Here is a 115,343-nt window from a genome sequence, read left to right as displayed (position 1 = left end):
TTACCCTTTATTAGGGTGATAGGGGTGCGGATGTCATGTACAACTGAGTCTATCAGCTCTTTTTGAGCATTTTGTATATCCCACTGTCTGTTAAGTGAGACTTTCAGATTATTTGCAAGTACATCAATGGAGGTCAGCACACCGTCTATTTCCCTGTATTTAGAGGACTCCCTTGTGTAATCTAAATCCATCTTTTTAATATTCTCATTGGCAGAGGCAATCTTTTTAATTTCTCTTCTTAACAGCCTAGACAGCCTTATAATCAGCAGTACAAAGCCAACCATCCATATAAACAGGGTGATAAGGATGTAGAGGCTTTCAAAGTTGTTCACAAGCTTGTACAGGCCTTCTATTGCAAATATTGCACTGACACGGTATTTTATTACCAGAGTTTTACCGCCCTTTGTATAAGCCTTAAAATACTTGGCTCCTATTATCGTATTGGTGGCTGAGGAGCCTGTTTTTAAGGCCATTTCTACCTCTGCCTTATAATTATCTCCTATGGTATCCTGTATTACTCTGCCATTTTCCATATACAGATAATCATAATAAAACGGGATATCACTCACCTTCAGGCTGCCCCCGTTAAACTCTTTTTCGATGATGGAGGCATTTGAACTTGCATAGTTGGCAGGATAGATGATACCGTTAACTGCAAGTAAACTAAGGCCTGCAAAGAAAAGTATAATAACTCCAAAGGTATAGGCAAGCTCAAGAGCCGCATATTTCCAGACTAAATATGTTAAACTTCTTTTATTTCCCATTGATAACCCACTCCCCATATAGTTTTAATCGGATCTATGTTATATTTACCAAATTTACTTCTTATCAGCTTGACTCTCTCGGTTATGGTAGTAGAGTTGTCGCCCTCTGCATCATAACCATAAATTGTAGTATAGATTTTCTCTTTTGAAAATACAGAGTTTCTATTCTTTAAGAGGAGCTCGCAGATTTCATATTCGCTGTTTGTAAGCTCAACTACCATATCGCCGCAAAAGATTTTCTTAGAAAGCAAATCGCAGGATATAGGATAATCCACGAGCCTTGAGTGTCTTTCCCTCTTTTCACGCCTTATATGGGCGGCTATCCTTGCTCTGATTTCAGCCAGAGAAAAAGGCTTTGTAAGGTAATCATCTGCGCCCAGGGCAAGCCCCTCAAGCTTATCATTTTCAAAATCCTTTGCTGTAAGCAGGATAATGGGGGCGTCTACAAGGCTCCTGTATTTTGCAAGGAAGTCAAAGCCGCTCATTTCCTCCATCATAACATCAAGAATAATAAGGTCATACTTATCAAGCACTTCAGGCTTCACAGACTTTGCCAGAGGAGCGGTATCAACTTCATATTCCTTTTCAAAAGTCAGCTTAAGGAGCTTTAGCAAATCCTTATCATCATCAATTATCAGAAGTCTCATCTCATTCCTCCATCTTAGTAGTACCGTCCCAATTATTATACCAAAAACAAAGCAGAGGTAAAGCCACTAAGGCTATAAAAAGGGCTAAGGCAAGAAAAAGCAGTACCTCTGTCGGTGTAAATTGCCTCCTTATATACCCAAAAATCAGCTTAACAGGATAGACAAAGGGGCAAAAATACCAGATACCCGCTCCCAAGTCCGTTGTTCCAAGAAGAATGGCTGTGAGTGTAGAAATGGCTCCCACAAGTATGCTTCCGGAGTAGCTGTATTTGAGGCTAACGAACTGATAAATGGGGATAAGGCACATAAAAGTTACCGGACAAATGCTCGCACACAGGATAAAATGGATGCTAGAAACAGTTATACCCCTAAGTAATAAAAATGTCAAAAGAGGCAGGCTGGCAACTAGCTCGATTGCTACTACAAGCAGGAGGATAAAGAAAAATCTGGTAAGAAATAGCTTAATCCTGCCAATACCGCACCTTAAGTCATTGGCATAGTTTCCTGCCTTTTTGTCAATGTCATACAGCATTGGTACAAAGAAGCTGATTGAAAAGCAGGCAAGTATGGTAAATACAGCATAAAATGATGTGATTTCCTTTCCTCTTAAGAGGGCTGAGGTCTGCAGGTAGGCGGTGAAAATAAAGGAAAACAGCAGGGGGCAGAGAAATACCACCACCCTGACAGGAGTCCTTTTGGTTCTCTTAAAGTAGGAGACTAAAATATTAAGCATGGGTTTTTCTTCTTTCTTTAATTAAAATCAATATATCTGTGACCAGCCAAACAGCAACGCTGATTAATAAACCTGTGTAAACCGCTCCTATTTCCATCATAGGAGAATCCGGGTTAAGGAAGGTGCCGTTTGGATGTACTCCTATAATGGGGCTTAGTATACGAAGGTTGTAAGCCCAGGGAAAGAACTCCCAGTAGTTAGTAACTGCAATTACCGCAGATGGAAAGGTGAACAGGAAGTTGATTAAAATAACGGGAAGCCTTTTGTTAAACAGCCTGTATATAAGAAGAGATAAGGTGGCAATGGGCAGGCTTCCAACAAATAGACAAAGTGTAGCTATAATAAGCGTGTGAATGAAGATTGTTTCGCCAAGTATCATCTTCCCCACGATATATATGAGTAAAGATGAGATAAAAAGTATGGCAAAAAGCTCTGAAAAAACTACGATATTCTTAGCTATTATCATCTTGCCTATGCTTAGATTCAGGCTGTTATCCCTCCCAAGATGCTCTTGCTTTTCTTTTCCCATAATATTTACAGCTAAAAGGCTTAGGACAATAGGCAGAATCATAACAGGATACCAGTTAAATGATGTAGCTAAGATATAACTTTTTCCTTCAGGGCTTTGTCCCATAAGGCTTACCATAAGCAGGTTAAATACTACAAACACCACAGGTACAATGAATATAAGCTTGAAATTTGCCCCTCTTTTTTCCTTGATAAATTCCGCTTTAATCATATTAATCATCATTACTCACATCCTTTTTTATAATTTCCATAAATAAAGCTTCTAAGGTATTGCTGTCTGTGTGATTCTCACCCTCATAGCTTAGATGCCCTTTGTTGATTATTCCGATTCTGTCTGCTACCTGCCAGACTTCACTCAAAATATGGCTTGATAAAATGATTGTAATTCCCTGCCCGGCTAGAGATTTGATGAGTTCTCTAAGCTCCTGTATGCCAAGGGGGTCAAGTCCGTTGGTAGGCTCATCCAGGATGAGGAGGGATGGGGAGCCTATTAGTGCCATAGCGATACCAAGCCTTTGCTTCATTCCCAAAGAAAATTCCTTTGCTATTTTCTTACTGTTATTTTCTAAGCCGACCAGACTCAGAACCTCGTTAATCCTTGATTTATCGATGTTTAGCAGGGTAGTAAGAACTTCCAAATTCTCGTAAGCAGTTAAGTTTAGGTAAATTGCAGGAGTTTCGATTATTGCACCTATTTTAAGTAAGTCGTTAGTATTTAGCTCGTGTCCTTCAAAGAAAATACTGCCAGAGCTTTTAGGAATCATCCTCGTTATCAGCTTTAAGAGTGTGGACTTGCCGGCTCCGTTTGGACCAAGCAGACCGTAAACACTGCCTTTTTCCACCTGAATAGATACATTGTTAAGGGCTGTTTGATGTTTGTACTTTTTGGTAAGCCCCTTTGTTTCAAGCATTATACTCATGTTATTTCCTCCTTTTCTATGAAGGTAGTGTAAAACATAAAAATAACTAAATTATAACCGGAATAATATTTTTGAAAAAAGTGTAAAGCAGGAAATACTTGTTCCTTAGACAATTTTATCTTGTAACTTCTCCACATATCATTTAAAATATGATACAGTACTACTATAGCATTGTGGGATAATATAGGAGATGGATTATGTTTTATGTGAGTGAAGTAAAAACTGAGGCTCCAAAAGTATTTGAAAGTGAGCTTCAGCAAAAGATTTATGAGACATTTGCAGGCCTTGATATTCACTTTGAGAGGGTGGACAATGACCCTGCTATCACAATGGAGGACTGCGTTCTAATCAATGAGAGACTTGACATGAAGACAGTTAAAACCCTGTTTTTATGCAATAGGCAGAAGACTAACTTCTATCTCTTTGTAACCCTTGACGGCAAGCCTTTTGTAACTAAGGATTTTAGCTCTGCACTTGGAATATCAAGGGTTTCATTTGCATCGGAGGAGCTGCTCTTTAGTATGCTTGGCACGAAGATTGGGGCTACAACGGTGCTTAGCAGTATTATTGACACAGAAAATAAGGTAAGGATTATATTTGATATAGAGATGCTTAAAAATGAGTGGTATGGCTGTACCGACGGCACTACAACAAGTTATATGAAGCTTAAAACTTCAGATGTTTTGGAGAAATACCTGCCTTTTACAAAGCATGAGATAACAGTGATTGAGGTGTAGGGGAGCTGTTATGAAGATAAAATCAGATAAGATTTCTGAGTGGACAGGAGGCTATTATGGCAATAGACGGGGTAAAGATAATTGATAGTGATGACGGTTATGATATTTACAATACAATTGTAGATAGATATAAAAATGGAGAAGATGTCGAGAAGATAATTGAAGATGTGTTAAATGATGAGAAGAATTTTTGCACAGATAGCTTTTATACAGAGATTTATTGGACAGCACTTGCTTATTCTTTGTGGAAAATAGGGCATTTACCTGAGGAGATAAAAAATAAAGCTCTTAAGATAATAGAAAAAGGCGCAGATGAATTCTGGCTTGAAATTGACAGCAAGGCAAAAAATCAAAGACAGAAGGTGCTTGATAAACTTGCTGTTCAGCTGCAAAGTGAAAATCCAAAGCCTCTTAAAGTTCCAAAGACAAAAATAAAGAGAGAGCCGTATTTTAAGGTAGGAGATGTGCTTGCAGTTAAATTTGAAAATGAATACGGAGTGATTTTTGTTTCAGATGTTGATGTGAGTCCTCGAAAGATAGAATATCACCTTGCCTGCACAAGGCTTTTGCAAAAGGATAAGCCGACTATGGAGGATTTTTTTCATAGCGAAATTGCCTGCAAGATGTGTAACACAAAATATGCACTTGATACTGACTGTTGGTTTAATCACAAGGATTTGGGGCTTTTACTTGATAAGCTTTACAAAATAGGAGAAGTTGTATTGGAGGACTATATTTTGGGTATGTTGGCACCGTCACATACCCTGGATGATATATACGAGGAAATTACGGCTGATAAAAAAATATGGCATCTTAGGTTTAAGGATACTTATTATCTTATAAAAGATATGAAAGTAAGTAGCTGAGTTACAAAGGTAAACATTTATCCTAAATACATCAATTAAATGGAGTAAGCTTATGTCAAAATATAAATATTTGCTGTGGGATATAGATGGCACCATACTTAACTTTGAGAAAGCAGAGAAGAGGGCGATAAGGACTTTGTTTGAGAAGTTTAACCTCGGTGAGTGTACGGATGAAATGCTATCCTGCTATATCCAAATAAACAAGAAATACTGGAAACTCTTAGAATGCGGCGAGATGGAAAAGGAGAGGATTCTGGTAGAGAGGTTTGTGGAATTCTTTGAAAAAGAGGGAATAAGGACTGATGCTGCCGCTGAATTTAACAAGGCATATCAGCTTGCCCTCGGAGATACTATAGCATTTAATGATGATGCCCTTGATATAATAAAGGCTCAGAAGAAGAATTATCAAATTATCATTGTGACCAATGGGACTGCCATTGCACAGAAAAAGAAGTTAGAGCGTTCAGGTCTTGATAAAATAGCTGATAATATTTTTATTTCAGAACTTGTAGGCTATGAAAAGCCTAGCATTCATTTTTTTGAGAGGGTAATAGCTAAGGCAGGAATAGATGATATAAGTCAGGCGGTTATTATAGGGGATTCGCTTACAAGTGATATACAGGGTGGTGTTAATGCAGGCATTGACACCTGTTGGTACAACCCTAAGGAAGAAATAAATGATACCAATCTTAAGCCAACTTATATAATCAAAAATTTGCACGAGCTTTGTGAGATAGTATAGGAGGAAGCAGAATGAGAGCTGAAGTATTTCCACTTGAGAAGATAAAGCTTGATGATAAAGAAATTTTACTTGGAATGAAAGCAGATAAGGTGCAGGAGCTGCTTGGGAAACCGGATAGATTTTTTGAGAATTATGGGGGAGAGTCTTACAGGCATTTTTATTTTAATAGTGAATTAGGACTCGATTTTGATAAAGATGGTAAACTGGAATTCATTGAGTTTCTTGCAGGAATTGAGGGTATTCTCAGACCGTATATCTATGGCATATCAGTTTTTGAAACAGATGCAGATGAATTGATTGAGATAATTACAGAACATGACAGGGAAGTTGATGACAGCGAGGCAGGATTTTGTTATTCTTTTCTAAATGTAAGTATAGGATTGTGGCGTGAGAATGATGAAGAAAAACATTGGAATACAATTGGTATCGGTATGAGGGACTACTATAAATATGAATAATATAATACAGAATATAACCATAGAAAATAAAAGAATCGACAAAGATAAATTCTTTATGGTGGGATATTGTCCGGAGATTGAAAAACATCTGCTCTGTGTGCATATTTCATGGGTAGCAGGCTATGACAGATATTATGTATTGGATGAGGAAGATACAGAAATATATGAAAAAGAGCCGGAAGAATTTTATAGGAAATATGAAAAAGAAATTAAAGCAGTCAGGACAAAGAAACTGATTGGCGCAGGGGCTTTGAGGGATTATAATTTTAGAAGTATTCCTGATGAAGTATTAAAAGATTTGGATAAATATCCTCCGTTTGAGGGATATTTCTATCAGGATGGAATACTTTATGCGAGGGTAAAGATTGAGGAGAGGTATGTAAGTCTTCCACCTATTTATGATGAAGAGTGAAAATATGGATAATACTGATATACTTAAATTAAAACAAAAACTTGAATCAATAGATTGGAATGCTGATTTTGAAAAGGCAGACATAGAAAATTATAAGGTTTTGGACAGCTTATGCGAATACATAGAAAAAGAGCTCAGTAATAATTCAAAATCTGAGACAATAGATGCTGCTATATTACTTCTTGCTGAAAATGTGGGTTGTGCAGAGGATTTTGAAAGATATGAAGTAAATTTTGTAAACAGGCTCGTGGATAAGGGGTTGCTTTCAAAGGAGAGAGCTAAGTTATTTTATAACAATACAAATAGGAGACAGGGGTAGAATAATATGAAGATAAACTTAGACAAGATTTCTGAGTAAATAGGAGACTATTATGGCAATAGATGGAGTAAAGATTATAGACAGTGATGACGGTTATGATATTTATAATACCATAGTAGAAAGATATAAAAATGGTGAGAATGTCGAGGAGATAATTGAAGATGTGCTAAATGACGAGAAGAATTTTTGCACAGACAGCTTTTATGCTGAGATTTATTGGACAGCCGTAGCTTATTCTTTGTGGACGATAGGACATTTACCGGAGGAAATAAAAACTAAGGCTCTTAAGATAATAGAAAAAGGAGCAGATGAGTTCTGGCTTGAAGTTGACAGCAAGGCAAAAAATCAGAGACAGAAAGTACTTGATAAACTGGCTGTTCAGTTACAAAGTGAGAACCTAAAGCCTCTTAAAGTTCCAAAGACAAAAGTAAAGAGAGAGCCGTATTTTAAGGTTGGAGATGTACTTTCGGTTAAATTCGATAATGAATATGGAGTGATTTTTGTTTCAGATGTTGATGTGAGTCCTCGAAAGATAGAATATCACCTTGCCTGTACGAGGCTATTACAAAAGGAAAAGCCAACCATGCAGGACTTTTTTAATAGTGAAATTGCCTGCAAGATGTGTAACACAAAATATGCGCTTGATACTGATTGTTGGTTTAATCACAAGGATTTGGGGCTTTTACTAGATAAGCTTTTTAAGATAGGAGAAGTCGTGCTGGAGGATTATGTCTTGGGAATTTTGGCACCTGCAGTTAGCCTTGAAGATATATATGAGGAAATTACGGAGGATAAAGAAAAAGGGAATCGTAGATTTAAGGATACTTATTGCCTGATAAAGGATATGAAATTAGGTTGCGGAGTTACAAAGGTAAGGATATTTTCTTAAATCAATATAATTAGATGGATGAATTGGTGGTAGTTTAATTTTATGTGAAATTAATATTGAATACGTTATTAATTGCTATTTAGTAGCAATAGTTGGGAGGGGCTATGTTAGATAAAGAGATTAAGAGAATAATTAGTCAACTAGAAAAAAACGAGTTAAGTATTACTGAAGTTCCTGATGAGCTAAAGTTAAATAAAGATATTCTTATTGCCGAGCGTAAACTTGGACTGAGAAGAGAAGGAAATAGAGGTTATGATGCTATTCATGGATATTTTTTTGTAGAAGTAGAGTTAGTATGTTATGATGATTTAGATGAACCAGATACATGTTCAAATACAATTACCTTTGAAACAATTGAGGAATATTTCAATTATCTCGACGGTGATATTTATGAAAGGGCATGTTATAAATTTTGTGATTTAGGTAAGTTTGGTACTTTTTTAGGTGATAACAACATAGATATAGAACGTCTAAAAAAGAGAGAAACATTTTTAAATAATACTATTGATAGTTTTGTTTTTGAGCCTTCAGAAGAAGAACTAGATGAGTATGAAGAGTGTGAGCGTAATAAAAAATTAATAAAGAATTGGATAAAAAAATTTAATATTTGTAAATTAGGGAAGGAACTATTAGACACGGAAGACAAATTTAGAAAGTCTAAATTATACTATTTTATAGATATGGATTTCTTTATTTTTTGTTATATTTTTCAAGATATAAATAGTGAAGAGAGATTTAATGCAATAATGGAATATGTGTGCACAGGAGTATCCAACCATGATATGATTGTAAGGGCATTATGCTCAATATATGGGGCTAAAAGAGTGCTTGAAAAATATGCTTATTCATATGGGACAAAGCAAACTCGAGATAAGCATAAACGCAGATTAAAGCAGTATATAAATATATTGACAATGGATAAAATACATTTTGAAGAGAGAAATTATTTTGACAATAATACACACTATTACTGCAAGGAAGTTAATGGATACGAGGATGGAAGCAAATTTCCAGCAGTTACATACCAACGATACTTTGAAACATTTGAGGAATTTATTAGCTTTAATCAAGGAAGTTTAAGGAATACAGATATTTCTGGGGCAATTAAATTGAATATAGACTTTTCAATATATGAAGCAGATGACACCACAAAATTGCCGATTTTATCATCAGATAATCTTATAAGTGAATTATCAAAGCATTATATAGATGGAGAGTTTAAAGTTTGTAAAGAATGGAAGACAGCAGAAGGCCAACAGGTAAAAATAGATACGTTTACAACACGTTACTTTTTTGATTTTGTATATTTTCTTCAAGGAGATTTATCGAATTCATTTCTCTTGTACTGTGATGGACTTGAGAATATACATGACTATGAACAGATAAATTTCGCTGGCTCAAAAATGAAAAGTAATCTTTGTGAAAAATTTGGAGTAATATACGATAAGGTTGAATTGAAAACATCGCTCATTGAATCATTTGATATAATTAAAAATAATGAAGAAGAATCTACTAATCTTTTAGCTGAAGATTGTAGTATGCATAGCTTGATGTTAGATGAAGGTGATAAAAGTAAAAATCAAAGAATAAGCTATATTACAGATATTCATTTAATGCATAGACTTCAAAATGCTAAATGTAAATCAAAAGAGGACGCACAATATGTTATTCAAAAAATCGTAGATACCATTATATCCGAGTCAGAAAGTATATTACTTATTGGGGGAGATATTTCGTCAGATTATTGGATATTTGAAGTTTTTGTTGAACTATTAAGAGAGGGAATTGATAGACGAGGACTTCGTAAAATAGATATCATCTTTACATTAGGTAATCATGAATTATGGGGATTTCCTGGTAAGAGTGTTGAAGAAATAGTTTCGATTTATAGAAAAGTTATTGAGAGCAACGGAATGCACCTACTTCATAACGAATTAATATACAAAAACTCAGAGGGAGAATTTTGTACTATTTCGTATGACAGGATAAATTCATTAACTATAGATGAATTAAAAGAAGAGCTACTAAGAACAAGACTTGTGTTTTTTGGGGGATTGGGATTTTCAGGATATAATAAAAATTTCAACGCTGAGCAAGGTATTTATCGTGATATATTGAATAGGAATGAAGAGATATCTGAGAGTATTAAATTGGAAAAGTTGTACAACAGAGTTGTTCCTGCAATGATTGATAAAAACACTATTATATTAACGCATACACCCAAAAAAGATTGGTCTTTAGATTTATCTCTTCAAGATAATTTTGTGTATATAAGTGGTCATACACATAGAAATGAGTTTTACGATGATGGAGTGTATAGGTGTTATAAAGATAATCAGATTGGCTACAGTAATAATAATCCACATTTGAAAAGCTTTTCTATAAATTGTGAGTATGATTGTTTTGAGAATTATGACGACGGAATATATGAAATAACAAGATCTCAATATCAAGATTTTTATCGTGGAAAGAATATAGAGATGAGCTTTGAACGTGAAATATATAAGTTATATATGTTAAAGAAAAATGACTACTATTGTTTCATTCACAAAGCGCAAAGTGGATCGCTTACAATACTAAATGGTGGGGTTATGAAAGGATTGAAGAGAAAAGATATAGAATATTATTATGCAAATATGGATAAAATGGTTTCTCATATTAGAGAACCTCTTGACAAGTATATGAGTGTAATGAATGTGATATCGCAAGAAGTAAGGAAAATTGGTGGTTCTGGAACGATTCATGGATGCATAGTGGATATTGATTGGGAGAATCATATTTATGTAAACCCAATTGATTTGACAATATCAGGTTACTTTGCTTGGGATATGGTAAATAAATTAGTTTATCCTAATTTACCAGCACTATTAGAAGCAAACTGTCCTAAGATATATGAGAATTATCTTAAACTGATTGGAGAAGATAAAAGTAACACGTTAGTACCAATAGAGAGAAAAGACGAAGTTGATTGTATTCCGGTTGAGTATTTGAGTACAGATATTTATGGAGCATCAAGGGAGATAAGAAAAATGCAAAGATTATATTCAAATATAATAAGCTTTTGGCATGAAATGGGGGATTTGAGAGGAGAAGAGTTAATTGATACAAAAAAAGGAAATTCAATTGATATGTAGGATTGTAGTGTGTATATTGAGATATCAATGCCTACAATAAATAAAGTAAATATTAAAGATTAAACATAAAATAAAGATATGTAAGTAAGTGGTTGACTGACAAAGGAGAATGTGATGGGAGTTTCATTTTCAGAAGATAGAATTGATTTTAGAGGAAAGCTAACAACTGGTGAAATAAAGCAAATCGTTAGAAACGGTGGTGCAGATACTTTACAGACAGACACACTTCCACTAGATATATCTACCCTGCAAAGGCTAAATGAGGAATATTTTGCTAAATATCCGCACACTGAGCTTCGTATTTACACATATGGAAGCTGTGATTTAAGCCTTCTTAAAGTTATGGATAAAGTAAGAAAATTATCTGTAGAAGCTTCCTCGGGGATATTGGGGATTGATGCAATTTATCAACTGCCTGCACTAAAGCATCTATGTGTGGAAACACCTAAGATAGAGGATAAGGATTTCCTTGTTAAAATTCCTGTTTCTTTAGAAAGCCTTGACTTGGATATTGCAGCCAAATCCTTTGATTTGAAACCTTTAACAAGGTTTACCGAATTAAAAGTCTTAGGCTTACATAAGTGTAAAAAAAATATAGAGGCAATTTCAGAGTTAAAGCAGTTACAAAGCCTGAAATTACACGGGATTACCCCGGATTCATATTCATTTGTAAATGAGCTGCCAAGGCTTAAAAATCTGGCGATTTCAGGCGGCAATACCGGGGATTTGTCTGAGCTCTATGGAAATAAGACGATTACCGGCTTATACCTGTTTCACCTGCCTAAAATGAATGACCTTGATATACTTGCAAACCTGCCTAATTTGGAAGCTGCAGAAGTGTGTCAGCTTGCAAATGTAAGTAAACTTCCTGATTTGTGCAAGTCGAAATTACAGCATTTATGTCTTGAAAATATGAAAAACCTCTTAGACTTTAAGCCATTACAATTTGCACCCGCACTAAAGACTGCCGCTGAAACAGTATGTCCTGCTGCCATTACCGCAGATACCATACTTCCTGTTATGCTAAATCTTAAGACCAAGCAATGTGCATTTTTTACAAGCAGCTCTAATAAGAACAAAGAGTTTGAGAAATTGGCTTCTAAGTATGATAAAAAATATGAGGCAAATACCCATATAGTAAGACAGATTATATTTCCTGATGGAAGGATGTAGCAGGCAAGGTTAGCTTAACAACTCTTGTCTGAGACTTCCGCAGATTTCTGCCATTTCGGACATATCCTCTTGTGGGACAAGTTCGCATAGGTCATACTCAAGCGGATTATCCGAAAAGTCGGCAAGTATACTATCCAAAAGCTTATAGTCTTCCTCTGTTGCAATAATATTTATTATACGAGAAGATGTATCAAATGGTTCTAATTCATGTAAATCGACGTTGCCACTTACTTTACATTCTAATAATATCGCCGCAAGATCAGTTATTACATCAATAGCAAAATGAAAATCAACATAAATACCCATAGAATTAGTGAATCCCAAGTGACCAACTGTTTTTCTAAAGTTGTTACCTTGTTTATGAAGTCCTGTCTTTTCCAGTATTTCAGAAAAGGATATTTCATTACTATCCTGATCTTCTAAAAAAGCAATAAGATTAAGGCTATCGTCTGTATCCCCAATGTAGTTATTCCAATATTTATTTTCAATATACATTATAACATCCTCCACAGTTTCAATCTGTTATTATTATATAATCAGAGGGCTAAACGGTCAATACAATCAAAATAGTCGACTGAGATGATAACATCGAGGTTATAATACTCAATAAACCTTTCAACCTCTCTACCACCCTCATTTTGAACTTTCGCAAATTTTGCGACAGTTGAATTATCCAATTTTTAAACACCCTTTTCTTTCATAGTATAAACGAGTAAAAATGTACACAAAACAATAAAATTATGTTATCATAAATTTGACCAGAAACTATGATAGGAGACAGGGGTAGAATAATATGAAGATAAACTTAGACAAGATTTCTGAATGGACATTACCGGGATTTAAGCTGGGAAGTCTGGCGTATCAGTACGCACCTATAAATGCCAAAAATCACTTTGCAAGAGGAAAAGATGAATTTGTTATCTGGTGCAGCAATGATGGAGGAAGCTATGGTATTCTCCTGATAAAGGGTGGACAGAGTACATTTATACCTTTTCCTTTACAAAAGGAAAAATGGAACAATCCTTTGTTGCTTGATGCAGGCTCCGACATTTTAATTGTCGGCGGAGAAGATGGAGAAGTTCTTAGATTATCTGATTCGGGAGAAATACATAAGGTAGAAAGTAAGAATAAATGTGCAGGTGAGTATATCACAGAAATTTCTACGCTTTCAGAAAAAGGAAAATTCCCGGTTATCTGCAGGGTGGGTGGAGATGTTTGTGCGGCAAACAGCTTTACATTTTTTAATTATGACAGAGAAACCAACACACTTTGCTGGGATAGTGCCTTAACTCCTGTGTTTACAGAAGAAAAAGTACGGAAGAGATTTATGGAATCCTTTGAAAAGGCAGATGGTGTTTATCATAAAATGGATTTTAACTACTCTTATCCGCAGATAGGCAGCCTTATGATAAAGGATGAGGCGATTTATGCCTTCATAGAAGCTGATATAATTAATCCTTGCGGTCTATCTCAGTTTAAGTTTTATTGGTATGTGGAAATTACTAAAGACGGAATTTACAAAAAGAAAATCTGGGGAAATGAAAAGCTTGCAAAGCTTCCCGGTAAGCATGGCATGAGAGGGAAATTCAGTGCTGATAAAGAATATCTTATTTTATCACCTGTATTTAAGACAGACGAATGGAAGGGAAAACAAAAATTGCTTAGACTATCTGACAATGAACTTCTTGATGTTACATTTCCAAGGGGTTTTACAAAATACAGGATAATGGATGTTTTAGAAAACAGTGTATTTATCAGTGATGAGACGGAGAAGCTTGTGCTTTGTAAAATGACAGTAAAGGAGTAAACAGGAGGTTGAATATTAGAGATTATATTTCCTGATGGAAGGATGTAGCAGGCAAGGTTAGCTTAACAACTCTTGCCTGTGGTTTTCGCAAATTTTGCGATAGCCACTTGATTATCCAATACCTATTTCAATGCATTATTGATATATTTTTAAAGAATCGACTTAATCCAATCGTACACTTGCTTGGCAAATTTCGACTCATCAATTTCTCCAGGAAGTACTAATGTTATACGGCTTACGGTTAATGAATAACCACTATTAAAAATCAGTAAAAATGGGCCTTCCCCGGACGCTTTATCAATATAAAAACCCTTTTCATCCATTAGCTGAAACATCTCTTCATTTCGGGAAATAAAAATATCCGTTGTTTCATCTTCATTATCAATAACAATGTATGGATTATTCCAGAACGGAATATTTTCTTTAATTTTTTTGGTAAAAGCATCCTGGCTTTTATTCGTATATAAGATATAATCAACACCAGTAATCATAAATTCACCTACTTATACTAAAATTTATTGAAACCTGCCATCCCAGAATATGTCACTATCTTATGTTTTTCTCAACACCCTTTTCTTTCATCAACTCCTGCATACGGATATAATATTCCAAAAATCTAAATACATACGGTGGTGCATTTCTATGTCCTAACTCCCATTCTGTCACCGTTCTGTAAGGAATATCAAATTGTTCGCAAAACTCTTTTCTATTAAGCCCTGTAGATTCCCGCAGTTCTCTCATCCTATTCTGAAATGTCTTTTCTTCCATAGCAGCCTCCTTACTCATTGAGTAAATTATATCACATTTCGTAATTAAATAAAAGGGTTTATTAAAAGTTTTTCGGAAAGCACTGGAATTTCGCCTTCTATGTTATAACCAGTCGTAGGGTTAACGGACATTATAAAGCTTATCCTTGGAGTAGTTAGTTATTTTGGGTGGTTAAATGATGAGGGAGGAGTTTGTAAATACCGTTTTGTGCATATAAATAGTGACTTTAGTTAAGATTAGTGTTATAATTATGGAAACACACAGTAATGCCTGTACTATTAAATGAAAGGACAGTAAGATGGTAAGAGCTTATCCGCTTATACTTGAAGGTGTTCATTTTAGACACCATGGCATAATAGGTATTTATCAAATAAAAGAAAAGATTGCAGTCCTACACGATGCATTTGGCTCAGCGCCGGAGGAACAGCCGGCTGATGATAAAAGAAAGCCAAACTATATTATGTTGGATATGTTTTCAAAGGATTTTAAGGAACATAGTAAAGCTCATTTATGTTATTATCAGGAGAAATTCTTTTCTGCCTCAGACGCTCTGCTGTATGAAGATGGCGGAAGATTTATATTAAATACAAAAAAGTACAAGGGATATATAGCTACAATAGAAAAGCTTATTGAAGTTTCGGATACAGCCTTGGTTGAAATAGGACAGTCACCGGAGCCGGTAAAGGAAATATATAATGATAGTAAAAATTATAGATTCGGAGACTTGGAAGTGTATATGCATTCTCCATTTATTATGGCTTGTAGAGATATTCACTCAGGAGAGATTGTCTGGAAAACAAAAACAGGCGGATATTTATATACGGAAGTAAAGGAAGAAAACGGTATTATTTATTTTGGCACTGATGGCAATGGCGGCAAGTTCTTCGCTCTTAATTTGCAAGATGGCAGTATAAAGTATCGTTATAACACAAGGGGAACTTCAAACTTTATATTTTATAAAGACTATGTATTACTATCGAATGAAAAGAATAAACCGATTTTAATAAACCGAAATGATGGCTCGTTATTTAAGGAGATAGAGTTTGAAAAATATATAATAACCGCATATCAGCAAATGATTATTGTAAATGATAATCTGTATGCTATTGCATCTAAAAAGGATACTGTTTATGCGGTATGTACCGGATTGGCTGAAATGTAAATAAGGAGAAGCAGATGGACGAGAAAGAATTAAAACAATATTTATCGGCATTAGTGCTGGAATTTGCGACAAAAATGAATGAAATAGAAACTTATATTTATCTAAAGTCAGAAGAAGACGAAGATGATGAGAAAGACTGGTTTGAAGAATTTAACAAGCGGTATCAACCTGTTTTTGAGGCTTATTGTACGGATAAAAAGCGTGTGTATGGTGGAAATCCCCGCAGTTTTGGCTGCCCTCCGGAATATTCAGGGATTGAATCTGCATACGAAACAAAAGTTGAGTTTAAAAATGAGCGTAAAGCAGAAGTTATCTTTAAGACAGAAACTAAAGAATTTGGTGATACAGGCTATTTATTTGTTGCTGTCAAAAAGAAAACCGGCTGGAAAATTGACAGTTATAAAAGATGGAGTAACTGGAAGAAAAAGTGGGTAAATGGGATTTTGTAGATGCAGGAATCCCCCCACTTCATCAATTTGCTGAAACATCTCTTCATTTTGAACTGTCGCAAATTTTGCGACAACCACATGATTATCCAATTCCTCCCGCAATGCATTGTTGATATGCTTGCCAATAGTCTTTATTCTCAAAGCCCTTTTCTTTCATCAACTCCTGCATGCGGATATTAGGGTGTTAGATGATGAGGAGTATCGGAATAAAATCCATTTTATTCCTCACAAAATCAAATTCATATTATTTCACATATTCGCTCTAATGTTTTAGGGTTATGTGCTTGTGTCCTCTGTTAACTTGTTGTAGTATTTTTCTAACTGTTTAACATTTGCGGCTCTTTTCAGGGAATCAGCGTCATTTTTGTCTGTATAAGCTAGCCATTTCCTATATAATGGATGTAATATCTGCTGTCCTTCTTGTGTTAAATCATTATTTGTATACGATAGCTTTATGATTCTTCCCTCAGAATCAAGAGGGTTCACCTTTAGCAGCTTATTTTCGTAAGCAAAGCGCAGAAAAGTAATGTGTTCCTGATACAGTTTATATATTCTATCAGGATAGCCCCTAAAGCTTTGAAATAAAAATCCTATATCGATTACGATTTCTTTGGCAAAATATAACTCATGATAAACATAGTTTATGATGTCTTGTAGTTTCTCTTTATCTTCGATATCCTTTATTTCAATAAAGCTAAGATATGCCCAAGAAAATAAATTAACTGTCTCAAAATCGGGAATCATTTCTTCTACATTTTCAAAGGTAGGAGCGTAAAGTACATAGAGCTTTTCCTGATATATTACTCCAACTCTTTTTCCTGAAACAAGAACTACATACTCTTCAAAGAGAGGTTCCAGTGAAAAGTTTATTATTTCTTTACATTGCTTTTCAAGGTACTTAGCAAATTTTTTTGTAGTCATTTGTTGCCTCCTTTTATGTGGTTTATCTCAATCTATTTGACTGTTAATATGTAAAAATACAAATTCTAATTTATATGATATACCATATCACCGTTATTCCAAATATACATAATTCCTGACACAGGCTTTTTTCCTTCTTCCCAAATCCATCCTGTATAAGTTGTACAATATCCAAAGTATCCTTCTGTCAAAATTTCAAACTCTACGTTTGAATACTTTTTTATGTAATCTTGTAAACTAACGGCTTTTCCCGAAAAATCACCTTCATAAACTGTTCTATTAAATATCATAACACTACATTCATCTAAATCACAGCCATAAAATAAAACTTCTCCTGAATATATTTTTTCTTCGTCTTCTGTATATTGAAATATTTTATTAAGGTGCAAAGTTAAAACATTATCCTTAAATGTGATTTTCTCTATCTTGCTGTCATGTAAGCCAAACAAAATATTGCTATTTCTATCTTGTATATAGTCCATTGTTACCTCACTATTTCTTATATTATAATAATTCCACCTTAATACCTGCTGCATCGAATATCTTCTTTATTTTATCAAAATCATCCGTCAGAATGGTTGCTTCAGTTAGATTTGGAAATTGTCTAAGCTCCGTGAGGCTTACATCATTCAAATCAAAATACCCGTCCTCGCCGTCCCACTGCGGAATGATATTCATATACACTTCATTGCCGCCATCCATGTAAAATGATCCGACTTCTTTTGCTAAGCTCTTAGGTATCTGCAAGTTCTTAAAATACTCAAGTGCAGGCTCAATTACAGTATCACTTTCTGTGTCAATCTCTTTACCCTTATACTCTTTTGCAAATTCATAAATATCAAACTCAGGTTGTAATACATTTAAGTCATACATCAACTCTTGTATGATTGCAAGCTTAAAATTAAAATTGTCAAACTGAAGATAGCCTTCTTCCATATCATTATAAAAATCTTCACTATATTTCTCATTCGCCTTGTTTTTTTCTATAGCCTTAATAATCTTTTCTGCTTCAGATTTGATATATTTATTCTTATCTAAAATAGCAGATATTAAAGGATATATTATAACTAAAAAGACTATAACCACTCCTATATATACAATACCAATATAATAATTTTTTCCGGCATTCTCTCCAGAAATGTAATTAATTAATCCTACTATAAAATCAAATATCATTTTACCACACATCACTAACAGCGAAATACAACCCAATGCTGACATCCAAAAAAATTCAGTCATCATCTCCCTTGCTGCCTTGTCACATATATTCATTTTTTCTTCCATGCTTATTAGTTCAGCATTGGGGATACCTCTAAACCATTTTTCTGCTCTTTTTTCTCTTGTCATTAACCTTCTCCTTTTATATTATAATTCAAATTATTTTCCCTAAAACCACGGCTACTCCATGTTCATCTTCCTTTTCAATTCCGGTCTCAGCAAACCCGCATTTCCGCCAAAATCTACTGCTTTGAGGGTTTCCCTTCATATAGGCAAGCCTCACTTTTACATATCCTTCTCGCTTAAAAACGGTTAAGGCTTCATCAATTATAGAACTGCCTATTCCTTTCCCGACTCTTTAATATCCACCATAAATAATCCTATGAAAATAGTGTCCTCTTGTGGGAAAGATACGATATAATCCATCACTGTCACTAGCTGATTATCATTAAAAAATCCCAGATAAAACTTATCATTTAATCTCTTCCCCGGTGGTAGTGCCCTCAAATCATTGAGTACAGATTCGATGCTTGGTTTTGGTGGACAATACTCAAAATATAATGGATTTCCAGATAACAAATTAAAAATAATTGGCGCATCCTCTTCTCTCATTTTTTTGACTTTGTATTTTGTAGATAGTATACTAAAATCAAACATAAATACCTCCATATACACTATTCACTTTCAAGAATTTCTGCTATCCTTTCAAATGTATTACCATTTCTGATTGTAATTTTTTTATAAAAATCTTGTTTCATCAATTTCTTATGGTAGGATGTTTTCAGGTATTCTGACTCATTATATTTTCCCCAAAATACCGCACATTTTCCAACATATACTATTTCATTATAAAAAACAATTTTATCTAAAAAATCAAGAACGCTTGTTTTGTCTAAATCACTTGAAAAGAATAAAATATCTCTTCTTGCCAAATCCTCATTCCACCAATCAGGTAGTTTTTCTCTTTCTTTTAAATACTCTTCTTTGGTGAGTAAGGCAAATGGAATAGAAAAATCGCAGTTAGTTTCTAATAAATACCTTATATTACTGACACAACTTTTCTGGTCCTCCTCGCTATCAAAAAACAAATTTCCACTGTTTATGTAGGAAATAACATTCTTAAACCCTGAATTTTTCAAAAGTTCTTTGAAGTCACTCATAGACACCTTATTCTTCCCACCTACATTTATTCCACGCAGTAAAAGTATATATCTCAAATAATTACCTCCGCAAATTCTAATTTGTCGAGTTATATAAACTGCCCTAAGTGACGCTCCGAATGATAACATTTCAGACTCGCTCCGGCATCCGCTTCGCTCCGCCTAACGCGCTCGCTTAGAATTTATCATTCGTAGCTGGTACCTTAAATTTATGCAAATAAACATTGCTAAAGCCAAATTAAAGATAGCCCCTACCTTCTGCGCCCCCATGTGGTTGATGTGATTCTTTAATAAAATCATAGAAATCAGCTCCGTTTTTGCGTTGCTCAGAGGCGCATTGCGAAGCAGCTAAGCCTATGAGCAATGCAAAAAGGTAGGAGCGTCACTTAGATTACAAACAATCACATCAGCCCTACAACTCCCAGTTTATACATAGCTTCCGTTCCTTGCTGATGAAACCTACATTAAGATTCGTGGAATTAAAGGCTATATCTGGTTCATCATGGATGCCGCCAAACGTTCCATCATCGGTTACCGAATATCCGAAAAAATGTAAAATAAACTTTGATATCACTCAGGTTATTGGACTTACCAACGACGATGTTGTCTCCAAAGCGTTCCGTCCTTATAAACAGATGATTGAGAGACTCAACCGAACTTATAAACAGTCTTACAGACCTTCCAACGGTTTTGATAACATCGATGGTGCCAACTATGACCTATCCCTTTGGGTTGCCTACTACAACTTCCTTCGCCCACATAAACATGCTGGCTATAAAGTTTTAAACAAAGTAGACAAACTAGAAGATGCTTCTAACATGCCTGGTAAATGGCAACTACTAATATTCCTAGGGCAACAACAAATATTAAAAATGCAACAGGCCAAAGGCTCTAACTGTTCTTAGATTCTGAGCCAGAGGTAAGAAAACAGCCACCGCGCAAGCGGCTTGCCCTTGATGGCTCATAAAAGAACTGCTACACTGCTGTAAGTGACGGAGAAGAACTAACTGTTCTCATCATCTTCGCCGTCGGTAATGACCTTCCAGCAGTTCTTGTTGTGCTGTCAAGGGTGGCGTACTGCTAAAACAGCCTAAAATATTTACAGTTTTCAAGGTATGAAAGTGCTTTTTTTCTTAATAACGTTTTTTCATATTTTAGTTGACACTATCCATTTATATTGTTAATGCGCCATTCAACACAGGCAGGTCATCAACTCTTATAGCGTTGATTTTGCAGAAATGGTCGAGAAATTCCTTTGCCAGTTTCTCGTCCTTCGCTCCTGCTTTTACTTTCCAAATATCATAAAGAATACTTGCAGCTTGAATATCAGAAATGTATCTATGTAACCCCTGACCCCAAGCCACCTTTTCAGGAGAGTTTTCATTATGATAGTAATTCCAAAACAAGATTTTCTTTGCCTCTTTCTGCGTAAGACTTATCTTGTATTTCGATGAAGTGGTCACATAACCCTCATCACGATTATCACCTTCATAGGCTTCATCCACAAGGAACACGCCGAAAACAAATCTGTCAGCTTCCGGAGTATACGGCTCTCTCGATGTTAAAATCGCCAAGCTGTTAATTTGAACTTTGCTCAGCTTCATCGGCTTCTGCTTGTTTTCTCCGGTAAGCACAAATCCGGCAAAAGCTGCCCAGTTCCTGAGCATTTGGCTTTCATAACATACAAATCCGCCGTCATCGTTTTGCTCATCTAAGGTTTCACGGTCAATGATACCGTCATAATACTGACTGCAAGGAGCTTTCTCATTACAGCACCAACTATGTCGTGCCACCTCGATGTTGTATCCTATCAGTTCATCGCTGCAAGCACACAAATACCCGATTCCATTTTGCTCTTTCCCACCATCGCAGTAATTACATTTGAAAGCGATGTTTTCTTTCGGATAGTTTTTCTTTTTTCCATTCCGAGTATTCACAACCGGAACGGAGTGAGAGATTTCTTCAATTTTCTGTTGCCGTTCCTGTTGTTTCAAGATTTCCTGCTGCTTTTTGTGAGCAATTTCTTCTTCGATTTGACCCTGCATACTCGTATCTTCACATTTCAGGAACTTCTCAAATGCGTCCGGATAGACGAACTGCTTCTCGCCAATCGGAAAACTGATTTTAATGTAGTTTTCTTTTTGCTCTGTAACAGTTCCTATACCCCAAGAGATATGCTTAACGGAACAGTTCATAAGGTTCATATTCATCGCACTCCTTCCTTAGTGATTCTTATAATACGGACTCAGATTTATAAAGTAGTTCTTCATATCCTCCAGGTCATCACAATTCTTAAAAATGTACTCTAACAGTTCTTCCTGACGAGCCTGTCCTAATGTAAGACGATAGAGTGAAAGTATTTTGATAAGTCTTTCGTATGCCAGCTCATCTCTGCTGAACGGGTACATCGGAACAATTCGCTCAATCCTTACCATATCTTCCTTTTCGGTAAGTCCCCAAAATGGAATCAGGTCTGAACCCTCGCCACCATTTTCGACCTTTGCCGCTTCTTCAAACATTTCTTTCCAAATGTTCTTTGTGAACGGAACTGTACCGTATCGCTTGGCAATATTCTGTCGGATAGCCAAACACTCAAAGCGGTTTATTCTTCCTTCTCGCTGCTCCAAATCAATCGGGTTATACGGCAGATTCCAATGAACAATTCGTCGGCAGTAGTTGTGGAAGTCCAATCCCTCCTGTCCAATAGAGGTGGACGCCAACACAAACGGTCTGAACGGAGAGTTGAACGCATTTCTTATTACTTTTTTTCGGTCTGCGTCTTTCTCTTTTCCATCGCCCTTTGTAAAGGCAACCGCAAAGTGAGAACGAAGTGCCATGGCTTTATCCTTTCCTCCATTAGCTCTTGCCTTAAAACTGTTAAAAGTATCTACAGTATAAATCGTTGTTCTAACATCCATTGATGTTGCAATGGAATGATGTAGATTATCGATTAAATTGTTATCAGCGTCCAAGCCGTTTGTAATCAGATGAGCGTACTCATCAAACATTGCTTGCAGATTTCCTTGCTTGCAGTAGGTAAGGAGATTCTGCCAATGAGCGTCATCCGACTTCTTTCCGCAAGCCAATTCTATCGTAGCGGTAGATTCCGCAGTATTCATTCTGTTGATAAAAATTTTGGCTATCTGACTTGGCAGAAAGCTCGGAAAAGATTCACCCTTTTTACAATAGGTCTGATAGTTTCGGTTAATTACAATCGCAGGAGAAGCGATTGCCATATCAGTCAGTACATCTAAAAGGTCATCCGGCTTTTTGCCGAGATTGCACTTTCTTCCGTAATCCGTTTCATAATAAAGCTCTTTAAGTGCTTGTAAATGGGTAAGAAAACCTTTCTGTCGTTTGGTCTTTTCATCTTCATCATCATAAGAGGTTAATTCGCTGTCGCTGTTCAGCCAAGTAGTAACATACCCAGCTCCGTCAAGTAAGAATGGAGCGATATAATACCAGCGTTTATCCTGCACACCCGAAGTCGTAGTTTCGTATTTTGCAAGTTTATCTGCTATCTTACCCTTGATTTCTTTCTCAATTTCCCTAAGTGTAAGTCCTCTATTTATACAATCAATCGGGTCATAACATCTTGAAAGTAACTGCGACGGATACATCAAGCAAAATAAGGTCATTGCGTTTGGCATTCCATTGCTTACCGAAAAACTCAATCGAGCAGAAGGATAACGCTTTTCTCCGTTATAGAAATAATGTGCTTCTTTATCCTCATTTGCCTTTGCCAGTTTTCCAACCGTTTTTCTTTCTGCTTCGTAAGACAATAAGCCTGCAATCATTCGGGGAACCATTTCCCACGATGAGAACACAAGTGTTTTGGAAAAATCAGATACATTCTTAAATACACCCTGCAGCTGATAATATGGACGTGCCGGAGGAACCCACAAGAGAAGCTCCGCATTGTCTTTAAATGTATGTGACATCACTCTGTCAAGTCGGGCATTATTATTCGGCACTTTATCATATCGATCAAGTGTTCTTCTCTTAAGCCAAAAAGTATCTTTATTCACTTTGTTGATTTCATCAGGATGTTCAGCAAAGTATTTTTCAATATGGCGCTTCAACTGATAGTCACGCATAAAGGACATCAGATACGGAGTTGATTTTACATAATCAACCGGAACATTAAACGAAGCTCCTATATCCTCAAGTAACTTTTGTGCCTGAACATAGGACTTAATATCCTGCTCCATAACACTAAGCGGAGCTGCAACATCTTGGTCATCAATTATATCCGCATTTTCTGACGCTGAAATACGTTCGGTTCTGCAAATGTGCTGATACATTGCGTCCTCCGCAGCATTTTTCGCAGACAGAACGGTTGTATCTCCATCGGACAATTCTTTCAGTTTTACGGAGTAATCACTCCATACCGTCTTAAACTCAGCTTTCTCATTTTCCGATATGTTAAGGAAGTTCATTACATCAAAGAACTCAGAGTAATGCTCATCGACCTGTGTTTCGTCTATTTCCTCAAGGGTTGAATACATCTTATACGGTGTTGCCGAAAGCAGAAGCATTCTGACCTTACTGGAATTAAAGAACTTATTTGCAAGCATACCCGTTTCTGTGTCCGAGTCCGAGTTTATCAGATATTTGAACCTCTGAAATTCGTCCATTATTACAAGGTCAGGTTCAAGTTTGTCTAAGCTGATTTTTGCAAAAATCACTCTCAGCTTGCCGATAACAGCATTGTTATTTTGCTGCTTATATCCGTTGCTTTTAATCTGCTTGCACATTGAGATTATCATATCAAGAACGTTATTCTTACCGTCCGCCTGCATATTCAGCTCTGCCGATAATTTCTCCAACATATACGCAAGGTACTTTCCACCGGAAGTTTTATCGCATTCTTTTACCTGTGTTTCATACCAATCTCTTGCCCAACCATCCCAAGCACTAACCGCATAATCCTCCATAGCAACTTCCAATGCTTTTCGATACATTGAAAGCTCCGGCATTCTTCTTAAAATTGCGTATATCAATGCTCTTTCCGATACTGTACCCGCACCGGAAGTCATTCGGAAAGATGTATCAGGAGTAAGAGGAATAAGCTGTATGTAACGGTTGAGTAGCTCTGTGTCATTTTCCTGCTTAAAAATATTCAAATGCTGCATAGACAAGCGGGAGGAACTTGTGCTTTCCGTTTTCAGCTCACTCGTAATTCTGAGTTTGTTTAGGTTCTGTTCTGCTATCGAAGCATTGGAACAAACATAAACTACCTTGACGAGATTATCTCCGGACTCCTTCTGCAATTTCGCAAGTTTTGCTATCGTACCACGTGCGATCAGGGTCTTTCCAAGACCTACTTCGTCCGATACTAAAACACGTATTTGTCCTGCACGATACAATTCATCAATACGATTAACGGTGGCTCTTTGAAAATCTTTCAGTCCAGCCATAATTCGTTTTTCAATTTCATCTAACTGACCTGCAACATTTACATCAGCCATCCAGTTTCACCGCCTTTTTAAATGTGGTATACAGTTCTTCAAAATTCTCCGGAATAACACCGTCCAAAGATATTGCTTTCACTAAGTAATCTATCTCTTTAAATTTTTCCGGAGCTGTTGCTGCCGTCTGGAGCATTTTCTCATACAGAGCCGGCAGGCGGGCAGCCGAATTTGAATGATTCATTATGGAACTCTCTGCGGATGAAGCAGCTTCCAAAGCTCCCAACGCATAGATGTCGCCAAGAAGAAATGCAATATATCTGTAAAAGCATTCTTTGTCCTTAACAACACTTGATACGACTGCTTTTTCTCTATCTTCCGGCAATCCTTCCGTCGGAATAATAATGATTCGCTCAACTGTCCTTTTCCCGTAGCTTACAGAAATCTTATAAAACTCTGAGAGCTGCGTTAATGCTAAGGACTTAAACAATATATTTTCCGATATTATTTCGGTTTTATTAGAAAGCAGAGGTGAGATACTGACTTTGTATTCTGCTTCAATCATATCAGGAAAGCAAACCGACAAATCAAAGTATTCGCCGTTCGGGATAACTCTTGCGGTCGGCTTTAATCGGTTTATCTCTTTTATGTAGCTATCAAGCAAATTCTGCTTTTCTTCTTCCTCGTCCACGGCAATCTCACTTGTAAGAAAAACCTCTTGAAAAGGATTTGATGGGTTATCCTCTGAACCATTAAATAATGCTTCGGAGAGTTTTGTCATATTTAAATAACGGTTCTTGCTTTTCAGCAACATCATAAATTCGATATTACCGAACATAGCATTATGCGACGCATTAAGCGAACCTAAATACAGATAGGAGTCGGAATTTTTACGCACCATATACACTTTGGCATGAATATCCTGCTTCTGTACCTGCTGTTCATCTTCTGAAATGGCGGACTCTCCATCTACAACAGCGTCCTTCATTGTGAAAATTCTAAAATTTCTGCAATCCTCAGCATTTAATTTACCAAGCGACATTGCTCTTGTGAACAACATATAATCCGTGTGGTTGATATATGCATTTCTTTCCTTAAATTCACGGATTACAGAGTTGCTGAGGAACGGCGACATAACCAAAACCTCGTGACAGGAATCATTAAACAGCGGATTAAACGGCTCATCCTCTGTTGAGTGGAATCCGCCGTTACTGTTCTTAATTCCAACAGGAAGAAATTCAAAATCGTCAAATTCTCTTGAGTTCAAATCAAAATGAACAAATGGCAGTTCACGCTGAATTGCTCTTATCTTTTTCTGTTTTGCTTTTGCATTTTCATCGGTAGGCAACTGATCGACAAGATACGACAAGAAATCTCCGACAGGAGCTGTTTTCAAAGTCTTTCTGCCATTTACTTTACCATCCATACAAAAGGTTATATCCCAGCTTCTGTCGAATGTCAGGTTTCTGCTCAGCACAACCACTCTATACAAAGGATTGTTCTGCTCATCGGCATATCTAAGTAGCCAAAATTTCGGATGAAACGAAGGGAACTTTGCAATTCCTCTACGCTTTGCTGTATTTACCTGAAATACCATTTTTTCAAGTAAGATATATAGTGGTGTAACACTATTCGGAGCGTGAATCTGTCCACCCTCACAAAACAGGACGACTTTATCTCCGGTCGCTCTTAATGCTTCCAAAAGGCAAATCGGATTTTTCATCAAATCGCTGTCAGTTTCCTCAGATAAGCCGAGAGCAATGCAAGCACCGACAAGAGCATCCAAATCAAGCGAGTATGTTGTTCCTATCGCAAAATCAAGTCTATATTTGTCCGGAGGTGCAAGGACCTGACCGTAATCTAATCTGTCATTATTTGGATTTAACATCAGTCTTACCCTCGCTTTCAAAAATATCTCTGACTATCGTTCTTGCATTGAAGAAACGATAATCAAGCTCTCCACCGCCAATCCACTCATTAACATCAAATTCTCCCGGATGTGTGGTCTTGGCTCTGTTTGTACCCTTAAGCTGTACCTCTCGATTGTTAATACACTTTTTGAGTCCTTCAATATCTCCAACAATCATCAGATCCTGCGACTGCTTCAAGAACTTTTTGAGAAGCGGATTCGTAAACACTTCGAGCTTATTCAGAATGAAATCAACATCTATATCCGCAAGCTCTTTAAGTTCAGGTTTTAACCTTTCCAATTCATCATTGGCTGCTTCATTCTGTCCATCCGAAATGATGATGTTATAAACGGTACGAATTACATAAATGAAGTCAGATAAGGCAAGGGCAAGCCAATAATCCTGCTGCACAGCTTCAGGGAATTTATCTATCATTGCCCCTAAATCTCTAAATGATTCACAATCAAGAAATTCAGTTATACCCATTTCAAGAACACAAGCAAGCAAACTGCCCTTGCAATTTTCTATAATCTGTTCTTGCAATAATTCCGCTTCAGCTTTTGTGAGGTTTATAGACAGATTCTCCATCCACTTATCGAAATACAAGGGCATTTTCCAAAACTGCATTTTGAATAAGTCGCCAGCGTTTTTATCATCGCACTCATTTTCTTCTGCATTATCCTTTCTATTTCCGAGCTTTTTGAGAGTAGTCTTTTTGTCTTTCATAGCACAGGAAATCCTTATGTACTCCGAAAGTGATAAGCTACCTCCGGTAAAAATACCATACCGTTTCAGACCTGCCCAATAAATATCCGCAGGAGTTCTCTTAACCCATCCACCGGACTGTAATGAACGCTTTCCGATAATACCGTTTTCATTACTGTTCTGTTCAAGGAATGTCTGTCCGCAGGTCTTTTCGATAGCGTCCAATGCTCTGAAAGTCCGATTTGGATTTGTTTCCGTAGTTCTCTCCAACAACTTCAAAGCATACGGAACAATAAAGAAGTATTTGGCTCTCGTTTGGATGGTCGTTGTACCCGGAAAAAAGAGGTTGGAAAAGCCATCTCTAACAGGTGCAATACCAAGCTCATCCAAAGTACCGCTTTCTGAAAGCAAATCTAAAACGCTAAGTATTTTGCTTCGTTCTGTTTTTGAAAAGTCTATCCAACCTAATTCCATATCCTTGTCTCCTAATTTGCGTATGGTAGTGTCAAAAGACACCCCTTGTTTTCTTATAAAATCTTTATTTTCAGGGGTTTCACAAATAAAGAAGCAATTCCCCCTTTTTAAGGTATAATGTTAATCCCAAACCAACATAACCACAAAAGAGTTAATTGCTCGTAAACATTATACTTTATTTACTTCAAATCATTCAATACCAATATAAATAATTAGCCAACTTTTAAATTTCATCTGTAGATATATTCCACTCAAGCAGTGGAACTTCGATGATTCTCACTCTCCGAAGTACCAAAAATTCAAGGTTGATGAACTCCCTAGAATTATATCCTTCGAACAGGACTGGAAGTGGAATGATCTTATTCCTTACTGCGAAAAACAGCTCATGCATTACACGAAATAAACAGTCTTACAGACCTTCCAACGGCTTTGATAACATCGACGGTGCCAACTATGACCTATCCCTTTGGGTTGCCTATTACAACTTTCTTCGCCCACATGAACATGCTGGCTATAAAGTTTTAAACAAAGTAGAAAAACTCGAAGGTGCTTCTAACATGCCTGGTAAATGGCAACTACTAATATTCCTAGGGCAACAACGAATATTAAAAATGCAACAGGCCAAAGGCTCTAACTGTTCTTAGATTCTGAGCCAGAAGTAAGAAAACAGCCACCCCCACCGGCCCCTCTTGTGGCTGATGTGATTTTTCACAAATCATAGAAATCAGCTCCGTTTTTGCGTTGCTCAGAGGCGCATTGCGAAGCAGCTAAGCCTATGAGCAATGCAAAAAGGTAGGAGCGTCACTTAGATTACAAACAATCACATCAGCCCTACAAATTAGAATTTTTTAAGAACTTTCCAACATTATACCATTTTAGCTATGTATTTTCCACTATCGGGACTTTACAGTTGTAATATCTGCCTTTTAACTTGCAAAAATACTGAAATTATACTAACATTAAATTCAACTGCAATTAAGAACAAAACGAAAAGCGAGGTTAAGGTAAAATGCAAATTAGAAGAGCAAAAGAAAAAGACATATCTAAAGTAATAGAATTATTAAATCAGGTATTAGAGCTTCATGCCACAATTCGCCCTGATATTTTTGTTTCAGGTACAACAAAATATACAGAAGCAGAATTGACTGAGATTTTCAAGGATAATACAAAACCTGTCTATGTTGCAGTTAATGAAGATGATATGGTTATTGGATATGTATTTTGTGTAATTAGAGAGACTTCGGCGTCAAATAACATGAAACCACATAGAAATATTTTCATAGATGACCTCTGTGTGGATAAGATAGCACAGGGACAAAAAGTAGGTCAGAGACTGTTTGAATTTGTAAAGGGAGAGGCTAAGAAAATGAACTGTTATGAAATAATATTAAATGTTTGGGAAGGAAATGATAATGCCATGAAATTCTATCAAAAAATGGGAATGAAAACAAGAGCAACATTGATGGAGATTATAATATAATAAAAACCTATTTAATTGTTAGCTGTATTTGCCTATATTGAAAGTGAACTTTCATATAGGCAACATAAGCTAACAATTTACTGAGGTATATTTTTAGAAAAATTATAGATCCTGAAAAGAGAATACCATGAAATATACAAAAGAAGTACTGGATGAAGCCTTAGAGGGCTTACGTAACGAAGATGTAAAAGAGCGCAGGGCTGCCGCTACTGTTTTTATGAAGGCTGCCTGTGCAGAACTTGGTACAGCTAACACTAAGCCTGTAAAAGAGTGGTTTGTATCGAATATAGAGGATTATATTACTGCAATAAAAGATGAAACAGACAGTGAGAATATCTGGCGGCATCTCTACACTACCCAGCAGTTTTGCGCAAGGTACATCCAAGGGTCTTATTTATTTATAATAAACTCTGAAATAATAACAGAAGAAAATGAAAAAAATGTTGAAGAAAAAGCCAAAGAATATGTGAATTCCTTGCGTAAAATACAGAAGAATCCTAAGGTGTTACAGGGGATTGCATCGTTTTTCTGGGTATATGAAGAGAGCTTTGTATGGGATATTTTTACGGAAGTACTTAAGAAGAAAAAAGATAAGCTGACCTTATCACATATAGGGATAGCCATAAGGCAATGCCGTAAACTGTCGGAGGAAAATGGTAGAAACACCTATATTTCAGATGAACAGAGAAAGAATTTGCTTGAAGTATTAGAGAAACAGAATGTATTAAAGAATGAAGCAGAGATGCTTAGGGATTGGAAGTAGATTTAAAAATGCCGGTTAAGGGGTATAATTTGAAAAAATGTAAAATTATACCCCCTTAACCTAAGAAATTTGATGGGGAAGTATCCATAAATATAAAGATAATTGAACAAGTAAATTGGATAATAAAGGAGTATAGCATGAAGGATAAGACATCCCTCGTATTCACAGGGGATATCGGGTTTGATAAATATATGGATGGAAAATGGGATGATGAGGAGCTGATTTCAAGTGAAGTGCTTGATTTTTTACATAGCGGAAATCACATAATAGCCAATGTGGAAGGGGCTTTGATAGATAGCGCCTCACTTGGGGATACTACAGGTGTAGGACAGCTTCTTCATTCTATGAATCCAAAGGCAGTTAAGGTGCTTGACAGGATGAGGGCAGATATCTGGAATATTTGCAATAACCATATCATGGATGCAGGCGAGGCGGGTGTGAGTGAGACACTTAGGCTTGCCAGGCTACACGGTGCAAAGACCATAGGAGCAGGCATGAATATAGACGAAGCTTCAAAACCGCTTATACTGGATGAAGCTGGTGGAATAGGCCTTATAAGCGTGGGATACAGAAGAGGCTGTAAGCCTGCGGATGTAGATAAGGCTGGCTGCTTTATGTGGCATGAAATGGAAATGATAGAGGAGAAAATAAAAGAAGTTAAGAAAAGCTGCCGCTGGTGTGTAATGGTAGTTCACGGTGGTGAGGAATTTACCTCGCTTCCTTCTCCCTACACAAGAAAGAGGTACCTTAAATACCTTGAAATGGGGGCTGACATTGTGGTATCCCATCACCCGCACGTGCCAATGAATTATGAAAAGGTCGGAGATAAAATCATTTTCTATTCGCTAGGAAACTTCATCTTCGATACGGATTACCAGAGGGCTCAGTTTAATACAGAGTTTGGACTGCTTATAAAGCTTAATTTTACGAAAGACAATTACACTTGGGAAGCCTTTGGACTTAGGATTGACAGGGAGTGTGAGAGGGTTGTAAAGGAGAAGCTCCCTAGGATATTTGAAAATGTGGAGGAAGAAGAATACAACCTCCTTGCACCTCTTGCAGCTAAGATGCTGGTTGCGGCTTATAAGAGGCAGCAGATTTATTTTAAGCCTGAATATAAGGATGCAGATGATAGGATGTGGAGAGAGAATTTCTTTAACCCTAAAAGGAGTGGCAGAGTCGAGGGAGAGGGACTTGATTTCTTTATTATGTGCCCGCTTGCAGATAAGGCAGAGACAGGTGAATGGAAGAAGTCAAAGCTTGAGAAGGTTAAGGAGTATATATTGGAGCAGATTTAAAATATTTATACTTGCATTTTCTTATTAACAATGCTACAATTAAGTTGTAAACAATCTAATTTAAGGAGGACTATTTATGATAATGATGTATGGAACCGACCTTTGCCCTGACTGCGTTGCAGCAAAGAAGGCACTTGAGGAGAACGGAATTGAGTACAAATATATCAATATAACTGAAAGCCTTGGCTCAATGAAGCAGTTTTTAAAGCTTAGAGATACAAGGGACGAATTTAAGAACATAAGAGGTGGCGGAAGTATTGGAATTCCTGCCCTTGTTGTAAGTCCTACAGAGTTAACTCTTGACTGGGAAGGTTATATAAGCAGTAAAAAGTAATTAAATAAGACTAAATTAAAGGGGCTGTGCAATAAGAAAAAGTACAACAAGATACAGTAGATTTATCATCAAATTATCACTGTATTTCGTGTATATTACTCTTAATGCGACAGCCCATTTTTATTGAAAACATTAAGTATAAATTTCTTGTGAATAGAGGTCATTACAGCAGTCCACAAAGCACCCCTGCGTCCTCGTATTCTAAGCCACTAAGCAGAGGCTTACAGGTGAGAAGAACTTCCTTTGAATAGTAGTAAAAGCTGTAAAATAAGTCATCCGGGAAGACATTGTCATCTTCATAACGGAGCTCGTCCGCCTCTTCATCATAGACTTCAGACCATAAATACTCTTCTTTTAGTAAATCTAAAAAATGAGGCAAAGGCTCGGCGTGTTCAAGCATATTTCCATCATTCACAGCTTCTGCAACTTCTACAAAGAGCTCAAGCAATTCCTTTGCAAGATAGTCTGCTATGCTATTACTCTGCCTTTTAATAAGGGCATCCTTAAAAATCCTCACAAGAAAAATAAGGGCGAAAGGTGTTGAATGCCAAAGGGTAGACTGGTGTGATATATTAATAGCCAGAAGCTCACCAGCCTCCTCCATAGCCTTGATATCCTTTAGTTCTGATAAAATCCTCAGATATTCCGGGAAATCAGTTGCTCTGCCATAAGCTGTAGTCAGCCTGTGCCAAGGTATTTCATCTATTTTCACTGTTTGTATAAAGCTATTGTTATCAGTCATATTTTTTACCATTCCTTTCGCTTCGCTCAAGGCACAAACAAGTTATGAAAAAATGTTGTGCCTTTCCTCGCTTTGTCTTATAATATCTATATAGGATAGCAATATACTACAGAGCACGGGAGGAGGAGTGGCGAATTTATTTTCGACCCCGTATATTTATATGTGCCGTCATCCTTACAAGCACAAACAAGTGGGACATTGAGCCCGGACTCTTATCATTGGTAATAAACCATGTTTATTCAGTCGCAGGATGACAGTCAATGTTGCTATCCTTTTTTTATAAAGGTGGTGATACTTATGATGAAGTTAAAATACTCCATCTGCTGTGGGCTTGATGTCCACAAAAATGTTATCGTTGCAACCATCGTAATCACAAATGCTGATGGAATCTCTGAGTACAAGCAAAAATCATTTTCTACTTTCAACTCAGATATTAGAAAATTTCACAGCTGGCTAATCGAGAATAATTGTTATCATGTATGTATGGAATCCACTGGGAAATATTGGATTCCTATTTTTAATTATCTCGAGAATGACATAGAAGTCTGCCTTACCCATCCTAAATATGTCAAAGCCATCAAGGGAAAGAAAACTGATAAAAAAGACTCCAAATGGATTGCTGACCTCTACAAATTCGACCTTGTCAGATGCTCGTTCATTCCCCCTAAAGACTTCAGACAGCTGCGTGAAATCGCAAGATACCGTTTCAAACTGGTATGTATGAAATCTTCTGAGAAAAACCGCATACAAAACTGCATGACTGTTTCCAATGTCGGCATTGCCAGTGTACTGTCTGATCCTTTTGGCAAAACAGCCACAGAAATCATGTCGTATCTTCTTACACATACTTCTGATTCCATTGATGAAAAAGCTGTCCGCAGACTCATTAAAAAAGGGGCAAAAGCTAAATCCGATGAAATCATTGAGGCAATCAGGGGGTATAACATAGAATCTGATCAGGCTAAAAAGCTTGAACTTGCCCGCAGCCATCTGGAGTATCTTGATGGCATGATTACTCAATCTGAAGTTGAGCTTTATGTAAGGATGAAGCCTTACTACAAGTTCGTTGAACTTGTTTCTACAATGCCTGGGATGACCGAACTAAGTTCAACAATCGTTCTTGCCGAAACAGGCGTAGATATGAGCATCTTTGATGACGCAAAGCATCTGTGCTCATGGTGTGGGCTTTCACCTACTAACAATGAGTCAGCCGGTAAAAAGAAGTCTGTGCGGATTTCAAAAGCAGGAGATTACTTAAAGCCTATGATGGTACAATGTGCGCTTGCAGCAATCAAGAGCAAAAAGCAGACCTATTTTGCAATCAAATATGGTCGAGTTAAAAAACGCCGTGGTCATAAGAAAGCAATCATTGCCATAGCACGAATGATGATAGTATGCATTTATCACATGGTTTCAGAAGAAAAACCGTTTAATCCTATTGATTATGAAGAACTTATGTCTCCGAAAAATCAAATAGAGCGTGTGATTCTAAATGAAAACAATGTCTTTGCTTATCTTGAAAGCCTTGGTTATGATAGCTCAAAGTTAGTAAAACGCAACGATAACTAACATTTATTTATATAGTTACCAATTTTAGGGATCTTGCGACCCCTTATATAAGTGCGCCCAAAAATATAAGTTATTTTTCACTCTTCCTCCACAATCTTAGTATAGTAAAACAATTACGAAGATTTCAATTGTTTGGTAATTCACCGACAGTCAAAGACATAAAAGAGTTTATTCTTCTAACTATGGAGAATAAGGAGTCTATGACTATTTGTATAATAATTAGAGATTAATGGGCGAATTATTTCTATCATCATTGATTATACTTTAGACAAAATGTTTTTTCAAACAAAATCTAAGTTTTCCCTATTCTTGACTTAGAACATATCGAGTGCTATCCTTTCTTTATGTGCATTGTCTAAGCCATACAGCAGAAGCGCTAAAAGTGTAAGAGAGGCGAAAGTCTGCTTGAAAGAAAACTTTTATACTTTTGACACCATAATAGTCATAGGAGAAAAAATGAAAAAGAGATTGTTAAGCTGCACTGCCAGTGATATTAGGAAAATGTCGGCTTCTGATTTGAAAAATTCAATCATAGCAAGTGAAAGCAGAACCATACTTGGAGAAACAGTTGTTACTGCGGCTCCGCTTTTTGAAGATGTTACCAATGCCGAGGTGATGTCTGCATTTGGAGCAGATTTACTTTTATTAAATGAATATGATGTGTTTACAAAATATATCAACGGACTTGATGAGGCTGAGCCAATTAAGTATATTAAGCATTTGACAGGGAAGCCTGTAGGTATAAACTTAGAACCTGTGGAAGAAAATGTGGACAGTGTGGAAGATTTGATTACACTTCCTGCCGGCAGAAGGGCTACGAAGGAAGCCTTTGAAGAGGCGGCGAGGCAGGGAGTAGACTTCATCCTGCTCACGGGCAACCCGGCTACAGGAGTGTCAAACGCAGGGATTATGGCTTCTATCGAGGTGGCGAAGAAGTATTTTAACGGGCTTGTATTTGCCGGGAAAATGCATGCTGCAGGGCTTTCTGAGAAAATACTCTCTGAGGAAGTTATACTTGGGTTTATGGATAGGGGTGCTGACGGGGTGCTTATACCCGCAGTGGGAACTGCTCCGGGCATAGGTGAGGCTGAATCTTCTGCCATAGTAGCCAAGGTAAAGGCTAGGGGCGGAATTACCATAAGTGCTGTAGGTACAAGTCAGGAAAGTGCGGATGCAGACACCATCCGGCAGATAGGACTTTGCAATAAAAGGATAGGCTTTGATGTGCACCATCTTGGAGATGGTGGCTATGGCAGGGTACCTGATCCAGACAACCTTATGGCTCTTTCGATATGCATAAGGGGAAAGAGACATACCTATATGAAGATGAGCCGTTCCTTAAATAGGTAAAGTGAAGGGTTCCTCCTGAATAGTAAATCTCTAAATTAACTATATATGTGGATACAAGGTAGATTGATACCAATATTTAGTGGTTTATTTTAAATAGTTTGATTAATGTGCAGATTTTAAAAAAGTTCAAGAATTTTAAAGAAAATCTTTGCAATTATGAGAAATCTATGCTATAATGGAAATATGTATATATTTTTAAATGTCACAATTCAAGGAGGGTAGTGACTATGGCAATTGAAGGCATAAACACAGGAAGTGGATATAGCGGGTACGTCGGTGGTAAAGGAATAGGTTCTTTAAGTCGTGAAAGTATCAGTAAAACATCCGGTAATTCCGTATCTGCCGGTAATGGAGCCGGCGGTGTAAGTGGTGGCTTAGGCGTGAGCAGTGAGCCACTGGAGAATCAGGTCGCAGTTTCGCCGGACGGAGACACCGTTCAGATTAGCAAGAAGGCTGTGGCTAAGTATGACGCGGCAAGTGAAGCCAAAAAGAGCGAAAAGCTTGACGAGAATGAGCAAAAGGAGGCCTTGGGTAACGTTAGGCAGAATAAGGCTGAGCTAAAGGCCGAGCAGTCGCAAAATGCCCGCAAGGCAGAAAAAGCCAAGTCTGAAAAAAGGAATGCAGCCCTTAAAGAACTGGCTCAAAAAGAGCAGAAAAGGGAAGCCGAAAAGTCAGAAGACAAAGAGGATGTTTCTTTTACAGGCAAGTCAGACTCTGATATTAAGAGGCTTTATCTTGAAGGCGAGATATCAAAGAATGACTATGACTCAGAAATGAAGGTCAGGGAAAAACTGCGTGAAGTACTTGCAAAGAGGAATGAAGATGCTATAAAGATGGCTGCCGAAAGAAATAGCATAGCTAAGAAGCTTGAAAGATTTGCTGAGAGCATAAAGGCTGCATTTTCAGATACAACAGCCAAGACCTTTGATGCAGGAGTAAGGCTTGATGCAATTGATATAGCTGAAGGTACGAAGAAGGAAAGGGATGAGGCTTCAAAGTCCGATAAAAAGGAAGTGAAGTTTGTATATAACTAGGATTAGTGCGTCAAAATACATGACAATTATGTTCGGGATAATACATACCCATCAGGTTAAGATTTGCCTGATGGGTTATTTTAAAATACAATTGCAGGAAAAGCTAATATAAGGCTATAATGTATTTAATTGATACAAGTGTCAAAAAATTTATTATCTTTTGGCATCAATATCTTTAGATAAAAGCGTGCAAAATTCAATTGCGGCTTGCAGTAGAAGAGTACATTTTCTATATGAAAAGGCGTAAGAAGTGAATTTTGTGGGGAAGAGAAGACTAAGAATAATTAGGGGAATTACTTGATAGGGTGAGAATATGGATAAATATAGAGTTAGGTGCATTTTTGACAAGATAGACCGAAATAAGACCATAAGGGTGAAGGTTCCGGGCTCAAAGAGTATAACCAACAGGGCTCTCCTTATAGCGGCTCTTGCTGAAGGGGAGACCATTCTTAAAGGTGCTCTTTTTTCAAATGATGCCAAAAATATGCTTGCCTGTCTCAGCATTCTTGGCATAAAAATGGAGATAGATGAAGAAAATGAAACTATTACCGTACAGGGCTGTGGAGGAAGGCTTCCTGTTAGAGAAGCCTCTGTAAATGTAGGCAGTGCGGGGACAGCAGCCAGATTTCTTACAGCTCTCTTGGCATTTAGCGCAGGTGTATATCACTTAGATGCTTCCGAGCAGATGAAAAAGCGCCCTATGAAGCCGCTTTTAGATGCCCTTATAAAGCTGGGTGCTCTTATAAGCTATGATGAGGCAGAGGGACATTTTCCGTTTACCATAGACTCAAGAGCCGTAAAAGGTGGTGAAATAAGCCTTGATACAGGTATCAGCAGTCAGTTTCTAAGCGCGGTAGTAATGACAGGATTTTTACTGCCTGATGGGCTAAAGGTAAATATAGCAGGAGGTAGAGAAAGCCTGCCATATGTGGACATGACAGCGAAGGTGATGGAAAGCTTTTCTATGAAGCCTCAGGTAGTTTGTGAAAATGGTGCGGTATCGTATATATTAAAAGATGGCGATACCTATAAGGGAAGAGAATACGAGATTGAGCCTGATGTATCTGCGGCCTGCTATTTTTATGCGATGGCTGAAATCCTTGGGTGCAGGGCTCAGGTAAAAAATGTACATTTAGACAGCATTCAGGGGGATATAGAGTTTGTAAAACTTCTGACTAAAATGGGGGCAAAACTTCAGGATGAAGAGGATGGAATTATAATTACAGGCGCCAAAAGCGGTTCTTATGCTGGAATTGAAGCAAATCTTAACAGCTTTTCAGACCAAAGCCTCACCCTTGCGGCAGTTAGCGCATTTGCAAAAAGTCCGACAAAGATAACCGGTATAGCCCATATCCGTATGCAGGAGTCAGACCGCCTCCTTGCTATAAAAAATGAACTGGAAAAGCTTGGAATTAGGGCTGTTATGGGGGATGGTGAGATAAGCATTTTCCCGGAAGAAATGAATGAAAACGAAGTTTATATAGAGACCTATGATGACCACCGCGTGGCTATGGCTTTTGCGCTTGTGGGGCTAAGAAGAGCTGGTGTAATAATTAAAAATCCGGATTGCTCGGCGAAAACTTTTAAGGATTATTTTAAGGTCTTAGACGAAATCGGATAATAATTGCAAATAAGGGAGGTGCCGACTATGTATGAGAAAGAAATTGAAGAACTTCAGAAAATAATAGACGACAGTAGTAGAATAGTATTCTTTGGAGGAGCGGGAGTGTCTACGGAGAGTGGAATACCTGACTTTAGAAGTGCTGACGGGCTTTATCATCAGGAGTATAAGTATTCTCCCGAGCAGATTATAAGCCATAGCTTTTTTCTAAGATACCCGGAGGCATTCTATGAGTTTTATAAGGATAAGATGATGTATCTAGATGCAAAGCCTAACCCTGCCCACCTTAAGCTCGCCGAACTTGAGAGGGCAGGCAGGCTATTAGCTGTAGTAACTCAGAATATAGACGGACTTCACCAGCAGGCAGGCAGTAAGAAGGTCTATGAGTTACATGGAAGCATACATAGGAATTATTGTATGAAATGCGGTAAATTCTACGATGCAGACTTTATAAAAAACTCTGACGGAGTTCCACATTGTGAGTGTGGTGGCATCGTAAAGCCTGATGTAGTCCTGTATGAAGAAGGACTTGACCAAAATGTAACCCAAAGGGCTGTTATGGCGATTTCAATGGCTGACACCCTCATTATAGGAGGGACTTCTTTGGTCGTATACCCGGCAGCAGGCTTTGTGGATTATTTTCACGGAAAGCACCTTGTGGTGATAAATAAGTCAGAGACCGGAAAAAATGTAAATGCTAAGCTGACAATCAATGCTCCAATTGGGGAGATAATGAAGGGGATAAGGGTATAATATTAATGCATTTATAAACTTTCTATGGTAGAATAAAAGCCGTAGGAGATTTGAGATATGAGTGTTGAAGTTAGGAAAATACGGCTTGGTGTGAAAGAGTATGACTACACCCTGGAAAGAAAAACCGTAAAGAATATAAATCTAAGGGTGAAACCCAGTGAGATTATCTATGTATCTGCCAATAAAAGAGTTCCTGTGGATGTGATTGAAGGATTTATAAAAAGCAAAGAAGAGTTCATACTGGAAGCTTTTAAGAGATTTGAGAAAAATGGGGAAAATGCGGAAAATAACAGAGAAATAAGTTATAATACGGGAGATGAAATAAATTATTTTGGGAAAAATCTAAGCCTAAAGGTCGTGCAATCACCTAAAGAAAGCGTGAAAGCAAGCAGTGAGTACATTTATATCTTTGTAAAAGATGTAAATGACAGGGAGAGAAAAGAACGCCTGCTAAAGAAATGGGAGTTAACCTTCGCAAAAGAAGTATTTACGAAGATGGTGGACTTTTGTTATCCTGATTTCAAGGAAATGGGAGTTGCATATCCCAGCATCAGCATAAGGAAGATGACCAGCAGATGGGGCTCCTGCAAGCCAAAGGGAGGCAAAATTACCCTGAACCTTGAGCTTATTCACAAACCCAAGGAATGTCTCCGGTATGTGGTAGTTCACGAAATGGCTCATTTCATACACCCCAACCATTCCAGTGACTTTTGGAGGGTTGTAGGAAATATTATGCCTGATTATAAAAAGAGAAGAGATGTGCTAAATGGCAGATAATACAGTGAGGAGAAAAGTAATGTCTGAGAAACAAAAGATACTTATAGTGGACGATGATGAGGATATATCTGAGCTTATATCGCTCTATCTCGTGAAAGAATGCTACGATACAAAGAGGGCAGAAGACGGAGAGGTGGCTCTTACCCTGTTTAAGGAGTACCAGCCTGACCTCATCCTGCTAGACCTTATGCTTCCGGGAAAGGATGGCTATGATGTATGCAGGGAGATTAGGAAAACCTCGAAGGTGCCTATTATTATGCTGTCTGCAAAGGGAGAAATCTTTGACAAGGTGCTTGGACTCGAGCTTGGTGCGGATGACTATATGATTAAGCCCTTTGACTCAAAAGAGCTTGTAGCAAGGGTAAAGGCTGTACTTAGGAGATTTAGTGCAGATACAGGAGCCGGTAACGACAATAATGCTACTACAGGAGTAGAAGAAGATGCGAACATTAACAGAGTACGCTATGCGGATTTGGAAATAAACCTAACCAATTATTCTGTTACTTACTATGATAAAAGGGTGGATATGCCGCCTAAGGAGCTGGAGCTATTTTATTTTCTCGCATCTCACCCAAATCAGGTATTTACAAGGGAACAGCTCCTTGACAGGATCTGGGGCTATGAGTACATAGGCGATACCAGAACAGTAGATGTCCATGTGAAAAGGCTTAGAAAGAAGATTAATGACCATACAGAATGGAGGCTTTCTACAGTTTGGGGCGTGGGATACAAGTTTGAGACATTGACAAGGAGTTAAGGTAGAATGAAGAATCTTATAGTAGCCCAGTCAGGTGGGCCAACAGCTGCAATAAATGCGACTCTCACAGGGGTAATAAGGGAGTGGTGCAAGGAAAATAAGGGAGCTAAGGTATATGGCTCAAGATTTGGAGTAGAGGGAATACTAAAGGAAAATATCATTGATTTGACAGGGCTTTCAGAGGATGATTTGGACAAGCTCATGCGTACTCCTGCTTCAGCTCTTGGCTCCTGCCGTTACAGGCTTTCAGACCCAAAGGAAGATGAGACTGACTTTAAGAGGGTTGTGGAAGTGTTTAGAAAATACGACATAGGGCATTTTGTCTACATAGGTGGAAATGACTCGATGGACACAGTTTACAGGCTTTCGGAGTATTTTAACGAAAATAAAATAACAGATATTACTGTAAATGGCGCTCCTAAGACCATAGACAATGACTTAAATGGTATAGACCACTGCCCGGGCTTTGGCTCCACTGCAAAATACATAGCTACTGTGTGCCACGAGCTTGCAAGGGAAGTAAAGGTCTATGATAGGGAAAACATCCTTATAGTCGAGATTATGGGAAGAAATGCAGGCTGGCTTACAGCCGCTGCGGCACTTGCGGCTGAAAAGGACAGCGAGGTTCCCTATCTCATTTACTTAAGCGAGGTCACCCTTTCTGTAGACAAATTTGTGGCTGACCTTAAGGAAGTGATGAAGAAGTCAAAGAATGTAATCGTTGCCCTAAGCGAGGGTACGGTTATAGAGCAGGGTGGCAAGAATCACGCAGATGAAGATGGTGAAGTGGATGCCTTTGGACATAAGCAGCTTGCAGGAAATGGAAGGATACTTGAGAAAGTGCTAAAAGATGAGCTTAAATACAAGGCAAGATACATAGAACTAAGCCTTGTACAGCGCTGTGCATCGCACTGCCTCAGTGAGACCGATATAAGAGAGTCAGAAGAGCTTGGAAGAGTGGCGGTAAGACTTGGCCGTGAGGGGCTGTCAGGAAAGATGGCAAGGCTTATAAGGGTTTCTGATGAGCCTTACAAGGTGGAATATTCATCAGTTGACATAGCAGAAGTTGCTAATCTTGAAAAGAAGGTTCCTCTTCAGTGGATAAATGAGGCTCACAATGGAGTTACAGAGGAGATGATGAAGTATCTAAGGCCTTTAGTCCAGGGAGAAATGAGCTGCAGATATAAGGATGGGGTGCCTGATTATCTGATTTTGTGATTTGAGATGGCTAATGTGATTTTTTGTATTATTAAGTGACGCTCCTACCTTTTTGCATTGCTCATAGGCTTAGCTGCTTCGCAATGCGCCTCTGAGCAACGCAAAAACGGAGCTGATTTCTATAATTTTATTAAAGAATCACATCAGCCACATGGGGGCGGGTGGGAGTAGCTGCCTTTAATTTGGTATTCGGGTTGCTATTTGCATAATTTTAAGGTGCCAGCCCCGAATGATAAATTCTAAGCTCTCGCTTAGGCGAAGCGAAGCGGATGCCGCAGCGAAATGTTATCATTCGGAGCGTCACTTAGTTGATTTACAGTGGCACTGCGACTTAAAATTTCTAACTTTATTATTCATTATACAACCAGCTTGTAATATCCACAATATCATGCGGTACCACACATTGACACTATTACTTTCTAAAAGTATAATATATCTATATTTGCGTGAATACTATTGGAAGGAGATCTTATGGATAAAATAAAGACAGTTGAAGATTTTAAGAAATTTCTAAACAACAATCGTGATAAGCTCCTTGATTTAGCAGTAAACATTAAAGACTTGCCCCCTGATGACGAGTGGATTCAAGATGATGAGTGGGACAAGGTATATAAGAATGAGGTTATAACAAATGGGAAAGTATAGTATTGGTGATGTTTGGTGGGTACAGTTTCCATATTCAGATATAAATGAAGTCAAGAGAAGACCTGCTATAGTGATTGATGATAATACAATTGCTATCCTTGCGATGTATGTTACCACTAAGGATAAGTCTACTAATCCATATAGTATCCCAATTGATGATTGGGAAGCTGCTGGCTTAAAAGAGAATCATGGACTAGAATTGATAAAATTGTTAGCATTGATGAATATAACATTGTTTGTAAGATTGGTTCATTATCACAGAGGGATCTTGTAAAAATCCTTCAACTTGTTAAGGAAGTGTTATCTAATACTTTACATGAATTTTCTCTCTTAGCGATTAAAAATCCAGATAATAAATACTTACAAGTATATGACAACAGATGGCAAGCTTGGTTGTTTCCGTATATAAAAAGCAACGATGATAATAAAGCTAATGTTGATCATTTTGCTTGCAGTTTATTAAATAAAGATGTAGATATGAAATACATTGTAACTGCAAAGCATTGCAAATATTCTGTAAGTGACGATGTTTATAAAATATTCAATCACAAGTTATATACAGTAACATTAGAATCATATCCCGAGAACATGAATGAGGACACTTTCTTAATCGATAAAAGCAGGTATAAATGGATGTCCATTGAAGAAATGGAAAGAGACGAACGGGTAATGGAAGTAAATGAGGAGATTGTTGCTTTCGTTAAGGCAAAGTGTCAATAATAGGGCAATTTAATAGCTGCCCCTAATTTGGTATTCAGATTGTTATTTGTATAAATTTAAGGTGCCAGCTACGAATGATAAATTCTAAGCTCTCGCTTAGGCGGAGCGAAGCGGATGCTGTAGCGAAATGTTATCATTTGGAGCGTCACTGTGGGGGTTAGATAGCTGATGACAGTAAAAACTGATAATGCCTAAGCGAGCGCATCAGGCGTAGCGAAGCGAATGCCGTAGCGAGTCTGGACATTTATCAGTTTTTGCGTCAAATTAGCTGGTTCATATAACCTACAGCTTAGAATTTATAGAGGCATACTTAAAACAGCAACTTGCAATTGGACATATCAATTTCCTTCATAATCCCTTCTCCAAAAGCCCCATTTGACACAATCACATCAAAATCCGAAAAATCAGCAAGCTTAAAATACCCCTCCTTGAACTCCTTGCTGTTATCAAGCAAAAGCACAGTCTTGAAAGAGTTCTTTATCATTTCCTTCTTGCAGAGGGCTTGGGAATCATCACCCTCAAATATTCCCTGAGTTGTAATTGCCTTGCTTGATATGAAGGCTATGTCAGCACGGAAATTGCTGATAAAAGCAGAAGCATACTCTCCTATTATGGAGAGACTTTTGTTCTTTAGCACTCCCGGACAGATGTAGCACTTGATATTAGGATAGGTATTTAACTGGCTTGCGATATTGATGCCGTTAGTTATAACAGTGAGATTGCTGTAAGTCTTTAAGTAAGGGATGAAAAGACTTACAGTAGAAGAGGAATCAAGGAAGATGACCATGTTATCCTGTAAAAGGGTGCGGGCGCGCTTGGCCAGAGCCATTTTCTTATCTGTATTCTCCATTTTCCTTATATTAATGGAATTCTCAGAAGAACTTGGAGAGACCATAGTTATACCACCATGATACCTCTTTATTATTCCCTCTTCCTCAAGGGTAATCAAATCCCTGCGCAAGGTTGACCTTGATACATAGAGCTTCTTGCACATATTTGTAATGTCGCCAACTCCATTTCCGTTTGAAAGATAGGCTAAAATCTGTTTCTTTCGTTCAATATATTTCATAACCAGTCTCCATATCCCAGTTTAATAAATGCTACTGATATCCCGATTTGTTATCTAATAATCAGCACAAAGGTTAGCATCTTGAACATATGCTCAAAATGTGTAACTTTCTTACCACATATCAGCTACAGGTAGTATAACATTTTTTGTTCATAAATCAAAGGAAAAATAAACCAAAATGAACATTTTAGAACAAAAATGAACCAAAAACAGATATTTTAAAAAATAAATTCAACTAAATCTCCAAGTATAGCTAAAATATTCATAATATGTTATTATCAGTTCAGATGATTAGTAAAAAACTACAAAGAAATTTAAGATCATCTCAAAAAATTCATATAAAAATAGTAAAAATAAATCGGATTTATATTTATTGAAGGAGCATATATGAAAAAAGCACTGGCAATAGATATGGGAGCCACCTCAATCAGAGGAATAATAGGCTATATTGAGGATGGCAAGATAAAGCTTGAAGAGGTTATGAGATTCTCTCATGAAATAAAAAGTTCAAATGGAAGACTGCGTTGGGATTTTGATGAACTTGTAAGGAAAATAGTGGAAACCATAAAGGAAAACGGACACGAGATATCTTCGGTGGGCATAGACACCTGGGGAGTTGACTTCGGCCTGGTAGATAAAGAAGGAAAGCTGGTTGAGCCTCCTGTCTGTTACAGAGATCCCAAGCATCAGGAAGGCTATGAAGAAGCCTTAAAGAGCCTTAGTGAGAAGGAAATATTTGCTGAAACGGGAACTCAGATTATGAGTATAAATACCCTTTTTCAGTTATTGGCATTTAAGAAGCTAAATCCGGGTGGATATGAAAAGGCTGATAAGCTGCTTATGATGCCTGATTTGATACAGTACCTCTTAACCGGCAATATGACAGGTGAGGAAACCATACTTTCAACCACTCAGATACTTAATCTTAAAACAGGAGATTATAGCGATAAACTGCTTGAGGCTTATGGCCTTGATAAAAACAAGCTTCCAAAGATAACAAAGGCTGGCTCTATCACAGGCAATGTTAAGACAGGACTTGTAGATGAACTAAAAGACCTGGATGTAGATGTAGTTTCAGTCTGTGGTCACGATACAGCAAGTGCAGTCTTACTTACCAAGGTAATGACGGATGCAGACACGATGTTCCTTAGCTGCGGCACCTGGTCTCTCTTTGGAATAAGAGCTGAAAGCCCTGATTTATCCGAGAGAGCTTATGAAAAGGGACTTACTAATGAGCTTGGCTTTGATTCTACTCCGCTTTTATTTAAGAATCTTACAGGACTTTATCTACTTGAGAAATATAAAACAGCCTATGAGAAGAAGCTTGGAAGAAAGCTTGAGTTTGACGAGATTACAGCCTATGTGGAAGAGTCACTTAAGAAGGAAGAGCCCATAACCAATCTTATAGATATGGAAGATCCGAGATTTGGAAGTGAAGAGGCGGATGCCAAAGAAGTAATAGATGAGTTTCTTAAAGAAAAGGGGCTTGCACTTCCTGAGAATGAAATGGACTATTTCAGAATTATCTATGAGAGCATGGTAAAGAAATACCTTGAGGTAAAAACCGCTCTTGAAGAAATATCGGGCAAAAAGTATAAGAAGGTCCATATGATAGGCGGTGGGGCAAAGTCTTCACTTCTATGCAAGCTGATAGCTAAAAGACTTGATGTAAGCATTACTGCAGGACCTTACGAGGCATCAGCTCTTGGTAACATTATAGTTCAGTTAAAGGCACTTGGAGAGATAAAGACCATTGAAGAGGGGCTTGAGGCTGCTTATAAATCGCAGGAAATGAAAACATACTAACATACATATTTTAAGGAGGAAAATGACATGAGTTATCCAAAAATCGGTATTAGACCAACAATTGATGGCCGCTGGGGCGGAGTTAGAGAGGCGCTTGAGGACCAGACAATGGGAATGGCTAATAGAGCTAAAAAGCTTATTGAAAGCGAACTTAAATATCCTGACGGAACACCTGTACAGTGTGTGATTTCACCTTGTACCATAGGTGGAGGCGGTGAGGCTGCAAAATGTGATGAATTCTTCTCAACTCAGAACGTAGTTGGAACCCTTACCGTAACCCCTTGCTGGTGCTACGGTACAGAGACTATGGACTTAAACCCTAATACAATCAAGGCTGTATGGGGATTTAACGGAACTGAGAGACCAGGTGCTGTTTACCTTGCAGCAGTTATGGCGGCATATGCACAGAGGGGACTTCCAGCATTTTCAATTTACGGACACGAAGTTCAGGACAAGAATGATGAGACTATTACAGAAGATGTAAAGAAGAAGATTCTTGATTTTGCAAGAGGTGCAATTGCAGTAGGTCTTATGAAAAATAAGTCCTATGTAAACCTTGGCTCAGTGTCTATGGGTATTGCAGGTTCTGTTGTAAATGTAGATTTCTTCCAGAAATATCTCGGAATGAGAACTGAGTGGGTAGACATGACTGAGATATTAAGAAGAATCGAGCTTGAAATCTATGACCACGAGGAATACGAGAAGGCTCTTAAATGGGTTCGTGAGAACTGCAAAGAGGGCTACAATACAAATGCTGGAAAGGATTTCCCTGAAATAATAAAGAAATCCAGATGGATACCTGAGGAGAAGCAGTGGGAGTTCTGCGTTAAGCATGCACTTGTAGTAAGAGACATACTTAAGGGCAATCCAAAGCTTGCAGAGCTTGGCTGGCACGAGGAGTCACTTGGTAGAAATGCTATAGCAGGCGGTTTCCAGGGACAGAGAATGTGGACAGACTGGCTTCCAAATGCTGACTTTACAGAGGCTATTACAGCTTCAGGCTTTGACTGGAACGGCAAGAGAGAGCCTATTCCATTTGCAACTGAGAATGACACACTTAACGGTGTATCTATGATGCTTGGATGGCTCGTAACCAATAAAGCGGCAATATTTAGTGATGTAAGAACATATTGGTCACCTGAGTCTGTTGAGAGAGTAACAGGAAAGAAACTCACAGGTAAGGCTGCAAACGGTATTATGCACCTTATCAACTCTGGCGCAAGCTGCTTAGATGGCTCAGCTGCTGCTAAGAATGAAAAGGGTGAGGGCTGCATGAAGGAATGGTGGAACCTCACAGATGAGGACATCAAGGCTCTTACAGAGGCTACTGACTGGTGCAGGGCGAACTATGAGTACTTCAGAGGAGGCGGCTTCTCATCACACTTTAAGACAGCTGCAGAGATGCCTGTAACTATGATTAGAACCAATATCGTTGAGGGTGTTGGACCTACCTTACAGATAATAGAGGGTTATACCTGCGTACTTGAGGATGATGTGCACAAGGTACTCGATGAGAGAACAGATAGAAGCTGGCCAACAACCTGGTTTGCACCAAATCTTTCAACCAAGTCAGCAGACAGTGTTTACAATGTAATGGCTAAGTGGGGCGCTAACCACGGAGCAACAGTTCATGGCCACGTAGGTGACAGACTTATAACTCTTGCTTCTATGCTTAGAATTCCTGTTGCTTTCCACAATGTAACAGAGGACAGAATCTTCAGACCACATTCATTTAATGGATTTGGAACTACAGATTTAGAGAGCCAGGATTTCAGAGCTTGTGCTTATTACGGACCACTCTACAGATAAAACGATGTTTATGATATAAGAGATAAATGGCGTTTGCTGTCAAAAGCTTTGATAGCAAACGCTAAAAAGAAAATAGAAGCGGTCTTATGACCAGCGGAGGATGATGTTATGTTAATGGAAAAAGCTAGAGAGGAGCTTGTGAAATATGGTAAGAAGCTTGTGACAGCAGGGCTTACCAAGGGAACAGGCGGAAACTTAAGCGTATTTGACAGAGAGAATAAGATGGTGGCTATTACTCCATCAGGAATCGATTTCTTTGAGATTCAGCCTGAGGATATAGTAATAATCGACCTCGATGGAAAAACAATTGAGGGCACACGCACACCTTCTTCAGAATGGGAAATGCACCTTATGCCTTATAGGACAAGGGATGACATAGATGCAGTTATCCATGCGCATGTTATGTATACAACAGTACTGGCGTGCCTACGCGAAGAGCTTCCTGCAACTCACTATATGATAGCAGTAGCAGGACCTACAGTTAGATGTGCAGAATACGCAACCTACGGTTCACATGAACTTGCTGTAAATGCTTGTAAGGCGATGGAGGACAGAAAGGCAGTTATCCTTGCCAACCACGGAGTGCTTGCAGGAGCAAACGACCTCCTCAATGCATTTAACATAGTTGAAGAGATTGAATATTGTTCAGAAGTCTATGTAAAGGCTAGAAGTATAGGTAGTCCTGTTGTACTTCCGCCGGAAGAGATGACACTTATGGCTGAGAAGTTTAAGACTTACGGACAGAAAAAGAGTATAAGAGAATAGCTTTTGCTAAGGAGTTAATATGGGTGATTTAATACTTTCAATGAAAGGAATTACCAAATCCTTCTCAGGCGTTGCAGCACTTAAGAATGCAGCACTAGACCTAAAGGCGGGTGAGGTAGTTGCCCTGATGGGAGAAAATGGAGCCGGCAAATCTACTCTTATGAAGATTTTGACCGGCATATATTCAAAAGATTCCGGTGAAATACAGTATATGGGACAGGAGGTCTGTTTTAAGGGGCCTGCTGAATCTGAAGAAGCAGGAATCTCCATTGTTCATCAGGAGCTTAACATGATGAACGACCTGACGGTAGCTCAGAATCTTTTTATCGGGCGTGAAGAAATGAACGGATTTTTAATAGACGATAAGAAGATGAATGAGAAAGCCGGAGTTAAGGTGGTTATCGATGTAGGTATCCCTGCTGAAGTTAAGGATGTAGATGCTGCTGCAGTTGCTTCTGCTATACTTGAGAAGAAAGATCTTATAGCTATTTACGGTTCTAATGAGTTTGCAGCAAATGCTATAATCACAGCTAACGAAGGTCTTGATAAGCTCGGCGCTGACAAGGTAATCGCAGTTGGTTTTGATGCCGGTAAGAAGCTTCTTGATGCAGTTAGAGCTAAGACATTTGCAGGTGCTGTAACACAGGATCCTGTACAGATTGGTTACCAGGCAGTTAAGCTTGCGGTAGAAGCAGCTGACGGCAAGAGTGTATCTGATGTGGATACAGGCGCTAAGTGGTACAACGCTGACAATATGGATGCAGATGACATTAAGCCTTGCTTATATGAGTAAATCTGTGGTAAAATAATAACAACAAGGGGTGCCTTGCAATTAGGCACCCCATTATGTAAGGACAATGTGTTAAAACATTCACAATCAATCAATAATTAGGAAGGAAGAAGATATGTTAAAAAATATTCCCAAGATACTATCCCCTGAGCTTTTGGCGGCACTTTGCGAAATGGGACATTCTGACAGGCTTGTAATATCGGATGGCAATTTCCCTGCTCATACCATGGGCAAAAATGCCAAGGTAATAAGGCTTGATGGACATGGAGTACCAGAGGTGCTTGATGCTATACTGAAGCTATTTCCACTTGATACCTATACTGAAAAATCAGTTTCTCTTATGGAAAAGGTGCCGGGAGACACAGTGGAAACCCCGATATGGAAGGAGTTTGAGGAAATAGTGGCAAAATACGATGAGCGTGGTGCAGCTACCATCGGCTTCATCGAAAGATTTAAGTTTTATGAGGAGGCTAAGACCTCTTATCTCATAATAGCAACTTCTGAAAAGGCTCTGTATGCAAATATTATGTTGCAGAAGGGTGTAGTTACAGACTAAGGTCTGAGAAAGTGGAGGAAAAAAAGATGGCGAACAAAATTGTATTGAACGAGACTTCTTATCACGGAGCAGGTGCAATCAAGGAAATCACAGTAGAGGCCAAGAACAGAGGCTTTGGGAAGGCTTTCGTATGTTCAGATCCTGACCTTGTTAAGTTCAATGTAACAAGCAAGGTAACTGATTTGCTTAAGGCTGAAAATATGGATTTTGAGGTATATTCAGAGATACAGCCAAATCCGACAATCGAAAATGTACAGGGTGGCGTAGCTGCATTTAAGAAGGCAGGAGCTGACTATATCATAGCTATCGGAGGCGGCTCTTCTATGGATACAGCGAAGGCTATCGGTATCATCATCACCAACCCTGAGTTTGAAGATGTAAGAAGCCTCGAGGGACTTTCAGCTACTAAGAAGCCTAGCGTACCTATATTTGCAGTGCCTACAACAGCAGGTACAGCAGCAGAGGTAACTATCAACTATGTTATTACAGATGTAGAGAAGAAGCGCAAATTCGTATGTGTAGACCCACACGATATCCCTGTAGTTGCATTTGTAGATCCTGAGATGATGAGCTCAATGCCTAAGGGACTTACTGCTTCAACAGGTATGGATGCACTTACACACGCTATCGAGGGTTATACAACTCTTGGTGCAAATACAATTACAGATATGTTCAACTTAAAGGCTATCGAGCTTATTGCAAAGAGCCTTAGAGGAGCTGTTGAGAATACAAAGGAAGGCAGAGAGGGTATGGCACTTGGCCAGTATCTTACCGGTATGGGCTTCTCTAACTGCGGTCTTGGTATAGTTCATTCTATGGCACATTCTTTAGGCGCTGTATATGATACACCTCACGGAGTTGCTAACGCCATCCTCCTCCCTACAGTAATGGAGTACAACGCAGAGGCGACAGGCGAGAAGTTAAAAGATGTAGCCATCGCAATGGGCGTTGAAGGCGTAGAGAAGATGAGCCAGGAAGAGTACAGAAAGGCAGCAGTAGACGCTGTAAAGAAGCTTTCTAAAGATGTAGGCATCCCTGCTGACCTCAAGGCCATAGTAAAGCCTGAGGACCTTGACTTCCTTACACAGTCTGCAATGGATGATGCCTGCAGACCGGGCAATCCAAAGGAGCCTACCTTTGAGGACATCAAGAACCTTTATCTTAAGCTTATGTAATATGGCGTAATGGCATAAATGATAAGGTTTAGGAGTATATGAATAATTATCCCCTGCTGAAATGAAATATTTTGGCGGGGGATTTTTTTGGACAAAGTATGTCCTATAGATTTGATATACTATGCATATAAAAAATAAATTAAAGGAGAAAGAGACTATGAAAATTGAAAAGTTTCTTGAGTTAGTCAAAATGGAAGGTAGAGGCAGAGCTGTAAAAGGGGGAGATAAAAACATCCAGAAAATTAGTGGTTTGTTTTTTAACAAAGTAAATGAAGAAGATAAGCACATTCTTAAGAATTACGAAACTATGAGTCTGGATGATATCAGAGAAACCATGTCTTCTCTTTACAAAAAGTATTCGCATACATTTAAGGATATAGCCAATGAATTAAATGTATCAGAAGATTTTGTTGAAGAGCATATTGGAACTAATTATACTATATGGATGTTTTTAAGCCAGTATGGGGATGAATAAGAAAGAGAAATGAAAGAATTAAGGAAAAGGTAAAAAGATTAAGGAGGAAGACTATGACATTGGTTGAGTTATTCGGAAAATATTATAATGGGGAACTGACAAATGAAGAAGAGATCAAAAGAATTTTCAAAGAAGAAGTAAATTATTTTAGTGTAATTCATCCTACAGATATAACAGATGATGGGTTATATTCAATTGGGGATGATAATGCATTATTAGATGTTGAAGTTGAATACGAAAATTATGAAGATTTTTATAATAAATTAGATAGCTTTTTAGATATTATATTTACAGACTCAAGCCTATGAGGCTGGAGTAATTTATTGAAAACAGAATAAGCCCTTGTAGTTACGTGGATGGAAAGAAAAGTTTGTCCGGTGATGAAGATAAAAAAGACCTGTGAAAAAAATATTCATAATTATTAAAAACAATGAATTTTGGACAAGATATGTCCAAGCCACTTCTTATAATACAAACATAACAGCTGTTAGTAACGAGTTGATTAGTTTGAAAAGGAGAGTAGTTATGAATAAGATTAAGAACACTTTAGTAATCCTTATAGTGTTGATTGTTTCTATGAATATGACGGTTGTCACTAAGGCTTATCCACTTCATATGTCTGATTTTATTAAGATTATGTACACTAAGCCAACAGTTACAGACAGTACCAGATACAAATCAGATACATACCTTCAAACAAGGCTTGGAAGAATAAATCTAAATGAGGAGGCATTGAATAAGTTTAGAGTGAAGGATAAGATAAGTAGGGAGGCTATTGCAGACTATGTAGTAGAGCATTTAGAAGACCTTAAGTATTCACTTGTACTAAAAAGGCACGATGGTAAAGAAGTAAACATAAAAAGGATAGTTGCAGGCTTATCAAACGAGGATATTAAAAAAGCTATAGCTGATAACATTTTCCTCGCAGTACAGGGAAAGAAAAAAGGAAATCTTTCGAAGTTAGACTTAAATAAAATTCTAAATAGAACATACATTGAAGTTGATCTGGAAAATCAAATTATTTCACAGGTAATAAAAGGCAAGAGAATAGTTACTACCAATGTGGTAACAGGAGATATAAAGAAAAAGGCTCAGACTTCTAAAGGTTTATTTACAGTAATTTATATGCAGAAAAATAGAGTATTACATTATAGAGATTTTGATAATTCGTTTAAATCAGACTTTGTTGAAAGATGGATGAGATTTGATGATGCTAATTCAATAGGAATACATGATGCTCCATGGAGAAAGCTTAGCTCAGATTGGGAAGCATCAGCTTACAAAAATGGACACGGCTCACATGGCTGTGTAAATACACCAACTGATGCTGTTAAGATAATATATGACAATGCTTACAACGGTATGGCAGTAGTCGTTTATTAAAAATATTTTCAAATACGAGGAGGAAGTAAAAATGCTTAGAATTATTGATTTTAGTAAGGCTGTAAAGTATTACAAACCATCAAGAGATAATGTTGTTGTTAAAAACTTAGATGGTTCAATGTTAGAAGCAGGTGGATATAAAGGCGATTTAATATTTATTGATTTTACTATGTTCCCTTATGTATGTCCAGATTGTGAAGAATATGAGCAAATAAAAGAGATAACTAAAGAAGAATATTTATTAGAGTTAGCTAAACTTTTATCACAAGAGGCTCATAAAAATCAAATTGATAAAGCTGGTATAGATTATTTTACAGGATATATACAGGCTGTAGTAAATGGTGTGACTACAAATAAAGAAAAAATAGTTGCCTATCTTCATGATACGGTTGAAGATACTCCACTTACAATAGAGAGAATAAAAGAATTGTTTGGGGAGGAGATAGGCGAAGCAGTATTTGCTATTACAAAGTCTAAGGATGGGAGCCTGTCTTATGATGATTATATAGAGAGGGTGAAAGCAAATCCTTTAGCAAGAGCAGTTAAAATATCAGATTTAAAGCATAATATGGATTTGTCAAGACTTGAAAAAGTTGGAATTACAGAGAAGGATATTAAAAGGGCAAAAAAGTATCAGAAGGCACTTAAAAAATTACAGGAATAAGTTTTGGACATATATTGTCCGGCTAGTTTGATATGCTTTGATTATACTAATAAACAAATTACACAAAGGAGAAAATTCTATGGGAAACAAAGAACAAAATTGGCTTGATATCGAGATAAGTGATGAGACAAAGCAGTTGCTTGATGAAACAGAGGGGTTAATTAAAGAGGCTGAAAATCTAATCTATGAAATGACAGGAGAAAGGCTTAAACATTATGAGTTTAGTCCTGATGAACAGTATCCGGTTGTGATTGATAAGAATCTTGATGTTGTAATGGTTCCACAAGTGCCAATAGAGGAGATATATTACAAGTCCGGTGGGCTTTATCAGGCTACATTGGAGGGGCAGATGGGATACCTTGATGGAACTGGGAGAATGGCAATTCCTTTCAAATACGAATCAGCTTATCCTTTTTCTGAGTCAGGGCTTGCCCTGGTAATTACACCTGAGGGAGAGGCCTCCTATATAAACAAAACTGGTGACCAGGTTATAGCCTTAAATGAAGGGATAGTAGATGGAGGTATATTTGAACAGGGGCTTAGCTTTATAACAGACGGAGAAACCTACACTTTCATTAATGAAAAGGGAGAAGAAGCCTTTAGTGAAAAGTTTTTATACACCGATGGCTTTGCTAAGAATGGAGTGGCTATTGTAAAAGGTATGAATGGCATTTACAAAGGTATAGACACGAAGGGAAATACTTTGTTTGAATTACCTGAAGGCATAAGTGCCTTAGGATTTCATAAAAACCCTGATGTAACCATCATAGAGAACAAAGGTAAACTTGGCTTGATGGATAAAGAAGGCAATATAACTGTAGAATGTAGATATAAGGAAATAGAGGTGTCAAGATTTAGCGACTTTCACATAGTAAAAGCCGGGAAAAACTGGGCGATAATCAACAAGATTGGCGAAGAAGTCATGGAGCCTGTCTTCAAGAGTATTACAGTGATTAATAAGCAGGGATATTTCGCAGCCAAAATAGATGAAAAGTCTGAACCTGCATCTAAAATACAGGGCTTTTCAAAGTCTGACTTATATGTAGGCAGGATAACAGTGTCAGGCAATACCATTAATACAAGTATCAGCTATGCTATTCCGGGAGTTAAAAGCGTTGAAATAAGCGAAGATGATCCTTTACTTACACTTACTTATAAGGTAGGAGCAAAGGTATTACATGATATTACGAAACGAGAAAATGATAATGGGATAATCAGCGGCTTCTTCTCAGTATTCTATGGAGGTGAGGCAGTAGTAGAGCTTCCGGGAACTATACTGGCAAGTATCATACTTAGCAAAAGTGAAAATGAGTAAAAATCCTGCCATTTGAGGAGAAACAGGCTCACAAAAGTTGATAAAATAATTGACTAAACCTTGATTATGTTGTATACTAAGCCAATGGGGAAAGTTCCATTTTATCAGTAATTTTGGCATTGCTTTACCCAAATTATGTAAAATAATTTTAACAGAGGGGTTGACAAAGAACATGGAAAACAGGACAATTCTAAGCAAGCAAGCAAGCAAGCAAGCAAGCAAGCAAGCAAGCAAGCAAGCAAGCAAGCAAGCAAGCAAGCAAGAAAGCAAGCAAGCAAGCAAGCAAGCAAGCAAGCAAGCAAGCAAGCAAGCAAGCAAGGGGTTATTGTGTAATTTTATAAACGTTGTTATAATTAAATATTGTAAATTTAAGCATCTGTCTGAGGAAATATCAGGCAGGTGCTTTTGTTGTTTAAAAATAAAATTATAAGAAGAGAGGGAGAAAAGCATGAGTAATACAGATTTAAAGTTTTTTACAAATGAACCTGACAGAGATTTATATAGTCGATTTGCAGCTATCTTAAAAAGCAATACACAGTTTTTTGATTCTTTGGTAGGCTATTTTAGGACAAGCGGTTTTTTCAGGATGTATGAACCACTGGAAACGGTAGAAAAGATTAGGATTCTGGTTGGTCTTAATGTTGATAGATACACAGTTAAAATTATTGATAAGGTAAAAGATGAAACAAGGTATGCAGCTATATCAGCTATCGAAGGAAAGGAGATTGTTGCTAGTGAGATTGAAAGAGAATTTGAAACTGCTGAAAGCTCATCTAGGGTTGAAAAAGGGGTTCGTACTTTTATAGACTGGATGAAATCTGGAAAGCTTGAAATGAGAATGTACACCGAAACTCCTATTCATGCAAAAGTATATATAATGCGTAAAGATCCAGAGAAAGTTCCAGATACATTTGGAAGCGTAATTACAGGCTCTAGTAATTTTTCTGAAGCAGGTCTAGTAAATAATCTTGAATTTAATGTGGAACTAAAGGATAGTGGTGATGTAGAGTTTGCACTTGAAAAATTTGAAGAACTTTGGGAAAAGGGAGTAGATATCCGTGACACTTACATTGAAGCAGTAGAACAAAATACTTGGATAAAAGATGATATTACACCATATCAGCTATATTTAAAGACTTTGTATGAGTTTTTTAAGGAAGAGATTAATGCAGACAAAGAAAGTTTTGAAACCCTTCTTCCTGATGGATATATGAAATTACAGTATCAGATAGATGCTGTAACACAGGCTAGACAGAAGTTAGATGCTTATAATGGGGTGTTTATTTCTGATGTAGTAGGACTTGGAAAAACTTACATTTGTGCTTTGCTTGCAAATAGCTTTAACAGAAACTCATATAAGCTAATAGTATGCCCCCCGGTTCTTGTAGATTACTGGAGAAGTGTATTACAGGAGTTTGATGTTGCAAGGTGTGATGTAGAATCTCTTGGTAAATTGGATAAAATTTTAAAAAAAGGGGCTGATAAATACGATTATGTATTTATTGATGAAGCACACCGTTTCCGTAATTCTAAGACAGAAGGCTACAAAGATTTACATACAATCTGCCAAGGTAAGAAAGTTATTCTTATTTCTGCAACGCCTATTAATAATTATACCAGTGATGTTGAAAACCAGATTTATCTTTTTCAGGCAAAGCGGAATGGAACAATTAATGGAATTAAGAATATTGAAGGATTTTTTAGTGAGCTAAATAAAAAGCTCAAAAATACAAAGAAAGATTCTCCTAAATATTTTAAACAGCTTAGGGAAAACTCTGAAATCATCCGTGATAAGCTGATACGTGAAATAATGATCCGTAGAACAAGGACAGAAATTAAGCAATATTATAAAGAAGACCTTGAAAAGCAAGGGCTCACATTTCCAAAGTTTGGAAATCCGGAGAAAATAGCATATTTATTTGATGAGGAAACAGATGATGCCTTTAACCAGACTATAAAGATTATTAAGGAATTTAAGTATTCTCGCTATATGCCTCTTTTATACTTGAAAGATAAATACAAGAAGAAGTATGAAACAATGCTTGTAGGGCAGCGCAATATAGGTGGGTTTATGAAGGGAATTCTTGTAAAGCGTCTAGAAAGTAGTTTCCATGCTTTTAGAAAGACTCTTAATCGATTCATTGAATCCTATGAAAAATTCCTAGAGATGTCAAAGACAGGAGAAGTTTATATAAGCAAAAAGGTAGATGTTTATGACCTCTTGGATGATGGTAATTTGAACAAACTGATGTATCTGGTTGAAAATCAGGATGCTATGAAGTTTGATACAAAAGAGTTTAAACCAGAATTTTTCAAAGACTTAAAGTCGGATTTGGCCCAGTTAAAGTCCATGCAGATGATTTGGTCAATGATAGATGCAGATCCAAAACTAGATGAATTTAAGAGGAATCTTGCAGAAAATGGGCTTATAAAAGGGAAAAAAGTTATAGTTTTTACTGAAGCTAAGGATACTGCCGACTATTTATACGAAGAGTTAAAGAAAAGCTACGGAGAAAGAATCATAAATTGCAGTTCCGAAAGCAGTAAGGTACTGAGAGATGAGATTGAGGATAGTTTTAATCCAAAATTTAAGAATAAAAATAATGATAAGTATGATCTACTTATTACTACAGATGTATTGGCGGAGGGTATTAATCTACACCGTGCGAATGTCCTTATAAACTATGACCTTCCTTGGAATCCTACTCGTATTATGCAGCGTGTAGGTCGTGTTAATAGGGTTGGATCAGAATTTGATAGAATTTATGTGTTTAACTTCTTCCCTACTGCACAGAGTGAAGAACATATGCCATTAGAGCAGAGAATTTTAGCAAAATTACAGGCTTTTCATGACACATTTGGAGAAGACTCAAAGTATTTTTCTAATGTGGAAGTCGTATCCGCTAAGGAACTATTTGCCAAACTGGATTCAGACCTAGATATGGAGGGAGAAAGTACTACTCCTGAATTAGCGTATCTGAATGTAATAAGACAGGTTCGCGACAATGATCCAAAGCTTTATGCACTCATTAAGAGACTTCCAAAGAAAGCTAAAACTGGAAAGATATCTGAAAAGATTTCAGATGAAGCGACGGTTACTTTTATCCGCAGAGGAGCATTAAAAACATTTTTCATGAGCACAACAGATGGAACAAGCCAGATACCATTTATGGAGGCGATTAACTACATAAAGGCAGAACCAGACGAAAAAAAAATCAAGGTTTCCAGCAGCTTCTATGAACAGATGGAAAACAATAGTATTGCTTTTGACAGCATGCTTGAGAAAGAGGAAGAGGTATCTGTAGAAAAGGTAAAGATAACAGGTAATGATGCCCAGATTATTAGAGATTTCAGAGCCATGAAGAGGGATCACAGATTTACGGATAGCCAGATAGAGATAATTGACAAACTGATTACTATTTGGGAAGAAGGAAAGATTCCTGCAAAAGTTTCAAAAGATGTGATGAAAATAAAAACGGGAGATATATTAGAATTATACAATGAAAGAATAAAGTTGGTAGATCCTGTCTATTATAAGAGTGGAACAGGTAAGACCACAGTAGAGATTGGAGAAAAGCAGATTGTGCTTTCATCCTACATGAAAAATAAAGGGGTAGATTTATAAATGGATGCAGTTACTAATAAATTAGAAAATATATTAAAAAGCGCATATGATATAAAGAATTACATGGATTTAGTAAAAGAGCTTTTTCCTAAAGCCGACCTTAAAGGAGTAAATGTTAAAAAAGAAGTTTCTAACTTTAGCACACATATTGAGACCTATACTCAGATTGGCTATTTCAATACTCCTGATAAAAAGAGTATTGTTATAATGGCAGCTAAGCTTAAAAATGAAAGTTATGTAGAGAACTCGAGAAGCATACAGCGAAATTATGCAAAAATGATGATGGAAAGAGCGGGATCAGACGCAGCATTTATTGCATTTTATACTGCTGGTAAGCCTAAGTGGAGATTATCACTGGTACGCTTAGACTATGAAATGAAAATTAAAAATGGACGGTTAAAGGCAATAGAGAGCCTTACTCCTGCAAAGCGTTATTCTTATCTGGTAGGTGAAGATGAGCCCTGTCATACGGCAGTAAGTCGTTTTGGGAGATTTATAATTGGAAACATGGCAGATCCTAATTACCCTACCCTTGATGCACTAGAAGAGATTTTTAGTGTTGAAAAGGTAACAGATGAATTTTTCAGGTTATATTGTGAAAAATTTCTCCAGTTACGTGAGAGTCTGGAGGTTAATGAAGATTTTAGAAATGAAGCAGAAAGACATAATTTCACATCAGCTCAGTTTTCAAAAAAACTTATGGGGCAGATTGTGTTTCTTTATTTTTTACAAAAAAAAGGATGGTTGGGCGTAAAAGTCTGGCCAGAAACCTTGACTGAAAAAGAATATAAGAATGCGCTTTATGTAAATAAGGCACCTTCTGCTATCAAGCAAAGAGCTCAAAAAATCATTACTAATATCTACAGCCGGTCTGATGATGGAAATTATAAACTTAATTATGAAAGACTGGATAAAGAAAAGGGTGAAGAAGCACTTGTTGGCTGGAGTGTAATAGGTGAGCCATGGGGCAACGGACCACACAATTTTATGAGAGAGCTTTTTAATATTGCTGAAAGGAAAAATCAGAATTTTTTTGAGGAGCTGCTTGAACCGTTATTTTATAATACACTTAATGTAAATCGTGGGGAAGAAGGATATTGTTCCGAACTTCACTGCAGAATGCCATTTATTTCTGGAGGTCTTTTTGAGCCAATAGATAACTATGACTGGAGATACAATAAATTTAATGTACCAAACGAAATATTTTCAAATGTCTCCACAAAAGGGCGTGAAGCTGATGGTATTTTAGATATATTTGACAGATATAATTTTACAATGAGTGAAGATGAACCTATGGAGAGGGAAGTAGCCATAGATCCTGAAATGTTGGGTAAAGTATTTGAAAACCTCTTAGAGATAAATGACAGAAAGTCAAAGGGAGCTTTTTATACTCCCCGTGAAATAGTGCATTACATGTGCCAAGAAAGCCTCATTAATTATCTCACTGAAGCTTTAAAAGTTGACGAAGAGTCCATTAGAGAGTTTATTCTATATGGCGACTTTATGAAGAGTGAGGATACTGTAAAAGAAAAACGCCAAGGTAACGCTAGTATGTATATTTCTGAAAGTCTTTTTAAGGTAGATGGTGATGGCAGGGTTGTCACAAATAGGCTTAAGGATATTGACGAAGCACTAAAGAGGGTAAGGATAGCAGATCCTGCGGTAGGCTCAGGTGCATTTCCAGTTGGAATGCTTAATGAGATTGTCCGTGCAAGGCAGAATATTTCCGCGTATATGGCTATTAATATGGAAAAAAGGCATATTAAGGATATGTATAAATCTGAGCGCTCACCTTATAAGTTAAAATATGAAACCATCAAAAATTGTATTTTTGCTGTGGATATAGAACCATCTGCAGTCGATATTGCTTGTCTTCGCCTATGGCTTTCATTGGTGATAGATGATGAAATTAATCCTAATGCACAGTATGAAATTACTGATGGTAAGCGCATTGAAGTAGATGGTCATAGAGAGCCTTCTCCTCTCCCTAATTTAGAATGTAATATTCTTTGTGGAAACAGTCTTATAGACGAATTTGAAGGGATAAGGCTGATTAAAGAAAGTGAGATTTTTGGAGACAAATGGAACCAGCTTGATATAAGTCAGACTAGGTTTGAAGATGCTTTGGGAGAATTGATTGAAAAGCAGAATGAACTTTTTAGATGTAAAGATACTAATAATAAAGAGGAGCTTAAAAAAGAAATTGAAGTCTTAAAAGATAGAGTAATTATGCCACAGATGGAGCTTTGTGATGCTGAAAAAGTTGAAAGGTATATGGGAAGCAGAAAGCTTGCTTCAAAGCCTTATGTACTTTGGCAGCTTGATTTTGCAAGGGTTTTTCGTGAGAAAGGTGGCTTTGATATTGTAATAGGAAATCCACCATATATTGACTCAGAAAATATGGTTACTCAAGGCTTGGAAGAAGAACGTAACTATTTAGCTAAGAGATTTAAGTTTACTAGAGGGAACTGGGATATATACATAGCCTTCTTTGAAAAGGGGTATAATCTTTTGAATAAAAAAGGATCTCTGGCTTATATAACTCCAGATAAATGGATTTCAAAGCCTTTTGGAAAAGAAATGCGAAAAAATTTGATAAATAACTTTAAGTCAATTCTAGTGGCAGGCAGAGAAGTTTTCGAATCAGCTTTAGTAGATTCAATAATTACAATAATTACTAAACAAGAGTGTGATAGAATAGAGTACTTAAAGTTGAACGAGGATAGTAGGAAAATTGAGCATATACAATGGGTTGACAAAGCAATTTTGGGTGAACCATATACATTAGATATTATTTTCTCTGACTCGATAGAAATTATATCAAAACTAGAAACTACATTTGAACAGTTAAGTAACTTTTATAAGTGTGAAAATGCTTGTTCAACATCAGATTGTTACAAATTAAAGGAAATACTATTTTCACTAGAAACAATTGAACAGTATGATGCTAGCAAACATTATAAAGTAATTAATACAGGGACTATAGGAAGATATACAGCTCGATGGGGAAAGCAACCAATGAAGTATTTAAAAGATAAATATAATTATCCTGTTGTGAATAAAAAAGAATTTCAGGAATTATTCCCAAATTCATATGGACAGAAAGGAGAAAAAAAGAAAATAATTATTAAAGGTTTGACTCTATTAGATGCAAGTATTGATTATGAAGGAGAGATTATTCCTGGAAAATCAACCATGATGATTGAATGTGAAAAATATGATGATTTATTATACTTGGCTGGTATTATAAACAGTAAATTAATGATTTATTATATTAAACAGAAGTATTCTTCTTCAAGCTATAATGGAGGAATTAACTTCACGAAGGATATGATTAACTCTCTTCCTTGGAGATCTTCAGATGGAGATTTTCAGACTATTGTACACTTGGTAGAGAAAGCAAAAGACCTAGATGTCGAGAATAATAAAGAAGAGTTATTGTGTATAGATAAAAAAATAAATCAAGTTGTATATAGAATATATGCTTTAACACCAGAAGAAGTAAAGATTGTTGAAAATTCTATTTAATATGTCATTATAATTATAATTATTGTTTAAAGGAGAAATTATGCAACGAAAAGTGGATTTGAGGAAGACAGGCATTCTAGTTCTAAGCCTTGTATTTATGTTATTACAGGTATTAAAGCCTGAGATAGTCAGTGCAAAAACACAGAAAATATTAACTGGACATTATTTGCTAATAGATGGCAACTATTACAGATTAGATGGAGAAACCTCTCGTGAAAGCAAAAGTATTACAAAAACATCTGCAGAAGATTGGGATAAGAAAACAACTATTCAAAAGGATGTCACATCTTGGAATATAGTGACTGACGGGAAAATATTATACTATTCTAAAGATAAAGCAGGTAAGGGCGTTATATATAAAATGAATATTAAATCAAAGAAAGCAACTAAGGTTCTTACAGGTAAGGACTATGTGCTCTTAGGTGGCACAAATAAATATCTATACATTGGAAAGACAATAGATGCATTTTATGCAAAATATATTGATAAAGTGTACATCTATAACATAAAGACAAAAAAGATGAAAGAGAGAAAATTTGGGACTCAACTTATGAAGTTTGAGGTAAAAAATAATAGGGTAATGGTAGGCGGAGCACATTCTGATACAAGTAATGCCTTAATGGAAGTTATGACAGATACAGGTAAGAGCATATTTAAACTACAAGCTGTTGACGGAATGCTTTTATGGAAAGGCTTAGTATACGAACAGGAGTATTATGTAAATAACGAACAGAGATTTAGGTACTATGAATGTGATATGAATGGAAAAAGTAAAACAAAGATAGAATATAGGGATTATGAGGTTTATTTTAACCACCCACATTTGACATATGATGAGTAAATTTTAATTTGGACATATCCTGTCCGTCCCACCTGCTATACTTTAACCATAACAAAAAACGCTTATCAAATGGAGAAGAGCAATTTGATGAAAAATTCTTAAAAATAAGGTTGGAGTTATGTTTATCAATGGCAGCATTACTTCCAAATGCCCTTTTAAGGATGTGATGATTTCCAGATTTAGTGATTACCATATGGTAAAGGAAGGGGCAAACTGGCATATACTTGATAGTGATTTGTCGCTAATTGAAAGTCTAATATTAAAGAAACCTACAGTAATCAATAAGCAGGGTTATTTTGTGGCTAAGATAGATGAAAATTCAGATATTATAAGTCATATAGCAGACTTTTCAAAATCAAGTTTTTATGTATGTAGGATTAAAGATGGCAATATAGGAGTTGCTTATCCTCTGGCAGGCGTTAAAAGTGTTGAGATAAGTGAAGATGAACCGCTGCTTATACTTACCTATGCAGGAGGTGCAAAAGTACTGCACTATATTGAAACAGCTGAAAATAACAATGGCATTATCAGTGGTTTCTTTTCACCTTATGTTGACGGGGAGGCAATTGTTAATCTGCCTACAGAGATAATAGCAAACATAATAGCTATGAATGCAATTGAATCCGGTAAGCTATTAGAAGAATAAAAGGAGGAACATACGATATGATTAACCGCCCTATCATAGCTATGGGAGATAAATTTTTGGATTCTTATAACAAGATTCCTGAGTCTGAAAAGAAAAAAACGATAGAATTTTTTAATAAATTCAGGCAGAATCCGTTATCCTCTGCAATAAACTATGAAAAATTAAATGGTGCAGTAGATAAGAGGCTGCGGTCAGTTAGGATAGGGAAGGCTTATAGAGGAATAATTATGCTGGATGAAAAATCAGCCGTCTATATTTTATTATGGGTAGATCATCATGATGAAGCATATGCTTGGGCAAAGAAAAAAGAATTTAAGATTAATCCAAGTACAGCAGCGATACAGTTATATGACATGCCGGAGATTACTGTGGAAAATACAGAAGCTCCTACTGTAGGGATATTTAGTCATCTAAGTAACGATAATTTAGAAAATCTTGGGGTTCCCAGAGAACTTTTTGACTTGGTAAGGAGTATAAAAGATAAGAGCGACCTTGTTTCAAAAAGCAATATGCTTCCTGATGATGTGTTTGCAGAGCTTGAGCTGATAGAGGAAGGCAATAGTATAGAGGAGATATTAGAGGTGATTGCTCCTAATAGCAAGGTTAAAGTAGCAGAGGATGACTGCAGGACAGCAATTGAGTTAGATGTAAATAAGGGTAGATACTATGTCTTAAAGGATGAGGACAATATAGAAGAGGTATTGTCTTTAGCAAGCTGGAGAATCTTCTTGCATCATTCACAGAGAGCTATCGTAGACAATGACTATAAAAACTCATTCTATGTGTCTGGAGGAGCAGGTACCGGCAAGACTATAGTTGCTATGCACAGGGCCAAGAGGCTGGCACAAAGCCTTGGCAGGGGCAAAAAAATGTTATTTACTACTTTTACCAAAGACCTAATTAAAGATATCAAAGCAAACCTAAAAGAGCTCTGTGATGACAAAGAAATGAAGAAAATAGAAGTAGTAAATTTAGACGCCTGGGCAGTAAAATTCCTTAAAAAGCATAACTATGAATATGAGATAATATATGGCAAAGATTTAGATGCCGTATGGAATGAAGTATTTAACAATGAAGAATTGAAATTTTCAGAAGAGTTTTATAAGGATGAATGGAATCATGTCATAGTGGCAGCAGAAGCCTATTCTGACTTCAGAAAGTATAAGCCTCTAAAAAGACCTGCCAATAGGGGAAGGCTTGGTGAAATTCAAAGAAAAGGCATATGGAAGATAATTAAAAAATATAAAAAAATAATGGAAGAACACAAGTTTAGGGACATAGGAATGGCCATGCTTGATTGTAGGGATATAGTAAGAGAGGAGTATCCGGAAGGGCTTTATCAGCATGTGATAGTAGACGAGGCTCAGGACTTTGGCAATAGTGCTTTTAAGCTTATAAGGGCACTTGCAGGCAGGGAGCATACCAATGACATATTTATAGCAGGTGACTTGAACCAGAAGATATATGACTTTGTGACTAAACTATCTGACTGTGGCATAAGCATAGTAGGTAGCAATAAAAAGCTAAGTATTAATTATAGGACAACAGAAGAGACAAGGAAGTTTGCTTTTAAGGTATTGAAAGGAAGTGCAGAAGAAGGGCTTGAAGCAAGCAAGATTGACAATGTGGTTTCTATAAGCCATGGAGCAGAGCCTGAGATCAGAGGGTGCAGCACAGAGGAAGAAGAGATTAGGTACATTTTAGGCAAAATAAAGGAACTTAAAGAGTCAGGAGAGAACCCTGATAATATCTGCATAGCTGTAAGGACAAATGCAGAGGTTAAAAAATATGAAGAAGCCCTATCAGAAGAGAAAGTAGGAAGATTTGTGCTTATAGAAAAGCAGGAAGATGCGAGAGAGTTTAGTGGAGTTCGTGTTGCTACTATGCACCGCATAAAGGGACTTGAATTTGACCATGTATTTATAGCCGGAATGAGCAATGACTTTTTAACTAAACTCAAAAGCAGGAGCAAAACACAGTCTTCTTTAGAAAGAAACATAGCTAAAGAAAGATGCCTATTATATGTAGCTATTACCAGAGCAAAGAAAAATGTATATATAAGTTATAGTGGAGAGCTATGCGAGTTATTGGCATAAACGGTTGTGTATAAAGAAAATGAATATAAGGCAGCAGTAGTTTATACAATAGAGTGGGTAAAATGAAAAAATAATTCCGATGGACATATCTTGTCCATCGCACTTGGTATACTTCAAACATAACAACTAACACCTTAAAGGAGAGAAAAATTATGGAGAAGTATTAAGCGGTAAATAAGTCAATATGGAAGGGAAAAGTTGAAGAAGAAAACCATGTAGAGGAGGAGATAAGAAGGATAAACGAAGAAAATAGTCCACAGTAAAGTGCATAAAGAAAGCCGGTTTAAGTAGACAAAAGAAGAAAGGATGGTATAGCACATGGATACTATACAGAAAGTTTTTAAGAAATTAAGCATATTTTTAGTCTTTGCAATGGTAATAGGACTTATGACTCCTGGAGTAGTCTTAGCAAAGAAAAAGGACTATAAGGTGTATGAAGATTATGGTGATGGTTTGATTGCGGTTTATAAAGGAAAGAAATATGGAGTAGTAAATAAAAAAGGCAAAATTGTCATTCCAATTGTATATCAGGAGATAATAAGAGAATATGATGTAATTTCACTAAAAGATAATTACTTTGTAAAAAAAGCTGGTAAATGGGGATTAGTAAATAAGCAGAATAAGGTTTTGATTAAACTTCAGTATGATAATATAGAAAGGTTTGAAGATAAGCATTACATTGTGCGCAAAAAAGATAAACGGGGTGATGTTTATTATGGAATTATTAAGAGCAATAACAAAGTTGTATTACCAATAAAGTACAGTGATATTGGAATATTATATGACGGCTGGGCTTTTGTTAAAAAAGGCAAGAAGTACGGGTTTATAAATGATAAAATTAAAACTATAATAAAGCCTCAGTATGACTTTGTATCAAGATATATTGATGAAGGATATGCATCTGTTGTAAAGTCAGGACACTATGGAATAATCAACAAGAAAAACAAGGTAATTATCCCATTTGAATATGATCATATAGGTGATACGTATTTCAATTATGGTTATATTATAGCTTCTAAATCAGGTAAAACAGGTATCATAGATACAAAAAATAAAGTAATTATACCTTTTGAATACGATAGCATTGAAGCAGTAGATTTTGAAAATGGTTTCATAGGTGCCATAAAATCAGATAAATACGGATACATAAATATGGAAAATAAGGTAGTAATTCCTTTTGAATATGAGGGAGGAATGGAATTCGCCGAAGGGTTGGCTGGTGTTAGTAAAGATGGCAAATGGGGCTTTATTAATAAAAATAATAAAGTAATAATTCCTTTTGAGTATGATGGCGCCTGGGGCTTTAGTGAAGGGCTTGCAAAAGTAAAGAAGGCTGATAAATATGGCTTTATTGATAAGACCGGTAAGGTGATTGTTCCGTTCGAGTATGATGACGCAAATAGCTTTATTGGTGAAAGTGCTCCTGTAGAAAAGGGAGGGAAAGCAGGTACTGTAGATAAAAACGGAGTGTTCACTCCTTATGAGGATTAGTCACTAACTTAATACCGGCTTTCTCAAGATACAAACTTTCTGTCTGGGCAGCCTCTGCCCAGACAATACACTATTTTAAAGAATAATACAAATATTCGGAGGTTATTGCTTTGGACTACAGTATAGATAAAACAAAACAGGAGCAGCGTATCCTTGAGATATATCAGGATTTGCTTGACAATAAAGAAGTGGATATAGATGTTAAGTCTGAAAAATTTGGAGTAGATAAAAAAACCATAAAGAGGGATTTGACTGCAGTAGAAGAATTCTTAGATACAAGGCATCAATTAGAGATACAAAAAAGTAAGCCAAACATGTATAAGCTTAGCCGTGAAAATGCGGGAAGGCTTACACAGACAGAGGTGCTGGCTGTATGTAATATCCTGCTTAACAGTAGGGCATTTTCTAAAAAAGAAATGAAAAGGCTGTTGGATAAGATCATAGAACATAATTTGGATAAGGAAGAAAGTAAGTATGTAACTGCCCTTACAGGCAATGAGATGCATCATTACGCTGAGCTTAGTACCTCCAAGCAAATTGCACCAGAGGACTTCCTTGAGAATATGAAAAATATAGCTGAGGCCGTTGTAAGTCAGAAAAAGATTGAAATCGAGTATAAGAGAAATGAGGATATTAATAGCATTAAAAGAAAGCTATGTCCTTTGGCTATTATGTTCTCGGAGATGTATTTTTATATGGCAGCTAAGATTGAGGACAAGGAAATTGAGGAAAAACTTAGACGGAACTATTGTTCATCTCCTGCTATATACAGACTTGACAGGATTAGCAGCGTGAAAATACTTGATGAACATTTCAACATATCGGATAAGGATAGGTTTGAAGCCGGACATTTTAAGAATAAATCTAAATTTATGTATGGTGGAAACATTAGACATATAACATTTGACTATACGGGGATAAATAAAGGTATGATATTAGACCAGATACCTAATGCGACAGAAATGTATACAAAAGGCAATACTACACGCTTTAGAGCAGCGATAATAGGGGATGGACCGGAGATGTGGTTAAGGCTTCTTAAAGATGCTGTAAAAATCATACCTCCAGCGAGCAAAGAAGCTTAATAATAAACTAAGTAAAATGGGAGATTTTAAGATATGGGAAAAGATGTAGTCAAGCTAACTGGCTTTATAGAAAACAACAAGGGAAGGCTAAAGTATCTGATATCCGATAGGGTGTCTATACCAAATTCAATTATAAGAAAACTAAATAAAGAAGAAGATATAATTACAGAAAACATAAGAACTGTAACTATAGAGAATATTGCAAAAAATATAGTAATGGGATATTACGCTTATGCAGGTAAGGACTATGATAAAGAAGGCATCTTTACTGCTGAGGAAGTTTATCTGATTCATGACATCCTACTGTCTTCAAAAGAGGATAAAATCTATGGTTTTTTGCCTAAAACCAGTATTTCACTTGAGACTTCAAGAGAGATATTGAGGGTAATCAATATACTAAGAGAAGGTAAGAAAAAAGAGGGGGTAACTACAAAGATAGACCCACTCATTTCAGACTTAGAAAAGAAGCTTGAGGATAGGAAGTTACTCGATAAAATTGGAATATTAAACGAGGCTGTAAAAATAATCGAAGAAAGCAGTGAGGTGGATATCAGAAGGTATCTGGCTATTAGTGGCGAGATTAAACTTGCAATCACAGATTATTTTGCTGAAAAGATTTCTTACCTTGAAAAGAGGTTCTTAGATGCTCTATGTGGAAAACTTGGAATAAATGTGGATATTGTCTGTATGACAGATAACAACAAATCTGAGCTGCATTTTGTAAAGGCATACGGACAGTATAATGAGGTTGAATACTGCATAGAAGAGATAAAAAATAAGGGTATTAACTTTGGTGAAGCAGGCATCTACTATACAGACGAAATATACGAGAACTTCATCAAGGCTGCCTGCGAAAAAGACAACATAGGAGTAACCTTTAAGAAGGCAAATGCCGGAGATAATGAAATAATCAGGCTGTTAATTGACTTGATTGAAAGTATAGAGGCTGATTTCTCTTATGAGATACTAGGAAGGCTTGTAAACAACCAGACTGCAACTCTTAAACATATTATCAAAAGAGATGAAAAGGCAAAAGAAGAGGCATTAGAAAATGAAGTATTAAACGAAGAGCCTATTTATGATGAAAAGGATGAAGAACAGGGTAATTTAGAAAAAGAAAATACTGAAGAATATAAATATAGCCTTAAAAGGGCTTATGATACCTTGCTTAGGCGTGAAAATATTGGCTGGTCTAAGGCAAGGTATGAAGACTTCTTTAAAAGACACGAGAGCATAGGTGAGTTCAGCACTCTTAATGAAAGAGAAAATGTAAAGATTCAGCCTTTTAAAGAATTCTTAAGGGACTTTATAGATATTTATGACGAAGAAAATACTGCAGAGAAGACTTATTTAAACCTGCTTGAGTTTGCTAAAAAATATTCTTACAACAATAAAAATAAAAATACATATCTTAAAGCACTTAGGGAATTGACTATTCCGTTTGGGCTTCTCGGACAAGAGTGTAAAGAAGACCAGCTTAGCATAATAAAAGATGCCTTAGTGAACTTTAAGTTTGGAATGCCTGAAGAGATGGATAAGGTGAGGGCACAAAGGCTTACAGGAAGATGCGTGGCAGAACGCCCATATAACTTCATAGTGGGACTTGCTGCTTCTTATGTACTGCAGGATACGGCCAATTCCCCTGTACTAAGTGATGATGAGATAAAGAAAGTCTTGGACATTGACGTGGCCTATGTGCCGCTTGCAGGCAATTCTAACCAGGTATTTAAGGAAGAACTCGAGTACCTGTTAGCGACCTGTCCGAAAGGGGAGACGACCTTGATTTATAGCTATTACGATACATTAGCCTTCAAGGAACTTTCTCCAAGTCTTTTTTATTTAACAAAACTGAATGAAGCAGCAGAGAGTGAGTCAACTTATAAACCACATAAAACAGGTTACAGGTTTAATAAGTGTCTGGAAAATGTAGAAGATGAACTTGTAAAAGAGATAGAAAATAAAGGAGAAGATTATACATTTGTAACCGAGAGCCTTAGCGCCACAACCCTTGAGACCTTAGTAAAATGCCCTTTTAAGTACTATTACCAGAAGGTTCTTAATATAGCAGAGCCTGATAATATTTATAACGGTGAGACTTGGTTAAATGCCAGTGAAAAAGGAACATTTTTCCATAGGATAATGGAATTATACTGTAAGGCTGTGTTCTCAGATAAATATGCAGGAGAGACGATATTTTCACAAGAGGAGTTTGACAAGGCTTATAATAAGGCGTTAAAGGAGACAGAAATTAAGGTGCCGTATATTTCTGAATGTGCAAAAAATGTAGAGGCAGAAGCTATAAAACAGGTAGCAATATCATACTTAGAAGAGTTACATAGGTTTTATGAAGAAGAACTTACAAGTGGAAGAAAGTGGATGGTTCTAGGCTGCGAGCTTGGTTTTGGCAAAGATGAAGGCAGCAAATTTAGAGTTATATATAACTATGATGATAAAGTCAACTTTGACTGGAAAGGCACTATAGATAGGATGGATGGATATATGGATGCTGAAGGCATAATTCACCTTAAGATTCTTGACTACAAGACGGGGAAAATGTCGAAATTAAAGGAAGGAATTATAGGAAAGACAAAAAAGGAAAGTAAAAAATCGCTCTTACCTGATAAAAAGTTGCTGCCGCCTGATATGAAATTGCAGCACTTTATTTACGGAATGGCTGGGATAGAGTATGTAAAACAAAGCCAAGAGACATTAAAAGAAAAGTTTGGGAACAATGAAATAAAAGGCATAAAGCTTGATAAGGTCTTCTATGACTTTCCGTTTGAGCATAATAAAAATAATGTACACGATGCTACAAATAAGCTTGAAGAAATAGGATTTGACATAGAATTAGCCATAGATAAAGATTTAGATATTACAAAATGTCTGCCCCAAAAAGCTAAGAATTTGCTTGTCAAGAGCCTTAGCGAGCTAAATGCGGGCAATATTAAGGAGTTTATGGTGAATGCAGAAACATATTATAATTCTCAAGCTGAAGAATACAGTAAAGTAAAGGATGGCTGTAGTTATTGTGGGTACACTAAGATTTGCAGGAGATATGTAGGTAAGGGGGTAATGGACAATGAATAGGTATGAAGGAATTGCTGATGGTAAGCAAAGAGAATATATAACAAGTCATTTGAATGGGAGCATGTTTGTGGAAGCAGGAGCAGGTGCAGGCAAGACCACCCTTATCATTGAAAGAATAGTGGCTCAGCTTGTGGCGGGGGTAAAGCCCGAAGAAATAGCTGCTATAACCTTTACCAATGCTGCCGCAGAGGAACTAAGAGGAAGGATAGTTGCAGAGGTAAAAAAAAGGTCTGTAAGCAACAAGAAGCTTACGTCTGTCTTACATAACATAGAAAATATGCAGATATCCACTATCCATAGCTTCTGTGCTACTCTTTTAAAAGAGAGATGCTTTGAAGCAGGACTTCCTATAGGAGCAAAGGTGTTAGAAGAAGATGATGACGAAATAAGAAAAGGTAAGATATTTGATTTGTGGCTAACTACATTGAATGAAGATGAACTTAAAGAAATGTACTGGGTGAGCGACACATCAAATAAACAGGCAAAGAGGGTAATTTTTGATAATTTCTCGAAGTTGGTTGATGTAAGTGAGTATTACAATATATATGGAACTTCAGAGGGAGAAGTTAGTGAACTAAAAAAAGGTTTTGTGAAAGAGTACGAAGATATTATAGAGGAGGAGATAAAGTCTTGTAGAGAATTATTCGATAATTTTTTTGCAGTCCGTGATGGCTGGTTCAAAGAGGCTCAAACTATTCTGGGGGTTGATGACCCTATTAAACGTATTACAAAGGGTGCAAATGTAGGCAAAAATGAAAAATGGGATATTCTTGATATAGCAGAGAATATCTACACATCTATTAAGAATGATGAATTTGTTAAAAAAATACCTGAAGTAATAGAGCTTATAAAAAAGGGTAATCCTACAAAGGATAAGGTTTATTTTCAAACCGGAGATGAAAAAGATAATATTAATAATTTGCATAATAGGATTAAAGAAGAATACACTGGGCTTAAAGGTAAAAAAGGTAATAAAAAAGACGATAGAACAGGTATAGTCGGATTAGTTGTTTTTACTGATAGGGAAACTTATGATAAGAAAAAAGAAAAAGCACTAACTATATTAAAATACAGCTTGCTTGCAAGAAAATTTTACTTTGAAAATCTGCCTGTTAAAGAGTTAAACAATAACCAGCTGCTTGAGAAAGCCTATGAACTACTTAAAGATGAAGAAGTAAGAAAATATTTTTATAATAAATTCAAATGCGTATACGTAGATGAATTCCAGGATACAGACCCTTTGCAGGAATCAATAGTATGGAATCTTACTACCTTGGGAAATGCAGAAAACCTTAAGGAAGGCAAGCTCTTTGTGGTAGGAGATCCTAAGCAGGCTATATACAGGTTTAGAGGGGCAGACCCTGCCATATATTTTAAGGTAAAAGACAGATTTGAGCAGTCTCCTTATGCAGGGGTATTCCGTCTTAGTATAAATTATCGTTCAAATAACAAGCTGATTGACTATGTAAATGATTTCTTTGCTGATAAAGGTATACTATGGGAGGAAAAGGAAACAGAGAATTCGTCGTCAAATCCAGGTGGCTATGAGGAGATGGAGGCAGCAGAGGGAAGAGATATATCTGATAACCTAGAAGAAAAAGAGCTTGCAGGAGCATATATGTATCTGGTTGAGGATATGAATACGAAGGAGGCTGATATAGAGGGTGAAATTTCTGATATAGAGAATGAAGAGGCAGATACAGAGGATGAAAATGCTGATAAGGACAGCGAGAAAGATGATGGAGCTGCCGATAAGATACCTGAACTTGTAGAGACCTTAGTAGAAGGGAAATACAAGATTAGAGACGGAAATAAGGGCTTTAGAGAAATCTGTTATAGTGACTTTTTGGTTTTATTTGATAAACACAGGGGCATGGGTAAGTATGTAGAAGAATTTTCAAAAAGGGGCATCAAGACTCAGGTCCTAGGTGAGATAAATCTAGAGGAAGTAGAGATAGTAAACCACTTTCTTAGACTTTATAAGGCTATAGCTCATAGCCATAATAAGGAATACAGGACAGGTGCAGTAGAACTCCTTAAGCTTAAGTTATACGAGGGTAAGGCAGCACCCGAAAGTGGATTAAAACTTACAGGATTTGAGGAAGATATATATGAGGCAGCAGCCAATAATATCATAGATGAGCTTGTAGAGGCCGTGAAAGGGCTATCTGCCTATGGAAAAGCAGCCTACCTGGCTGAGAAGTTTGATCTGTTTTTTGTAGGAAAAGAACAGCCTTATACCTATATAATCTCGAGTCAGACTAAGCTTCAGCAGCTGGTTGAAAATATGTTTGCAGAGGACAAGGGCAACACTGTTGCCTTTATAAGAAAAACTGAACAATACATTTCTGATCTCCTTGATAGAGAACTGGTTTTGGAAAATACCGGGACTGATGTGGTAAGGCTGATGAATTATCATAAAGCTAAAGGACTGCAGGGAAAGATAGTGATACTGCCACCAAAATCAGCAAAGAAGGAAAATGATGAGACGGATTATAGAAAAGATGACAACTACTATCCTCTTATAACCTGGGGACACGATGGGTGGCGAGGTATAAAGGGCAGTACCTGTTCCTTTATGGGGCCTGAGAAAATTAAGAAAGAGGCCAAGAGTGCAGATAGAAGCGAAAAAATAAGGCTTGACTATGTCGCAAAGACAAGAGCTGAGGAAGTTCTTATTTTCATTGGTGACGAAAATACAGAAGAGGATGTAGAAAGGCTGGAAATTCCGATAATAAATGAGAAAAAGGCTGAGCAGTTTGCTGAATATGAAAGAAATGTTGTATTTAGTACAGAGGGTAAGGATGGTATAGCTTATCATAAGTTCAATCCTTCAGGTTTTGAGAATACTTCAAAGACAAGGGCAGAGGCATATATAAAAGCAAAGGAATCCGGTATTGAAAAATTTACCAGAGATGAGATAAGACCTAGTGGAAATGTGATAGGAACTGTTCTGCACAGGGCCTTAGAGCTTTTGATTGAAAGGCTCGGATTATCTACTGATGATGAAAACCTGGCTGTAATCTGTGCTAAACAGGCTGTAAGAGAGTTTAAGAAGGATATCACAGAGGGAATTATAGGAGAAGCAGAAAAGTTAAAGGAGCTAAATAGGTACAGAGAGTTTCTACCTAAGGCTGTCAGGGCTATGGAGAGCTATATCAAAGAAAAATATGGTAAAGACATTTCGGATAAGAATGTAAAGATATTTACAGAACTTCCTTTCTCGTATTATGAGGCGGATAAGTCAGATGAACTTAAAGAAATTGAGAAAATACGACTTAAAGAAGATGAGACAGCAGTAAATGGAGCAGCCTGGATAAATGGTACAGCAGATTTAATTTTTGTATATGGTGATAGAGCAATAGTTTTTGATTACAAATCTGACCTTGCGGACTATATAACCGAAAAGGAAGATTTTGAAAAGACCTTAGAGGAAAGATATACAGGACAGCTTGCCCTTTATAGGTACTCGGTAAACAAACTGTATGCAATAGATAAGGACAGGATAGAACTTAAACTCCTCTACTTTAAGGACTATGGAGATGGACTTAAGGTGTGTGAGAAGAAGATTCTGGAAAATGAATTACCTTAAGCGTTAAAGTAGAAAGCCATCTTGGTAATACTTGATTACTCTTATTTGTCCATACCAAATCCTGACAGAAAAAAACAGCTTTTGGTATGGACATAGTAAAAGTTTAACTTGTCCATACCAAATCATGATAGAAAAAAACAGCTTTTGGTATGGACATAATAAAAGCTTGTAAATCTTCGCTAAAATGGGGAAAAATAACATTGCGATACTAAGTGCAGGAATAGAAGAAGAGCAAAAGGGAAATAAAGATGCTGGTAGTTAAAAAAATTATAATATAAAGGAGAGTAAAACATGAAATCTAAAAAATCAAAAGGACTACTAACAATGCTTCTTGCGACAGCTATGACTATCGGAAGCATTCAGGGGGTAGTATATACTGCAAAGGCTGAGGAGACAACCATTAAGTGGGATAAGGCTACCAAAGAAAAATACAAATGGTTGGTTGATTGGGGCAATATACTTACAGGTACTATTGGAAATGGACTGCTTAAAATAAGTGATAAAAAGGGTAATAAATTTGGTCTGGCAAAAGAAGATGGGACAGTGATTTATGAGCCTCAATTTGAAAGAATTTCTGAAAGAGGAGGTCCGGAAGATTTATGGTATTATGATGGGAATATTATTTTGGATTATAAAGATAAAGATGGCGGATATTTTTCCGGACTGATGTCATCAGATGGTGAAGAACTGGTGCCCGTAGAATATGAAGAAATTACACCTGCCTCAGATGGCATGATGAGGGTAGCTAAAAACGGGAAATATGGATACCTGAATGAAAAGTTTAAGTTGGTGATTCCTTGTAAATATGATGAAGCAGAATGGTTTAGAAATGGAATATCTGTTGTTAAAAAAGGTAAGAAATATGGTGCTGTAGATAAAAACGGGAAAACTGTAATTCCATTCAAGTATGATGAAATGTTGAATAATGAGCTATATAATGATAATCAGGGGAAATACATTATTGCGTGTAAAAATGATAAATATGGGCTTTTAGATAGCAAGGGAAAAGTAGTTCTTCCATTAAAATATAATGGGATAAAGAATGCAGGTAAGGATAAGAGCGGACTTGCTTACTATAAAGTATGGAAAAATAATAAGGTAGGATTTGTCAATGAAAATCTTAAGGAGATTACAAAAGTAAAATATGATAACGCAGGAAACTTTTATGGAAATCTTGCAATTGTAGAAAAGAAAGAAAAATTAGGTGCTATAAACAATTTGGGCAAAGAGGTAGTGCCTGTTAAGTATCAGGGTGAAATAGAATCATACTACGGACTCAGCGTATGGAATAACGGAGAATATCTTGCGTTGATGAAAAAAGGATACTTTGGGCTTTTAGATAAAACAGGAAAAGAAATAACTCCTTTTAAATACTTGAGCATCGAATTTATTAATAAAGATACTATTATTGCAGAAAAATCCGGATCAAAGGTAGGAGTTATAAATAATAAGAATAAAGTTGTGGTTCCATTTATTTATCAAGAAATAAAACAATATTTTGGAACATCAATTGGCAGAAATGATGGTAGGTTTGACAATGTGCTAAAAGTATCTAAGGATGGCAAAAAGTATGGATATATAGACTTTAAAGGCAATATAGTCATTCCAATTAAATACAGTGAAGATAATGCTGATGCAGTATTAGAAAAGAAGTTTGGCAAATAATCAAATTCAGAAGTGATGGGAGCATTGTCTATACCAAATTCTGACAGAAAAAAACAGCTTTTGGTATGGACATTTTCTTTTCAAAGGAATCTACCTTTGAGGATATCAAGAACCTTTAACTTGATAAGTATTCCCACTTTACTTACTTTTTGCAGTTAGTTATATACTTTATAACAATATAGTGTTAAAATTACGATAAGTAGTTTGATTGTTAGGGAGGTGGCTATGCAATTCGATTATGCACTTCTAAGTAATGAGGGAGAATTTACAATATTTCGTTATGGAGATAGTGTAATAAGATTTAAAGCACCGTATTCGTTAGAAAAATACACTGCGATAAAGGAATGGGATAAAGGCTATCTTGTTGTTATGGCTAAGTATAAACATAATAAAGAAAGTGAAGAGGAATACATTGACCTGATTCCAATACTGGAGAAGTTGTACATTACGCCAGAGGAGTTTTTAAGACCAATTAAGGGGGTGAAGATAGAAAATGCTTGATATTATTAAAATTGCAGATGAGGCAGGTTCCGCAAAGTTCTTTGTTAAGGATAATGGAGACACAGTGCTACAAAATCAAGGAAGACTTACAGATAGGGAAGTATCTAAAATACAGGGATTTATAAAGGATAACTATAAAGCCATGTATATGAAATGGTCTGAATATAGTAGAAAAGGATATTACAAAGGAAATAATTAAAGACAACTTGTCCATACCAAATCATGTCAGAGAAAAACAGCTTTTGGTATGGACATTTTCTTTTAAACTTCCATTTGACAAATAAATATTAAAGTGATATGATTTTGATATCAAATAAATTCTTGTGGACTAATAGTCCGGAAAGGAACCACTATGGAAGAGAAAATTCTCAAAAGCACAGGAAAGGGCTTCGCTATGCTCTTTGTGAGTCTGTTAATCATACTTGCAGGCTGTGGCACCATAGCCTATGGCGGCATTTATGATATGACATTTTGCATCCCTATTGGGATTGTTGTTATGATAGCAGGCTTTATACTTATAGCCGGGGTGAAGGTAGTTAGACCTCAGGAAGCTGTAGTTTATACACTATTTGGTAAATACATTGGCACACTCAAAGACGAAGGCTTTCACTTTATCAATCCATTTGCAACATCATTCAATCCAGCGGCTAGGACAAAACTCGGACAGAGTGGCGATGTGAAATCAAGTGTCAATGCAGAGGTAGCAATGGGCAATAAAATATCCCTCAAGGCAATGACACTCAACAATTCCAAGCAGAAGGTAAATGACGCACTTGGCAATCCTGTAGAAGTAGGAGTTGCAGTCATCTGGAAAGTAGTGGATACAGCGGCTGCGGTGTTCAACGTAGACAACTTCAAAGAATACCTGTCACTTCAGTGCGACACCTCTGTGAGAGATATAGTTAAGCTCTACCCTTATGATGTAGCCCCTGACATAGACACCACAGGCGATGGAATTGCAGATGATGGAAGCCTCCGTGGCTCTACAACTGTAGTGGCTGAGCGTATCAGAAAGCTCATTCAGGAAAAGGTTGAGATAGCAGGACTTGAAATAGTAGAGGCAAGAATTACCTATCTTGCTTATGCTCCTGAAATCGCATCTGCAATGCTTCAGAGGCAGCAGGCAAATGCAATAATTGATGCGAGAAAGGTGATAGTTGAGGGTGCTGTAGGCATGGTTGAGATGGCACTTGAAATGCTCGAAGAAAAGGGGACAGTTGAACTTGATGAGGAGAGAAAGGCTGCAATGGTTTCAAATCTCCTCGTAGTACTTTGTGGAAACCACGAAGCTCAGCCTGTAGTAAATTCAGGTAGCCTGTACTAGTATACAAATTCTAAGTTGTAGGGCTGTTGTGTTTGTTTTTTGACTAAGTTACGCCTCCGCTGATAAATGTCCAGACTCGCTCCGGTTTTTCTGCAAGGTGCTATTTTTAAGTTTTTACATGATTACGAAAAACCTAACGCGCTCGCTTAGGCATTATCAGCTCCGGCTGTTTAATTGATGAATAATTGCAAACAAACACATCAGCCACATTGGGGGCAGGTGGGAGAGGCTGTCTTTAATTTGGTATTCGGGTTGTTATTTGCATAAATTTAAGGTATCAGCAAAAACTGATAATGCCTAAGCGAGCGCGTTAGGCGTAGCGAAGCGGATGCCGGAGCGAGTCTGGACATTTATCAGTTTTTGCGTCAAATTAGCTGATTCATATAACTCGACAAATTAGAATTTATAAGTGTAAAGCAATAAACCCAGTAAAAAGAGAGGGAACCATGGCAAAGAAACAGATACCCTTAAGAATAGGAGAAAAACTATATGATGCGCTGGCATCTTGGGCAGAGGACGATTTCCGCTCGCTTAACGGCCAGATAGAATATCTCCTTACAGAATGCGTAAAACAAAGAAAAAAAGACGGAAAATATGTAGGTGAAAAGATAGATGAACCGATAGAGTTGGATATTGAATAATAGTGTTACTTGAAATATTTTTACAAAAAAACGTTCGAAAGTTTTCTGCGATAAACTGGGAATGTCAAGCAAGTGCCGTGTTGACAGAACTAGGATGTTATGATATTATTAAAACAAAAGAACAACAGTTTGATTGTAAAAAGTGGTAAGCAATATGAGCCCTTAAGCATTATAAGAACAATTTTAGAATATATTAGAAATGGAGGTTTATGCATGGATAGTACATTGAGAGATAAAATCAATGAATTAGCAAGTACTGTTTTGCGTTGTTATGAAATAAATCCCCCTATAACTGATATAGCTAAAGAGGTCGAAAAGTTGGGGGGAGAGGTTAAAGAAGATTGCAGCTTGGGTGTTTTTTCTGACGGTAAGATAGAAAAACAAGGTGACTCTTTTAGTATAAGTGTGCCAACCAACCAGTCAAATGCAAGAAAGAATTTCACTATAGCACATGAACTTGGGCATTTATTTTTACATATGGGATATAAAATAGATAAAGAGTTGTGGGAAAGCCCCGAAAATAAAGTGTATAATAGAAGTGGCAATTCAGAATTTGAACTTCAGGCCAATGAATTTGCGGCTGCATTTCTCATGCCTAAGGAACTATATAAAAGAGTAATGGACGAGAACACAGTTGGTAATGCTGTGTATATAGCTAAGGTTGCTCAATATTTCAATGTATCTATTGATGCTGCTTCATATAGAGGAAAGTGGTTGGGGTATTTACAATGGTAGAAGAAAAGGACAGAGAGCTTGCCAAATATAAGGGAATAGCGAATCAGGGTGAAACGGAACAAAAGAGTGATATTGAGCACAACACACAAGAATTGAATAAAGATTGTGATGATGTGCTCTTATTTTTTTCATTTGATATCGTGAATTCGACACTGTATAAAACGATAAATGACTATCAGTGGGTATATACTATTGATAAAATTCTTAAGCTGGTTAAAGATAAGATAAAAGCGAAAATACCACGAGCAGAAGTCTGGAGAGTTTTCGGAGATGAAATTATGTTTAGTTATGATAGTTGAAGCGTAGATTAAACATATAATAAACCCTAAGACTATCACAACTAAAAAGCGGAGATAAGCAATGAAAACTGATTTGGTAAAAAAGCTAAAAGAGAGGCTTCTTATTGAGTTTAGTAAGAGAGACCGTTCGGGGATATATGCTGTTACATCAAGAGAACTGGCATATAACTCCAATAAAATTGAAGGCAGTACCCTCACGGAGAACCAGACTGCAAGCCTCTTTGACACAGGAATGCTCCCTGTGAGTGATAGCGCATACAGGGCTAAGGACATAGAAGAGATGAATGGGCATTTCCTTATGTTTAATCATATGCTTAAAACCTTGGACGAAGACTTATCCGAAGACCTCATAAAGAAATTTCATTACGAGCTAAAAAGCGGAGTCTTTGAGGATAAGGCAAACGGCTATAATATTGGAGAATATAAGGCACGTCCGAATATCGCAGGTACTATGCAGACTTCTTTGCCTGCAGATGTACATAGGGATATGAAAGAACTCTTAAATTGGTATAAAAATGCAGATAAGAACCTAGCGACTCTTGCACTCCTACACACAAGGTATGAAAAGATACATCCCTTTCAAGATGGAAACGGACGCACAGGAAGACTAATCTTATACAGAGAAGCACTTAAACATGACATAATTCCACCTATAATACACGATGCAAACAGGATGGAGTACATTGAAGGGATAAGAGAATACGCTGAAAAAGGAGTGTCCGAGAGAATGTGCAGACTTCTTGAAAGAGAACAGGTAGAATACGAGAAGACAATAATTTTTTTTCTTGGATAGGCTAAAGAACTCTTATATAAATGTCGATATATTCTTCGCTGATGAAATTTTGTAAAGATAGGCTAAACTAGTCTTATGACCTAAGAGAGGAAATAGATATTTTGCAAAACCCTATTGAGCACAATGTAAAAATATACAAAAGTGACGGTTTAAAACCTATAAAATATATCTGTTTTATAGGATTGCCATTTAAATGCAGAAGTGCTATAATCAGCCACACAGCTATAGGTCAAGGTATCGATAGCTAAGTATATTTGGTTATTTCCAAGTATACGATTATAAAAAGGACTTTATAATTATAAGATCAAGGAGAATAACTACAATGAAAAATGTTTCTATCAGGAAGACATTACTTATTATCTTCACAGTAGTATCATTATTGTCTTCAGCAATCGCTACCCTGTTTGTGGAGTCTTTCACATTCCAGAACACAAAAGAAAAGATCATGTCATCAGATGAAACGGTGACAAAGCAGGTGTCCTACGGTATTGAAAAGTTTATAGATTCTTCAAAAATTCTTGTTTCTACTATGGCATCAACCCCAACAGTGAAATCAATGAATGTAGACAAAATCGCAGAATACATTTCATCTGTAAAAGATAGTATGGGTGATTTTGAGCTTATATTTGTGATTAATCCTGCCGGTGACCAGATCTACAGAACATCAGGCACCCTAGGCAACAGGGCTGACAGACAGTATTTTAAGGAAGCCATACAGGGAAAAATCTTTGTATCAGCACCTTACGTATCAGCGTCTTCAGGAAATCCTTGTGTAACTATATCAGCTCCTGTCTATGATAACGATAAGATTGTAGGCGTATTTGCAGCTGATATTGCACTTAACGTGCTTACAGACTTTGCCACAAACGTAAAGATTGGCGAAACAGGATATATCAATATCATAGATTCTGAGATGAAAATCCTTTATTCACCTAATACTAAGCTAGTAACTGACGGAGTTACAGTAGCTGAGGAAGAGTACGCTAAGAAGGTAAACAATGACGAGTCAGGCTCTGTAGAAGGAGTTGGGACAAACGGAGAGAAGGCTATCATCTCTTATTCACCACTTACAAGCCTTAAGCTTGGAGTTATATCATATTACGCACAAGACGACTTAATGAAGGAGAATGTAGAATCAGCTAAGAAAGCTGCAGTTGTGGTTGTTATAGTTGCATTATTCTCTATGTTACTTGCACTTCTTGTAGCTAATAGAGTAATAAAGCCTGTTAGGATTATATCAGGTTTACTTCAGAAGATGGCAGGACTTGACCTCGCTATCGCAGATGACGAGGGCTTGCAGAGGCTTACTAAGCAGAAAAATGAATTCGGAGATATTGCCAGAAGGCTGCATGAAACGGCTGAGTCTATTAGAGCCCTGGTTCAGAATATATCTTCACACGCACAGAATACAGCTGCAACCGCAGAGGAGCTTACAGCTACTGCACAGTCTACGGCTGAGTCTGCAAATGAAGTATCACAGGCTGTGCATAACATAGCTGACGGTGCTACAAATCAGGCACATGATACTCAGAATGCAGCAAACAACATAGAAGAGTCCAACAGACTTGTAAAACAGATGACAGAGGTACTTGAAGAGCTTCAGGCTTCAATTGATTATATCAATGATAAGAAGGAAGAGGGCAGCAAGAGCTTAATGGGACTGATTGAGGCCACAGATAAGGTTACAACTTCATCTGATGAGATAGGTGAGATTATATTACAGACCAATGAAAGTGCAGACCAGATATCTGCAGCCAGTGATATGATACAGTCAATCTCTGACCAGACCAACCTTCTTGCGCTTAATGCTGCTATTGAGGCTGCAAGAGCAGGTGAAGCTGGAAAGGGCTTTGCGGTAGTTGCTGAGGAGATTAGAAAGCTTGCAGAGCAGTCAGCAGGATTTACAGGAGACATCAAAGAAACAATAAACGGTCTCAAGAATCAGACTGAGAAGGCTGTAAATACCATAGAAGTATCCAAGGCACTGGTAACTGAACAGGGCGAGAAGATGAATGAGACAGGCGAGAAGTTCAGACAGATATCAGAGTCAGTAGAAAACAGCAAGAAGATAGTAGAAGAGATAAAAGAAGGAACCAAGAGCATAGTAATCAATAATGAGGATATGACTAAGGTTGTAGAGAGCCTTTCAGCTATTGCAGAAGGAAATGCAGCAACCACAGAGGAGACTTCTGCGGCTGTATCTACTCAGGTTCAGTCTATTGACGATATATCTAAGGCAAGCGAAAACTTAGCAGAGATAGCAGTAAGCTTACAGGAAGAGGTTGCAAGATTCATCGTATAAGATGAGCCAAAAATAATCCTTGACATACCCAGTCAAAGATGTTAAACTAATAAAGCTGTATATACAGCAAGAAAGTGAAGTATCCGCTTCCACCTAAGTGCAAAAGGGCACCGTGGTCTTTAGAAATGAATTATTTCAGCTATATGCTGTCTGTCTAGAGTGGATACTTATGTGTATTCACTCTATTTTTTATTATAAGTTTGGAGGTGTTTTTCTATTAGCGAATTAATGATCAATGAGCAGATCAGGGATAAAGAAATCCGTCTGATTGGAGAAAATGGTGAACAGTTAGGAATTATGTCATCAAAGGATGCAATGAAAATGGCTATTGAAGCAGAGCTTGATTTAGTTAAAATTGCACCTACTGCAAAGCCGCCGGTTTGTAAGATTATCGATTACAGAAAGTATCGTTATGAGCAGGCGAAGAGAGAGAAAGAAGCGAAGAAAAAGCAGAAAGTTACTGAAGTAAAGGAAATTCGTCTTTCACCAAATATTGATGACAACGACCTTAATACTAAGGCTAACCAGGCTAGAAAGTTCCTTGAAAAGGGAGATAAGGTTAAAGTAACCCTCCGCTTCAGAGGAAGAGAAATGGCTCATATTTCTTCTAACAAGCAGATTTTAGATGTATTCCTAGAGAAGCTTGGAGACGTAGCATCAGTAGAAAAACAGGCTAAGCTTGAGGGCAGAAGCATGTCCATGGTTGTAACGGGCAAGAAGTAATGCTATTTTCACGTACTTAGTGAGGATAATAATTAGATTATAGGAGGAAAGAATTATGCCAAAAATGAAGACAAAGAGCGCGGCTAAGAAGCGCTTTAAGGTAACAGGAACAGGTAAGTTAATGAAGATGAAAGCTTACAAGAGCCATATCCTTACCAAGAAGACTACAAAGAGAAAGAGAAATCTTCGTAAAGCAACTGAAATTGATAAGTCAAATTTAGCTCCAATGAAGAGAATACTTCCATATAGCTAAATAAAAGTTAAATTGTTAAGGAGGAAATACAATGGCAAGAATTAAAGGTGGCTTAGGTGCCAAGAAGAGACATAATAGAGTATTAAAGCTCGCTAAGGGTTATAGAGGAGCTAGAAGTAAACAGTATAGAATAGCAAAGCAGTCAGTTATGCGTGCTCTTGCATCTGCTTATGCAGGCAGAAGAAAGAGAAAGGGCGACTTTAGAAAGCTCTGGATTGTAAGAATCAACGCAGCAGCAAGACTTAACGGACTTTCATACAGCAAGTTCATGCATGGTCTTAAGCTTGCTAACATCGACATCAACCGTAAGATGCTCGCTGAGCTCGCTGTAAATGATGCAGCAGGCTTTACAGCTCTTGCAGATGCAGCAAAGGCTAAGCTTGCTTAATTAAAAGCATAAAAAACTGCCGCCAAAGGGTGGCAGTTTCATATAGGGACGTTCATTCTCTAAAAAAACGGTGTAGCCATATGTGTGTGGCTACGCCGTTTTTTATGAGAATTTTGCTCTAGATTAACATTAGAAGAGCGTTCAAGACTCCAAATTGAAATCCCTGACAGCGGTCGTAAGTTCCCTGACAGGTATTTTACTATTTATACCGCTCCAGGTGCAATATATACGTCCTTAAGTGAAGGGCTCTCCTGCCCTAAAAATCCATAGCCCTCATCATTTTCAGGCTTTCCCATTTTTCTGGAATACAAATCAGGGAGCCTCTCAAACTTAGCTATAGCCTTATCAAGCACCGCCAGTATCTTATCCTTATCCTTTGGCAGGCTTCCTCTGGTGCGTACGTGAATCCAATCGTGGAAGCTGTCCCACTTGATAGGGTGATTAGGATCCACATCTAAAAGCTCTACCAGCTTACGCTCTTCTTTTAGGTTCTCAAGCTCAGTGGCAGGTTTAAAATTACCGTTTCTAATCTCCTCTGAGAGCTTATCTGCAGATAGGAACATGGAAAAATTGACCACATTCTCAGGCTTTGTTTCAGTAAGAAACTCTGCCATAGCTATAGCGGACTCTTCCCATCTGCCACTGCCGGCTATTCCTGTCATAAAGTGGGCTGCATAGCTAAAGCCTGCATCCTTAAGTCTTTTTATCTCGCTATAAGCCTCGTCCACGCTGTGGTCCTTGTCCATATAATTAAGCACATCAGGCAGGGCATTTTCAATGCCTATATAGAGCTTGTTGTAGCCTAAGCTATGGAGGGTCTTAAGTTCTTCATCAGACTTACTTTTTATACTGGTTATGGTCGCATCAGAGTTAAAGGTAGTTGCCCCCAGGAAATAGTGCTTAACCAGGCTTATTATCTCAATCAGCTCCTCGGCTTTTAGCTGGAAGGCGCTTCCATCCCCCAGATAGATTAGTTCTGGGTTTCCGCCGTGTGCACTCACTCTTTTTAACTCATTCTCAATGTCTTCCATGCTTATTTTGCGATATCTTAGGTCTGTAAATAAATCACAGAATTTGCATCTGTTATAAGGACAACCCACGGTTACAGGCAACATAAATGCCTTAGCTTCCATAGGACCACGGCATATTCTTCCTTCGTATTCCATAAGAACCTCCTTCTGACATCTGCCCACATTGATGCCGGTTATATTTTTAGAGCTATTAGCTTGCCAAAGGTTCGGCAGCTATGTATTTTTTCAGATTTTTTGCTTTAGTATTGTAAAAATGCAGGAAAGTTAAACTCCCCTGCACTGTAATTATCTCATATCCCCAGGACCCTTCCTTTGTGCCATCTTATCCTCGTACATCCTCTCATCGGCAAGCTTAATGACCTGACTTGAGTAAACTACACCACGGGCTGAATCAGATGTTCCCGCAAGGAATTCTCTATAGGTTGCAACACCGATAGATACTCCAACAGGGAAAGGTGGACGCTGTTGATTTCTCTGTCTCTCTAGGTTGTATCTTATATTTTTGGTAATGGAGCTTACTCTCGAAGAAGGTATGGCAACACAGATAAACTCATCGCCACCGTTTCTTCCTGCAAAGCCATCCGAATTACCTTCCATAGCCTCCTTGATAGCAGTAGCAACCATCTGAATGAGCTGGTCTCCTGCTTCGTGTCCGAAGGTATCGTTTGCATACTTAAGCTTGTTTATATCTATGAAGATAACCGCATAGTCCTTTTCTCTTGTCAAATCAAGGATATTAAGCTTTCTCTGTAAGAACTGCCTGTTGCCAAGCCCTGTAAGGTTGTCGGTATAAGCCAGTATCTCAAGATGCTTTTCCCTAAGGCTCTTCTGCAGGATGTCCTTAACCTTGATGACATAAGATGTAAACAAGGTAATGACAAGGAGAAGAATGAGCACAGTGGAGAAATGAGCCTTGGCAAACCACTGTAAAAGAGGTGGCCAGTTCTCAGTTATCTGCGCCGCAACGATGATACGTATCTGCTCCAATATCCCAAAGAATGCAACTCCAATCAGGCCAAAGCCCATAACCTGGTCAGAACCGGTCTTTCGCTTCTTGCCAGGGAAGAGGAGGCTGATAAGAGCTGAAAATACCATCACTATCTGGAGTGCCTGCATCCATCTTAGCTGCCATACATAGTTAAACCCTGAAGGCAGGATGTAAAGAGCAAGGCAGATCCAAAATACTGCAAATAGTAACCAGCCAGATATCTTAAGGTACTTCCTAACAAAAGGACGCTCAGTCTCAAAGCTTGAAAAAAGAGGAGCCGTGGAAAAGAGCAAATACATTCCTATATATTCGCCTACAGCACTTATATTCTCACTGGAGGTAAGCATGTAAAGCATACCTGAGTTGCCCACATACCAAAGGGTGATGGAGAAGATAAGTCCCATAAGCCATGTACCTTCTCTTGCAAAGTCCACAGTACGGTAGAGAAAGGCAAAAATTATCATTCCTATGAAGGAGAAGACAAGTATCACGCTAAATATCGCATAAAACGCTTCCTGCCCTATGATAGGATAGAACTGGTCTGTCTTAAATGACATAAGGACAGGTGATCTGAAAGTATCCTCAAGTATACCTGTAAGAGGCTTGATTACGACTCTAATCTCACTGCCATAAGCCTTGTCAGGAACCGGGATGGTAACCTTTTGCTTACCTATCATATGTCTGTCGATATTCTCGCCATAGGTTATCAAAAGCTTATCTTTATAGTAGGCTTTAATTATACTGTTGTAAAATAAGAAATTAATCGAGCTGTATTCGCTCTTCCAAGCCTTATCGAGCGGAATATGCATAGTGATTAAATCATCTTTTGAAGAGTAGCTGAACAAGTGGCTGTTATAGGTATCCATGGTGCCATCGCTATGTTCAACGTCTATTACAAGATCCGTCAGCTCCCTATAGTCAGAAGGGGGGACCTTTCCTACGACTCCAAAGATAAAATACAGTAATAACAGTCCCGTTACCATGGCTGTTATCAAAAGTATAAGAGCTTGGTGTTTCCTTAAACTCATACTAAAATATCTCATAAAACCTCCCGACAATCCGCACTAGCCAGAGTTTAGACGGTGCCATAATTTCTTCCCTATACTAAAAGCCCGCAAATTAGAGCATTCTAAGATTTTATGGGGTGGGTGTACACATTATCCAAATAATTATACCATACTCACATTAACAAAAACAAGGACAGAAAGCACTAAACTTGATTTTCAGCATTGTGTCAAAATAATCAAAAATTAACAAAGAAAATGATAAATATTGGATAAAAATTTGTTAATATAAGGTTAAAATCAGCCTGAACATAGGGCGGTAATCGAGATAATTGTTAGAACTGAATTTAAAATTGTACTTATTCACAAACAACATCCTGAGATTATTAGAAAAATTACAGATTTTTGTAGACTATTTCCGAAAAATGATGTACAATTACTTTGTAGGAATATATCAACAATAATTATTCAAAGATGTGTGGAATGAAGGGAGCTTCAAACGTTCCCATTGCAAATCCTGAAAAATGCGCAAATTGTGCATGTTTTTGAAGAAAATAAGGAGGTTAGTATGGATTTTTTGGAAAACGATCAGAAAATATGGCTTGAAGACGAGTCGGGAAAGGTAACTGCCTATGTGGAGTTTCCTGAAATCAATGGTGTCGGCAACGTAATGCACACCGTTGTAGACCCTTCACTTAGGGGACAGGGAATTGGCGGCAAGCTACTTTCGGCCCTTGTAAAGAAGATGGAGAAAGAGGGAAAGAAGCTTGAGCTTACCTGCACGTATGCCATTGACTGGTTTAATAAAAACAGAGGACACGAAAATGTGCTTGTCGATGCAGAAAAGGAGTATGCAAAGGCGGCTAAAAAGGGGTAAAGGATACAATTATGAAGGTATATAATTCGACTCTTGTTTATATCGAAAAAGATGGTAAGTATCTTATGCTTCATCGCAATAAGAAGGCTGGCGATATAAATGAGGGCAAGTGGATTGGGGTTGGAGGTAAGTTTGAATTTGGGGAAAGTCCTGAGGACTGTATGGAAAGAGAGGTCTTTGAGGAAACGGGACTCACGCCTATGGGGTATTATTATTGCGGAATAGTTACCTTTGTGTCAGAAGATCTTGATAAGCCTGAAAACAATGAAACTGAGTACATGCACCTCTTCAATGTAAAGGACTTTGAAGGAGAGCTAAAGAACTGCGATGAAGGAGAACTGGTCTGGATTGATAAAGATAAGCTTCTTAGCCTTCCACACTGGAAGGGAGATGAGCTCTTTCTTTCGATAATTAAAAACGGAAACAGACAGTTCTTCTCTATGAAGCTCTCCTATGTAAATGGCAAGCTGATAGAGGCTGTGTATGATACCGTTCCCTGTTTCATCACGGAAAGGCTAATCCTTAGGCCATGGCACATGGAAGATGTAGAAGACTTATTCAAGTATGCCAAAGACCCTGATATAGGTCTGTCTGCGGGTTGGAAGCCTCATAAGGACGTTGAAGAGAGTATGGAAGTAATTGAAAACGTCTTTATGAAGCCGGGTGTCTACGCCATAGTCTATAAAGAAACCAATGAGGTGATAGGAAGCATAGGCCTGCACGCCGGAAGCAAGAAAAGCAGGGGGCTTGGCTCTGACGAGAATCAGGCAGAAATCGGCTACTGGATAGCCAAGCCTTATTGGGGAAGAGGGCTTATACCGGAGGCTGCAAAGGAGCTTGTGGATTTTGGCTTCCTGGAACTGGGACTAAACAGGATATGGATAGCCTACTTTGATGGCAACCACAAGTCAAAAAGGGTAGCTGAAAAGCTTGGCTTTACCTATAGCCATTTTGCTGAAAATGTAGTGGTAGAGGCTCTTGGAGAAACCAAAAAGGAGCACTACATGGTGCTAAACAAAGATGAGTTTGATGAGGCTATTAAGCTAAAATACCGTCCCCTTTTGGCGCAGAGGTCATAGGAGGAGTAAGTCTTCATCAATACCACATTAAAGGGTGTCAATTGCCTTTAACATCCACAACATAATATTAATAACTAAGACTGTACTTTTATTCTTTTATCATATAGAATGAGTACAGTCTATTTATTTTTAAAGGATACAGGTGTCAAAAGTATAAAATTCGATTGGAGCTTGCTTGAGGGAGAATTTATTATCTTTTGGGAACCTAAACCTAATATAAAGTTTCTCCGATGAATGTAGTACTAATGGAGGGTAAGTATGTGGATATACGTTTGGTAAAGAAGGAAGGGAAAATGAAGAAGATTAAGATAGCATTTTTTGACATTGACGGTACGATTCTTAGGTTTGGTAAGCCTGATATGACAGAGAAGGTAAAGGAAGCGCTCAATATGCTTCAAAAAAACGGGGTACTTATCTGCCTTGCAACCGGAAGGCCGCTTGTTGCTATTCCAAAGTTCGAGGGGGTAAACTTTGACCTGACCATAGCCTTTAACGGCTCCGTATGTATGGCGGAGGACAAGGTCATCACCAATCTTGTAATCCCATATGAGGAGGTAATGACTATCATAAATAATGCCACAAGGATGGGCAGGGCAGTTGCTGTTGCTACCAAGAACAGGATAGTCACAAACGGTGCTGACGAGGCCCTTAGGGAGTACTTTGAGGTGGCAAACCTTAAGGCAACCCCTTCTCCTGAGTTTGATGATGCAGTAAAAGAAGAAGTCTATCAGATGATGATGGGCTGTAAGAGAAGTGAGTGGGATGAGGTGCTTGAGGGTACAAGCAAAGCCAAGATAGCAGCCTGGTGGGACTGCGCTGTGGATATCATACCTGACGGAAGCGGCAAAGGAAATGCGATAAAAAAGGTGGTTGAGTATTTTGGCTTTTCTCTTGATGAGACTATTGCCTTTGGAGATGGCGGCAATGATGCGGATATGTTGCAGGCTGCAGGTATTGGAGTGGCTATGGGCAATGCCTCTGACAGCGTAAAGGCAGTGGCGGATGAAGTGTGCGGCAGCGTAGATGAGGATGGTATCTACTACTATCTTAAAGAAAAGGGACTTATATAAGATATGTGTAAGGGTGAACAATACAGAGTAAGGCTTGGTACAAAAGAGTTCATATACTCTTGACTTGTAAAAATATAAGTAAGTAACGAAGCTTTGTGAGAAGCCTTTGAATAATGTGTTGTGGGTGTAAAAGATAATAGATTATATAAGAGGTGTTATGAGCATAGGATTAAAGATGTCAAAGGATCAAAAGAAGTTTTATAGGGCGCTTTTTGCTTTGGTTATCCCTATTACTATTCAGAATTTCATTTCCAATGCAGTAAACTCTGCTGACGTATTCATGCTTGGCTATGTAGGTCAGGAGGAGCTTGCAGCCGTCTCCCTAGCCAATCAGTTCCAGTTTCTGCTCTGGGGCTTCTTTTTTGGCATAAACTCAGGAGTAACCATGCTTGGAAGCCAGTACTGGGGAAAGAAGGATACGGATTCGATACAGGCGGTTATGGGAATCGCCATTAAGATATCTATAGTTATTACTCTCATTCTTTCCTTTGGTGCAGTGGTTTTGCCGAGAGAGCTGATGAGGATATATACCAATGATGAAAAGCTTATAGAAATAGGTGCATCTTATCTTAGTATAGTAGGCATATCATATGTTCTTATGAGCTTCTCACAGGTCTATATGTCTACAGTTAGGAGTATGGAAAGGGTAAAGATAAGTACCATTATAAGCTCCACAGCACTTATATTAAATGTGACCCTCAATGCGGTATTTATATTTGGCTTCCTTGGACTTCCAAGACTTGGAGTGGTAGGAGTCTCCCTTGCTACCCTTATCTCCAGAGTGGTTGAGACTGCGCTCTGTGTGATAGATGCAGGGAAGGCGAGGGTGTTTAAGATAAACCTGAGGCTGATGTTTGGGCATCACGCACTGCTATTTAAGGACTTTGTAAAATATGCCACACCTGCCCTTTGTAATGACCTCCTTTGGACAGTTGCCTTTTCTACCTATGCAATCATTATGGGACACATGAATGCTGATATGGTTGCCGCCAATGCGGTCGCAAGCACAGTGCGTGAACTCTGTGCCATAGTATGTTTTGCAATTGCAGGAGGTGCCTCAGTCCTGCTGGGAATCAAAATCGGTGAAGGCAGGATGGAAGAGGCGAAAAAATATGCCACCTACTCATGTAAAACAACTTTTATAATTGGTATAATTACGGGGTTAATTATTTTGGCAATTCGTCCGATAGTATTCATGGGATTTAATCTGAGTGAACAGGCACACGATTATCTTAGCATCATGCTTTTCATAAGCTCGTACTATGTGCTTGGTCAGGCGATGAATACTCTCCTTATAGCCGGAATATTCAGGGCAGGCGGAGATTCGCGCTTTGGACTTATCTGCGACACTATAACTATGTGGGCAGTATCGGTTCCGCTCGGCTTTTTTAGTGCGTTTGTACTAAAATTACCGCCAATGGTGGTTTACTTCATCCTTTGCCTCGATGAATTTTGGAAGATTCCTGTGGTTTACAAACACTACAAGAGCTTAAAATGGCTGAAGAACATAACCAGAGATTTGGAATGATTAAATCTACTTCTATCAATCTTTTTATTTGAACTAATCAAATTTAACTCAAGGAGGATGTTAAAAAGAATGAAAAAGAAGAAGGGATTTAGAAGCATAAAAAGCCTTATTGTATTAGGCAGCTTCGTCATTGTAACTATTATTTGCGCTATCATGCTAATTGTAAGCTCGATACTCTCAAGAGATGCATTTAGAGTACAGGTAGAGTCTGACATGCAGACACTGGCGCAGGAGACTTCTGAAAAGCTTGTTAAGGATATTGAGCACACGGAAGCAATCGTAAAAGAGTTAGCAGCCAATCCTATGCTTACAAGTAAAGAGTATTCCTGGAAAGAGATTGCAGCCTTCTACGAGAAGAGGGCAAAAGAGACAGGATTTAACCTCTTTTTCACAGTTAAGCCTAATGGTAAGGGTATCAACCTTACACAGGGTGCAGAAAAATTTGACGTAGCTGATACAGAGTATTTTAAGCAGTCAATCAAGGAAAAGACATATACAAGCTCCATTATCGATGACGTTGTTACAGGCGGTAAGATTATAGTTGTATCAACTCCTTACTATGACTTAAAGACCAATAAGCTCTTAGGCGTATTTGCAGGTATTATGAGTACAGACTTTATATCCAAGCTTTGCTCTGACTTTAAGTGGGGCGAATCAGGTAATATAGCAGTGTATGACAGAAATGCCAACATAGTAGGCCACACAAAGCCTGAGATAGTAGAGAGCAGATTAAACCTTGTAGAGAAAGCTAAGACAGATCCTGACTATGTATCTGTAGCTGAGTTCTTCAAGGGTCAGGTAGACAGCAATACAAACGGTATAGGTACCTATAAGTGGTTTGGTAAGAACAGAATCGGTGCCATTAACATAATTGAGGGCAGAGACTTTGTTACACTTGTTGCCGTAAATGAGGATGAAGTATTTACCAATATGAACAACCTACAGGTTAAGCTTATATTTGTAATAGCCTTACTTGTTGTATTTGGTATGATTATTATGTACTTTGCTTTCGCTATTCCGATTGCAAGGGCATTTAACAGCTTTAAGACAGACCTTTTACATATATCAAACTATGACTTAACCAAAGAACCTACAAAGGACTACTCAGGAAGACGTGATGAAGTGGGTGACATCTACAGAGCTGAGATGACTCTGAAGGAGAATATAGTTCAGATAATTACGGGCATTTCTGCTCACGCACAAAATACTGCGGCTACTGCTGAGGAGCTCTCAGCTACAGCCCAGTCTACATCTGCTACAGCAGATGAGGTTGCAAATGCAGTAAACAACATTGCAAGCGGTGCTGCCAGCCAGGCTGAGGATACCCAGAATGCAACAAAGAATGTAGAGCACTCAAATGAGCTTCTTAGCCATATGATGACAGTGCTTGATGAGTTAAATGAATCCACAGAGCTCATCAATGACAAGAAGGAAGAGGGAAGTAAGAGCCTTAAGGAATTGTCGGCTGCAACCACTAAGGTCACAACTTCTTCAGAGGAAATTGCAGCAATCATAGCTCAGACAGATGAAAGTGCAGACAAGATATCAAGCGCAAGCGATATGATTCAGTCTATCTCTGACCAGACTAACTTACTTGCATTAAATGCAGCCATAGAGGCAGCAAGGGCAGGTGAGGCAGGAAAGGGCTTTGCGGTAGTTGCTGAGGAAATCAGAAAGCTTGCAGAGCAGTCGGCAGGATTTACAGGCGAGATCAAAGAGACAATCAATGGACTTCAGGAGCAGACCAAGAAGGCTGTTGAGACTATGGACTTCACTAGAGAAGCCGTTTCTGAGCAGGAGAAGAAGCTAAAGGAGACCGGCGATAAGTTCGGCGAGATATCTGAGGCTGTAGAAAAGAGCAAGGGTATAGTTGGAGAAATCTCTGATGAAGCTAAGAACATATTTAAGGACAATGAGACCATCACTCAGGTTGTGGAGAACCTATCAGCTATAGCCGAGGAGAATGCTGCAACGACAGAGGAGGTATCGGCTTCTGTAGATACACAGGTTCAGTCCATACAGGATATATCTGATGCAAGTGAGAACCTTGCTGAGATTGCAACTGAATTACAGAGTGAAGTATCTAAGTTCATCATCTAATTACGGACATACTTATTAGGATTGCTACAAATTAGGCTTAGCAATCCTAATTATATGGTGTCGGAGACTTTTGACACCTATATATATCAATTTATAAAAGGAGGAGTGCATATATGCGCTTAAAAAAGAATAAGAGCAATAAACTAAACAGTCTTGGCGCTAAAGTCGGACTACTTATTTCCCTCATACTCTTGGTAGTATTAGGAGGAAAGTCGGCATTTGATATTTTCACGCAGTATGAAAGTACAACTGCGATGACACGCAATGTCCAGCTTGAGGAGGCTAAGAGCCTTGCACATAAGCTTGAAACCAAATTTGCAAGTACCTACCAGGTGGGATATGACTTACAGGCTATCATAGGTAACACTGTAGCCAACATCCCAAAAGAGAGAAGAAGCAGAGATCTTATTATCAGCAACGCCCAGGTTATACTTAAGAATAATGAAGATATAACAGGTGTAGGTGTGTACTTTGAGCCAAATAAGTTTGATAACAAGGATGCTGAAAAGGGAAGATTTTCCCATTATATCCTAAAAGAAGGCGATAAGACAGAGGTATACGAAGAGGATACAGACGGTCCATGGTATGCTAATACCTTAAAGGAAAAGAAGGTAATAGTACTTAATCCATTTAAGGATGGGGATGGAAAGCTTAAGACTTCATACTGCTTCCCTATACTTTCAGGAGATGAAGCAATAGGTGTACTCGTTGTAGATATGTCAGTTAACGATATACAGGATGAGCTGAAGAAGGAGTCAATAGGTCCTGACGATTACAAGTGTCTTCTTACAGACAAGGGTATATATGTAGGTAATGCGCTTGATGACAAGATGTTGTTATTCAACCTCTTTGAAGCAGTTCCTGCGGCAAAAGAAGGCATAGATAAGGCAATACAGAATGGCTACGATATATCACAGGGTACCATAGCAGGTACAGGTGAGCCAGGTGAGTTCATCCATGTTCCTGTTAACCTCAAAGGTGTGGATACCAAGTGGGTGTTTGAGGCTGTTACATCTATTGATTATCTCATGAAGGATGTAAGAACATCAATGGCTATCAACATCATATTCAGTGTTCTTGTTATCCTTGGCATGGGTATATTCATCATCCTTCTCCTGATCAATAAGGTTGTTAAGCCTCTTTCAGCCATTGATAAGGCGATGGAAAAGATATCAGGTTACAACCTTGATGTAGCTGAAGAAGCTGCAAAGGTTGCAAAGTATAGAAATAACAAGGATGAAGTTGGAAACCTCGTACGCTCTATAGACACAATGGTTAAGAACCTTGTAGGCATTGTTGGAGAGATATCCGCACATGCTCAGAATACCGCGGCTATGGCAGAGGAGCTTACAGCTACTTCCCAGTCAGCTGCTGAGTCCTCAGGAGAGGTTTCACAGGCGGTTAACAACATCGCAGAAGGTGCTACAAGCCAGGCTAGTGATACCCAGAGCGCGGCTATGTCCGTAGAGGAATCAGGCAATGTATTAAACGGCATGATTACTGAGGTTGGAGAGCTTTCAAAGTCTATGGAGAGCATTGACAGCCTTAAGAATGACAGTAACCGTATCATGGATGAGCTTGTCAAGATAACTAACGAGAATAAAGAGATATCTGAAAAGGTTGAGGGAGTTATTGTTGAGACCAACAGTGCTACCGAGACAATCGCAAAGGCAAGTGAGATGATACAGTCTATCTCAGACCAGACCAACCTTCTTTCTCTTAATGCCGCTATTGAGGCTGCAAGAGCAGGTGAGATGGGTAAGGGCTTTGCAGTAGTAGCTGATGAGGTAAGGTCACTTGCTGAGGAGTCTGCTAAGTTTACAGGAGAAATCAGAGCAATCATCGATGAGCTTAAGAAGAAGTCAAAAGAAGCTGTTGATATGATTAAGATGTCTAATGACATGATAGACAAGCAGAGTGATAAGGTAAAGGAAACAGGCGAGAAGTTCGTAGAGATATCAAAAGAGCTTGAAGAGAGCAAGAGAATTGTTGAGAATATCAATGAATCCTCTGTTAAGATTCAGAATGAGAACAGCAATGTAATCAGAGTAGTTGAGAATCTTTCTGCAATAGCTGAGGAGAATGCTGCTACAACTGAAGAAGCAGCCGCCTCCGTGGATACACAGGTTCAGGCAATCAATGATATATCACAGGCTTCTGAGAACCTTGCTGATATAGCAACACAGTTACAGTCTGAGGTATCAAAGTTCATGCTGTAATCTAAAATAATTATAAAAGGCTGCCACATGGTCGGGAATCATCGTATATTTCCCGGTGTGGCAGCTTTATTATTTGACAGGAAATTTCTCCGAAATTACCTGCCGCATAATAATCTCTCCTAGGGATGCACACCTTTCGGCAGAGAAATTTGCCTTACGGCACCGCTCGCTCACGAAGTGTGTGCGAGCACATACTTTTTTACTTGAATGATGTGGGTGTCAAAAGATAAAAAATTCTTGCACTTTAATACTCGTTGTGCTACAATCCCCTCTATCAAAAATTAATATTTATATACTATATAAGGAGGCAGTCATGAGTATAAGAATAGGAATACTAGGTTATGGTAATCTATCAAGAGGTGTAGAAAGTGCTATAGCGCAGAACCCTGATATGGAGCTTGTTGCCGTATTTACAAGAAGAAATCCTGAGAGCCTTAAAGTAAAGAGCGGTGTACCTGCTCTTAATGTATCTGAGCTTGAAAAGTATAAGGATAAGATAGATGTGCTTGTGCTTGGAGGAGGAAGTGCTACTGACCTTCCTGCCCAGACACCTGAGTATGTGAAGCACTTCAATGTGGTGGACAGCTTTGATACCCACGCCAGGATACCTGAGCATTTTGAAAATGTTGATAAGGCCGCAAAGGCAGCAGGTAAGGTAGGAATCATCTCAGTGGGCTGGGATCCGGGTATGTTCTCCTTACTTAGAATGATATCTACCTCCGTACTTCCTGAGGGTGAGAACTACACCTTCTGGGGGAAGGGAGTGAGCCAGGGACATTCTGATGCCATAAGAAGGATAAAGGGAGTAAAGGATGCAAGGCAGTACACCATACCTGTAGAAGAGGCTGTAAACAGGGTAAGAAAGGGCGAGAATCCTACTCTTACTACCAGAGAGAAGCATACAAGAGAATGCTTTGTAGTAGTGGAGGAAGGTGCAGATAAGGCGGCTATTGAGAGTGAAATAGTAAATATGCCAAATTATTTTAGTGACTACGATACTACAGTTCATTTCATATCTGCTGAGGAGATGGAAAGAGACCACAAGGGACTGCCTCATGGCGGCTTCGTACTTAGAAGCGGTGTAACAGGCTTTGATAAAGAGAATAAGCACATCATTGAGTACAGCCTTAAGCTTGATTCCAATCCTGAGTTTACCGGCTCAGTTATAGCGGCTTATGCCAGGGCTGCATATAAGCTAAGCAAAGAGGGAGTAAGCGGCTGCAAGAGTGTATTTGACATTGCACCTGCATACCTCAGCCCTCTTAGTGGCGAAGAGTTAAGAAGGACTATGCTGTAACCAGATATTTTTATTACACGCATCTCTTAAAGGCTAAAGAACAATAACGTACATAATCCCCTGCAGGATACAGGCTTAGATATCTGTACCCGCAGGGGATTTTACTAAGTTGATAGATATATATTCTGATATTATATATAATAATCAAATAATATACGCAATAATATACATTATAAACAATTAGTTTCTAATTAATTAAAAAATATTTTAAAATAGTGTTGACAAATAAAAACTAATGTGATATAGTGGAGACAACAAAGAAAGAAGCAAACATAACAGCTGATAAGAAAAGGTCAGCAAGTATAAAATATTAAAAAGATGGGTGGTGTTTCCAATGCACAGTTTAAGCAGAAGTATAAAGGAAATGGATAATGAAGTGAGTTTAGTTTAAGTTAGTTAAACATAGATTGAACAGAAACCATTTGCTTAATAACATAATCGTAACTATTGAAATATGCGAAAGTGAGGTACAGTCCACCAGCAACATAAATGACGGCAACATGCGGATTACCGGATGATTAATAAAATCTATGAGATGGGCTCTCTGTAGTTGAGGGCTCATCTTTCTTTGTATATCACAATGAAAATAGGGATTTGCAAAAGCAAATCCCTAAAATATATCATTCTACAGGCAGCCCATGTGCAAGCAGGTAATCACACCACGCCGCATAGTCACTGCTGTTTAAGTGAAGTCCGTCATTGGAATAGAGGCTGTCAAGATAGCCTTCATAGTCTGAAAATACGGAGAACACATCGAGGTATATAAGGCTCTTACCGTCACATCTCGACTTTAAGAGCTCGTTTCTAGCCAGTACACTTGCATTGTTGTAGTGGTACGGGTCACCCAGTTCCTTATTCTTTGTAACTCCAAGTATAGACTGAATATAGATGACTGCATTAGGCTGTAATTCCTGTATCTGCCTGATTGCATCAAAGAACTGCGCCTCAAAGTCTTCGATAGGGACTATAGCCGCATCATTTACACCTATCATTATATAAATCTTTTTGTACTGTCTCTGAAGCAGTGTCTGAGTAAGTGTAAGTCCGGTCTCTTCATCAAGAGCAGGATAAATGAAAAATGAATTGACACTTATGCCTGTCTTTGCAAAGTAGGAAGAGTTAGTGAAGCTTCCAAAGGCTCTAAGGCCTACTGTACGGCTGTCTCCGAGGAAGAGGGCATCATCAAAGTAGGAGATGTCCACAGGACCAAGCTCAGGCTCTCCTGTTACCGAGGAGGAAGTAGCTGGAGTGGACGAGATTAAAGCGGATGACTTATCATTTTTACCATCCTCTTTTTTATCTTTCGTCTCATCCTTTGTGTCTTCGGACACATCCTGATTAAGTGATGCATTGATTATCTGATAAGCCTTAAATCCTACCAGGGCAATAAGCTCTAACAGAACGGTTATCAAAAGTGCAATTAGTATTACTTTTATTTTCTTTTTCATACGCTCTTTTTAGAATTCTCAATAAGCTCCTTACTATATTCCGGTTCAGCTCCGGTCTGGCTCTCATGATAAAGGGTTGCCTGATTACGTCCCTTTTTCTTTGAGGTATATAGCGCAATATCAGCCTTTTCAACTACCTTATTAAGCGGAAGCCCTGCTTCTATGGCGGCTATGCCGGCACTAAGGGTGATATGCATCCTCTTACCTGTCTCAGTCTCGGCTAACTCTAAGGAGAGAACTTTTATTTTCTCAAGAGGGTCAGCTACAGTGGAGAAGAACACGCCTATGAACTCGTCTCCGCCCCATCTTCCTATGAAGCCCTCGTGGTCGACACAGTCCCCCAGCTTGTCGGAGAGGAAGGAGAGAGCCTCGTCCCCGGCAGCGTGCCCTAAGGTGTCGTTGATAGTCTTAAAAAAGTCTATATCTATCAGGAAGAGATGACCGCCCTCAAGCAGGCTCTGCTTTGAAAAGTACTCAAATCTCGCCATAAAGGACTTGCGGTTCATAATCTTGGTTAGCTCGTCAAGGGTGGCAAGTGAGATAATCTGGTTGCGGTATTGCGATATAGTATTTATTATAACAGCAATCATCAGTAAAAGCAAAACTGCTAACATGGCAAGCTGTAGTGCGAGCTGGGTGATGGTTGCCCTTATTATCGAATCCCCGCTTCCGTATATTATCAGATACCAGTTAAAAGCCCCAAGATATCTGATTTCACAGAAATGCTTACTTGTTACTAAGCCCCCGTCGCTTATCCATTTTCTGGTGACGGCTCCTTCTAAAGGGAGAGGCTTGGTTTCAATATTTTGGAATATACCGCCCTCATTAAATATGTTTGTACCCTTAGGAAGTGCAGAGTCTTTGGATATCATTATGTTACCTTCAAGGTCTGAAAAGGCAACTCCAACATTGTACTCGTTGCCAATTTCTACTATGCTTCTCTCAACCACTCCAAGATTGATATTCATGCCTATAGCACCCAGAGTCTTACCATTCTCACCTATGAGCTTGTACATAATGAGCAGGGATACATTATCAGAGTCAGCACTTGGCTTAAAAGGATTGAGGCTGAACTTGTACTGGAGGTTAGAGTCTAAAAAGTCAAATATCCACCTATCCTCAGCATTTTGAGAGGACATCTTAAGGTTCACGCTGTCTTGATAATATATCTTTTCAGTGTTTTTTGAGGCATAAAAAAGAAAGTTATAGTTATTTCCTTCCTGATATGTCTTTAAGTAGTTGTAGAGCTTGTTTATATAATCTGAGTCGTTGGCGTGGTTTGTCTCCTTTTCAGCCCAGTCAATGACAAAGGAGTTTCCCGCCATTATCTTTGCCGCTGATACGGAGCTCATCATGCTTTCATCTATGTTGCTTATAAGGTTCATGGCTGACATATCAGTTATCTGCTCTACAAAAGCCCTGGTATTCTTAAAGCCTGACACTGTAAACATAATGGCGCTTGCCGCAAATGCTACAACGATAACAACACAGATAAGTATAATCTGTCTGGAAGAGTTCAATTTATTATTCATATATTCTCCTCTTTACGCATGCCGTCAGAAAACTCTGCAGGGCACACCAATACACCCTCTATTTTGCCATATTTTAGAGGGAAAGTAAACATAAAAGTATTTGATGTCATATTATACAGGATTGTTATAGCCTCGCAGCACAAGCTCCTGTATCATGTATATCGGAGAAAATATGTAATTAGATAAGAATAAAAAAGCACCAAGTCAAATCGACTTAGTGCCTTTTATGGTAATTAAAATTTATTCCTGAGTAATAGCTCCTGTTGGGCAAGCTTCCTCGCAAGCACCACAGTCTATACAAGCAGAAGCATCTACTTCATAATGCTCTGAACCTTCTGAAATACATTCAACAGGACAAACTGAAGCGCAAGCTCCGCAATTGATGCATTCATCACTAATTACATGTGCCATGACATTACCTCCTTTAAAAATTATATACGCAGTTACAGTATACATTTTTTTAGAAGGTTTTACAAGTAAATTTTATCAAAAAAGTCAACAATTTGATAAAAAATCAGTTAATTTAGAAAATGAGTATTATTTTCAAAAATGAAATATTGGAGCAAAGGCTAAATCTGGCCGTATTTCTCAAGTATCTGCTTGATTCTGTCAGTTGGACTGAGAAGCTCGCTGATAGAAGCGTCATGGTTTAACTTATCTATAATGAGGGCAACATACTTGCTCATATCCGCACTTATATAGTAAGGCCGCTTAAGCAGCTCAGGAGTCTGGTATACAAGGTTCGTTGTGATAACCTTGTGAATGAGTCCGTCTTCATAGGCCATATCAAACTTCTCCAGTCCGTCAGTAAAGAGGCCAAAGGTAGAGGCTACGAAGATTCTTCCTGCATTCCTTTTCTTAAGCTCACTTGCCACGTCTAGCATACTTTCGCCGGAAGAAATCATATCATCAACTATGATTACATCTTTTCCATCAAGCTTTCTTCCAAGATATTCGTGAGCAACTATAGGGTTCTTGCCATTTACTACTGTAGCATAGTCACGGCGTTTATAGAACATACCTACGTCCACTCCGAGAACGCCTGCGAAGTACACTGCACGGTTCATAGCACCCTCGTCAGGACTTATTATCATCATGTTATCTGCATTCATCTTGATGTCAGGCACGTTTTTAAGTATTGCCTTGATGAACTGGTAGGTAGGCATGATTGTATCGAAGTTGTTGAGAGGAATAGCATTCTGCACCCTAGGATCGTGTGCATCAAAAGTGATTATACTGTCAACGCCCATGTGTACAAGCTCTTGCAGTGCTACTGCACAGTCAAGAGATTCTCTGCTGGAACGCTTATGCTGGCGGCCTTCATAGAGGAAAGGCATGATTACTGTTATTCTGTGTGCCTTGCCTGCACAGGCCTGTATCACGCGCTTAAGGTCCTGATAATGGTCGTCAGGAGACATATGGTTCTCGTAACCAAACATATTGTAGGTAATACTGTAGTTACATACATCAACAAGGATATAAATATCCAGTCCTCTTACAGTGTTGGATATTGCACATTTTGCCTCTCCGCTTCCAAAACGGGGGCAAACAGCATCAACGTGGTAAGATTCTCTCCTATAGCCTGAAAAGGCAAGGGAGGAAGTATGTTCGTTGTCTCTTCCGTTTCTCCAGTCTACGATATAGTCCTCAACGGCGCTGCCAAGCTTTGCGCAGCCTTTCAGTGAAACGATACCAAGAGGGCCCACGGGGATAGTCTCGATATAATCTTCTTTTGGCATTGTTCTTCTCCTTATCTAAAAGATAAAATATAGGGTGTATGATTATCACCATCAGGTGGTTAATCCTTATAAAGCCATACGGATATCGGCTCCGGTCAGTTTTAGAAATTTGTAATGCTTGATAAGCCTTGAGAATACTCTGTCACTGTAATTTGCCTTTATATGGGCAGGACTAAGGTTTGAAGATATGATGGTTGGCTTATTGCTTAGAATCCGCTCATTTAAGCAGTCAAACAGCTTTGAATTGGTAAAGGTGTTTGCAAGCTCAGTCCCCATATCATCAAGTACAAGTAAATCACAGTCAAATATAGGCTCTACCTCAGGTATTTTCTCAACGTCATCGGCATCGCCTCTTCTAAAGGTATTCTTCTCAAATATATTAAAAAACCTATACGCAGTCAAAAACACTACAGAGTGTCCGCTCTGTATAAGTGAATTGGCGAGTGCAGAGGTAAGGAAGGTCTTTCCCACGCCAACACCTCCGTAGATAACAAAGTTTCGTGAACAGCTGTCATAGTCGTCTGCCATAGCCTTAAGTAAAGCATAGGCCGTGAGGGCATTTTCCCTGGATGAAGCCTCGGTATCAGAGTCATAATCATCGGGGGAGTAGTAGTCCGCCCTAAAGTTCTTGAAGTCTGCACTCTCATCGGCCATTAGGTATATACTTTGTCTGGTATGTGCAAGCCTTGCCGATATAGCCTTAAAGCAGTCACATTTTACTCCGTCAACAAAGCCTGTATCCTTACAGAGAGGGCAGGTATATATCTGATTCAGATATGTCTTATCAAAGCCTCCCGCTATAAGCAGTTCCTCTTTTTTCTTGGCAAGCCTTGCCACCTTTTTATCAAGCTCTTCTTTAGAGGAGGCATAGCTTTCATTTGAAAGAAAGAGAGCTTCCTTGGCAAGGTTAGAGAAGTCGGTTATAACTTCATCCTCAAGCTCTTTAATCTCGGGTATCTTATCATATACCTCTTTTGTGCGGTTATGAAGAAGTTCGGCATTTTCATAGCGTATGCTGTCGTACTCACGCATAACTGCTTCATAATCTGAGTTAGTAAGTCCCATAAAACCACCTTAATATTATAAAAAATTTGCCAATTATTCAAGTAAAAATCCCTACAATTATTGGGGATATTTATATTAAATTTATGCAATTATTGAGGCTTATCCACCGGATAGACAGTGTATAGATTGCGGCTACGCCTTTTTTAAGAGCTTTTTGGTTATGTCTGCCATCTCTTCCCCGCTGTAGCTTCTCTGCTCGAAGTTGTTGAAGCGGTTGTTAAGAGGCTTTGGCGAGTTATCCATGACCACGTGCAGATTCTGCTTAGTCATATAGTAAAGCTTGTCATCCTCTGCGACGCCGTCAAGGTCTTTTATTCCCTTTGCAAACCATTTCTTAAGTACACTTTCTGCATAGCTAAAGCTTGGCTTGTTAAGGGTTAAAATGGCACGGTTACAAGCCTCGGCAACCATTTCTTCTGACATCTTGTACTCGTGGAACCATCTGTCTATGTACTGCTGCTCGGAGGTGCCAGGAAGCCTTGTAAGGCCAAAGGACTTCATCACAAGTGAGTTCTCCTTATTGAAGGTCTTTGCCTCTATCTGTGCAGCTTCTACGGTTCTTATATTCTTCTCAGCCCAAGCGAGGGCAACCTTTTGGATATAGCTGAATCTGCTTTTTTCCCGGGTAAGGCAGCAGTATTCGTAGAGATAGCTTATAAGCTCTGCACTAAAACCAAGCTTTTCATTAAGATCGCAGATAAAGTCTATCTCTGAGCCTGAAAGTGTCCTGCCTGCATACTTTCCGGCGGCCGCTATAACCTGCTTTAGGTCAAAGTCACAGCCTGTCTCTTCCTCTTCTTCGTATGTGAATAAAGAGAGAGGTTCATTAGCACTTCCTTCTTCCGGATTTATTTCCTTAGCCTTTATTTCTTCTGCCTTTGCCTCTCCTGCGGCAGGCGTGGTTTCAGCCTCATAGTCGGAAATAGACGGATCGGATATGCTTATTGAAGTAATGGTGTTTTTATCCGTTCTTGTAACCTTAAATACCCCCTGCTTCTCCCAATAATTGATGGAGCGGATTACATCTCTTTCGCTGTCGTCAAGGAAGTCACAGGCATTACTTATGGAAAAGCTCCTGTGATTCTTGGAGTAATACATAAGATAAAGATAAAACCTTATATGTGAAGCATTGGCATCATTAATAAAACGCTCTATAAAAGCGTTTGAAATAATGGTTGCATTCGTATTTACCGTTACATTTAGATTGATTTCCGACATGATTTTTCTCCCTCATTTGCTACTGTATAAGGAGTATATCACAAGATTATTTAAAATAAAATAGATGGGAAAATCAGGGGGATATAGGCAAAAAATGTGGATAATGTGGATGCTTTTGTGGATTGCTTGTTAAAAAGATGTTTTTAGACAAAATGGATGTGGATAAGTATGTGTAAAAGAACAAGAAAAATCCACAGCAAAAAAATTTTTAACGAATTTTTTGTTGTGGATAATGTGGATAAAAACTTAGCTAAGCATATTTTCCCCGACTTTTACTATATCTCCGGCACCCATGGTTATCAACAAATCACCGGGCTTACAGGTGTGGATAAGAAAATTTTCAACTTCGTCAAAAGTTTTGAAAAAATAAGCCTCGTGTCCGTTCTCAGACATTATCTCCCTTATGTTGTCAGAGGAAATATCTCCGGGATTCTCCTCTCTGGCAGCATAAATCTCAGCAAATACCACTATGTCCGCCATAGAGAGTACATCTGCAAACTCGTGGAGGAAGGTCTTGGTTCTGGAGTATAGATGAGGCTGGAAGGCAACTATGAGACGGTTATGCTTAACTCTCTTTGCGGCCTCAAGCGTAGCTCTTATCTCTGTAGGATGATGGGCATAGTCATCTACTATGGTGTAGCCGTCACGCTCTCCCTTGTACTGGAAGCGTCTCTCGGTTCCTGTGTAGTTCTTAATTCCCTCTTTAATCTTGTCAAGGGCTATTCCGTCTTTGTAAACTGTAGAAGGCTCTAGGGATGCGGCTATAACTGCAAGTGAGTTAAGTACATTGTGTTCACCGGTTACCGAAAGCTCGATAAGCCCCTTGTTTTCTCCTCTTACTATTAGCTCGTAGTGTGCATAGCCCAGCTCGTTGTAGGTAATATTTGCTGCGGTGTAATCAGGAGCCTTGCCATCTACAGAGCGTAAGCCGTACTGCACTACTCTGATGTTCTTATTTTGTATGAGGGCATTAAGGTCAGCTATCTCGTTATTGATAACTAAAAGCCCATTCTCAGGCAATAGGTCTATGAACTTCTTAAAGGAGAGTCTCTCGTTTTCAAGTGTGCCAAAGAAGTCCAGATGCTCCGCCTCTACATTAAGGACTATGGCAGTTGTAGGAGTGAAGCTAAGGAAGCTGTTTGCGTACTCGCAGGCCTCCATAATGAAGTTTTCAGACTTACCAAGTCTCATATTGCCGTGTATACCGCTTAATATGCCGCCTACTGATATAGTAGGGTCAAGGTCAGCCGCCAGATACACATAGGAGAGCATCGAGGTGGTGGTGGTCTTTCCGTGGGTACCTGCTACCGCCACAGCGTTCTTGTAATGACTCATAATCTGTCCGAGACAGTCAGCCCTGTCAAGCATAGGGATGCCAAGCTCCTTAACCCTCATAAACTCAGGGTTGTCTTCGTGGATGGCAGCAGTATAGACAACAAGTCCAATGTCAGGGGTGATATTTTCTGAGACCTGAGAGTAATATACCTTTATCCCAAGGCTTTCAAGCCTCTTTGTAACAGCTGATTCGTGTAAGTCTGAGCCCGATACCCTAAAGCCTTTGTCAAGAAAAAGCTCGGCTATACCGCTCATGCTTATACCGCCGATGCCTATGAAATGGACCGCTATAGAGTTGTTTTGTAAGTCTAATTTATACATGGTTCTACCTCTTTTATCTGTATTTGGCCTTTTATCCTAACCTTTAATTCATGACTTTATTATATCCGATATTTTTGTCATAGTATAGCATAAATGAATTTGGTTGGCAAAGAAATATAAAAGGCTGAAAGATAGCTTTTAAATGACCATATAGTCATTAAAATAACAAGAAATAGGCGAAAAATGAAAAAAATAACTAAAAAACGACATTAATATTTACAATTAATGCATAGAAACGCTAATAGAAATTTTACTAAAAATCTGTTATAATTATATTTAAAATTAGAGGGGCTTATAAAATTAAATATTGTTTTTCGGTCGGACTCTGATTTACAACTTAATCATCAGTGGCGGTTAGACTACACTGCCCGGGAGAGATAGGGGGTCATATGAATATTACAGACATCAGGATTAGAAAGGTTGCTAAGGAAGGCAAATTAAAAGCAGTAGCTTCCATAACAATTGACGGTGAGTTTGTGGTTCATGACATTAAGATTATTGACGGCGACAAAGGTCTGTTCATAGCTATGCCTAGCAGAAAGACCAATGATGGAGAATACCATGATATTGCTCACCCTATTAATTCGGAGACTAGAGAGAGATTGCAGAAGTCAATTGTAACAGAATATGAAAGTGGTAACTGGACAGAATTTCCTGTAAAGGAAGAGAGCTAAGAGTGAACATATTGAATAATATGTGATGGGAGGTCAGCAGACCTCTCATTTTTTAAAATTTTGTAAATCTTAGGGGGTGTTATACTTGAAATATGATGAAAATCAATTACAGAGTTGCTGATGCTGTTTTTTTAATCATAGTGTTTGTGGGTTTGAAAGTATTTGATAAATATATACTTGAAACACTTAAATATAATGAAAATTCAATTTTTATGGCTATAAGCGTTTCGTTAGTATTTTTAGGCATATACATTATTAGGTATTTTTTTAGACCATCGCATAAAGAAATAACACAGTTGAAACGAAGAGGGTGGAAAATTACAGGATATTATTCAAGCCTTTCGCTCAGCAATGAAGATATATATAATAAATCCTATAATATGTGGATTAAATATAGTTGCATATTACTTTTAACCCAGTTGTTTGGACTGCTGGTGTTATATGTACTGAATGGATGTTTTTTAACAAGCAGTATGTTTTTTGCTCATATTGCAATGGCTTGTATATCACAAGTTGCTGCCTGGATTATTACATTGAGGAGAGAGAAGAAGTTGTTGAATGAATAATAATAGTAAATTCTAAGTTGTAGGGCTGATGGGTTTGTTTGTTGACTAAGTTACGCCTCCACTAATAAATGTCCAGACTCGCTCCGGTTTTTCTGTAAGATGCTGCTTAAGAATAGTTCCGTTGACGAAAAACCTAATGCGCTCGCTTAGGCATTATTAGTTCCGGCTGTTTAATTGATGAATGATAACAAACAAATGCATCAGCCACATGGGAGCAGGTGGGGCTGGCTGTCTTTAATTTGGTATTCAGGGTGTTATTTGCATAAATTTAAGGTATCAGCTACGAATGATAAATTCTAAGCGAGCGCATTAGGCGGAGCGAAGCGGATGCCGGAGCGAGTCTGAAATGTTATCATTCGGAGCGTCACTTAGGTTAGTCTATATAACAACTCGACAAATTAGAATTTGTGACACCAATGGTGACATAAATTACTAAACTGAAACTTTAGGCAGATGTTGTAATCCCTGTAGAGCTATTATGGCTGGTGAATTGAAAAAGTAAGTTCGCATCTCGGCTTAAATATTTATATTCAGACTAAGAGTGGGACTTGCTTTTTCGAGTAATAGGTAGTTTTGTGGGAATTTATTGATTTGACATTTCTAAAAAAATTTGCTATACTTTTGGCGAATAGAAGGGTGTCCCACTACCATTAAAGGTGGAGCATTAAAGTAAGCAGAGAGGACAAACCTCTCTGCTTTTTTAGGAGAAGGAAATTTATGTATATAATAGCAGGACTAGGGAATCCGGACAGAAAATATGCAGGAACACGCCATAATATCGGCTTTGACGTAATTACTTATTTATCTGATAAATATGGTATTTCGCTCTCAAAGACAGGCTTTAAGTCAAAGCTTGGACAGGGCTTTATAGAGGGGGAGAAGGTTCTTCTTATGAAGCCCCAGACCTACATGAACCTATCAGGTGAGGCAGTGGGAGAGGCTGTTAACTTCTACAAGGTAGATGAGACTACTGAGCTAATCATCATACAGGATGACATAGACCTGGAGCCCGGCAATATCAGGATAAGGGTTAAGGGTAGTGCAGGAGGACATAATGGCATCAAGAGTATCATATCTCATCTTGGCGACAATGAATTCATCCGCCTAAAGCTCGGTGTGGGCGGAAAGCCTCAAGGAGGCGACCTTGCAGACCACGTGCTTTCAGGCTTTGACAGGGATACCGAGCCTCTTATAAGGAAGGTCATAGAAAATGCAGGGGCTGCCGTGCTTACCATAATGAAGGAAGGGGCAGAGGCAGCCATGAATAAGTATAACGGAATGAAGATCTCGGTATAAGGAGATAAGATGAATCTACTTACAAAACCACTTTTGGAACTTTCTGAGATAGATAAGGCGCTAAACTGCGTCAATAAAAATGAACTGCCTGTACTTATCACAGGCTGTATGGATGCTCAAAAGTGTAATATCATAGAGGCGTTGTCGGAGGCCTCAGGCAAAAAGCATAAGGTCATAATAACCTATGACGAAATACGAGCCAGGGAGATTCTGGCAGATATGAAGCTTTATGATAAAAAAGCTTTGATATATCCTGCGAAGGATATTATGTTTTTTGCGGCAGATGTGCATGGCAATGCCATAGTGAGTGGCAGGCTAGAGGTAATGAAGAGGCTGGTTGAGGAGAAACCCTCAACGGTGATATTAAGTTTAGAGGCGGGGCTCGACAGGGTGCTGCCACTTTCCTATGTCAAAGAGAAGATAGTTAAGCTGTCGGTGGGTGAGTCCTATGATATCACTGAACTAGGGAGAAAGCTTGCAGTACTAGGATATGAGAAGACCTCTCAGGTATCAGGAAAGGGGCAGTTTGCGGTGAGGGGAGATATATTTGATATTTTTCCTTTAACCGAGGAAACACCTATGAGACTCGAGTTCTGGGGAGATGAAATCGACTCTATCAGGGCATTCGACGTAGAAAGTCAGCGCTCCATAGAAAATGTGAAGGAGTTACTCATCTACCCTGCGGCTGAGATAATTATAGATGAAGAGAGAAAGAATGAAGGACTTAAAAGGCTGAATGAGGAAAAGGAAGAGGTGTATAAGAGGCTTAGGGCTGAGATGAAGACGGAGGAAGCCGCCAGGATACACAGCACTATAGAGGAGTTTAAGGATAACCTTGAAATATACGGCGGTTCCTTCGGTATAGACAGCTATATCAACTATTTCTTTGAAGAAACTGTTACTTTTTTTGATTACTTTAATGAGGAAGACATCTTCTTCATAGATGAGCCGATAAGGATAGAGGAAAAGGGTAAGGCCGTTTCCTTTGAATGGCGTGAAAGTATGGGAAGCAGGCTTGAAAAGGGCTACATTCTCTCAAAGCAGGCGGATACAATCTGGGATTATAAGACTGTACTTGCAAAGCTTGCAGGAAAAAATACAGTGCTTTTGAGCCTGCTAGAGACGAGAACGGGTGATATAGAGGCAAAAAAAAGATTTGATGTGCTTTCTAGGAATGTCAATCCTTATAACAACAGCTTTGAAACCCTTATCAAAGATTTAACAAAGTACAAAAAAGAGGGCTACAGGGTAGTGGTTGTAAGCTCTTCAAAGTCGAGGGCAGAAAGGCTTGCTGAGGACTTTAGGGAGAGGGAGCTTATGGCAAACTACCTCGAAAAGGGAGAAAGAATACCTATAATCGGGGAAGTTGTTACCATACAGGGTAATCTTAGGAGGGGCTTTGAATATCCTTCGATTAAGTTTGCCATTATCTCTGAAAGTGATATATTTGGTGCAGAAAAGAAGAAGACAAACAGGAAGAAAAAGAAGATAGACGGTGCGTCCATAGCGAATTTCTCAGAGCTTCACGAGGGAGACTATGTCATTCATGAAAACCACGGAATCGGCGTATATAGAGGTATAGAGAAGTTTACTGTGGAGGGAGTAACCAAGGATTATGTAAAGGTTGATTATAGCGGTGATGTAAGTATCTTCGTGCCTACCACCAATCTTGACATACTTCAGAAGTATTCAAGTGCGAGTGGAGCCAAGCCAAAGATAGACAGAGTGGGAGGACAGGCGTGGAAGAAGACCAAGTCCAAGGTAAGGGAGTCCATTAGTGAGATAGCAAGGGATTTGGTGGAGCTTTACGCAAAGAGGCAGCAGGAGCAGGGCTTTAAGTACAGTGGGGATACGGTGTGGCAGCAGGAATTTGAAGAAATGTTCCCTTATGATGAGACGAATGACCAGCTAAATGCCATTAAGGATGTCAAGGCTGACATGGAAAGCATAAGGATAATGGACAGGCTGGTTTGCGGTGATGTGGGCTTTGGCAAGACAGAAGTGGCGATAAGGGCTGCATTCAAGGCTGTATCTGAGGGAAAGCAGGTGGTCATGCTTGTGCCGACTACCATACTTGCAGGCCAGCATTTTGCAACATTTTCAAAAAGAATGCAGAACTTCCCCATAACAGTGGAATTTTTATCCAGATTTAAGTCTGCGGCTGAGACGAAGAAGATAAAGGAGAAGCTAAAGGCAGGCCTCATAGACATCATTATCGGTACTCATAAGGTGCTCTCTGCTGAGATTAAGTATAAGGACTTAGGTCTCCTCATAATAGATGAGGAGCAGAGGTTTGGAGTAAGCCATAAAGAGAAGATAAAGAAGCTAAGGGAAAATGTGGATGTACTCACTCTTTCTGCAACGCCTATACCTAGAACACTCCATATGAGCCTTGTGGGAATCAGGGACATGTCGGTGCTTGAAGAGCCTCCTGTGGACAGAATCCCTATTCAGACCTATGTGCTTGAACACGATGATGAGATAATCAGAGAGGCGATAAACAGGGAGATAGGGCGTAACGGCCAGATTTACTATGTGTACAACAGGGTAAACGGTATAGAAGATGTGGCGGGCAAGATAGCTGAAATGGTGCCTCACGCAAGAGTTTCATACGCACATGGGCAGATGAATGAGAGAGAGCTTGAAAGGATAATGTTTGAGTTCATTAACGGCGAAATAGACGTCCTTGTGTCTACGACTATCATAGAGACGGGACTTGATATATCCAATGTTAATACCATCATCATAGACGATGCCGATAAGATGGGGCTTTCACAGCTTTACCAGCTAAGAGGAAGAGTGGGCAGAAGCTCGAGGACATCTTATGCCTTTCTTATGTACAAGCGCGACCGTATGCTTAAGGAGATTGCAGAAAAGAGGCTTGCCGCAATCAAGGAGTTTACAGATCTTGGCTCCGGGTTTAAGATAGCTATGAAGGACCTTGAGATAAGGGGAGCGGGAAATCTACTCGGAAAGAGCCAGTCGGGACACATGGAAGCTGTTGGCTATGACCTTTACTGCAAGATGCTTAACGAGGAAGTAAAGAGACTTAAGGGAGAGGCGGTATCTGCGGATGAATATGAGACTTTGGTAGATATTGAGGTATCAGCCTATATTCCTGCAGAATACATCAGAAATGAAGTGTCGAGGCTTGAAATGTACAAGAGGATTGCGGCTATATATTCTGATGAAGAGCTGCTTGAGCTTAAGGATGAGCTTATAGACCGCTACGGCGAGATGCCTGATGCTCTTGACAACCTTATAAACATCTCCTATATAAGGCAGCTTGCCCACGAGGCAGGGGCAACGAAGGTTGCGGGTAGGGATGAAAAGGCCAAGATAGACATTTATACGGACATTAAGTTTGATGTAAATAAGCTGGGCTCTCTAATGGCTGAGAGTGAGGGCAGACTAAAGCTAAAGAGCGGTAAGGACACCAGCTTTGAATACAGGTTTGGAGACGGAGTACATAAGACAAAGGCGGAGGATAAGATTAAGGCTCTTATGGGGCTTGTAAAGGAGCTTTCGCTTTGCAGGCTGAAAGAGGAAAAGGAGGGATAATGAGAAGGAATCTGCCGGTTAAGCTAGGCACATTTGCATTGATGTTCTTAGGAATGCTTTCTGCTGTATTTTACTACCGAAATCAAGAGATACCTGGTGTAGGGGAAAAAACTGATGAGGTTATATCCCAGGCTCAGATTTTTGCTCCTGCACGGACTGTAAGCGCAGAGATACCCATAATCAAAATAGGCAATGAAACGGTGTATTATCCTGAGTTCGAATTCTATCTTCTTGCTACAAAGAAGGACTATGAGGCCCTGCTTGGTGATAAGGTCTGGGATATAGTCCAAAATGGCAGAAGCGTCGAGGATGAGCTAAAGTCAGACATTATAGAGGAGATTGCCAGACTGAAGGTAATAGTCAATCAGGCTAAAAGCGAAGGATATAGCCTGACAACTGAGGAAGAAGAAGAGATAAAAAGGGCTGCAAAAGAGCAGCTAAAGGGCATAGATCCCATGCTTAAGGCCAAGTATTATCTGGATGAGGAGCTGATAACAGGGATTTATCTGGAAAATTATATGGCTACAAAGTTTTTTGACGGATTTTCAAGTGAAGCAGGCGTAAAAGGGGATGTAGCCAAAAAATTATTTAAGGATGCTTATAACTCTTGGGAAAACGCTTATACAGCAGAGATTTACTGGGAAAACATTGATAGAATCGACATTAGCGGGCTTGACATCGATGGAGAATAAGGAAGAAAATCCGGGGAAATATTCCCGATGTGCCTAAAAATCAACTATTTTCCTTGAAAATGACTTGACAAATCCGAATAATAAGTTTATAAGTATCTTGTAGACTTATTTTGTGAGCGGGGTTATGCTCGCACTAGAAAATTATAGGAGGATTTATTCCATGAATAAGGCAGAACTTGTATCAGCTATCGCTGAAAAAACTGAGTTGAAGAAAGTTGAGGCAGAGAAGGCTGTTAAGGCTTTTGTGGAGGTTGTTACTGAGGAACTCAAGAAGGGTGGAAAAGTTCAGTTAGTAGGATTTGGTACATTTGAAGTATCAAAGAGAGCTGCAAGAGAAGGAAGAAACCCACAGACAAAGAAGACTATTAAGATACCTGCATCAAACGCAGCAAAGTTTAAGGCTGGTAAGGCTCTTAAAGATGCTATTAACACAAAGTCAAAGAAGTAATTAACTCATAAGAGGTGAGGGGCTGTCTGCAAAGGATGGCTCCTCTTTTTTTAGTATTAACCTTTCGTAGGATGTGAGGATTGTGTAAAAGAAGCCTGCCCCCGGGCAATGTACAAAAGAGCGGCTGAGGTGAGCGCAGGTACTGAATGAGGAGAAGTATGAGATTAGACAAGTATATAAAAGTATCAAGGCTTATTAAAAGAAGAACAGTGGCTAAGTCTGCCTGTGACGCCGGAAGAGTCTATGTCAATGACAAGCAGGCAAAGGCCGGAACCGAGATTAAGATAGGCGATATCATAACCATAGGTTTTGGCGACAAACAGCTTAAGGTCAGGGTTACAGAGATAGCCGAGACAGTAAAGAAGGACGATGCTAAGGAAATGTATGAGTTTGTGGAGTAATGAAGTGTCGTAAAGGCTATTTTCTATAGATAATTTATATTGAGAACTACAAGGCGGAAATACGGCATAAAATTTTGTTTGACAGAGTCTAAAAAATGTAATATAATTGCAATTACGCATGCTTAACATGCGTAGATTTTGTGTGCAGATATGTACACGGTACTAAAAAATAAGAAAATAGGAGGTGAAAATTAATGCCAACTTTTAATCAGCTCGTAAGAAAGGGTAGACAGACAGCTACTAAGAAGTCTAACTCTCCTGCTTTGCAGAAGTCAGTTAACTCCTTAAGAAAGACTACTGTTGAACAGTCTTCTCCACAGAAGAGAGGCGTGTGTACAGCAGTTAGAACAGCTACACCTAAGAAGCCTAACTCAGCGCTTAGAAAGATTGCCAGAGTACGTCTTTCTAACGGTATCGAGGTTACAAGCTATATCCCAGGTGAAGGACACAACCTTCAGGAGCATAGTGTTGTTCTTATCCGTGGAGGAAGAGTAAAGGACCTTCCAGGTACAAGATATCATATTGTTCGTGGTACCCTTGATACAGCAGGTGTTGCTAAGAGACGTCAGGCTCGTAGTAAATACGGTGCTAAGAGACCAAAGGAAGCTAAATAATTAGCAAACAATCGAACAAGGATTTTAGGATTAAAAGTGCGGGATTAATTTTTACATAAGAGATAAAATCCGGCACTCGAATCAAACCGATCGAAAACACCGCATAAGTTTACTTATGCACGGTGGTTTAGGAGGTTTGATTAAGGGTGGGAGCTTAGCTCCCACCCAAACGAGCAAGATGCGAAGCATCTGCGAGTTGGAGTGCAGGAATATTAAGAAACAAAGTAAGATTTACCCCAGCACGGACACTAATAATGATAGTGAGTACCTAAGAATCTGTAATCAGAATTCTATGTAGGAGGGAAGAAACGTGCCACGTAAAGGACATATAGTAAAAAGAGACGTGCTCGCAGATCCAATTTACGACAGCAAGCTTGTTACTAAATTAGTTAACAACATCATGCTTGACGGTAAAAAGGGCGTAGCACAGAAGATCGTATATGGCGCTTT

The 115,343-nt window shown here is 38.2% G+C and carries 105 protein-coding genes and 3 pseudogenes (2 of these 108 cut by a window edge); 79 read left to right on the top strand and 29 right to left on the bottom strand.

The genetic code is table 11. The features are described from left to right. The 5 genes in view from JJN12_RS12270 to JJN12_RS12250 are tightly spaced (at most 1 nt apart) and all read right to left on the bottom strand, a layout consistent with a single transcriptional unit that may run on beyond the window. Positions 1-764: the 5' portion of a sensor histidine kinase gene (locus tag JJN12_RS12270; protein ID WP_208429960.1), read on the bottom strand. It extends 589 nt beyond the left edge of the window; the window shows 764 of its 1,353 coding nt (coding positions 1-764); the start codon lies at positions 762-764; its stop codon lies off the left edge, out of view. Beyond that, positions 743-1,411, bottom strand: a complete 669-nt coding sequence (locus tag JJN12_RS12265; protein ID WP_208429959.1) for a response regulator transcription factor — start codon at positions 1,409-1,411, stop codon at positions 743-745. Before JJN12_RS12265 ends, JJN12_RS12270 begins: the two co-directional genes overlap by 22 nt. Position 1,412: 1 nt before the next feature. Further along, positions 1,413-2,144: an ABC-2 family transporter permease gene (locus tag JJN12_RS12260; protein ID WP_208429958.1), complete on the bottom strand. Its 732-nt coding sequence runs from the start codon at positions 2,142-2,144 to the stop codon at positions 1,413-1,415. Next, positions 2,137-2,895, bottom strand: coding sequence for an ABC transporter permease (locus JJN12_RS12255; protein ID WP_236013786.1), 759 nt, complete (start codon positions 2,893-2,895; stop codon positions 2,137-2,139). The genes JJN12_RS12260 and JJN12_RS12255 overlap by 8 nt, the downstream gene beginning before the upstream one ends. After that, entirely contained in the window at positions 2,885-3,592 is a 708-nt protein-coding gene (locus JJN12_RS12250; RefSeq protein ID WP_208429957.1) for a lantibiotic protection ABC transporter ATP-binding subunit, read from the bottom strand. Before JJN12_RS12250 ends, JJN12_RS12255 begins: the two co-directional genes overlap by 11 nt. A gap of 197 nt (positions 3,593-3,789) precedes the next feature. Here JJN12_RS12250 and JJN12_RS12245 point away from each other — a divergent pair, with 197 nt between their 5' ends. The 9 genes from JJN12_RS12245 (at position 3,790) to JJN12_RS12205 (ending at position 12,322) form a co-directional block, all read left to right on the top strand. Next, on the top strand, positions 3,790-4,329 hold the full coding sequence (locus JJN12_RS12245) for a prolyl-tRNA synthetase associated domain-containing protein (RefSeq protein WP_208429956.1): 540 nt from the start codon (positions 3,790-3,792) through the stop codon (positions 4,327-4,329). 56 nt (positions 4,330-4,385) lie between these two features. Then, a complete protein-coding gene (locus JJN12_RS12240; protein ID WP_208429955.1) occupies positions 4,386-5,195 on the top strand; it encodes a hypothetical protein in 810 nt (269 codons plus the stop codon). A gap of 52 nt (positions 5,196-5,247) precedes the next feature. After that, positions 5,248-5,937, top strand: a complete 690-nt coding sequence (locus tag JJN12_RS12235) for a YjjG family noncanonical pyrimidine nucleotidase (protein ID WP_208429954.1) — start codon at positions 5,248-5,250, stop codon at positions 5,935-5,937. A gap of 11 nt (positions 5,938-5,948) precedes the next feature. Then, complete coding sequence (locus JJN12_RS12230; RefSeq protein WP_208429953.1) at positions 5,949-6,395, top strand: hypothetical protein; 447 nt, start codon at positions 5,949-5,951, stop codon at positions 6,393-6,395. Continuing rightward, positions 6,388-6,807 carry a hypothetical protein gene (locus JJN12_RS12225; RefSeq protein ID WP_208429952.1) on the top strand — a complete coding sequence of 140 codons (420 nt, stop codon included), beginning with the start codon at positions 6,388-6,390 and terminating at the stop codon, positions 6,805-6,807. The genes JJN12_RS12230 and JJN12_RS12225 overlap by 8 nt, the downstream gene beginning before the upstream one ends. A 4-nt stretch (positions 6,808-6,811) precedes the next feature. After that, positions 6,812-7,126 (top strand): hypothetical protein, encoded by a 315-nt coding sequence (locus tag JJN12_RS12220; RefSeq protein WP_208429951.1) that lies wholly within the window; start codon positions 6,812-6,814, stop codon positions 7,124-7,126. A gap of 52 nt (positions 7,127-7,178) precedes the next feature. Then, a complete protein-coding gene (locus JJN12_RS12215) occupies positions 7,179-8,015 on the top strand; it encodes a hypothetical protein (RefSeq protein WP_208429950.1) in 837 nt (278 codons plus the stop codon). 104 nt (positions 8,016-8,119) lie between these two features. Then, positions 8,120-11,149, top strand: coding sequence for a metallophosphoesterase (locus tag JJN12_RS12210; RefSeq protein WP_208429949.1), 3,030 nt, complete (start codon positions 8,120-8,122; stop codon positions 11,147-11,149). A gap of 114 nt (positions 11,150-11,263) precedes the next feature. Continuing rightward, positions 11,264-12,322 (top strand): leucine-rich repeat domain-containing protein, encoded by a 1,059-nt coding sequence (locus JJN12_RS12205; protein ID WP_208429948.1) that lies wholly within the window; start codon positions 11,264-11,266, stop codon positions 12,320-12,322. 9 nt (positions 12,323-12,331) lie between these two features. Here JJN12_RS12205 and JJN12_RS12200 read toward each other — a convergent pair whose 3' ends face one another. Further along, the gene (locus JJN12_RS12200; RefSeq protein WP_208429947.1) at positions 12,332-12,817 is read right to left on the bottom strand and encodes an imm68 putative immunity domain-containing protein; all 486 of its coding nucleotides are present in this window, start codon (positions 12,815-12,817) and stop codon (positions 12,332-12,334) included. 298 nt (positions 12,818-13,115) lie between these two features. Here JJN12_RS12200 and JJN12_RS12190 point away from each other — a divergent pair, with 298 nt between their 5' ends. Next, positions 13,116-14,129 carry a hypothetical protein gene (locus JJN12_RS12190; protein WP_208429946.1) on the top strand — a complete coding sequence of 338 codons (1,014 nt, stop codon included), beginning with the start codon at positions 13,116-13,118 and terminating at the stop codon, positions 14,127-14,129. 149 nt (positions 14,130-14,278) lie between these two features. On the opposite strand, the gene JJN12_RS12185 is transcribed toward JJN12_RS12190, so the two are convergent. Together JJN12_RS12185 and JJN12_RS12180 are read right to left on the bottom strand one after the other, a co-directional pair. Beyond that, the gene (locus JJN12_RS12185) at positions 14,279-14,620 is read right to left on the bottom strand and encodes a hypothetical protein (RefSeq protein WP_208429945.1); all 342 of its coding nucleotides are present in this window, start codon (positions 14,618-14,620) and stop codon (positions 14,279-14,281) included. Between the two features lie 55 nt (positions 14,621-14,675). Beyond that, positions 14,676-14,897, bottom strand: coding sequence for a helix-turn-helix domain-containing protein (locus JJN12_RS12180; protein WP_208429944.1), 222 nt, complete (start codon positions 14,895-14,897; stop codon positions 14,676-14,678). 298 nt (positions 14,898-15,195) lie between these two features. Between JJN12_RS12180 and JJN12_RS12175 the strand changes: the two genes are divergently transcribed. Both JJN12_RS12175 and JJN12_RS12170 read left to right on the top strand, forming a co-directional pair. Further along, positions 15,196-16,059, top strand: coding sequence for a PQQ-binding-like beta-propeller repeat protein (locus JJN12_RS12175; protein WP_208429943.1), 864 nt, complete (start codon positions 15,196-15,198; stop codon positions 16,057-16,059). Positions 16,060-16,073: 14 nt separating this feature from the next. Beyond that, positions 16,074-16,508, top strand: a complete 435-nt coding sequence (locus tag JJN12_RS12170; RefSeq protein ID WP_208429942.1) for an NTF2 fold immunity protein — start codon at positions 16,074-16,076, stop codon at positions 16,506-16,508. Between the two features lie 276 nt (positions 16,509-16,784). On the opposite strand, the gene JJN12_RS12165 is transcribed toward JJN12_RS12170, so the two are convergent. The 6 genes from JJN12_RS12165 to JJN12_RS12145 form a co-directional block, all read right to left on the bottom strand. Continuing rightward, positions 16,785-17,429: a hypothetical protein gene (locus JJN12_RS12165; protein ID WP_208429941.1), complete on the bottom strand. Its 645-nt coding sequence runs from the start codon at positions 17,427-17,429 to the stop codon at positions 16,785-16,787. A 65-nt stretch (positions 17,430-17,494) separates the two neighbouring features. Further along, on the bottom strand, positions 17,495-17,911 hold the full coding sequence (locus JJN12_RS12160) for a hypothetical protein (protein ID WP_208429940.1): 417 nt from the start codon (positions 17,909-17,911) through the stop codon (positions 17,495-17,497). A gap of 22 nt (positions 17,912-17,933) precedes the next feature. After that, positions 17,934-18,776, bottom strand: coding sequence for a DUF6892 domain-containing protein (locus JJN12_RS12155; RefSeq protein ID WP_208429939.1), 843 nt, complete (start codon positions 18,774-18,776; stop codon positions 17,934-17,936). A gap of 25 nt (positions 18,777-18,801) precedes the next feature. Continuing rightward, entirely contained in the window at positions 18,802-18,975 is a 174-nt protein-coding gene (locus tag JJN12_RS14660) for an N-acetyltransferase (RefSeq protein WP_328706823.1), read from the bottom strand. Between the two features lie 11 nt (positions 18,976-18,986). Further along, on the bottom strand, positions 18,987-19,304 hold the full coding sequence (locus JJN12_RS14290; protein WP_236013785.1) for a hypothetical protein: 318 nt from the start codon (positions 19,302-19,304) through the stop codon (positions 18,987-18,989). A gap of 17 nt (positions 19,305-19,321) precedes the next feature. Continuing rightward, positions 19,322-19,864 carry a DUF1697 domain-containing protein gene (locus JJN12_RS12145; RefSeq protein ID WP_208429938.1) on the bottom strand — a complete coding sequence of 181 codons (543 nt, stop codon included), beginning with the start codon at positions 19,862-19,864 and terminating at the stop codon, positions 19,322-19,324. Between the two features lie 385 nt (positions 19,865-20,249). Between JJN12_RS12145 and JJN12_RS12140 the strand changes: the two are divergent. Continuing rightward, positions 20,250-20,712, top strand: a pseudogene (locus JJN12_RS12140) (integrase core domain-containing protein); the annotation flags it as partial. Positions 20,713-20,979: 267 nt separating this feature from the next. Here JJN12_RS12140 and JJN12_RS12135 read toward each other — a convergent pair. From JJN12_RS12135 to JJN12_RS12120, 4 genes are read right to left on the bottom strand one after another with little or no spacing between them, the layout of a single operon-like run. Then, positions 20,980-22,017 (bottom strand): hypothetical protein, encoded by a 1,038-nt coding sequence (locus tag JJN12_RS12135; RefSeq protein WP_208429937.1) that lies wholly within the window; start codon positions 22,015-22,017, stop codon positions 20,980-20,982. A gap of 12 nt (positions 22,018-22,029) precedes the next feature. Next, complete coding sequence (locus JJN12_RS12130; protein WP_208429936.1) at positions 22,030-25,278, bottom strand: helicase-related protein; 3,249 nt, start codon at positions 25,276-25,278, stop codon at positions 22,030-22,032. Next, positions 25,271-27,106, bottom strand: coding sequence for a hypothetical protein (locus JJN12_RS12125; RefSeq protein ID WP_208429935.1), 1,836 nt, complete (start codon positions 27,104-27,106; stop codon positions 25,271-25,273). The genes JJN12_RS12130 and JJN12_RS12125 overlap by 8 nt, the downstream gene beginning before the upstream one ends. Beyond that, positions 27,090-28,307, bottom strand: coding sequence for a DUF6361 family protein (locus JJN12_RS12120; RefSeq protein ID WP_208429934.1), 1,218 nt, complete (start codon positions 28,305-28,307; stop codon positions 27,090-27,092). Before JJN12_RS12120 ends, JJN12_RS12125 begins: the two co-directional genes overlap by 17 nt. 155 nt (positions 28,308-28,462) lie before the next feature. On the opposite strand from JJN12_RS12120, the pseudogene JJN12_RS14775 reads away from it, so the two are divergent. From JJN12_RS14775 to JJN12_RS12100, 6 genes and pseudogenes are all read left to right on the top strand, one after another. After that, a pseudogene (locus JJN12_RS14775) lies at positions 28,463-28,659 on the top strand (transposase); the annotation flags it as partial. Between the two features lie 49 nt (positions 28,660-28,708). Continuing rightward, positions 28,709-28,951: pseudogene (locus JJN12_RS14655) on the top strand (transposase); the annotation flags it as partial. Positions 28,952-29,316: 365 nt separating this feature from the next. After that, positions 29,317-29,787: a GNAT family N-acetyltransferase gene (locus tag JJN12_RS12115; protein WP_208429933.1), complete on the top strand. Its 471-nt coding sequence runs from the start codon at positions 29,317-29,319 to the stop codon at positions 29,785-29,787. A 127-nt stretch (positions 29,788-29,914) separates the two neighbouring features. After that, positions 29,915-30,550 (top strand): hypothetical protein, encoded by a 636-nt coding sequence (locus JJN12_RS12110; protein WP_208429932.1) that lies wholly within the window; start codon positions 29,915-29,917, stop codon positions 30,548-30,550. A gap of 137 nt (positions 30,551-30,687) precedes the next feature. After that, positions 30,688-31,848 (top strand): CapA family protein, encoded by a 1,161-nt coding sequence (locus JJN12_RS12105; protein ID WP_208429931.1) that lies wholly within the window; start codon positions 30,688-30,690, stop codon positions 31,846-31,848. 76 nt (positions 31,849-31,924) lie between these two features. Beyond that, on the top strand, positions 31,925-32,182 hold the full coding sequence (locus JJN12_RS12100; RefSeq protein WP_208429930.1) for a glutaredoxin domain-containing protein: 258 nt from the start codon (positions 31,925-31,927) through the stop codon (positions 32,180-32,182). 163 nt (positions 32,183-32,345) lie between these two features. Here the strand turns inward: JJN12_RS12100 and JJN12_RS12095 are convergent, their stop codons facing one another. After that, positions 32,346-32,924, bottom strand: a complete 579-nt coding sequence (locus tag JJN12_RS12095; protein WP_208429929.1) for a hypothetical protein — start codon at positions 32,922-32,924, stop codon at positions 32,346-32,348. Positions 32,925-33,221: 297 nt separating this feature from the next. Between JJN12_RS12095 and JJN12_RS12090 the strand changes: the two genes are divergently transcribed. The 11 genes from JJN12_RS12090 to JJN12_RS12040 all read left to right on the top strand — a co-directional run bounded on the left by JJN12_RS12090 (position 33,222) and on the right by JJN12_RS12040 (position 43,368). Then, positions 33,222-34,493, top strand: a complete 1,272-nt coding sequence (locus JJN12_RS12090) for an IS110 family RNA-guided transposase (RefSeq protein ID WP_208427912.1) — start codon at positions 33,222-33,224, stop codon at positions 34,491-34,493. A 456-nt stretch (positions 34,494-34,949) separates the two neighbouring features. Then, entirely contained in the window at positions 34,950-35,843 is an 894-nt protein-coding gene (locus tag JJN12_RS12085; protein WP_208429928.1) for a DUF7916 family protein, read from the top strand. A gap of 227 nt (positions 35,844-36,070) precedes the next feature. Next, positions 36,071-36,877 (top strand): hypothetical protein, encoded by an 807-nt coding sequence (locus JJN12_RS12080; protein ID WP_208429927.1) that lies wholly within the window; start codon positions 36,071-36,073, stop codon positions 36,875-36,877. A 313-nt stretch (positions 36,878-37,190) separates the two neighbouring features. After that, positions 37,191-38,498, top strand: a complete 1,308-nt coding sequence (gene aroA, locus JJN12_RS12075) for a 3-phosphoshikimate 1-carboxyvinyltransferase (protein WP_208429926.1) — start codon at positions 37,191-37,193, stop codon at positions 38,496-38,498. Between the two features lie 27 nt (positions 38,499-38,525). Continuing rightward, a complete protein-coding gene (locus JJN12_RS12070; RefSeq protein WP_208429925.1) occupies positions 38,526-39,251 on the top strand; it encodes an NAD-dependent protein deacylase in 726 nt (241 codons plus the stop codon). Between the two features lie 57 nt (positions 39,252-39,308). Then, a complete protein-coding gene (locus JJN12_RS12065; protein ID WP_208429924.1) occupies positions 39,309-40,028 on the top strand; it encodes a M48 family metallopeptidase in 720 nt (239 codons plus the stop codon). 19 nt (positions 40,029-40,047) lie between these two features. Further along, positions 40,048-40,785 (top strand): response regulator transcription factor, encoded by a 738-nt coding sequence (locus JJN12_RS12060; protein ID WP_208429923.1) that lies wholly within the window; start codon positions 40,048-40,050, stop codon positions 40,783-40,785. Positions 40,786-40,791: 6 nt separating this feature from the next. Beyond that, complete coding sequence (locus JJN12_RS12055; RefSeq protein WP_208429922.1) at positions 40,792-42,003, top strand: 6-phosphofructokinase; 1,212 nt, start codon at positions 40,792-40,794, stop codon at positions 42,001-42,003. 471 nt (positions 42,004-42,474) lie between these two features. Continuing rightward, positions 42,475-42,648: a hypothetical protein gene (locus JJN12_RS12050; protein WP_236013783.1), complete on the top strand. Its 174-nt coding sequence runs from the start codon at positions 42,475-42,477 to the stop codon at positions 42,646-42,648. After that, the gene (locus JJN12_RS12045; RefSeq protein ID WP_208429920.1) at positions 42,635-42,922 is read left to right on the top strand and encodes a type II toxin-antitoxin system PemK/MazF family toxin; all 288 of its coding nucleotides are present in this window, start codon (positions 42,635-42,637) and stop codon (positions 42,920-42,922) included. Before JJN12_RS12050 ends, JJN12_RS12045 begins: the two co-directional genes overlap by 14 nt. 203 nt (positions 42,923-43,125) lie before the next feature. Then, positions 43,126-43,368 (top strand): hypothetical protein, encoded by a 243-nt coding sequence (locus JJN12_RS12040; protein WP_208429919.1) that lies wholly within the window; start codon positions 43,126-43,128, stop codon positions 43,366-43,368. A gap of 310 nt (positions 43,369-43,678) precedes the next feature. Here the strand turns inward: JJN12_RS12040 and JJN12_RS12035 are convergent, their stop codons facing one another. Next, positions 43,679-44,437 (bottom strand): DeoR/GlpR family DNA-binding transcription regulator, encoded by a 759-nt coding sequence (locus JJN12_RS12035; RefSeq protein WP_208429918.1) that lies wholly within the window; start codon positions 44,435-44,437, stop codon positions 43,679-43,681. Positions 44,438-44,824: 387 nt separating this feature from the next. Here JJN12_RS12035 and JJN12_RS12030 point away from each other — a divergent pair, with 387 nt between their 5' ends. From JJN12_RS12030 to rplT, 33 genes are all read left to right on the top strand, one after another. Beyond that, positions 44,825-46,243 (top strand): rhamnulokinase, encoded by a 1,419-nt coding sequence (locus JJN12_RS12030; protein WP_208429917.1) that lies wholly within the window; start codon positions 44,825-44,827, stop codon positions 46,241-46,243. A gap of 27 nt (positions 46,244-46,270) precedes the next feature. After that, a complete protein-coding gene (locus tag JJN12_RS12025; RefSeq protein ID WP_208429916.1) occupies positions 46,271-48,052 on the top strand; it encodes an L-fucose isomerase in 1,782 nt (593 codons plus the stop codon). Between the two features lie 108 nt (positions 48,053-48,160). Next, the gene (locus JJN12_RS12020; RefSeq protein WP_208429915.1) at positions 48,161-48,817 is read left to right on the top strand and encodes an L-fuculose-phosphate aldolase; all 657 of its coding nucleotides are present in this window, start codon (positions 48,161-48,163) and stop codon (positions 48,815-48,817) included. A 19-nt stretch (positions 48,818-48,836) separates the two neighbouring features. Continuing rightward, positions 48,837-49,610 (top strand): ATP-binding cassette domain-containing protein, encoded by a 774-nt coding sequence (locus tag JJN12_RS12015; protein ID WP_208429914.1) that lies wholly within the window; start codon positions 48,837-48,839, stop codon positions 49,608-49,610. A 112-nt stretch (positions 49,611-49,722) separates the two neighbouring features. Next, positions 49,723-50,163 (top strand): RbsD/FucU family protein, encoded by a 441-nt coding sequence (locus JJN12_RS12010; protein ID WP_208429913.1) that lies wholly within the window; start codon positions 49,723-49,725, stop codon positions 50,161-50,163. A gap of 26 nt (positions 50,164-50,189) precedes the next feature. Next, positions 50,190-51,338 carry a lactaldehyde reductase gene (gene fucO / locus JJN12_RS12005; protein ID WP_208429912.1) on the top strand — a complete coding sequence of 383 codons (1,149 nt, stop codon included), beginning with the start codon at positions 50,190-50,192 and terminating at the stop codon, positions 51,336-51,338. Positions 51,339-51,495: 157 nt separating this feature from the next. Then, positions 51,496-51,813, top strand: a complete 318-nt coding sequence (locus JJN12_RS12000) for a hypothetical protein (RefSeq protein WP_208429911.1) — start codon at positions 51,496-51,498, stop codon at positions 51,811-51,813. Between the two features lie 53 nt (positions 51,814-51,866). Further along, complete coding sequence (locus JJN12_RS11995; RefSeq protein WP_208429910.1) at positions 51,867-52,121, top strand: hypothetical protein; 255 nt, start codon at positions 51,867-51,869, stop codon at positions 52,119-52,121. A gap of 217 nt (positions 52,122-52,338) precedes the next feature. After that, positions 52,339-53,196: a L,D-transpeptidase gene (locus JJN12_RS11990; protein ID WP_208429909.1), complete on the top strand. Its 858-nt coding sequence runs from the start codon at positions 52,339-52,341 to the stop codon at positions 53,194-53,196. 31 nt (positions 53,197-53,227) lie between these two features. Continuing rightward, entirely contained in the window at positions 53,228-53,860 is a 633-nt protein-coding gene (locus tag JJN12_RS11985; RefSeq protein WP_208429908.1) for a hypothetical protein, read from the top strand. Between the two features lie 79 nt (positions 53,861-53,939). Beyond that, positions 53,940-55,175, top strand: coding sequence for a WG repeat-containing protein (locus JJN12_RS11980; protein WP_208429907.1), 1,236 nt, complete (start codon positions 53,940-53,942; stop codon positions 55,173-55,175). A gap of 172 nt (positions 55,176-55,347) precedes the next feature. Continuing rightward, positions 55,348-55,605 carry a hypothetical protein gene (locus JJN12_RS11975; protein WP_208429906.1) on the top strand — a complete coding sequence of 86 codons (258 nt, stop codon included), beginning with the start codon at positions 55,348-55,350 and terminating at the stop codon, positions 55,603-55,605. An 18-nt stretch (positions 55,606-55,623) separates the two neighbouring features. Then, positions 55,624-58,800 carry a helicase-related protein gene (locus JJN12_RS11970; protein ID WP_208429905.1) on the top strand — a complete coding sequence of 1,059 codons (3,177 nt, stop codon included), beginning with the start codon at positions 55,624-55,626 and terminating at the stop codon, positions 58,798-58,800. Further along, entirely contained in the window at positions 58,801-62,328 is a 3,528-nt protein-coding gene (locus JJN12_RS11965) for an Eco57I restriction-modification methylase domain-containing protein (protein ID WP_208429904.1), read from the top strand. A 40-nt stretch (positions 62,329-62,368) separates the two neighbouring features. Then, on the top strand, positions 62,369-63,169 hold the full coding sequence (locus tag JJN12_RS11960) for a TolB-like translocation protein (protein WP_208429903.1): 801 nt from the start codon (positions 62,369-62,371) through the stop codon (positions 63,167-63,169). Between the two features lie 118 nt (positions 63,170-63,287). Further along, positions 63,288-63,815 (top strand): hypothetical protein, encoded by a 528-nt coding sequence (locus tag JJN12_RS11955; protein ID WP_208429902.1) that lies wholly within the window; start codon positions 63,288-63,290, stop codon positions 63,813-63,815. A gap of 17 nt (positions 63,816-63,832) precedes the next feature. Continuing rightward, on the top strand, positions 63,833-65,911 hold the full coding sequence (locus tag JJN12_RS11950) for a 3'-5' exonuclease (RefSeq protein ID WP_208429901.1): 2,079 nt from the start codon (positions 63,833-63,835) through the stop codon (positions 65,909-65,911). Positions 65,912-66,229: 318 nt separating this feature from the next. Then, positions 66,230-67,402: a WG repeat-containing protein gene (locus tag JJN12_RS11945; protein WP_208429900.1), complete on the top strand. Its 1,173-nt coding sequence runs from the start codon at positions 66,230-66,232 to the stop codon at positions 67,400-67,402. A 110-nt stretch (positions 67,403-67,512) separates the two neighbouring features. After that, positions 67,513-68,487, top strand: coding sequence for a helix-turn-helix transcriptional regulator (locus JJN12_RS11940; protein WP_208429899.1), 975 nt, complete (start codon positions 67,513-67,515; stop codon positions 68,485-68,487). A 33-nt stretch (positions 68,488-68,520) separates the two neighbouring features. Further along, positions 68,521-71,574 carry a PD-(D/E)XK nuclease family protein gene (locus tag JJN12_RS11935; RefSeq protein WP_208429898.1) on the top strand — a complete coding sequence of 1,018 codons (3,054 nt, stop codon included), beginning with the start codon at positions 68,521-68,523 and terminating at the stop codon, positions 71,572-71,574. Beyond that, the gene (locus tag JJN12_RS11930) at positions 71,567-75,166 is read left to right on the top strand and encodes a UvrD-helicase domain-containing protein (protein ID WP_208429897.1); all 3,600 of its coding nucleotides are present in this window, start codon (positions 71,567-71,569) and stop codon (positions 75,164-75,166) included. The genes JJN12_RS11935 and JJN12_RS11930 overlap by 8 nt, the downstream gene beginning before the upstream one ends. A 291-nt stretch (positions 75,167-75,457) precedes the next feature. Next, positions 75,458-76,831, top strand: coding sequence for a WG repeat-containing protein (locus JJN12_RS11925; protein WP_208429896.1), 1,374 nt, complete (start codon positions 75,458-75,460; stop codon positions 76,829-76,831). Positions 76,832-77,056: 225 nt separating this feature from the next. Continuing rightward, positions 77,057-77,332, top strand: a complete 276-nt coding sequence (locus tag JJN12_RS11920; protein WP_208429895.1) for a DUF7724 family protein — start codon at positions 77,057-77,059, stop codon at positions 77,330-77,332. Further along, entirely contained in the window at positions 77,325-77,531 is a 207-nt protein-coding gene (locus tag JJN12_RS11915; RefSeq protein ID WP_208429894.1) for a hypothetical protein, read from the top strand. Before JJN12_RS11920 ends, JJN12_RS11915 begins: the two co-directional genes overlap by 8 nt. A gap of 153 nt (positions 77,532-77,684) precedes the next feature. Beyond that, positions 77,685-78,656 carry an SPFH domain-containing protein gene (locus JJN12_RS11910; RefSeq protein WP_208429893.1) on the top strand — a complete coding sequence of 324 codons (972 nt, stop codon included), beginning with the start codon at positions 77,685-77,687 and terminating at the stop codon, positions 78,654-78,656. 446 nt (positions 78,657-79,102) lie between these two features. Then, on the top strand, positions 79,103-79,297 hold the full coding sequence (locus tag JJN12_RS11905; protein ID WP_208429892.1) for a PTS ascorbate transporter subunit IIC: 195 nt from the start codon (positions 79,103-79,105) through the stop codon (positions 79,295-79,297). A gap of 99 nt (positions 79,298-79,396) precedes the next feature. Further along, positions 79,397-80,032, top strand: coding sequence for an ImmA/IrrE family metallo-endopeptidase (locus tag JJN12_RS11900; protein WP_236013781.1), 636 nt, complete (start codon positions 79,397-79,399; stop codon positions 80,030-80,032). Further along, positions 80,026-80,331, top strand: a complete 306-nt coding sequence (locus tag JJN12_RS11895) for a hypothetical protein (protein ID WP_208429891.1) — start codon at positions 80,026-80,028, stop codon at positions 80,329-80,331. The genes JJN12_RS11900 and JJN12_RS11895 overlap by 7 nt, the downstream gene beginning before the upstream one ends. Positions 80,332-80,392: 61 nt before the next feature. After that, positions 80,393-81,124: a Fic family protein gene (locus JJN12_RS11890; RefSeq protein ID WP_208429890.1), complete on the top strand. Its 732-nt coding sequence runs from the start codon at positions 80,393-80,395 to the stop codon at positions 81,122-81,124. 322 nt (positions 81,125-81,446) lie between these two features. After that, positions 81,447-83,426: a methyl-accepting chemotaxis protein gene (locus JJN12_RS11885; RefSeq protein ID WP_208429889.1), complete on the top strand. Its 1,980-nt coding sequence runs from the start codon at positions 81,447-81,449 to the stop codon at positions 83,424-83,426. A gap of 228 nt (positions 83,427-83,654) precedes the next feature. Continuing rightward, entirely contained in the window at positions 83,655-84,149 is a 495-nt protein-coding gene (gene infC, locus JJN12_RS11880; RefSeq protein WP_208429888.1) for a translation initiation factor IF-3, read from the top strand. Between the two features lie 55 nt (positions 84,150-84,204). Next, positions 84,205-84,402, top strand: a complete 198-nt coding sequence (rpmI, locus tag JJN12_RS11875; protein WP_208429887.1) for a 50S ribosomal protein L35 — start codon at positions 84,205-84,207, stop codon at positions 84,400-84,402. Between the two features lie 31 nt (positions 84,403-84,433). After that, entirely contained in the window at positions 84,434-84,790 is a 357-nt protein-coding gene (gene rplT, locus JJN12_RS11870; RefSeq protein ID WP_208429886.1) for a 50S ribosomal protein L20, read from the top strand. Positions 84,791-84,993: 203 nt separating this feature from the next. Here the strand turns inward: rplT and JJN12_RS11865 are convergent, their stop codons facing one another. Beyond that, complete coding sequence (locus tag JJN12_RS11865) at positions 84,994-85,956, bottom strand: radical SAM protein (RefSeq protein ID WP_208429885.1); 963 nt, start codon at positions 85,954-85,956, stop codon at positions 84,994-84,996. Between the two features lie 150 nt (positions 85,957-86,106). Beyond that, positions 86,107-87,852, bottom strand: coding sequence for a GGDEF domain-containing protein (locus JJN12_RS11860; RefSeq protein ID WP_208429884.1), 1,746 nt, complete (start codon positions 87,850-87,852; stop codon positions 86,107-86,109). Between the two features lie 496 nt (positions 87,853-88,348). On the opposite strand from JJN12_RS11860, the gene JJN12_RS11855 reads away from it, so the two are divergent. The 7 genes from JJN12_RS11855 (at position 88,349) to JJN12_RS11825 (ending at position 97,983) form a co-directional block, all read left to right on the top strand. Further along, entirely contained in the window at positions 88,349-88,690 is a 342-nt protein-coding gene (locus JJN12_RS11855; protein WP_328706806.1) for a GNAT family N-acetyltransferase, read from the top strand. Between the two features lie 11 nt (positions 88,691-88,701). Beyond that, a complete protein-coding gene (locus JJN12_RS14530) occupies positions 88,702-89,769 on the top strand; it encodes a GNAT family N-acetyltransferase (RefSeq protein ID WP_328706805.1) in 1,068 nt (355 codons plus the stop codon). A 260-nt stretch (positions 89,770-90,029) separates the two neighbouring features. After that, a complete protein-coding gene (locus tag JJN12_RS11845) occupies positions 90,030-90,839 on the top strand; it encodes an HAD family hydrolase (protein ID WP_328706804.1) in 810 nt (269 codons plus the stop codon). 157 nt (positions 90,840-90,996) lie between these two features. Further along, complete coding sequence (locus JJN12_RS11840) at positions 90,997-92,367, top strand: MATE family efflux transporter (RefSeq protein ID WP_236013780.1); 1,371 nt, start codon at positions 90,997-90,999, stop codon at positions 92,365-92,367. Between the two features lie 69 nt (positions 92,368-92,436). Next, positions 92,437-94,467, top strand: coding sequence for a methyl-accepting chemotaxis protein (locus tag JJN12_RS11835; RefSeq protein ID WP_208429882.1), 2,031 nt, complete (start codon positions 92,437-92,439; stop codon positions 94,465-94,467). A gap of 113 nt (positions 94,468-94,580) precedes the next feature. Further along, positions 94,581-96,686 (top strand): methyl-accepting chemotaxis protein, encoded by a 2,106-nt coding sequence (locus JJN12_RS11830; RefSeq protein WP_208429881.1) that lies wholly within the window; start codon positions 94,581-94,583, stop codon positions 96,684-96,686. A gap of 313 nt (positions 96,687-96,999) precedes the next feature. Beyond that, positions 97,000-97,983, top strand: a complete 984-nt coding sequence (locus tag JJN12_RS11825) for a diaminopimelate dehydrogenase (RefSeq protein WP_208429880.1) — start codon at positions 97,000-97,002, stop codon at positions 97,981-97,983. Positions 97,984-98,603: 620 nt separating this feature from the next. Here JJN12_RS11825 and JJN12_RS11820 read toward each other — a convergent pair. The 7 genes from JJN12_RS11820 to murC all read right to left on the bottom strand — a co-directional run bounded on the left by JJN12_RS11820 (position 98,604) and on the right by murC (position 106,641). After that, positions 98,604-99,431: a GDSL-type esterase/lipase family protein gene (locus JJN12_RS11820; RefSeq protein WP_208429879.1), complete on the bottom strand. Its 828-nt coding sequence runs from the start codon at positions 99,429-99,431 to the stop codon at positions 98,604-98,606. Next, positions 99,428-100,963, bottom strand: a complete 1,536-nt coding sequence (locus JJN12_RS14415) for a sensor domain-containing diguanylate cyclase (protein ID WP_208429878.1) — start codon at positions 100,961-100,963, stop codon at positions 99,428-99,430. Before JJN12_RS14415 ends, JJN12_RS11820 begins: the two co-directional genes overlap by 4 nt. A 240-nt stretch (positions 100,964-101,203) precedes the next feature. Then, complete coding sequence (locus JJN12_RS11810) at positions 101,204-101,374, bottom strand: DUF362 domain-containing protein (RefSeq protein ID WP_208429877.1); 171 nt, start codon at positions 101,372-101,374, stop codon at positions 101,204-101,206. Positions 101,375-101,532: 158 nt separating this feature from the next. Then, positions 101,533-102,702 carry a ribose-phosphate pyrophosphokinase gene (locus JJN12_RS11805; protein WP_208429876.1) on the bottom strand — a complete coding sequence of 390 codons (1,170 nt, stop codon included), beginning with the start codon at positions 102,700-102,702 and terminating at the stop codon, positions 101,533-101,535. A 66-nt stretch (positions 102,703-102,768) separates the two neighbouring features. Then, positions 102,769-103,767, bottom strand: coding sequence for an ATP-binding protein (locus JJN12_RS11800; RefSeq protein WP_208429875.1), 999 nt, complete (start codon positions 103,765-103,767; stop codon positions 102,769-102,771). 132 nt (positions 103,768-103,899) lie between these two features. Continuing rightward, a complete protein-coding gene (locus tag JJN12_RS11795) occupies positions 103,900-104,985 on the bottom strand; it encodes a DnaD domain protein (RefSeq protein ID WP_208429874.1) in 1,086 nt (361 codons plus the stop codon). A 246-nt stretch (positions 104,986-105,231) separates the two neighbouring features. Further along, complete coding sequence (gene murC / locus JJN12_RS11790; RefSeq protein ID WP_208429873.1) at positions 105,232-106,641, bottom strand: UDP-N-acetylmuramate--L-alanine ligase; 1,410 nt, start codon at positions 106,639-106,641, stop codon at positions 105,232-105,234. A 389-nt stretch (positions 106,642-107,030) separates the two neighbouring features. Here murC and spoVG point away from each other — a divergent pair, with 389 nt between their 5' ends. The 9 genes from spoVG to rpsG all read left to right on the top strand — a co-directional run. Continuing rightward, positions 107,031-107,315: a septation regulator SpoVG gene (gene spoVG / locus JJN12_RS11785; RefSeq protein WP_208429872.1), complete on the top strand. Its 285-nt coding sequence runs from the start codon at positions 107,031-107,033 to the stop codon at positions 107,313-107,315. Between the two features lie 92 nt (positions 107,316-107,407). Beyond that, positions 107,408-107,881, top strand: a complete 474-nt coding sequence (locus tag JJN12_RS11780; protein WP_208429871.1) for a hypothetical protein — start codon at positions 107,408-107,410, stop codon at positions 107,879-107,881. A gap of 717 nt (positions 107,882-108,598) precedes the next feature. Next, entirely contained in the window at positions 108,599-109,177 is a 579-nt protein-coding gene (pth, locus tag JJN12_RS11775; RefSeq protein WP_208429870.1) for an aminoacyl-tRNA hydrolase, read from the top strand. A 9-nt stretch (positions 109,178-109,186) separates the two neighbouring features. Beyond that, positions 109,187-112,738, top strand: coding sequence for a transcription-repair coupling factor (gene mfd, locus JJN12_RS11770; protein ID WP_208429869.1), 3,552 nt, complete (start codon positions 109,187-109,189; stop codon positions 112,736-112,738). Then, complete coding sequence (locus JJN12_RS11765; RefSeq protein ID WP_208429868.1) at positions 112,738-113,430, top strand: hypothetical protein; 693 nt, start codon at positions 112,738-112,740, stop codon at positions 113,428-113,430. Before mfd ends, JJN12_RS11765 begins: the two co-directional genes overlap by 1 nt. A 160-nt stretch (positions 113,431-113,590) precedes the next feature. Next, positions 113,591-113,878 carry an HU family DNA-binding protein gene (locus JJN12_RS11760; protein ID WP_208429867.1) on the top strand — a complete coding sequence of 96 codons (288 nt, stop codon included), beginning with the start codon at positions 113,591-113,593 and terminating at the stop codon, positions 113,876-113,878. Between the two features lie 158 nt (positions 113,879-114,036). Then, on the top strand, positions 114,037-114,279 hold the full coding sequence (locus tag JJN12_RS11755; protein ID WP_208429866.1) for an RNA-binding S4 domain-containing protein: 243 nt from the start codon (positions 114,037-114,039) through the stop codon (positions 114,277-114,279). 194 nt (positions 114,280-114,473) lie between these two features. Then, on the top strand, positions 114,474-114,893 hold the full coding sequence (gene rpsL, locus JJN12_RS11750) for a 30S ribosomal protein S12 (RefSeq protein WP_208429865.1): 420 nt from the start codon (positions 114,474-114,476) through the stop codon (positions 114,891-114,893). Between the two features lie 310 nt (positions 114,894-115,203). Beyond that, positions 115,204-115,343, top strand: partial view of a 30S ribosomal protein S7 gene (gene rpsG / locus JJN12_RS11745; RefSeq protein WP_208429864.1) — the 5' end (the start) only. Its footprint extends 331 nt past the window's final position; the window shows 140 of its 471 coding nt (coding positions 1-140); it begins with the start codon at positions 115,204-115,206; its stop codon lies beyond the right edge, outside the window.

This window comes from Catonella massiliensis (assembly GCF_016651435.1).
GTDB classification, from domain to species: Bacteria; Bacillota; Clostridia; order Lachnospirales; family Lachnospiraceae; genus Catonella; species Catonella massiliensis.
This window is presented reverse-complemented; position numbering and strand designations above follow the sequence as displayed.

Bases quoted from the DNA above. Each gene is read 5' to 3' on its own strand.
- JJN12_RS12135 (WP_208429937.1), bottom strand. From the start codon at position 22,017: ATGAATATGAACCTTATGAACTGTTCCGTTAAGCATATCTCTTGGGGT.
- JJN12_RS12105 (WP_208429931.1), top strand. From the start codon at position 30,688: ATGAAGGATAAGACATCCCTCGTATTCACAGGGGATATCGGGTTTGAT.
- JJN12_RS12225 (WP_208429952.1), top strand. From the start codon at position 6,388: ATGAATAATATAATACAGAATATAACCATAGAAAATAAAAGAATCGAC.
- JJN12_RS12260 (WP_208429958.1), bottom strand. From the start codon at position 2,144: ATGCTTAATATTTTAGTCTCCTACTTTAAGAGAACCAAAAGGACTCCT.
- JJN12_RS12045 (WP_208429920.1), top strand. From the start codon at position 42,635: ATGGGAAAGTATAGTATTGGTGATGTTTGGTGGGTACAGTTTCCATAT.
- JJN12_RS11900 (WP_236013781.1), top strand. From the start codon at position 79,397: ATGATATTATTAAAACAAAAGAACAACAGTTTGATTGTAAAAAGTGGT.
- JJN12_RS12215 (WP_208429950.1), top strand. From the start codon at position 7,179: ATGGCAATAGATGGAGTAAAGATTATAGACAGTGATGACGGTTATGAT.
- JJN12_RS11760 (WP_208429867.1), top strand. From the start codon at position 113,591: ATGAATAAGGCAGAACTTGTATCAGCTATCGCTGAAAAAACTGAGTTG.
- JJN12_RS11890 (WP_208429890.1), top strand. From the start codon at position 80,393: ATGAAAACTGATTTGGTAAAAAAGCTAAAAGAGAGGCTTCTTATTGAG.
- JJN12_RS12255 (WP_236013786.1), bottom strand. From the start codon at position 2,895: ATGATGATTAATATGATTAAAGCGGAATTTATCAAGGAAAAAAGAGGG.
- JJN12_RS11990 (WP_208429909.1), top strand. From the start codon at position 52,339: ATGAATAAGATTAAGAACACTTTAGTAATCCTTATAGTGTTGATTGTT.
- JJN12_RS12030 (WP_208429917.1), top strand. From the start codon at position 44,825: ATGAAAAAAGCACTGGCAATAGATATGGGAGCCACCTCAATCAGAGGA.
- JJN12_RS11960 (WP_208429903.1), top strand. From the start codon at position 62,369: ATGCAACGAAAAGTGGATTTGAGGAAGACAGGCATTCTAGTTCTAAGC.
- JJN12_RS12235 (WP_208429954.1), top strand. From the start codon at position 5,248: ATGTCAAAATATAAATATTTGCTGTGGGATATAGATGGCACCATACTT.
- JJN12_RS12095 (WP_208429929.1), bottom strand. From the start codon at position 32,924: ATGACTGATAACAATAGCTTTATACAAACAGTGAAAATAGATGAAATA.
- JJN12_RS11830 (WP_208429881.1), top strand. From the start codon at position 94,581: ATGCGCTTAAAAAAGAATAAGAGCAATAAACTAAACAGTCTTGGCGCT.
- JJN12_RS12010 (WP_208429913.1), top strand. From the start codon at position 49,723: ATGTTAAAAAATATTCCCAAGATACTATCCCCTGAGCTTTTGGCGGCA.
- JJN12_RS12115 (WP_208429933.1), top strand. From the start codon at position 29,317: ATGCAAATTAGAAGAGCAAAAGAAAAAGACATATCTAAAGTAATAGAA.
- JJN12_RS11820 (WP_208429879.1), bottom strand. From the start codon at position 99,431: ATGAAAAAGAAAATAAAAGTAATACTAATTGCACTTTTGATAACCGTT.
- JJN12_RS12035 (WP_208429918.1), bottom strand. From the start codon at position 44,437: ATGAAATATATTGAACGAAAGAAACAGATTTTAGCCTATCTTTCAAAC.
- JJN12_RS12240 (WP_208429955.1), top strand. From the start codon at position 4,386: ATGGCAATAGACGGGGTAAAGATAATTGATAGTGATGACGGTTATGAT.
- JJN12_RS11925 (WP_208429896.1), top strand. From the start codon at position 75,458: ATGAAATCTAAAAAATCAAAAGGACTACTAACAATGCTTCTTGCGACA.
- murC (WP_208429873.1), bottom strand. From the start codon at position 106,641: ATGTATAAATTAGACTTACAAAACAACTCTATAGCGGTCCATTTCATA.
- JJN12_RS11840 (WP_236013780.1), top strand. From the start codon at position 90,997: ATGAGCATAGGATTAAAGATGTCAAAGGATCAAAAGAAGTTTTATAGG.
- mfd (WP_208429869.1), top strand. From the start codon at position 109,187: ATGAATCTACTTACAAAACCACTTTTGGAACTTTCTGAGATAGATAAG.
- JJN12_RS12070 (WP_208429925.1), top strand. From the start codon at position 38,526: ATGTATGAGAAAGAAATTGAAGAACTTCAGAAAATAATAGACGACAGT.
- rplT (WP_208429886.1), top strand. From the start codon at position 84,434: ATGGCAAGAATTAAAGGTGGCTTAGGTGCCAAGAAGAGACATAATAGA.
- JJN12_RS12125 (WP_208429935.1), bottom strand. From the start codon at position 27,106: ATGTTAAATCCAAATAATGACAGATTAGATTACGGTCAGGTCCTTGCA.
- JJN12_RS12060 (WP_208429923.1), top strand. From the start codon at position 40,048: ATGTCTGAGAAACAAAAGATACTTATAGTGGACGATGATGAGGATATA.
- JJN12_RS11930 (WP_208429897.1), top strand. From the start codon at position 71,567: ATGAATAGGTATGAAGGAATTGCTGATGGTAAGCAAAGAGAATATATA.
- JJN12_RS12160 (WP_208429940.1), bottom strand. From the start codon at position 17,911: ATGGACTATATACAAGATAGAAATAGCAATATTTTGTTTGGCTTACAT.
- JJN12_RS11835 (WP_208429882.1), top strand. From the start codon at position 92,437: ATGAAAAAGAAGAAGGGATTTAGAAGCATAAAAAGCCTTATTGTATTA.
- rpsL (WP_208429865.1), top strand. From the start codon at position 114,474: ATGCCAACTTTTAATCAGCTCGTAAGAAAGGGTAGACAGACAGCTACT.
- JJN12_RS12220 (WP_208429951.1), top strand. From the start codon at position 6,812: ATGGATAATACTGATATACTTAAATTAAAACAAAAACTTGAATCAATA.
- JJN12_RS11810 (WP_208429877.1), bottom strand. From the start codon at position 101,374: ATGGCACATGTAATTAGTGATGAATGCATCAATTGCGGAGCTTGCGCT.
- JJN12_RS12170 (WP_208429942.1), top strand. From the start codon at position 16,074: ATGGACGAGAAAGAATTAAAACAATATTTATCGGCATTAGTGCTGGAA.
- JJN12_RS12250 (WP_208429957.1), bottom strand. From the start codon at position 3,592: ATGAGTATAATGCTTGAAACAAAGGGGCTTACCAAAAAGTACAAACAT.
- JJN12_RS12120 (WP_208429934.1), bottom strand. From the start codon at position 28,307: ATGGAATTAGGTTGGATAGACTTTTCAAAAACAGAACGAAGCAAAATA.
- JJN12_RS11800 (WP_208429875.1), bottom strand. From the start codon at position 103,767: ATGGGACTTACTAACTCAGATTATGAAGCAGTTATGCGTGAGTACGAC.
- spoVG (WP_208429872.1), top strand. From the start codon at position 107,031: ATGAATATTACAGACATCAGGATTAGAAAGGTTGCTAAGGAAGGCAAA.
- JJN12_RS11945 (WP_208429900.1), top strand. From the start codon at position 66,230: ATGGATACTATACAGAAAGTTTTTAAGAAATTAAGCATATTTTTAGTC.
- JJN12_RS11795 (WP_208429874.1), bottom strand. From the start codon at position 104,985: ATGTCGGAAATCAATCTAAATGTAACGGTAAATACGAATGCAACCATT.
- JJN12_RS12065 (WP_208429924.1), top strand. From the start codon at position 39,309: ATGAGTGTTGAAGTTAGGAAAATACGGCTTGGTGTGAAAGAGTATGAC.
- JJN12_RS12020 (WP_208429915.1), top strand. From the start codon at position 48,161: ATGTTAATGGAAAAAGCTAGAGAGGAGCTTGTGAAATATGGTAAGAAG.
- JJN12_RS12090 (WP_208427912.1), top strand. From the start codon at position 33,222: ATGATGAAGTTAAAATACTCCATCTGCTGTGGGCTTGATGTCCACAAA.
- JJN12_RS12245 (WP_208429956.1), top strand. From the start codon at position 3,790: ATGTTTTATGTGAGTGAAGTAAAAACTGAGGCTCCAAAAGTATTTGAA.
- JJN12_RS12210 (WP_208429949.1), top strand. From the start codon at position 8,120: ATGTTAGATAAAGAGATTAAGAGAATAATTAGTCAACTAGAAAAAAAC.
- JJN12_RS11865 (WP_208429885.1), bottom strand. From the start codon at position 85,956: ATGGAATACGAAGGAAGAATATGCCGTGGTCCTATGGAAGCTAAGGCA.
- aroA (WP_208429926.1), top strand. From the start codon at position 37,191: ATGGATAAATATAGAGTTAGGTGCATTTTTGACAAGATAGACCGAAAT.
- JJN12_RS11895 (WP_208429891.1), top strand. From the start codon at position 80,026: ATGGTAGAAGAAAAGGACAGAGAGCTTGCCAAATATAAGGGAATAGCG.
- JJN12_RS12130 (WP_208429936.1), bottom strand. From the start codon at position 25,278: ATGGCTGATGTAAATGTTGCAGGTCAGTTAGATGAAATTGAAAAACGA.
- JJN12_RS12230 (WP_208429953.1), top strand. From the start codon at position 5,949: ATGAGAGCTGAAGTATTTCCACTTGAGAAGATAAAGCTTGATGATAAA.
- JJN12_RS12155 (WP_208429939.1), bottom strand. From the start codon at position 18,776: ATGACAAGAGAAAAAAGAGCAGAAAAATGGTTTAGAGGTATCCCCAAT.
- JJN12_RS11935 (WP_208429898.1), top strand. From the start codon at position 68,521: ATGGGAAAAGATGTAGTCAAGCTAACTGGCTTTATAGAAAACAACAAG.
- infC (WP_208429888.1), top strand. From the start codon at position 83,655: ATGATCAATGAGCAGATCAGGGATAAAGAAATCCGTCTGATTGGAGAA.
- JJN12_RS12100 (WP_208429930.1), top strand. From the start codon at position 31,925: ATGATAATGATGTATGGAACCGACCTTTGCCCTGACTGCGTTGCAGCA.
- JJN12_RS11755 (WP_208429866.1), top strand. From the start codon at position 114,037: ATGAGATTAGACAAGTATATAAAAGTATCAAGGCTTATTAAAAGAAGA.
- JJN12_RS11915 (WP_208429894.1), top strand. From the start codon at position 77,325: ATGCTTGATATTATTAAAATTGCAGATGAGGCAGGTTCCGCAAAGTTC.
- JJN12_RS11950 (WP_208429901.1), top strand. From the start codon at position 63,833: ATGATTAACCGCCCTATCATAGCTATGGGAGATAAATTTTTGGATTCT.
- rpmI (WP_208429887.1), top strand. From the start codon at position 84,205: ATGCCAAAAATGAAGACAAAGAGCGCGGCTAAGAAGCGCTTTAAGGTA.
- JJN12_RS11965 (WP_208429904.1), top strand. From the start codon at position 58,801: ATGGATGCAGTTACTAATAAATTAGAAAATATATTAAAAAGCGCATAT.
- JJN12_RS12175 (WP_208429943.1), top strand. From the start codon at position 15,196: ATGGTAAGAGCTTATCCGCTTATACTTGAAGGTGTTCATTTTAGACAC.
- JJN12_RS11920 (WP_208429895.1), top strand. From the start codon at position 77,057: ATGCAATTCGATTATGCACTTCTAAGTAATGAGGGAGAATTTACAATA.
- JJN12_RS12200 (WP_208429947.1), bottom strand. From the start codon at position 12,817: ATGTATATTGAAAATAAATATTGGAATAACTACATTGGGGATACAGAC.
- JJN12_RS11970 (WP_208429905.1), top strand. From the start codon at position 55,624: ATGAGTAATACAGATTTAAAGTTTTTTACAAATGAACCTGACAGAGAT.
- JJN12_RS11805 (WP_208429876.1), bottom strand. From the start codon at position 102,702: ATGCCAAAAGAAGATTATATCGAGACTATCCCCGTGGGCCCTCTTGGT.
- JJN12_RS14415 (WP_208429878.1), bottom strand. From the start codon at position 100,963: ATGAATAATAAATTGAACTCTTCCAGACAGATTATACTTATCTGTGTT.
- JJN12_RS11905 (WP_208429892.1), top strand. From the start codon at position 79,103: ATGGCAAAGAAACAGATACCCTTAAGAATAGGAGAAAAACTATATGAT.
- JJN12_RS12205 (WP_208429948.1), top strand. From the start codon at position 11,264: ATGGGAGTTTCATTTTCAGAAGATAGAATTGATTTTAGAGGAAAGCTA.
- JJN12_RS12165 (WP_208429941.1), bottom strand. From the start codon at position 17,429: ATGACTACAAAAAAATTTGCTAAGTACCTTGAAAAGCAATGTAAAGAA.
- JJN12_RS11980 (WP_208429907.1), top strand. From the start codon at position 53,940: ATGGGAAACAAAGAACAAAATTGGCTTGATATCGAGATAAGTGATGAG.
- JJN12_RS12110 (WP_208429932.1), top strand. From the start codon at position 29,915: ATGAAATATACAAAAGAAGTACTGGATGAAGCCTTAGAGGGCTTACGT.
- JJN12_RS12190 (WP_208429946.1), top strand. From the start codon at position 13,116: ATGAAGATAAACTTAGACAAGATTTCTGAATGGACATTACCGGGATTT.
- fucO (WP_208429912.1), top strand. From the start codon at position 50,190: ATGGCGAACAAAATTGTATTGAACGAGACTTCTTATCACGGAGCAGGT.
- JJN12_RS11985 (WP_208429908.1), top strand. From the start codon at position 53,228: ATGCTTAGAATTATTGATTTTAGTAAGGCTGTAAAGTATTACAAACCA.
- JJN12_RS12080 (WP_208429927.1), top strand. From the start codon at position 36,071: ATGGCAATTGAAGGCATAAACACAGGAAGTGGATATAGCGGGTACGTC.
- JJN12_RS11995 (WP_208429910.1), top strand. From the start codon at position 51,867: ATGACATTGGTTGAGTTATTCGGAAAATATTATAATGGGGAACTGACA.
- pth (WP_208429870.1), top strand. From the start codon at position 108,599: ATGTATATAATAGCAGGACTAGGGAATCCGGACAGAAAATATGCAGGA.
- JJN12_RS11860 (WP_208429884.1), bottom strand. From the start codon at position 87,852: ATGAGATATTTTAGTATGAGTTTAAGGAAACACCAAGCTCTTATACTT.
- JJN12_RS12050 (WP_236013783.1), top strand. From the start codon at position 42,475: ATGGATAAAATAAAGACAGTTGAAGATTTTAAGAAATTTCTAAACAAC.
- JJN12_RS11885 (WP_208429889.1), top strand. From the start codon at position 81,447: ATGAAAAATGTTTCTATCAGGAAGACATTACTTATTATCTTCACAGTA.
- JJN12_RS12040 (WP_208429919.1), top strand. From the start codon at position 43,126: ATGAAATACATTGTAACTGCAAAGCATTGCAAATATTCTGTAAGTGAC.
- JJN12_RS11765 (WP_208429868.1), top strand. From the start codon at position 112,738: ATGAGAAGGAATCTGCCGGTTAAGCTAGGCACATTTGCATTGATGTTC.
- JJN12_RS12185 (WP_208429945.1), bottom strand. From the start codon at position 14,620: ATGATTACTGGTGTTGATTATATCTTATATACGAATAAAAGCCAGGAT.
- JJN12_RS14530 (WP_328706805.1), top strand. From the start codon at position 88,702: ATGAAGGTATATAATTCGACTCTTGTTTATATCGAAAAAGATGGTAAG.
- JJN12_RS11780 (WP_208429871.1), top strand. From the start codon at position 107,408: ATGATGAAAATCAATTACAGAGTTGCTGATGCTGTTTTTTTAATCATA.
- JJN12_RS12000 (WP_208429911.1), top strand. From the start codon at position 51,496: ATGAAAATTGAAAAGTTTCTTGAGTTAGTCAAAATGGAAGGTAGAGGC.
- JJN12_RS14290 (WP_236013785.1), bottom strand. From the start codon at position 19,304: ATGTTTGATTTTAGTATACTATCTACAAAATACAAAGTCAAAAAAATG.
- JJN12_RS12015 (WP_208429914.1), top strand. From the start codon at position 48,837: ATGGGTGATTTAATACTTTCAATGAAAGGAATTACCAAATCCTTCTCA.
- JJN12_RS11955 (WP_208429902.1), top strand. From the start codon at position 63,288: ATGTTTATCAATGGCAGCATTACTTCCAAATGCCCTTTTAAGGATGTG.
- JJN12_RS12180 (WP_208429944.1), bottom strand. From the start codon at position 14,897: ATGGAAGAAAAGACATTTCAGAATAGGATGAGAGAACTGCGGGAATCT.
- JJN12_RS12265 (WP_208429959.1), bottom strand. From the start codon at position 1,411: ATGAGACTTCTGATAATTGATGATGATAAGGATTTGCTAAAGCTCCTT.
- JJN12_RS12055 (WP_208429922.1), top strand. From the start codon at position 40,792: ATGAAGAATCTTATAGTAGCCCAGTCAGGTGGGCCAACAGCTGCAATA.
- JJN12_RS12025 (WP_208429916.1), top strand. From the start codon at position 46,271: ATGAGTTATCCAAAAATCGGTATTAGACCAACAATTGATGGCCGCTGG.
- JJN12_RS11975 (WP_208429906.1), top strand. From the start codon at position 55,348: ATGGAAAACAGGACAATTCTAAGCAAGCAAGCAAGCAAGCAAGCAAGC.
- JJN12_RS11910 (WP_208429893.1), top strand. From the start codon at position 77,685: ATGGAAGAGAAAATTCTCAAAAGCACAGGAAAGGGCTTCGCTATGCTC.
- JJN12_RS11825 (WP_208429880.1), top strand. From the start codon at position 97,000: ATGAGTATAAGAATAGGAATACTAGGTTATGGTAATCTATCAAGAGGT.
- JJN12_RS12085 (WP_208429928.1), top strand. From the start codon at position 34,950: ATGAAAAAGAGATTGTTAAGCTGCACTGCCAGTGATATTAGGAAAATG.